This window comes from Sporosarcina sp. P1 (assembly GCF_002743155.1).
GTDB lineage: Bacteria > Bacillota > Bacilli > Bacillales_A > Planococcaceae > Sporosarcina > Sporosarcina ureae_B.
On the sequence record NZ_PDYS01000002.1, the window covers coordinates 1 to 115,343 of the forward strand.

Annotated in this window: 112 protein-coding genes (1 of these 112 running past the window's edge); 76 read left to right on the plus strand and 36 right to left on the minus strand. The window is 41.0% G+C overall.

What is annotated here, in order from left to right; genetic code table 11:
- Positions 1-400: 400 nt before the first annotated feature.
- The 7 genes from CSV73_RS02860 to dnaA form a co-directional block, all read right to left on the minus strand.
- Positions 401-1,522: an HD-GYP domain-containing protein gene (locus CSV73_RS02860; RefSeq protein WP_099626589.1), complete on the minus strand. Its 1,122-nt coding sequence runs from the start codon at positions 1,520-1,522 to the stop codon at positions 401-403.
- 132 nt (positions 1,523-1,654) lie between these two features.
- The gene (gyrA, locus tag CSV73_RS02865) at positions 1,655-4,189 is read right to left on the minus strand and encodes a DNA gyrase subunit A (protein WP_099626590.1); all 2,535 of its coding nucleotides are present in this window, start codon (positions 4,187-4,189) and stop codon (positions 1,655-1,657) included.
- 69 nt (positions 4,190-4,258) lie between these two features.
- Complete coding sequence (gene gyrB, locus CSV73_RS02870) at positions 4,259-6,181, minus strand: DNA topoisomerase (ATP-hydrolyzing) subunit B (RefSeq protein WP_233191743.1); 1,923 nt, start codon at positions 6,179-6,181, stop codon at positions 4,259-4,261.
- Between the two features lie 48 nt (positions 6,182-6,229).
- Complete coding sequence (gene recF, locus CSV73_RS02875) at positions 6,230-7,348, minus strand: DNA replication/repair protein RecF (RefSeq protein WP_085132269.1); 1,119 nt, start codon at positions 7,346-7,348, stop codon at positions 6,230-6,232.
- A complete protein-coding gene (gene yaaA / locus CSV73_RS02880) occupies positions 7,338-7,577 on the minus strand; it encodes a S4 domain-containing protein YaaA (RefSeq protein ID WP_085132268.1) in 240 nt (79 codons plus the stop codon). The genes recF and yaaA overlap by 11 nt, the downstream gene beginning before the upstream one ends.
- Positions 7,578-7,697: 120 nt before the next feature.
- Positions 7,698-8,834, minus strand: a complete 1,137-nt coding sequence (dnaN, locus tag CSV73_RS02885) for a DNA polymerase III subunit beta (RefSeq protein ID WP_085132267.1) — start codon at positions 8,832-8,834, stop codon at positions 7,698-7,700.
- A 171-nt stretch (positions 8,835-9,005) separates the two neighbouring features.
- Positions 9,006-10,355 carry a chromosomal replication initiator protein DnaA gene (dnaA, locus tag CSV73_RS02890; protein ID WP_085132266.1) on the minus strand — a complete coding sequence of 450 codons (1,350 nt, stop codon included), beginning with the start codon at positions 10,353-10,355 and terminating at the stop codon, positions 9,006-9,008.
- 505 nt (positions 10,356-10,860) lie between these two features.
- Here dnaA and rpmH point away from each other — a divergent pair.
- From rpmH to CSV73_RS02945, 11 genes are all read left to right on the plus strand, one after another.
- Positions 10,861-10,995 carry a 50S ribosomal protein L34 gene (gene rpmH / locus CSV73_RS02895; RefSeq protein WP_029054388.1) on the plus strand — a complete coding sequence of 45 codons (135 nt, stop codon included), beginning with the start codon at positions 10,861-10,863 and terminating at the stop codon, positions 10,993-10,995.
- Positions 10,996-11,115: 120 nt separating this feature from the next.
- Positions 11,116-11,454, plus strand: a complete 339-nt coding sequence (gene rnpA, locus CSV73_RS02900; protein ID WP_085132265.1) for a ribonuclease P protein component — start codon at positions 11,116-11,118, stop codon at positions 11,452-11,454.
- 93 nt (positions 11,455-11,547) lie between these two features.
- Complete coding sequence (yidC, locus tag CSV73_RS02905; protein ID WP_085132264.1) at positions 11,548-12,321, plus strand: membrane protein insertase YidC; 774 nt, start codon at positions 11,548-11,550, stop codon at positions 12,319-12,321.
- Positions 12,318-13,142, plus strand: a complete 825-nt coding sequence (gene jag, locus CSV73_RS02910; RefSeq protein WP_085132263.1) for an RNA-binding cell elongation regulator Jag/EloR — start codon at positions 12,318-12,320, stop codon at positions 13,140-13,142. Before yidC ends, jag begins: the two co-directional genes overlap by 4 nt.
- A 445-nt stretch (positions 13,143-13,587) precedes the next feature.
- Entirely contained in the window at positions 13,588-14,973 is a 1,386-nt protein-coding gene (gene mnmE / locus CSV73_RS02915; RefSeq protein ID WP_085132262.1) for a tRNA uridine-5-carboxymethylaminomethyl(34) synthesis GTPase MnmE, read from the plus strand.
- A gap of 30 nt (positions 14,974-15,003) precedes the next feature.
- A complete protein-coding gene (mnmG, locus tag CSV73_RS02920) occupies positions 15,004-16,893 on the plus strand; it encodes a tRNA uridine-5-carboxymethylaminomethyl(34) synthesis enzyme MnmG (RefSeq protein ID WP_099626592.1) in 1,890 nt (629 codons plus the stop codon).
- A 51-nt stretch (positions 16,894-16,944) separates the two neighbouring features.
- Entirely contained in the window at positions 16,945-17,667 is a 723-nt protein-coding gene (gene rsmG, locus CSV73_RS02925) for a 16S rRNA (guanine(527)-N(7))-methyltransferase RsmG (protein ID WP_099626593.1), read from the plus strand.
- A gap of 77 nt (positions 17,668-17,744) precedes the next feature.
- Positions 17,745-18,617, plus strand: a complete 873-nt coding sequence (noc, locus tag CSV73_RS02930; RefSeq protein WP_085132259.1) for a nucleoid occlusion protein — start codon at positions 17,745-17,747, stop codon at positions 18,615-18,617.
- 194 nt (positions 18,618-18,811) lie between these two features.
- A complete protein-coding gene (locus tag CSV73_RS02935) occupies positions 18,812-19,573 on the plus strand; it encodes a ParA family protein (protein ID WP_085132258.1) in 762 nt (253 codons plus the stop codon).
- Entirely contained in the window at positions 19,566-20,399 is an 834-nt protein-coding gene (locus tag CSV73_RS02940; RefSeq protein WP_085132257.1) for a ParB/RepB/Spo0J family partition protein, read from the plus strand. Before CSV73_RS02935 ends, CSV73_RS02940 begins: the two co-directional genes overlap by 8 nt.
- 71 nt (positions 20,400-20,470) lie before the next feature.
- Positions 20,471-21,175 (plus strand): DUF554 domain-containing protein, encoded by a 705-nt coding sequence (locus tag CSV73_RS02945; protein ID WP_099626594.1) that lies wholly within the window; start codon positions 20,471-20,473, stop codon positions 21,173-21,175.
- Here the strand turns inward: CSV73_RS02945 and yyaC are convergent.
- Positions 21,086-21,727 (minus strand): spore protease YyaC, encoded by a 642-nt coding sequence (yyaC, locus tag CSV73_RS02950; RefSeq protein WP_085132255.1) that lies wholly within the window; start codon positions 21,725-21,727, stop codon positions 21,086-21,088. The two genes, CSV73_RS02945 and yyaC, sit on opposite strands and share 90 nt — an antisense overlap.
- A 112-nt stretch (positions 21,728-21,839) precedes the next feature.
- Here yyaC and CSV73_RS02955 point away from each other — a divergent pair, with 112 nt between their 5' ends.
- The 3 genes from CSV73_RS02955 to ychF all read left to right on the plus strand — a co-directional run bounded on the left by CSV73_RS02955 (position 21,840) and on the right by ychF (position 24,151).
- The gene (locus CSV73_RS02955) at positions 21,840-22,778 is read left to right on the plus strand and encodes a mechanosensitive ion channel family protein (RefSeq protein WP_233191745.1); all 939 of its coding nucleotides are present in this window, start codon (positions 21,840-21,842) and stop codon (positions 22,776-22,778) included.
- Positions 22,759-22,956: a DUF951 domain-containing protein gene (locus tag CSV73_RS02960; RefSeq protein ID WP_085132253.1), complete on the plus strand. Its 198-nt coding sequence runs from the start codon at positions 22,759-22,761 to the stop codon at positions 22,954-22,956. The genes CSV73_RS02955 and CSV73_RS02960 overlap by 20 nt, the downstream gene beginning before the upstream one ends.
- A gap of 94 nt (positions 22,957-23,050) precedes the next feature.
- On the plus strand, positions 23,051-24,151 hold the full coding sequence (gene ychF, locus CSV73_RS02965; protein ID WP_085132252.1) for a redox-regulated ATPase YchF: 1,101 nt from the start codon (positions 23,051-23,053) through the stop codon (positions 24,149-24,151).
- A gap of 227 nt (positions 24,152-24,378) precedes the next feature.
- On the opposite strand, the gene CSV73_RS02970 is transcribed toward ychF, so the two are convergent.
- The gene (locus CSV73_RS02970; RefSeq protein WP_099626596.1) at positions 24,379-24,921 is read right to left on the minus strand and encodes a DUF3267 domain-containing protein; all 543 of its coding nucleotides are present in this window, start codon (positions 24,919-24,921) and stop codon (positions 24,379-24,381) included.
- A 155-nt stretch (positions 24,922-25,076) separates the two neighbouring features.
- Between CSV73_RS02970 and rpsF the strand changes: the two genes are divergently transcribed.
- The 15 genes from rpsF (at position 25,077) to CSV73_RS03045 (ending at position 40,081) form a co-directional block, all read left to right on the plus strand.
- Positions 25,077-25,364 (plus strand): 30S ribosomal protein S6, encoded by a 288-nt coding sequence (rpsF, locus tag CSV73_RS02975; RefSeq protein WP_085132250.1) that lies wholly within the window; start codon positions 25,077-25,079, stop codon positions 25,362-25,364.
- Between the two features lie 47 nt (positions 25,365-25,411).
- Positions 25,412-25,930 carry a single-stranded DNA-binding protein gene (ssb, locus tag CSV73_RS02980; RefSeq protein ID WP_099626597.1) on the plus strand — a complete coding sequence of 173 codons (519 nt, stop codon included), beginning with the start codon at positions 25,412-25,414 and terminating at the stop codon, positions 25,928-25,930.
- A 45-nt stretch (positions 25,931-25,975) separates the two neighbouring features.
- Positions 25,976-26,212, plus strand: coding sequence for a 30S ribosomal protein S18 (rpsR, locus tag CSV73_RS02985; RefSeq protein WP_029054370.1), 237 nt, complete (start codon positions 25,976-25,978; stop codon positions 26,210-26,212).
- A 232-nt stretch (positions 26,213-26,444) separates the two neighbouring features.
- Positions 26,445-27,401 carry a DUF2232 domain-containing protein gene (locus tag CSV73_RS02990; protein ID WP_099626598.1) on the plus strand — a complete coding sequence of 319 codons (957 nt, stop codon included), beginning with the start codon at positions 26,445-26,447 and terminating at the stop codon, positions 27,399-27,401.
- Positions 27,402-27,412: 11 nt separating this feature from the next.
- Positions 27,413-29,386: a DHH family phosphoesterase gene (locus CSV73_RS02995; RefSeq protein ID WP_085132247.1), complete on the plus strand. Its 1,974-nt coding sequence runs from the start codon at positions 27,413-27,415 to the stop codon at positions 29,384-29,386.
- Positions 29,386-29,832, plus strand: coding sequence for a 50S ribosomal protein L9 (gene rplI / locus CSV73_RS03000; protein ID WP_099626599.1), 447 nt, complete (start codon positions 29,386-29,388; stop codon positions 29,830-29,832). Before CSV73_RS02995 ends, rplI begins: the two co-directional genes overlap by 1 nt.
- Positions 29,833-29,856: 24 nt before the next feature.
- Positions 29,857-31,206 carry a replicative DNA helicase gene (dnaB, locus tag CSV73_RS03005; RefSeq protein ID WP_369802569.1) on the plus strand — a complete coding sequence of 450 codons (1,350 nt, stop codon included), beginning with the start codon at positions 29,857-29,859 and terminating at the stop codon, positions 31,204-31,206.
- 278 nt (positions 31,207-31,484) lie between these two features.
- A complete protein-coding gene (yycF, locus tag CSV73_RS03010; RefSeq protein ID WP_085132244.1) occupies positions 31,485-32,195 on the plus strand; it encodes a response regulator YycF in 711 nt (236 codons plus the stop codon).
- A gap of 6 nt (positions 32,196-32,201) precedes the next feature.
- Positions 32,202-34,025 (plus strand): cell wall metabolism sensor histidine kinase WalK, encoded by a 1,824-nt coding sequence (walK, locus tag CSV73_RS03015; RefSeq protein ID WP_099626601.1) that lies wholly within the window; start codon positions 32,202-32,204, stop codon positions 34,023-34,025.
- Complete coding sequence (locus CSV73_RS03020) at positions 34,016-35,344, plus strand: YycH family regulatory protein (RefSeq protein WP_099626602.1); 1,329 nt, start codon at positions 34,016-34,018, stop codon at positions 35,342-35,344. The genes walK and CSV73_RS03020 overlap by 10 nt, the downstream gene beginning before the upstream one ends.
- Positions 35,331-36,143 carry a two-component system regulatory protein YycI gene (locus CSV73_RS03025; RefSeq protein ID WP_099626603.1) on the plus strand — a complete coding sequence of 271 codons (813 nt, stop codon included), beginning with the start codon at positions 35,331-35,333 and terminating at the stop codon, positions 36,141-36,143. The genes CSV73_RS03020 and CSV73_RS03025 overlap by 14 nt, the downstream gene beginning before the upstream one ends.
- Before the next feature lie 11 nt (positions 36,144-36,154).
- A complete protein-coding gene (locus CSV73_RS03030) occupies positions 36,155-36,943 on the plus strand; it encodes an MBL fold metallo-hydrolase (RefSeq protein ID WP_085132240.1) in 789 nt (262 codons plus the stop codon).
- A 106-nt stretch (positions 36,944-37,049) separates the two neighbouring features.
- The gene (locus CSV73_RS03035) at positions 37,050-38,294 is read left to right on the plus strand and encodes a S1C family serine protease (RefSeq protein ID WP_099626604.1); all 1,245 of its coding nucleotides are present in this window, start codon (positions 37,050-37,052) and stop codon (positions 38,292-38,294) included.
- Between the two features lie 411 nt (positions 38,295-38,705).
- Complete coding sequence (rlmH, locus tag CSV73_RS03040) at positions 38,706-39,185, plus strand: 23S rRNA (pseudouridine(1915)-N(3))-methyltransferase RlmH (protein WP_099626605.1); 480 nt, start codon at positions 38,706-38,708, stop codon at positions 39,183-39,185.
- A 170-nt stretch (positions 39,186-39,355) separates the two neighbouring features.
- A complete protein-coding gene (locus tag CSV73_RS03045) occupies positions 39,356-40,081 on the plus strand; it encodes a 3-ketoacyl-ACP reductase (protein ID WP_099626606.1) in 726 nt (241 codons plus the stop codon).
- Between the two features lie 139 nt (positions 40,082-40,220).
- On the opposite strand, the gene gshAB is transcribed toward CSV73_RS03045, so the two are convergent.
- The 3 genes from gshAB to CSV73_RS03065 all read right to left on the minus strand — a co-directional run bounded on the left by gshAB (position 40,221) and on the right by CSV73_RS03065 (position 44,944).
- On the minus strand, positions 40,221-42,482 hold the full coding sequence (gene gshAB, locus CSV73_RS03050; protein WP_099626607.1) for a bifunctional glutamate--cysteine ligase GshA/glutathione synthetase GshB: 2,262 nt from the start codon (positions 42,480-42,482) through the stop codon (positions 40,221-40,223).
- Positions 42,483-42,987: 505 nt separating this feature from the next.
- Positions 42,988-43,821 (minus strand): S-formylglutathione hydrolase, encoded by an 834-nt coding sequence (fghA, locus tag CSV73_RS03060; RefSeq protein ID WP_099626609.1) that lies wholly within the window; start codon positions 43,819-43,821, stop codon positions 42,988-42,990.
- A gap of 4 nt (positions 43,822-43,825) precedes the next feature.
- The gene (locus CSV73_RS03065) at positions 43,826-44,944 is read right to left on the minus strand and encodes an S-(hydroxymethyl)glutathione dehydrogenase/class III alcohol dehydrogenase (protein WP_099626610.1); all 1,119 of its coding nucleotides are present in this window, start codon (positions 44,942-44,944) and stop codon (positions 43,826-43,828) included.
- Positions 44,945-45,069: 125 nt separating this feature from the next.
- Between CSV73_RS03065 and CSV73_RS03070 the strand changes: the two genes are divergently transcribed.
- The 3 genes from CSV73_RS03070 to CSV73_RS03080 all read left to right on the plus strand — a co-directional run bounded on the left by CSV73_RS03070 (position 45,070) and on the right by CSV73_RS03080 (position 46,761).
- The gene (locus CSV73_RS03070; RefSeq protein ID WP_099626611.1) at positions 45,070-45,432 is read left to right on the plus strand and encodes a winged helix-turn-helix transcriptional regulator; all 363 of its coding nucleotides are present in this window, start codon (positions 45,070-45,072) and stop codon (positions 45,430-45,432) included.
- A 74-nt stretch (positions 45,433-45,506) separates the two neighbouring features.
- Positions 45,507-46,019 carry a YehS family protein gene (locus CSV73_RS03075; protein WP_085132232.1) on the plus strand — a complete coding sequence of 171 codons (513 nt, stop codon included), beginning with the start codon at positions 45,507-45,509 and terminating at the stop codon, positions 46,017-46,019.
- A gap of 58 nt (positions 46,020-46,077) precedes the next feature.
- A complete protein-coding gene (locus CSV73_RS03080) occupies positions 46,078-46,761 on the plus strand; it encodes a peptidylprolyl isomerase (RefSeq protein ID WP_099626612.1) in 684 nt (227 codons plus the stop codon).
- A gap of 124 nt (positions 46,762-46,885) precedes the next feature.
- On the opposite strand, the gene CSV73_RS03085 is transcribed toward CSV73_RS03080, so the two are convergent.
- The gene (locus CSV73_RS03085) at positions 46,886-47,644 is read right to left on the minus strand and encodes a DUF817 domain-containing protein (RefSeq protein WP_099626766.1); all 759 of its coding nucleotides are present in this window, start codon (positions 47,642-47,644) and stop codon (positions 46,886-46,888) included.
- A gap of 151 nt (positions 47,645-47,795) precedes the next feature.
- Here CSV73_RS03085 and CSV73_RS03090 point away from each other — a divergent pair, with 151 nt between their 5' ends.
- Positions 47,796-48,572 (plus strand): TatD family hydrolase, encoded by a 777-nt coding sequence (locus tag CSV73_RS03090; protein WP_099626613.1) that lies wholly within the window; start codon positions 47,796-47,798, stop codon positions 48,570-48,572.
- Between the two features lie 51 nt (positions 48,573-48,623).
- On the opposite strand, the gene CSV73_RS03095 is transcribed toward CSV73_RS03090, so the two are convergent.
- Positions 48,624-49,112: a hypothetical protein gene (locus tag CSV73_RS03095; protein WP_099626614.1), complete on the minus strand. Its 489-nt coding sequence runs from the start codon at positions 49,110-49,112 to the stop codon at positions 48,624-48,626.
- Between the two features lie 338 nt (positions 49,113-49,450).
- Between CSV73_RS03095 and isdC the strand changes: the two genes are divergently transcribed.
- The 9 genes from isdC to CSV73_RS03140 all read left to right on the plus strand — a co-directional run bounded on the left by isdC (position 49,451) and on the right by CSV73_RS03140 (position 57,782).
- A complete protein-coding gene (gene isdC / locus CSV73_RS03100; protein WP_233202831.1) occupies positions 49,451-50,095 on the plus strand; it encodes a heme uptake protein IsdC in 645 nt (214 codons plus the stop codon).
- A 2-nt stretch (positions 50,096-50,097) separates the two neighbouring features.
- Positions 50,098-51,513, plus strand: coding sequence for an NEAT domain-containing protein (locus CSV73_RS03105; RefSeq protein WP_099626616.1), 1,416 nt, complete (start codon positions 50,098-50,100; stop codon positions 51,511-51,513).
- A 90-nt stretch (positions 51,514-51,603) separates the two neighbouring features.
- The gene (locus tag CSV73_RS03110) at positions 51,604-52,797 is read left to right on the plus strand and encodes an NEAT domain-containing protein (RefSeq protein WP_099626617.1); all 1,194 of its coding nucleotides are present in this window, start codon (positions 51,604-51,606) and stop codon (positions 52,795-52,797) included.
- A gap of 48 nt (positions 52,798-52,845) precedes the next feature.
- The gene (gene isdE, locus CSV73_RS03115) at positions 52,846-53,724 is read left to right on the plus strand and encodes a heme ABC transporter substrate-binding protein IsdE (RefSeq protein ID WP_143560928.1); all 879 of its coding nucleotides are present in this window, start codon (positions 52,846-52,848) and stop codon (positions 53,722-53,724) included.
- Between the two features lie 33 nt (positions 53,725-53,757).
- Entirely contained in the window at positions 53,758-54,723 is a 966-nt protein-coding gene (locus tag CSV73_RS03120; RefSeq protein ID WP_099626619.1) for a FecCD family ABC transporter permease, read from the plus strand.
- Between the two features lie 6 nt (positions 54,724-54,729).
- On the plus strand, positions 54,730-55,500 hold the full coding sequence (locus tag CSV73_RS03125; RefSeq protein ID WP_099626620.1) for an ABC transporter ATP-binding protein: 771 nt from the start codon (positions 54,730-54,732) through the stop codon (positions 55,498-55,500).
- Positions 55,501-55,511: 11 nt separating this feature from the next.
- Complete coding sequence (gene srtB, locus CSV73_RS03130) at positions 55,512-56,285, plus strand: class B sortase (RefSeq protein WP_099626621.1); 774 nt, start codon at positions 55,512-55,514, stop codon at positions 56,283-56,285.
- 107 nt (positions 56,286-56,392) lie between these two features.
- Entirely contained in the window at positions 56,393-57,013 is a 621-nt protein-coding gene (locus tag CSV73_RS03135; protein ID WP_085132223.1) for an NUDIX hydrolase, read from the plus strand.
- A gap of 19 nt (positions 57,014-57,032) precedes the next feature.
- Positions 57,033-57,782, plus strand: coding sequence for an alpha/beta hydrolase (locus CSV73_RS03140; protein WP_085132222.1), 750 nt, complete (start codon positions 57,033-57,035; stop codon positions 57,780-57,782).
- Positions 57,783-57,873: 91 nt separating this feature from the next.
- On the opposite strand, the gene CSV73_RS03145 is transcribed toward CSV73_RS03140, so the two are convergent.
- Complete coding sequence (locus CSV73_RS03145) at positions 57,874-58,296, minus strand: organic hydroperoxide resistance protein (protein ID WP_099626622.1); 423 nt, start codon at positions 58,294-58,296, stop codon at positions 57,874-57,876.
- A gap of 162 nt (positions 58,297-58,458) precedes the next feature.
- Here CSV73_RS03145 and CSV73_RS03150 point away from each other — a divergent pair, with 162 nt between their 5' ends.
- Together CSV73_RS03150 and CSV73_RS03155 are read left to right on the plus strand one after the other, a co-directional pair.
- Entirely contained in the window at positions 58,459-59,652 is a 1,194-nt protein-coding gene (locus CSV73_RS03150) for a DUF4317 domain-containing protein (protein ID WP_099626623.1), read from the plus strand.
- Positions 59,653-59,899: 247 nt separating this feature from the next.
- On the plus strand, positions 59,900-61,411 hold the full coding sequence (locus tag CSV73_RS03155) for a malate:quinone oxidoreductase (protein ID WP_099626624.1): 1,512 nt from the start codon (positions 59,900-59,902) through the stop codon (positions 61,409-61,411).
- 65 nt (positions 61,412-61,476) lie between these two features.
- Here CSV73_RS03155 and CSV73_RS03160 read toward each other — a convergent pair whose 3' ends face one another.
- From CSV73_RS03160 to CSV73_RS03175, 4 genes are all read right to left on the minus strand, one after another.
- Complete coding sequence (locus tag CSV73_RS03160; protein WP_099626625.1) at positions 61,477-62,694, minus strand: NAD(P)/FAD-dependent oxidoreductase; 1,218 nt, start codon at positions 62,692-62,694, stop codon at positions 61,477-61,479.
- Complete coding sequence (locus CSV73_RS03165) at positions 62,684-63,025, minus strand: (2Fe-2S)-binding protein (protein ID WP_099626626.1); 342 nt, start codon at positions 63,023-63,025, stop codon at positions 62,684-62,686. Before CSV73_RS03165 ends, CSV73_RS03160 begins: the two co-directional genes overlap by 11 nt.
- Complete coding sequence (locus CSV73_RS03170) at positions 63,022-63,291, minus strand: (2Fe-2S)-binding protein (protein WP_099626627.1); 270 nt, start codon at positions 63,289-63,291, stop codon at positions 63,022-63,024. The genes CSV73_RS03165 and CSV73_RS03170 overlap by 4 nt, the downstream gene beginning before the upstream one ends.
- A 66-nt stretch (positions 63,292-63,357) precedes the next feature.
- Complete coding sequence (locus tag CSV73_RS03175; RefSeq protein WP_099626628.1) at positions 63,358-65,079, minus strand: sigma-54 interaction domain-containing protein; 1,722 nt, start codon at positions 65,077-65,079, stop codon at positions 63,358-63,360.
- A 297-nt stretch (positions 65,080-65,376) separates the two neighbouring features.
- Here CSV73_RS03175 and CSV73_RS03180 point away from each other — a divergent pair, with 297 nt between their 5' ends.
- The 6 genes from CSV73_RS03180 to CSV73_RS03205 are packed head-to-tail and all read left to right on the plus strand — an operon-like array spanning position 65,377 to position 72,355.
- Positions 65,377-66,510, plus strand: a complete 1,134-nt coding sequence (locus CSV73_RS03180) for an NAD(P)/FAD-dependent oxidoreductase (RefSeq protein WP_369802570.1) — start codon at positions 65,377-65,379, stop codon at positions 66,508-66,510.
- Positions 66,510-67,529, plus strand: coding sequence for a proline racemase family protein (locus CSV73_RS03185; protein WP_099626629.1), 1,020 nt, complete (start codon positions 66,510-66,512; stop codon positions 67,527-67,529). Before CSV73_RS03180 ends, CSV73_RS03185 begins: the two co-directional genes overlap by 1 nt.
- Positions 67,530-67,544: 15 nt before the next feature.
- On the plus strand, positions 67,545-68,450 hold the full coding sequence (locus CSV73_RS03190; RefSeq protein WP_099626630.1) for a proline racemase family protein: 906 nt from the start codon (positions 67,545-67,547) through the stop codon (positions 68,448-68,450).
- Positions 68,451-68,485: 35 nt separating this feature from the next.
- Positions 68,486-69,931 (plus strand): Na+/H+ antiporter NhaC, encoded by a 1,446-nt coding sequence (gene nhaC / locus CSV73_RS03195; RefSeq protein WP_085132212.1) that lies wholly within the window; start codon positions 68,486-68,488, stop codon positions 69,929-69,931.
- A 23-nt stretch (positions 69,932-69,954) separates the two neighbouring features.
- Positions 69,955-70,884, plus strand: a complete 930-nt coding sequence (gene dapA / locus CSV73_RS03200) for a 4-hydroxy-tetrahydrodipicolinate synthase (RefSeq protein ID WP_085132211.1) — start codon at positions 69,955-69,957, stop codon at positions 70,882-70,884.
- Entirely contained in the window at positions 70,865-72,355 is a 1,491-nt protein-coding gene (locus CSV73_RS03205; protein WP_085132210.1) for an aldehyde dehydrogenase family protein, read from the plus strand. The genes dapA and CSV73_RS03205 overlap by 20 nt, the downstream gene beginning before the upstream one ends.
- A 185-nt stretch (positions 72,356-72,540) precedes the next feature.
- Here the strand turns inward: CSV73_RS03205 and CSV73_RS03210 are convergent, their stop codons facing one another.
- The gene (locus CSV73_RS03210; RefSeq protein WP_085132209.1) at positions 72,541-73,077 is read right to left on the minus strand and encodes an ECF transporter S component; all 537 of its coding nucleotides are present in this window, start codon (positions 73,075-73,077) and stop codon (positions 72,541-72,543) included.
- Between the two features lie 175 nt (positions 73,078-73,252).
- Here CSV73_RS03210 and CSV73_RS03215 point away from each other — a divergent pair, with 175 nt between their 5' ends.
- From CSV73_RS03215 to CSV73_RS03240, 6 genes are all read left to right on the plus strand, one after another.
- On the plus strand, positions 73,253-73,963 hold the full coding sequence (locus CSV73_RS03215) for a polysaccharide deacetylase family protein (protein ID WP_099626631.1): 711 nt from the start codon (positions 73,253-73,255) through the stop codon (positions 73,961-73,963).
- A gap of 391 nt (positions 73,964-74,354) precedes the next feature.
- Positions 74,355-75,875 (plus strand): phytoene desaturase family protein, encoded by a 1,521-nt coding sequence (locus CSV73_RS03220; RefSeq protein WP_085132207.1) that lies wholly within the window; start codon positions 74,355-74,357, stop codon positions 75,873-75,875.
- Positions 75,841-76,752 carry a phytoene/squalene synthase family protein gene (locus tag CSV73_RS03225; protein WP_232319129.1) on the plus strand — a complete coding sequence of 304 codons (912 nt, stop codon included), beginning with the start codon at positions 75,841-75,843 and terminating at the stop codon, positions 76,750-76,752. The genes CSV73_RS03220 and CSV73_RS03225 overlap by 35 nt, the downstream gene beginning before the upstream one ends.
- An 18-nt stretch (positions 76,753-76,770) precedes the next feature.
- Positions 76,771-78,273, plus strand: coding sequence for a phytoene desaturase family protein (locus CSV73_RS03230; protein ID WP_085132205.1), 1,503 nt, complete (start codon positions 76,771-76,773; stop codon positions 78,271-78,273).
- A 33-nt stretch (positions 78,274-78,306) separates the two neighbouring features.
- Positions 78,307-79,425, plus strand: a complete 1,119-nt coding sequence (locus CSV73_RS03235; RefSeq protein ID WP_099626632.1) for a glycosyltransferase family 2 protein — start codon at positions 78,307-78,309, stop codon at positions 79,423-79,425.
- 38 nt (positions 79,426-79,463) lie between these two features.
- Positions 79,464-79,946: a glycosyl-4,4'-diaponeurosporenoate acyltransferase CrtO family protein gene (locus CSV73_RS03240; RefSeq protein ID WP_099626633.1), complete on the plus strand. Its 483-nt coding sequence runs from the start codon at positions 79,464-79,466 to the stop codon at positions 79,944-79,946.
- A gap of 106 nt (positions 79,947-80,052) precedes the next feature.
- Here CSV73_RS03240 and CSV73_RS03245 read toward each other — a convergent pair whose 3' ends face one another.
- Positions 80,053-80,838, minus strand: a complete 786-nt coding sequence (locus tag CSV73_RS03245; protein WP_099626634.1) for a lantibiotic ABC transporter permease — start codon at positions 80,836-80,838, stop codon at positions 80,053-80,055.
- Positions 80,839-80,926: 88 nt separating this feature from the next.
- On the opposite strand from CSV73_RS03245, the gene CSV73_RS03250 reads away from it, so the two are divergent.
- On the plus strand, positions 80,927-81,079 hold the full coding sequence (locus CSV73_RS03250) for a DUF3427 domain-containing protein (RefSeq protein WP_255407849.1): 153 nt from the start codon (positions 80,927-80,929) through the stop codon (positions 81,077-81,079).
- A gap of 40 nt (positions 81,080-81,119) precedes the next feature.
- Here the strand turns inward: CSV73_RS03250 and CSV73_RS03255 are convergent, their stop codons facing one another.
- Positions 81,120-82,907, minus strand: a complete 1,788-nt coding sequence (locus tag CSV73_RS03255; RefSeq protein WP_099626636.1) for a multicopper oxidase family protein — start codon at positions 82,905-82,907, stop codon at positions 81,120-81,122.
- Positions 82,908-83,070: 163 nt separating this feature from the next.
- Between CSV73_RS03255 and CSV73_RS03260 the strand changes: the two genes are divergently transcribed.
- Positions 83,071-83,928, plus strand: coding sequence for a YitT family protein (locus CSV73_RS03260; RefSeq protein ID WP_099626637.1), 858 nt, complete (start codon positions 83,071-83,073; stop codon positions 83,926-83,928).
- Between the two features lie 220 nt (positions 83,929-84,148).
- Positions 84,149-85,603, plus strand: coding sequence for a protein adenylyltransferase SelO (locus tag CSV73_RS03265; protein ID WP_099626638.1), 1,455 nt, complete (start codon positions 84,149-84,151; stop codon positions 85,601-85,603).
- A gap of 118 nt (positions 85,604-85,721) precedes the next feature.
- Here the strand turns inward: CSV73_RS03265 and CSV73_RS03270 are convergent, their stop codons facing one another.
- The 4 genes from CSV73_RS03270 to CSV73_RS03285 form a co-directional block, all read right to left on the minus strand.
- The gene (locus CSV73_RS03270; protein WP_099626639.1) at positions 85,722-86,393 is read right to left on the minus strand and encodes an ABC-2 transporter permease; all 672 of its coding nucleotides are present in this window, start codon (positions 86,391-86,393) and stop codon (positions 85,722-85,724) included.
- Positions 86,393-87,250, minus strand: a complete 858-nt coding sequence (locus CSV73_RS03275) for an ABC transporter ATP-binding protein (protein ID WP_099626640.1) — start codon at positions 87,248-87,250, stop codon at positions 86,393-86,395. The genes CSV73_RS03270 and CSV73_RS03275 overlap by 1 nt, the downstream gene beginning before the upstream one ends.
- A gap of 5 nt (positions 87,251-87,255) precedes the next feature.
- The gene (locus tag CSV73_RS03280; RefSeq protein ID WP_099626641.1) at positions 87,256-87,627 is read right to left on the minus strand and encodes a GntR family transcriptional regulator; all 372 of its coding nucleotides are present in this window, start codon (positions 87,625-87,627) and stop codon (positions 87,256-87,258) included.
- Between the two features lie 124 nt (positions 87,628-87,751).
- Positions 87,752-89,107, minus strand: coding sequence for a TrkH family potassium uptake protein (locus CSV73_RS03285; protein WP_255397414.1), 1,356 nt, complete (start codon positions 89,105-89,107; stop codon positions 87,752-87,754).
- A 137-nt stretch (positions 89,108-89,244) separates the two neighbouring features.
- On the opposite strand from CSV73_RS03285, the gene CSV73_RS03290 reads away from it, so the two are divergent.
- Positions 89,245-89,472: a group-specific protein gene (locus CSV73_RS03290; RefSeq protein WP_099626643.1), complete on the plus strand. Its 228-nt coding sequence runs from the start codon at positions 89,245-89,247 to the stop codon at positions 89,470-89,472.
- A 27-nt stretch (positions 89,473-89,499) separates the two neighbouring features.
- Here the strand turns inward: CSV73_RS03290 and CSV73_RS16415 are convergent, their stop codons facing one another.
- Both CSV73_RS16415 and CSV73_RS03295 read right to left on the minus strand, forming a co-directional pair.
- Positions 89,500-89,655, minus strand: a complete 156-nt coding sequence (locus CSV73_RS16415; RefSeq protein ID WP_157111245.1) for a hypothetical protein — start codon at positions 89,653-89,655, stop codon at positions 89,500-89,502.
- A 75-nt stretch (positions 89,656-89,730) separates the two neighbouring features.
- Positions 89,731-90,648, minus strand: coding sequence for a patatin-like phospholipase family protein (locus tag CSV73_RS03295; protein WP_099626644.1), 918 nt, complete (start codon positions 90,646-90,648; stop codon positions 89,731-89,733).
- 170 nt (positions 90,649-90,818) lie between these two features.
- On the opposite strand from CSV73_RS03295, the gene CSV73_RS03300 reads away from it, so the two are divergent.
- From CSV73_RS03300 to CSV73_RS03330, 7 genes are all read left to right on the plus strand, one after another.
- On the plus strand, positions 90,819-91,166 hold the full coding sequence (locus CSV73_RS03300; RefSeq protein WP_085132190.1) for a DUF378 domain-containing protein: 348 nt from the start codon (positions 90,819-90,821) through the stop codon (positions 91,164-91,166).
- A gap of 138 nt (positions 91,167-91,304) precedes the next feature.
- A complete protein-coding gene (locus CSV73_RS03305; RefSeq protein ID WP_099626645.1) occupies positions 91,305-91,868 on the plus strand; it encodes an RNA polymerase sigma factor in 564 nt (187 codons plus the stop codon).
- Positions 91,861-92,574, plus strand: coding sequence for an anti-sigma factor (locus tag CSV73_RS03310; RefSeq protein ID WP_099626768.1), 714 nt, complete (start codon positions 91,861-91,863; stop codon positions 92,572-92,574). Before CSV73_RS03305 ends, CSV73_RS03310 begins: the two co-directional genes overlap by 8 nt.
- A 180-nt stretch (positions 92,575-92,754) precedes the next feature.
- Entirely contained in the window at positions 92,755-94,116 is a 1,362-nt protein-coding gene (locus tag CSV73_RS03315; RefSeq protein WP_099626646.1) for a copper amine oxidase, read from the plus strand.
- A 40-nt stretch (positions 94,117-94,156) separates the two neighbouring features.
- On the plus strand, positions 94,157-94,792 hold the full coding sequence (locus tag CSV73_RS03320) for a class F sortase (RefSeq protein WP_099626647.1): 636 nt from the start codon (positions 94,157-94,159) through the stop codon (positions 94,790-94,792).
- A gap of 121 nt (positions 94,793-94,913) precedes the next feature.
- Positions 94,914-95,336, plus strand: coding sequence for an RNA polymerase sigma factor (locus CSV73_RS03325; RefSeq protein WP_099626648.1), 423 nt, complete (start codon positions 94,914-94,916; stop codon positions 95,334-95,336).
- A complete protein-coding gene (locus tag CSV73_RS03330; RefSeq protein ID WP_099626649.1) occupies positions 95,336-96,142 on the plus strand; it encodes a DUF5643 domain-containing protein in 807 nt (268 codons plus the stop codon). Before CSV73_RS03325 ends, CSV73_RS03330 begins: the two co-directional genes overlap by 1 nt.
- Before the next feature lie 23 nt (positions 96,143-96,165).
- On the opposite strand, the gene CSV73_RS03335 is transcribed toward CSV73_RS03330, so the two are convergent.
- Together CSV73_RS03335 and CSV73_RS03340 are read right to left on the minus strand one after the other, a co-directional pair.
- The gene (locus CSV73_RS03335; RefSeq protein WP_099626650.1) at positions 96,166-96,939 is read right to left on the minus strand and encodes a purine nucleoside phosphorylase YfiH/LACC1 family protein; all 774 of its coding nucleotides are present in this window, start codon (positions 96,937-96,939) and stop codon (positions 96,166-96,168) included.
- A complete protein-coding gene (locus CSV73_RS03340; protein WP_099626651.1) occupies positions 96,936-98,069 on the minus strand; it encodes an amidohydrolase in 1,134 nt (377 codons plus the stop codon). The genes CSV73_RS03335 and CSV73_RS03340 overlap by 4 nt, the downstream gene beginning before the upstream one ends.
- 166 nt (positions 98,070-98,235) lie before the next feature.
- Here CSV73_RS03340 and CSV73_RS03345 point away from each other — a divergent pair, with 166 nt between their 5' ends.
- Both CSV73_RS03345 and CSV73_RS03350 read left to right on the plus strand, forming a co-directional pair.
- Complete coding sequence (locus tag CSV73_RS03345; RefSeq protein ID WP_085132182.1) at positions 98,236-99,852, plus strand: ABC transporter substrate-binding protein; 1,617 nt, start codon at positions 98,236-98,238, stop codon at positions 99,850-99,852.
- A 359-nt stretch (positions 99,853-100,211) separates the two neighbouring features.
- Positions 100,212-101,768, plus strand: coding sequence for an ABC-F family ATP-binding cassette domain-containing protein (locus CSV73_RS03350; protein WP_085132181.1), 1,557 nt, complete (start codon positions 100,212-100,214; stop codon positions 101,766-101,768).
- Between the two features lie 117 nt (positions 101,769-101,885).
- Here the strand turns inward: CSV73_RS03350 and CSV73_RS03355 are convergent, their stop codons facing one another.
- Positions 101,886-102,752, minus strand: coding sequence for a LysR family transcriptional regulator (locus CSV73_RS03355; protein ID WP_099626652.1), 867 nt, complete (start codon positions 102,750-102,752; stop codon positions 101,886-101,888).
- 115 nt (positions 102,753-102,867) lie between these two features.
- Here CSV73_RS03355 and CSV73_RS03360 point away from each other — a divergent pair, with 115 nt between their 5' ends.
- The 6 genes from CSV73_RS03360 to CSV73_RS03385 all read left to right on the plus strand — a co-directional run bounded on the left by CSV73_RS03360 (position 102,868) and on the right by CSV73_RS03385 (position 109,605).
- Positions 102,868-103,563, plus strand: a complete 696-nt coding sequence (locus CSV73_RS03360) for a CoA transferase subunit A (protein ID WP_099626653.1) — start codon at positions 102,868-102,870, stop codon at positions 103,561-103,563.
- Positions 103,564-103,578: 15 nt separating this feature from the next.
- Positions 103,579-104,229, plus strand: a complete 651-nt coding sequence (locus CSV73_RS03365) for a 3-oxoacid CoA-transferase subunit B (RefSeq protein ID WP_099626654.1) — start codon at positions 103,579-103,581, stop codon at positions 104,227-104,229.
- A 70-nt stretch (positions 104,230-104,299) separates the two neighbouring features.
- On the plus strand, positions 104,300-105,232 hold the full coding sequence (locus CSV73_RS03370) for a 3-hydroxyacyl-CoA dehydrogenase family protein (protein WP_085132177.1): 933 nt from the start codon (positions 104,300-104,302) through the stop codon (positions 105,230-105,232).
- A gap of 109 nt (positions 105,233-105,341) precedes the next feature.
- Positions 105,342-106,061 carry a GntR family transcriptional regulator gene (locus CSV73_RS03375; protein ID WP_085132176.1) on the plus strand — a complete coding sequence of 240 codons (720 nt, stop codon included), beginning with the start codon at positions 105,342-105,344 and terminating at the stop codon, positions 106,059-106,061.
- A 376-nt stretch (positions 106,062-106,437) separates the two neighbouring features.
- On the plus strand, positions 106,438-108,087 hold the full coding sequence (locus CSV73_RS03380) for an amidohydrolase (protein WP_099626655.1): 1,650 nt from the start codon (positions 106,438-106,440) through the stop codon (positions 108,085-108,087).
- A 48-nt stretch (positions 108,088-108,135) separates the two neighbouring features.
- Positions 108,136-109,605: a sodium:solute symporter family protein gene (locus tag CSV73_RS03385; protein ID WP_085132174.1), complete on the plus strand. Its 1,470-nt coding sequence runs from the start codon at positions 108,136-108,138 to the stop codon at positions 109,603-109,605.
- 130 nt (positions 109,606-109,735) lie between these two features.
- Here the strand turns inward: CSV73_RS03385 and CSV73_RS03390 are convergent, their stop codons facing one another.
- The 4 genes from CSV73_RS03390 to CSV73_RS03405 all read right to left on the minus strand — a co-directional run bounded on the left by CSV73_RS03390 (position 109,736) and on the right by CSV73_RS03405 (position 113,545).
- Positions 109,736-110,743, minus strand: coding sequence for a FecCD family ABC transporter permease (locus CSV73_RS03390; protein WP_085132173.1), 1,008 nt, complete (start codon positions 110,741-110,743; stop codon positions 109,736-109,738).
- Positions 110,740-111,747 (minus strand): FecCD family ABC transporter permease, encoded by a 1,008-nt coding sequence (locus CSV73_RS03395; protein ID WP_085132172.1) that lies wholly within the window; start codon positions 111,745-111,747, stop codon positions 110,740-110,742. Before CSV73_RS03395 ends, CSV73_RS03390 begins: the two co-directional genes overlap by 4 nt.
- A gap of 67 nt (positions 111,748-111,814) precedes the next feature.
- A complete protein-coding gene (locus CSV73_RS03400) occupies positions 111,815-112,747 on the minus strand; it encodes an iron-hydroxamate ABC transporter substrate-binding protein (protein ID WP_099626656.1) in 933 nt (310 codons plus the stop codon).
- A 3-nt stretch (positions 112,748-112,750) separates the two neighbouring features.
- On the minus strand, positions 112,751-113,545 hold the full coding sequence (locus tag CSV73_RS03405) for an ABC transporter ATP-binding protein (protein WP_085132170.1): 795 nt from the start codon (positions 113,543-113,545) through the stop codon (positions 112,751-112,753).
- Positions 113,546-113,667: 122 nt separating this feature from the next.
- On the opposite strand from CSV73_RS03405, the gene CSV73_RS03410 reads away from it, so the two are divergent.
- Entirely contained in the window at positions 113,668-114,714 is a 1,047-nt protein-coding gene (locus tag CSV73_RS03410; protein WP_085132169.1) for an NAD(P)/FAD-dependent oxidoreductase, read from the plus strand.
- Positions 114,715-114,768: 54 nt separating this feature from the next.
- Here the strand turns inward: CSV73_RS03410 and CSV73_RS03415 are convergent, their stop codons facing one another.
- On the minus strand, positions 114,769-115,343 hold the 3' portion of the coding sequence (locus tag CSV73_RS03415; RefSeq protein ID WP_085133599.1) for an MOSC domain-containing protein. The gene runs 106 nt beyond the window's last position; only the last 575 of its 681 coding nucleotides appear in the window; its start codon lies beyond the right edge, outside the window; its stop codon occupies positions 114,769-114,771.

The following is a 115,343-nucleotide window of genomic DNA, read 5'->3' on the forward strand; positions in this document are numbered from 1 at the left end:
CTGGCATCAATTAAGATACTCATTTTGTTTGTGTCATCGTTAGATGCACCAACTGTATTTCGTTAACGTTTTGCTGTTCAGTTTTCAAGGTTCATTCGGTTGGTCTCTCGTAAGAGGCAACTTTCTAATATTAACATCTCATCATTTTGTTGTCAACACTTTTACTTAAAAAGTTTTTCTTGTTAAGTTTGATGTTTTCGCAACTGCTTGATGCGACGCTTATAAATATACCACCGCGTTTATGGGAATGCAAGTCTTTTTATCAATTCTTTTAAATAAATATTAAAAACCCCGTACCTACAACAATACACGGATATGAAATTACTACATGATTGCAATGTAATAGTTCCATATCCGCTAAATTTTCTTTTTTTTTCATATCGTTCATGAAATTATTATATTAAAAGGTCTTAACAATAGAGATTTTTCTATTAGATGAAAGATCAGTATGTGTGCCTGTATCCAAAATCTTAACTATAGGACGCAGGGGAAAATCACGATGCAAGTAAATGACTTCTGCTATCTCGTCAGTTGTCAGTTTCACTTTCGTTCCAATAGATAGCTTGTTGATCAGTTCATGAAGTACTTCAATTACCTTCATATCAAATTTTCCAAACTCCTCTTCCCTCATTAACTCGATTACTTTAAAAGAACTTTCCTTCTGTCTGTATGGTCTTTCAGATACCATAGCGTGATACACGTCCGCAACTGTGAGTATTTGAGAGATTTCCGTTATCTCCTGTCCTTTTAGTCCTCTTGGATAACCACTACCATCAAAGCGCTCATGATGCTGCAAGATTGCTACTTTCATTTCCTGACGTACCAATGGAGAGTCATTTACCATTTGAAAACTGTGAATGACATGTTTTTTCACTTCACTTAGCTCTTCACTCGTTAAGAAGGCCACTTTATCGATAATCTTCTCATCGATTTTCGCCATACCGCTGTCCGCTAATACTCCTGCTATTCCAATTTGAAGCACTTGCCCTCTTGGATATCCCATTGCATCACTTATCAAGGCTGCTAGGATGCCTACACTGATGGAGTGATGTGCACGATAGTTTTGTAATGTAGAAAACTCATTAAGTCCTTTGACATATTCCTTATTCTCTAAAAATGCTTGAATCAAAGGTAAAACAATTGTACGCACTGCCGCAACATCCAATTTTTTTCCTGATCTATAACCAATAAATTCTTTTCTGTATAATTCTATTGCTTCATCATATAGCGCCTCCAAAGATCTTGATTTCAGGGGGGCACTTTGGTTCATTAGCTTTTCTACCTCTGGAGTTAATTTTACTTCTGTTATTTGCTCTATTGGTCCTTGTTCTGTATTACCAAGTGCCTTTGACTCGACCAGTACACGCGTAATATCAAAGGAATGGAGAATTTCGAAATGCTCTAGCATTAATTTGGTGCCCTTCACCATAATTGGATTTCTTGTATTAACGTAGAGATCCTCTTTTAGAAAACTACCTGGTCTTAAATCACTAACCTCTTTGTAAACATCCAATGCTTTCACCTATTTTCCTCTTCGCTCTATCTATTATCATATAATATTCTCAATTATATGGATAGTTATCTGAGTAAATTCTCCTACCAAAAGAAAAAAAGTTATTGAAGTGACGCATTACGCCTCTTCAATAACTTTTCTTTATACGTCTGTATCTGTATCTGTGTCTGTGTCTGTGTCTAATTGTACTTCTTCAGTCACTTCCAGATGATCTTCTAGCTTATCATCCATCTCATCTTCAAGGTCGTCATCCTTTTCTACTTTTGCAACCGTTGCTACACGTTCTTCATCACCTAATCGAATGAGGCGTACACCTTGTGTAGATCGGCCAAATATAGAAATATCGCCAATAGACATACGGATTAAGATGCCGTGAATTGTAATTAACATCAAATCTTCTTCACCGTTAACCGACTTCATCGCTACAATAGCACCATTTCGATCTGTCATATGCATTGTTTTCAATCCATAACCGCCGCGTGATTGAGATCGGTATTCACTTTCAGGTGTGCGTTTACCGTATCCTTTTTCAGTAACTACCAGAATATCGTCTCCTGCTTCTACGATATCCATGCCAATTACTTCATCTTCTTGACGCAATCTGATACCACGTACACCAGCAGCAGTTCTGCCGAGTGGGCGGATACTTTCCTCATCAAAGCGAATCATCATGCCATGTTTTGTACAGATCGCAATGTCTGACTTGCCATCAGTTGATTTAACGGAGATCAGTTCATCATCTTCACGCAATCCTAATGCAATCAAGCCGTTCGCACGAATATTGGCATAGTCCATTATCGATGTGCGTTTAATAACACCTTGTTTAGTTGAGAAGAATAAGTAATGATCCTCAGTAAACTCGTCAATCGGGATCATTGCCGTAACCTTTTCACCTTTTTCGAAGTCAAGTAAGTTAATAATCGGCAATCCTTTGGCAGTTCGACTGTATTCAGGAACTTCATAGCCTTTTTTACGGAATACACGGCCCCTGCTCGTAAACAGTAAAATCGTGTCATGTGTGGAAGTATTCAATAAGTGCTCTACAAAGTCATCTTCATTTGTGCCCATACCTTGGATCCCACGACCGCCACGTTTCTGACTGCGATACGTATTAGCTGGCAGACGTTTAATGTACCCTTGATGGGTTAATGTAACAATGGAGTTTTCCACTGGAATTAAATCTTCATCTTCAAGCATTTCAGAACCGCCGAGCATAATCTCTGTTCGACGTTCGTCAGCAAAACGTTCTTTAATTTCACTCAATTCCTCACGGATAATCTCAATTAATTTTAGTTCATCCGCTAAAATTGCACGCAATTCGGCAATAAGTGTCAGCAACTCTTGGTATTCGGACTCAATTTTGTCTCGTTCCAGTCCAGTCAAACGTTGCAAACGCATATCGAGAATTGCTTGAGACTGGCGATCAGACAACTCGAATGTCTCCATTAAGTTCGCTTTCGCTTCAGCCGTTGTTTTAGATGCACGGATTAAGGCAATGATCTGATCGATATGATCAAGTGCTATACGTAATCCTTCCAAGATATGTGCACGGTCTTCCGCTTTGTTCAAATCGAATTGTGTACGACGGCGAATGACTACTTTTTGGTGTTCTAAGTAATGGTATAGAATTTCTTTCAATGACAATACTTTTGGTTGCTTGTCTACCAGTGCCAGCATATTGATCCCAAAACTAGTCTGCAAGGCAGTCTGTTTATACAAATTGTTCAATAATACGTTCGCATTAGCATCACGTCGTACTTCAATCACAATACGCATACCTGTACGGTCCGATTCGTCTGCTAAGTGTGTAATTCCATCAATCTTCTTATCGCGTACGAGCTCTGCAATTTTTTCGATTAACTTCGCCTTATTTACTTGGAAAGGTATTTCATTGACAATAATCGTTTCTCGGCCGTTTGCAGCCGTCTCAATTTCAGCTCTTCCACGGATGATCAATGAACCTCGACCTGTTTCATAAGCACGACGAATACCACTACGGCCAAGAATCATACCGCCAGTCGGGAAATCGGGGCCTGGAATGATTTCCATCAATTCTTCAGTGGTGATTGCGCTATTCTCTGCTAAAGCAAGTACAGCGTCAATCGTCTCACCAAGGTGATGGGGTGGGATGTTTGTTGCCATACCTACAGCAATTCCTGATGTACCGTTCACCAACAAGTTCGGATAACGACCTGGCAAGACGGCAGGTTCTTTTTCCTGCTCGTCATAGTTTGCTTGGAAGTCGATTGTATTTTTATTGATATCACGCAATAATTCCATTGCGATACGGGACATACGTGACTCTGTATAACGCATTGCAGCAGCCCCGTCACCATCAACAGAACCAAAGTTACCATGTCCATCTACTAACATGTAGCGATAACTAAAATCTTGAGCCATCCGTACCATCGTGTCATATACTGCACTGTCGCCGTGCGGGTGATACTTACCGATAACGTCCCCTACGATACGGGCTGACTTTTTATGCGGTTTTTCCGCAGTGATACCCAAATCATGCATAGCATACAAAATGCGGCGATGTACGGGCTTCAAACCATCTCGAACATCTGGAAGGGCACGAGAAACGATAACGCTCATCGCATAGTTTAGAAATGAGGTCTTCATTTCTGTATTAATATTTATTTCCTGCACTCCGCCTTTTGGCAAATCTGCCATGTTGTCATGCTCCTTTCACCACTTACATCTATAAGTTCGGTCTTTGCTATATAATCCGTTTACGATTCATCAAGTATCAATATTTTGCACGTAAACTGCATTATCTTCAATGAACTTTCTGCGTGGCTCTACTTCATCACCCATTAATTCTTCAAATGTTTCATTTGCTTCTACCGCATCATCCATACGGACCTGCAGAAATGTTCGTTTATCAGGGTCCATTGTGGTTTCCCATAGTTGCTCGGGATTCATCTCACCCAAACCTTTGTATCGTGTAATATCGGGCTTTGGTGAAGCAGGCATACTGCTCATAATTTCCTGCAACGCTTCTTCGTCATAACAATACTCTTCTCTTTTTCCAGAGCGCACACGATAAAGTGGTGGCTGTGCAATATATACGTACCCTGCTTCAATTAGTGGACGCATGAAACGGAAGAAAAAGGTTAGTAATAATGTACGAATATGAGCACCATCAACATCAGCATCGGTCATGATGACTAGCTTATGATAACGAGCTTTATCTAAGTTAAATTCGGGGCCGATTCCTGTACCGAGTGCCGTAATGATCATACGAATCTCTGCATTTCCAAGAATCCGGTCCAAACGTGCTTTTTCTACATTGAGGATTTTTCCTCGTAATGGCAAGATCGCTTGGAAGTGACGATCACGACCATTCTTCGCTGATCCTCCAGCAGAGTCACCCTCAACAATATACAACTCACTAATAGCTGGATCTCTTGAAGAACAATCTGATAGTTTCCCTGGTAAACTCGAGATTTCCAACGCTGATTTGCGACGTGTCAATTCACGAGCATTTTTCGCAGCCATACGCGCTCTTGCCGCCATCGTACTCTTGCCAACTACCTGACGCGCTACTACTGGGTTTTCAATTAAGAAACGTTGCAATGCTTCGGAAAACAATGAATTTGTAATTGTGCTAACTTCCGAGTTACCTAATTTCGTTTTTGTTTGACCTTCAAATTGAGGATCAGGATGCTTAATTGAGACGATAGCCGTCAGTCCTTCACGCACGTCGTCCCCAGTCAAATTATCTTCTGATTCTTTCAATAAACCATTTTTACGTGCATAGTCGTTAATGACGCGAGTTAACGCAGTTTTGAAACCTTGCTCATGTGTTCCACCTTCATAGGTATGAATATTATTAGCAAATGACAATAGATTTTCGCCATAGCCACTGTTGTATTGCATAGCAACTTCAACAGTAATACCATCGCGTTCGCCTTCAATGTAAATTGGTTCTTCAAAGATCGGCTCTTTATTTTCATTCAAATGCTGGACGTATGATTTAATTCCACCTTCATAGTGAAACAACTCAGATACAGGTTCTTCACCACGTTCATCGCTAATGGCAATACGCAAACCACGGTTCAAGTAAGCAAGTTCACGCAAACGTGTTGCTAGTATGCTGTATTCGTACTCCGTTGTTTCGGTAAAGATTTCAGAGTCCGCTTTGAAACGGATAGTAGTACCGGTTTCGTCCGATTCACCAATGACTTCAAGTTCCTTCGAGACAGGACCTCTAGAAAACTCAATTGCATATAATTTTTTATCCAGTTTAACATAAACTTCCGTCTTCTCTGACAATGCATTAACGACTGAAGATCCTACGCCGTGCAAACCACCGGAAACTTTATATCCACCGCCACCGAACTTACCACCTGCGTGGAGTACAGTCATGATGACTTCAACTGCTGGTCTACCTGTTGATTCCTGAATGCCTACTGGAATTCCACGGCCATTATCGGATACCTTGATCCAGTTATCTTTCTCTATCGTTACTTCAATATGGTCACAATGACCTGCGAGAGCTTCGTCTATACTATTGTCGACAATTTCCCATACTAGATGATGAAGCCCTTTTGCACTCGTTGTCCCAATATACATACCAGGGCGTTTACGGACAGCTTCAAGGCCTTCCAACACTTGTATCTGACTTGCATCATAAGCTGTCTGCATATCCTTTTCTTCCATTGCCAAGGTTTTCACCTTTCCTTTCCAAAACTATCAAACCACAATCATTTATTCTCTACGTAAAACGGATCCATCATGCACTTCAAAAATAGCTGCTTCTTGGATCGTATTATGATCAATTCCTGCGATATTGGTTGTTGTTACAAATGTTTGTACTTGTCCTTGCATCGTACTGAGCAAATGTGACTGTCGGTAATCATCCAATTCCGATAACACATCATCAAGCAATAAAATTGGCGTTTCGCCCACTTCTTGTTTTACTAGTTCGATTTCCGCAAGTTTCAAAGAAAGGGCGGTCGTCCGTTGCTGTCCCTGTGAACCGTACGTCTGAATATCGTACCCATTGACAAAAAACTGCAAATCATCACGATGTGGACCTACCAGGGTAAGCCCTCGTTCTAATTCGCGTCTTCGCACATTCTTTAACTGATCAGCAAAAATTGTTTCCATCTCTTCAGCAGTCTGCCCAGAATGTAGGTCTTTTAAAGTCCCATAGGAAACTTCCAGTGTTTCAAGACCACGTGAAATTCCTTGATGAATCGGATTTGCCCACTTTTGTAGCAATTCCATAAAATAAAAGCGTTTTCGAATAATTTGAACTGCCACTTGAATATACTGTTCCGTGTAAATATCGAACATAACATCCTGGAGATCCAATTTACCTCGATTTGCTTTTAACAAGGCATTGCGTTGCTTTAATATCTTTTGGAAATTGACCAAGTCGTGCAAATAGACTCTTGAGATCTGTCCAATTTCCATATCTAAAAAACGCCTGCGCAGCTGTGGGCTGCCCTTTACGATATTCAAATCTTCAGGCGCGAACATGACTACATTCATCTGACCAACATACATACTCAAACGATTTTGTTCCAAATGATTGACTCTAGCCTTTTTTCCCTTTTTGGAAATTGTCAGCTCTATCGGCAAGTATCCAAATTTACGTTGGACATCCCCTTCTATTTTACCACACTCTTGTTCCCAACGTATAAGTTCACGATCATTTGATGTACGGTGGGATTTTGCCATTGCTAATACGTAAATAGCTTCCATGACATTGGTTTTTCCTTGTGCATTTTCACCGATCAATACGTTCATCGTAGGAGAGAATTTTAATTCCAGAGATTCGTAATTTCGATAGTTCGTTAACTTAAGCCGATCAATATGCATCCGACTGTCCAGATTCATCCACTGACAGTTTGAATTTTCCTGCACCTGGAATATTTACTACATCTCCGTCATATAATTTCTTACCGCGTCGTTGTTCTGGCTCGCCGTTTACGTAAACAATGTTTTCACCTAAATACCATTTAGCCATTCCACCTGAGCTAATAACATTCGTCATTTTCAATAATTGGCCTAGCGTAATATATTCTGTATTAAACTGTATTGTCTCCATTTTTAATTCAATCCCTCATAAAATATTCTGTCCCTCTAGTTTACCTAACTTTTCGCAATAAGTAAAAAGGTAGCCAACATGTTGACTACCCTATTACAAGATATTTTCTTAAGTTACAGATTAAAACGTTCTAACCGGTAAAATTAATTGTAGAATGGCTTCGCTATCAATGGACTTCAAGATGAAAGGGCGCATGCTGCCAGTGAAATGAATCTTTAGATCTTGGCCATCAATTGCTTTCAAGGCATCCATCATATATTTCGCACTGAAAGAGATTTTCAAAGGTTCACCTTCGATATGCACGGCTTCTACCAATTCTTCTACATTTCCGACGTCCGGTGAATTAGAAGAGATTTGCACATGTGGACTACCATCTGTTGAGAAGTGCACGATATTATTCCGATCTTCTCGAGCTAATAAAGATGCACGATCAATTGCTTGCAACAAATTGCGTCCATTAATCGTGATGGATGTTTTGTATTCAGTCGGGATCAGACGTGATGTGTCAGGGTAATTGCCCTCCAAAAGTCTTGAATAGAATAAAACATTGTGAAGCTTGAATAATACTTGTTGATTCGCAATAAAAATTTCTACTGCTGTAGCATCGTCAGGCAATATCTTGCTTAGTTCTTGAAGACTTTTGCCTGGGATAACTGCATTGAATGGTGAACTAGCTTGAATCTCAGGTGTCACAATCCGTCTAGCCAATCTATGACTATCTGTTGCGATACAGTAAAGTTCTTGCTCTTTCATAATCCATTGAACGCCTGTCAAAACTGGACGAGTTTCTTGTTGGGATACTGCAAATACAGTTTCTCTAATAAGCGATTTCATCAAGTCAGCAGGCATTTCAAAACGCTCCGCATCTTTTACATCGGGCAATATGGGATATTCATCAGCACTTTGGGCAATAATATGAAATTCAGACTGTCCAGAACGAATATGTGTTTTCATTCCATCACGTAACTCAATCATCACTTCATTTGTTGGGAGCTTGCGAATGATTTCGTTAAAAACTTTTGCTTGCAATACCAGTGTACCTGGTTGGATTGTTTGAATAATTTGAGTGCCGTCTTCTTCTACTGGTATGAAAGTGGATATCGTAATATCTGAATCACTTCCAGTCATAGTTAATCCCTTTTCAGTAATTTCTAATTTAATACCTGTCAAAATAGGTGTTGTCACTTTTGAACTGATTGCTTTGACAACATCGCTTAACCCATCCAATAATCTATCTCTCATAATTTCAAACTGCATATCGATACCTCGCTTATATAATAATAATTAAGTAATTAAATATAGTAGTAATAGTAGTAGGGCCTGTGGATATGTGGAAAAGCCTTTCGGACGTATGAGAATCATAGTTTCCCACATGTGTATAACAAGTGGACGACCCTGCACTACTTGTCCACAGTTATCCACAGTTCATTAGGCTCTTCCTAAAACCTTTTTAATATCTTGGACATCTTGGAGCAATGCTTTGTCTTCATCGAGCTGTTTGGAAATCTTCTCATGTGCGTGAATAACAGTTGAATGATCTCGACCACCAAACTCTGAACCAATCTTCGGTAAAGAGGAATCTGTCAGCTCTCTCGATAAATACATCGCAACTTGACGTGGAAACGCGATAGCCCGGGTTCTTTTCTTCGCTACAAAGTCTTCTAATCGAATGTTAAAGTGTTCCCCGACTGCCTTTTGGATGTCTAGAATGGATATAATCCGCGGACGGGAATTTGGAATAATATCTTTTAACGCTTCCGCTGCCAAATCGGTAGTGACATCGGCATTTACCAATGAGGAGTAAGCAACGACGCGGATTAGGGCGCCTTCAAGCTCTCTAATATTAGTATCAATTTGGTTAGCAATATACAACATGACATCGTTTGAAATGTCTACTAGGCCGTCTGCTTTCGCCTTTTTACGTAAAATTGCAATTCTAGTTTCCAAATCAGGCGGCGCTATGTCCGTGATCAGGCCCCATTCAAAACGGGAACGCAAACGATCTTCCAGTGTAGGTATCTCTTTTGGAGGACGATCACTGGAAATAATAATTTGCTTTGACTCTTCATGCAGTGTATTAAATGTATGGAAGAACTCTTCCTGGGTTTGTTCTTTTCCTGCTAAAAATTGAATATCGTCAACTAACAGGACGTCTACATTGCGGTAGCGGTCCCTGAAATCGCCGGCTTTATTGTCTCGTATGGAGTTAATAAACTCATTCGTGAATTTTTCGGATGATAAATACACTACCTTCAATGCAGGGTTTTGCTCCAGTACATAATGACCGATCGCATGCATTAAGTGTGTCTTACCTAATCCAACTCCTCCATATATAAAAAGCGGATTATAGGCTTTGGCAGGTGCTTCAGCAACTGCTAATGAAGCTGCATGGGCAAAGCGGTTGCCGGATCCAATAACGAACGTATCAAAGGTATACTTCGGATTCAGCATTCCAGCTGGGTTGACCGTAGGTGTTTTTTCTACTGGTTTTGGCTGTGATTTTGGCAATTTAATATCGTTCTCTGCCATGTCTTGCGGAACAATAAATTCAACGATTCGATCTTCACCTGTTAGTTCGGATAAAATCCCCGTAATTAAATGGACGTAATGCGTTTCAAGCCAATCCTTGGCAAATGAATTTGGAACAGAAATAGTTGCATGTTCTGCTTCATACGTTAGCAATTTAGTCGATTTTAACCACGTCTCAAAACTAGGCTTCGAAACTCTAGCTTCAATATTTTTTAATACTTGTTCCCATAAACCTGATAGATTTTCCAATCGTGTGCCTCCTTTACAATGAAATATTAAAAAGCCCGGAATCCGCTTATGCACAGTATCCAGGGCTGTGGATAAAAATTATCGAAACATGTTGAAAAAACTATCCACACTGTATTCACATATGTGGATAAGATTTTAGCTATAAAATATATACACAACAAAAGCTTTTTAATTGTAACAGGGAAACTGATTATTGACAAGGAGTCTGATGATTTATGCACAATCCCGTTAACTGTGCATAAAGTGGTTATCCACAGCCCTGAATATGTGAAAAACTTGTCGACAATTGCCGGTTTAGAAAATCCACAATTTTAGCCATGAACAATTCATCCAGAGCTGAATCTTCTTTTGTTGTGGATAAGTTTCCAGTGAACAAGAATATTATTATAAGTGGATCCCAAACGAAGGAATAGAAAAGCATTGACATTCTTTTACTGAATCGCTATACTATTCAAGACTGTCACAGTAGGAAAAGAGACAATCAAAGCAGGAGGTGTCTTACGAAATGAAACGTACATTCCAACCAAATAAACGTAAACGCGCTAAAGTCCACGGCTTCCGCCAAAGAATGAGTTCGAAAAACGGCCGTAGAATTTTAGCAGCTCGTCGTCGTAAAGGAAGAAAAGTTCTTTCAGCATAAGGCCACTGACATCAGTGGTCTTTTTTTTAGCTATTAGAGCGATTCGAAACGAATATTGGATCTCTTCCATAGTAGCGGATCAGTAGATTATGACGGTAGAAAATTAAAGCAGGTGTTATTATGAAAAAAAGCCAGCGAATTAAAAAAAATAAAGAATTTCAAACGGTATTTAAAAAAGGAAAGTCCTTTGCTAATCGACAGTTTATTGTCTATACCTATAAGAAGGAAGACCAGCAAGAGTTCAGAATTGGCCTATCCGTCAGCAAAAAGGTCGGGAATGCTGTCACACGTAACAGGATTAAGCGCTATATTCGACAATCATTTCTAGAAATGAATGATGAAGTCAAATCTGATCTAGATTATGTTATTATCGCAAGAAATCAAGCTGCCACGCTCGATTTCCATACGACCAAAAAAAATCTGAGACATGTTCTAAAAATCGCAAAAGTCTTTAAGTGAAATCAAAGTTCTTCCTAGATGTAGAACGATTAAAGCCATCATGTTACACTGAAAATTAAAAAATGATCTTGCGACTGTTTGGGGGAAAAAACATTGAAAAAGAAATTAGTGTTCCTTTCACTACTCGTTGTAGTTGCTGTCTTCATGGCAGGTTGTTCGGAATTCCGAGAGCCTATCACGGCAGAAAGTACAGGGATTTGGAACGAATATATTGTTTGGCCGCTTGTTACATTGATTGTGAAATTCAAAGAATGGCTAGGAACATACGGATTAGCAATCATCGTCGTTACAGCGATCATTCGTACTGCATTGCTTCCATTGATTATTCAACAAACGAAAAGTTCGAAGCGTATGCAGGAGATTCAGCCAAGACTTAAAGCGTTGAAAGAGAAATACAAATCAAAAGACGCTGTGACACAGAAAAAGTATCAAGAGGAAATGCAACAGATTATGATCAACGAAAAGATTAATCCAGTTGCAGGATGTCTACCAGTTCTCATTCAGATGCCAATATTTATTGGTTTCTACCACGCCATCAGCCGGATGAATGCCACACCAACGATTGAGTTAGGTAACTTCCTAGGTGTTGCACTTGGTTCACCAAGTATTTTATTTGCTATCATCGCTGGATTGTTCCAGTTAACGGTTTTACGTACAGGACCCGCAATGGATAATCCACAGATGAAGATGATGATGTACATCATGCCATTTATGATCATGGTATTTGGTTCATTCTTACCGGCAGCACTTGCTTTATACTGGATCGTCGGAAATATCATTTCGCTACTCCAAAACATTTTCATCTATAAGCCGTTCGATAAGCCAAAAAACGTCGAAGTAGTGAAAGCAGGAGGGAAAAAGAAATGAAACAACTTACACAAAGGGCAGCAACCGTTGAGCTAGCAATTGAATCAGCTTTACAGGACCTGGGTGTAACAAAAGATCAAGTAAAAGTACAGATAGTGGAAAACGGCAGGAAAGGCTTTCTTGGTTTTGGCGTAAAACAAGCAGAAGTGCTTGTAACCGTCCTAGAAAAATCAGAGCCAGATCCTAAACGTAATAGTGCTCAAGTACCTGAATTGGCGCGGTCGCTTACAGATAACAGTGAAGTATTATCTTCCGTTACTGAGAAAACGGAAGTAGTTCAACAACTTCAAACTAAAGCTGAGCAATCAGAACCATTTGTGGCTACAGAAGATAAGGAAAGAGTACATGCAGCCAAGATCAACAATGAAAATGACGTAATTGAAGAAACAAAACAGTATATTGAGGATATGGCTAAAGAAATGGGCATTGAAGATTTGGTCATTACGTGCGAAACAAAAGGGAAGTATATCAATTTCCAGCTTGAAAGTGAAAAAGCAGCGTTCCTAATAGGTAAAAGAGGGCAAACGCTTAATGCGATCCAGCAATTAGCGCAACTCGTAGCCAATAAGGTAACAAAGCAATTCAAAATTGTTAGAATTGATGTCGCGGATTACCGGGAGCGTCGCGAGCAATCGCTCGAGCAACTGGCAGATCGTATGGCAGACCGTGCAGTACGAACAAAACGTCAGGTCGCACTAGAACCAATGCCTTCATACGAGAGAAAAGTTATCCATAACGCGTTGTCGCTCAGACTCGATATTGAGACATTTTCAGAAGGAAAGGATCCATATCGATACATCGTCATTAAAGGAATCGAATAAGATCAAACCCGTAGAGGCTTTCTACGGGTTTTTTATTGTCATCAAAAGACAATTAATGAGTGGATGTGGAGGGATTGAAGCATCAGATGAGGACGCTTTCCGAAGGAGCAATGTAGAGTCGTTTTCCGTCCTAGTCTTTGCTTCAATAATAGCCCAATAATGATGAAATATAGATCGCCCGTTCCTGCCTTATTCTATTCATCCCACATTTTTCTTTAAGAAAGTTTCTACACTAGAAAGCTTGAAACGACAGGGTTCTTTGTCGACTGCTAGCACATGATAAATTACCATGACGCTAGGTTCAAAATTCCTGAATTTATCCACATGTTTTAAATTCGCGTGCTAGGAGATTCCGACGATTTATGATAATATAGGTTGTTAGAAAGTAGTATTCGCTATAAAAGATATGCACATGTGCACAACGAAGCCAGGAAGGTGAAAAAACTTGCATTTTGATACGATAGCCGCTATTTCTACTCCTATGGGAGAAGGAGCGATTGCCATCGTTCGTCTGAGTGGCGAAGACGCATGGAAGATTGCAGACCGTATATTCCAATCACCAACAACTAAACCACTCTGCGAACAACCATCGCATACAATTCATTATGGACATTTGCACGACCCCGCCACCGAAGAACTAGTGGAGGAAGTCATGGTGTCGATCATGAAAGCGCCAAAGACCTTCACGCGCGAAGATATAGTGGAGATTAATTGTCACGGAGGCATCACCTCCGTCAATAGAGTACTCCAATTAGTATTGACAGAGGGGGCTAGACTAGCAGAACCCGGTGAGTTTACTAAACGAGCATTTCTGAATGGCCGAATTGATTTATCCCAAGCTGAAGCAGTTATGGACTTGATTAGAGCCAAAACAGATAAAGCTATGAATGTTGCACTCAATCAAATGGAGGGAAAGCTATCCCATTTGATCGATGAATTGCGACAGGCATTACTCGAAACACTTGCACAAGTAGAAGTTAATATAGATTACCCAGAGTATGATGATGTGGAAGAAGTGACGATTCCTTTGATGATTGAAAAAGGAACGTGGGTACTGGATGAGATTGATGAGTTATTGCGCACGTCATCACAAGGAAAGATCTTACGTGAAGGATTGTCTACTGTAATTGTAGGACGTCCGAACGTTGGGAAATCATCGTTGCTTAACAGCTTAGTGCAGGAAAATAAAGCGATTGTTACGGATGTTGCGGGGACTACCCGTGATATTATAGAAGAGTATGTCAATGTTCGTGGAGTTCCTTTGCGTCTTGTTGATACTGCAGGAATTCGGGAAACGGAAGATATTGTCGAGCGGATTGGTGTGGAACGTTCAAGGAAGGTACTGAAAGAAGCAGACCTCATTCTATTGATGGTTAATAGCTCTGAAGCTTTAGCAGATGAAGATGAGCGATTATTTGAAGCTGTTGCCGGCATGGACATGCTTGTCATCGTCAATAAAACGGATTTACCAACAAAGATTGATCTGGAACGAGTCTATGAATTGGCAGGAAGAGATCGTGTGATTACTACTTCCATCCTGCAAGAGAAAGGTATTACTGAATTGGAAGAAGCCATTGCTGCACTGTTTTTCGATGGTTCATTAGAATCCAATGACCTGACGTATGTATCCAATGCCCGTCATATTTCGTTACTAAAACAGGCACGTAATACGATAGACGATGCAATACAAGCTGCTCAAGCAGGAGTTCCTATTGATATGATTCAAATAGATGTTACACGTACATGGGAAATTCTCGGTGAAATCATCGGAGATACCGTTCAAGATAGTTTAATTAAAGAGTTGTTCTCAAAGTTCTGCCTCGGAAAATAATGATTTTATAAATGGGAAGGATGAACGAACATGCCACAATTTGAAGCAGGCACGTTCGATTGTATCGTCATTGGAGCTGGACATGCAGGCGCAGAAGCAGCCTACGCATCCGCCAAGATGGGCGCATCGACATTAGTATTAACAATGAATTTAGACATGATTGCTTTCATGCCATGTAATCCTTCATTAGGAGGACCTGCAAAAGGTATCGTAGTGCGTGAAATAGATGCACTAGGCGGCGTGATGGCAAAAGTCATAGATAAAACGCATATTCAAATGCGTTTATTGAACACAGGGAAAGGTCCAGCAGTGCGTGCTTTGCGTGCACAAGCGGATAAAGTACTATATCAGCAAGAAATGAAGCGGATACTGGAAGAGGAGCCGAATTTGACACTTCGTCAAGCGGTTGTCGAGCAGTTGATCGTAGAAGATGATGAAATAAAAGGCGTAGTGACACAGATTGGTGCAATTTTCCGTGCGAAGACTGTCATTATTACAACAGGTACATTTTTACGCGGTGAGGTTATCATTGGGGATCTGAAATACTCTAGTGGACCGAATAATCAAATGCCGTCTATCAAACTGGCGGAACATCTGCAGGAGCTTGGTCTACAGACGGTTCGATTCAAAACAGGAACACCTCCGCGTATCAACAGTAATACGATTGATTATAGTAAAACAGAGATTCAGCCAGGAGACGACGTGCCGCGTTCATTTAGTTATGAAACAACGGAATACATTATGGATCAACTACCATGTTGGTTAACGTATACCACTCCGGAAACACATGAAATCATCAATGAAAACCTTCATTTATCTCCGATGTATTCGGGTATGATTAAAGGAAAAGGACCCAGCTATTGTCCATCCATTGAAGATAAAATTGTACGTTTTGCGGACAAGTCGCGACACCAGATTTTTCTTGAGCCTGAAGGCCGTAATACAAGGGAAGTATATGTGCAAGGGTTGTCAACAAGTCTTCCTGAGCATATACAGCATCGCCTAATTGCGAGCGTACCGGGACTTGAAAAGGCTGAAATGATGCGTGCGGGCTATGCGATTGAGTACGATTCCATAATTGCGACACAACTATGGCCAACGCTGGAAACTAAAAAAATCAAAAACTTGTACACAGCTGGTCAAATAAACGGAACTTCGGGATATGAAGAAGCAGCAGCACAAGGATTGATGGCGGGAATCAATGCAGCATGCAACGTACTTGGCAAAGAAGAGGTCGTCCTCGGACGCAGTGATGCGTATATTGGTGTACTTATCGATGACCTGGTCACAAAAGGTACGAGTGAACCCTATCGTCTCTTGACGTCACGAGCGGAATATCGTCTCTTGCTTCGTCATGATAATGCTGATATGCGCTTGACGGAAATCGGTTATCAAAACGGAATGATTAGTGAAGAGCGCCATACGAAGTTTTTGGCGAAGAAAGCACAAATTGACGCGGAGATTGATCATTTACGCAAGGTTACTGTGAAGCCGACCGAACAAATCCAAGCGATTATCGCTGGAGTGGATGGAACACCGCTTCGTGAACCAATGAAGGCGGCTGATTTATTGAAACGGCCGGAAATGAAGTATAGCGAATTGTGTAAAGTAGTTCCACCTCTTGAAGAAATTAATGAAGAAGTGGCGGAACAAGTAGAAATTTTCATTAAGTATGAAGGATACATCGAAAAGTCCATGCAGCAAGTAGCAAGAATGAAAAAGATGGAGAATAAGCGCATTCCAGAAAACATTGATTATGATGCGATTTCAGGTATTGCGAAAGAAGCAAAGGCAAACCTTAAAGAAGTACAGCCATTGTCAATTGCACAAGCATCACGTATTTCTGGTGTCAATCCAGCAGATATCTCTATCTTACTTGTCTATATTGAACAAGGGAAAATTGCGAAAGTATCCGGTTGAGTCTTTGACTGGCGTTCAGTGGCGTCAGTCTTTTTGAAAAGGAATGAGAACATGACAGAAGAACAGTTTTACGAAGCTCTGCAAGAGAAAGGTTTTGAGTTGTCCGATGCACAGAAGCAACAATTCAAACGCTATTTTGAAGTGCTCGTCGAATGGAATGAAAAGATGAACTTGACGGCAATTACGGATGCACCTTCCGTATATCTAAAGCATTTCTATGATTCCATAACAAGTGCATTTTACGTGGACTTCACAAAATATGAGTCTGTTTGCGACGTAGGTGCTGGCGCGGGTTTTCCGAGTATCCCGTTGAAGATTATCTACCCGCACCTACACGTGACGATTGTAGATTCATTGAATAAACGTATTACATTTTTAAATCATTTGGCTGGTGAATTACAGCTTGAAAATGTGGCATTTGTCCATGCTAGGGCAGAAGAGTTTGGTCGTGATCCGAAGTACCGTGAACAGTTTGATGTAGTGACTGCACGCGCGGTAGCACGGTTATCGGTATTATCGGAACTTTGCATTCCGCTTGCCAAACAAGGGGGACTGTTTGTTTCTATGAAAGGTGCAGCTGCATCGGAAGAAATGAAAGATGCTACTCGAGCAGTAAAACTACTTGGAGCAGTTTTACAGAATGAACATGAATTCTTATTACCGGAAGAAGATAGTGAACGTCATATCTTTGTATTTGAAAAGAAAAAGCAGACACCTAAGAAATATCCTAGAAAACCAGGAGTACCTAATAAAACACCGATTACAGCAAACTAATTGTGGGAAATGTTTCACGTGAAACAATTATATAGAAGAGTAAAAAAGGGAATAGTTTCGAAAAGGTGGTGCAGAGGTTGAAAAGTACTTTTTCGCGTTTTTTTGGTGGGGGAGAAAAGATGACTACAATAGAAGAAGTAAAAGTTCATCATCTGGAGAAGGTAGCACAAATTGCAATTGATTCAATTACACCGAATCAATACCAGCCACGGGCAATTTTTAATGAAGAAAAAATTGAAGAACTTGCTAGAACAATCCATACACATGGCGTTATTCAACCCATTGTTATTCGAACAAAAGAAGACGGATCATACGAAATCATCGCTGGGGAACGAAGATTTCGGGCAATGCGTAAGCTTGGTTGGACAGAAGTACCAGCAATTGTGCGTGACTTAGATGATAAAGAGACAGCCTCGATTGCTTTAATTGAGAACTTGCAGCGTGAAGAATTAACGGCAATTGAAGAAGCACATGCTTATGAACGTTTACTAGAGCTACATGAATTAACACAGGAAGCATTGGCGCAACGGCTCGGTAAAGGGCAGTCTACAATTGCAAATAAGATGCGCTTGTTGAAATTACCTGAACCGGTTCAAACAGCAATTTTACAGAAAAAGATATCTGAACGTCATGCACGTGCTTTATTACCGTTAAAAGAACCGACACTTCAAATGGAAGTGCTGGAAGAAATCAAAATAAATCAATATAACGTCAAGGATTTAGAAGCTAGGATTAAAGAGATATTGTATCCAGCAGAATCAGTTGAGAAAGTACAACCCGCAAGAAGACGCGGACCTCGACAAAAAGCTGTGAGTAAGGATGTTCGTATTGCAGTGAATACCTTGCGCGAATCTCTTGCGCTGATATCTAAGAGTGGAATTGAAGTAGTCTCTGAGGAAGTGGATTCTGAAGAATACTACACGATTACGGTGAAAATATGTAAAAAGTGACGAATGGAAACTCTTGCTGATTTACTAGCAAGGGTTTTCTTATATATCAATAGAGTTCATACAGTGAAGATGATAAACTGAAATAGACCACATAGAACATATTCTTTGTCAGGAACTTCAAACATAGGAAGCCACGAGTAAAACTTTGGTATACTAGTAAGACAAATGAAATAGGAAAGAAAGCAGGTGCAAGAGTGGGTAAGATTATTGCTATAGCAAATCAAAAAGGCGGAGTCGGAAAAACGACGACTTCTGTAAACTTAAGTGCATGCCTTGCCCATTTAGGCAAAAAAGTGCTCTTAATTGATTCCGATCCACAAGGAAATGCGACGAGCGGAGTCGGTGTTAACAAAGGTGATGTACAAGACTGTATTTATAATATGTTAATTGATGATGTGCCAGTACGTGACGTTATTCTGCCAACAGATATTGAAAATCTTGAAATTGTTCCTGCTACCATTTCGCTTGCGGGTGCTGAAATAGAGCTAGTTTCTACGATATCCCGTGAGGTTCGTATGAAACACGCAATTCAAGACATTAAAGATGACTATGATTATGTCATTATCGACTGTCCTCCATCTCTTGGTCTTTTAACGTTGAACGCATTAACGGCTTCGGATTCAATTATAATTCCTGTACAGTGTGAATACTATGCGCTCGAAGGACTTAGCCAATTGCTAAGTACGATCCGCTTGGTTCAAAAACATTTAAATGAGGCACTTTATATTGACGGGGTATTATTGACAATGTTTGACGCTCGGACCAATTTAGGCATTCAAGTTATTGAAGAAGTAAAGAAATACTTCCAAGATAAAGTGTATACAACAATCATTCCGCGTAACGTTCGTTTAAGTGAAGCACCGAGTCATGGTAAGCCGATTATATTATATGATCCACGATCCAAAGGTGCGGAAGTGTATTCAGAGTTGGCAAAGGAAGTGGTGGAGAATGAGTAAAGGTCTAGGTAAGGGTCTTAATGCATTATTTCCTCGTGAAACATTAGAAAAGGTAGAGCTTTTACGTCTAAAAAGTATTAAAGTCAATCCATATCAGCCGCGCAAAGAATTCAATGATGTGTCTTTGAATGAATTGAGCGAATCAATTAAGGAACACGGCGTTCTGCAACCAATCATCGTACGAAGTGTAGGTACGCAGTATGAAATCGTTGTAGGGGAAAGAAGATTCCGTGCTTCTGAATTAGCAGGCAAAAAAGAAATTCCAGCAGTTGTACGTGATTTAACAGATGAACAATCCATGGAAATGGCTATTCTCGAAAACTTGCAGCGTGAGGACTTATCCCCAATTGAAGTAGCAGAGGCATATCAAAACCTAATGGAAAGTCTAAAGCTCACACAAGAGCAACTTGCCTTTAGGTTAGGCAAGAGTAGACCACATATTGCAAACCATATTCGTTTACTCGCGTTACCGGAGAAAGTTTTGAAAGACATTTCCCACGGAATACTTTCAATGGGACATGGCCGAACACTTCTCGGTTTGCGTAAAAAAGAACAAATCTTAGCTATTGCGGAAAAGACCAAGACGGAAGGATTAAATGTCCGTCAATTGGAGAAATTAGTTCAACATTTAAATGAAGATGTTCCACGTGAAACAAAGAAGGAAAAGAAAAAAGATATATTTATTGAAGCACAGGAAAACACACTGCGTGAACAATTCGGTACAAATGTAACCATTAAGAAAACGAAGAAAAAAGGTAAAATCGAAATCGAGTTTCATTCGGATGAGGATTTTGAACGTATTCTTGAATTATTGAACGCTGAGTGATGATACACAAACCTATTTTGCTTTCATTGCAAAATAGGTTTTATTCTTGAAAAGAACTTGGACGTGACTACATGATATTGTTTGGTTCACTGTTTAATGTATTTACGATTATCATCGGTACATTAATTGGAAGGTTTTTATATGGAATACCCGAACGCATGAAAGAAACCATCATGTACGGAATAGGAATGGCCGTAGTAGCAATTGGTTTACAAATGACATTCGAAACGACACAAATAGTCATTGTCATTCTTAGTATTGTGATAGGCGCAATCATCGGCGAATGGATTGACCTTGATCAAAAGGTTAACCAATTGGGGCGATGGATTGAAAAGAAGTTACCCACTAAAAAAGAAGGACAAGGAATCGCACAAGGATTCGTTACGGCTACGCTGTTTTTTTGCGTAGGTTCTATGGCAATTATCGGGGCTATTGATAGTGGTCTCCGTAATGACCACAACGTTTTAATAATGAAAGGAATATTAGATGGATTCACTTCCATCATCTTTAGTTCTACATTAGGCATTGGTGTGGCATTTGCGGCCATCCCTCTATTGATTTATCAAGGAAGTATAACCTTTCTTGCTACCGTCCTCAGTCGGTTTGTCCCAGATGAGTTAATGCAGTTATTCATTTCTGAAATGACAGCTACAGGTGGTTTGATGATTGCGGCAATCGGATTAAATCTAATCGGCTTGACGAAAATCCGAGTAGCCAATTTTATCCCAGGTATTGGGGTAGTTGCGATCATCGTAACGATTGTATATGCTTTTTGATGGCTGACGATGATGTGCCAATTGTAAAGCACGGCCAATCATACGACTCATTTCAAACGGCAGATGAAGACGAGTGCTTTGTAAAACAGCCTGCTCCATGAAACCTCCGACATTGACGATTCCTTTGACTGATACATCTCCAACTAAGGGAAGTTCTTTACCTACAGCTTTCCCTGGTGCAATTGGACCGCTATGAAACAATAAATCACCAACTGCGTCCTTTTTACTTAGGCAGGCATCAATTGCCACTACAAAAGCATCGGGATATAATGATTTCGTGAGCTCAATGCGTTGTTGTAGATTAAGTGCGTGCAAAGGGTCTTGTAATGTACCAACTACTGTGTAAGGGAATAGACTTAGCTCTGACAAATAGGAGCCTGTCAACGGACCGAGAGAGTCACCAGTAGAACGATCGGTTCCAATACAATAAAAAATGATTGGTTGTTGTTTAAAAGGGATATGTTGCATGAAATAAGAACTTAATTTCCACACGACGCCGGTTTCTTTACTAGAAATACGGTAATGATAAGAAGAGGGTTCAGCTGTATGCATAGGAGACACCAATCCTTTATGATGTATTTACGCTGAAATGTATTCTGCGCAGGTATTGCTGTGCAGTATATCCTCAGAGGTAAAGGTTTATACGAAAGGAGGATTTCTTTCAATGACTGCAACTTCTACTACAAAAGAAGAAGTGAAAGAAAACCTAGAAGGTCTAGAAAAAGCAATTCAACAAGTAAAAGATACCCTATTTGATGCGGATTTTTGGCTTGGCACTGGATACTTTGCTATTCGCATCATGTTAATTATTGTTGTAGCGGGAATCATCGTGAAAGTTGGTCAAGTGTTGATTCGCCGGTTTTTCGCTATTAAGCTAAAAAGTCCAATGCGTAAAACAGAACGACGTGAAAATACCATAGTCAAACTTTTGGAAAATGCATTGAAATACATCGTGTATTTTTCTGCTATTCTAGCGATTTTGACAGAGTTCAGAATAGACGTAAAAGGTCTTCTAGCAGGTGCAGGTGTGCTTGGTTTGGCCGTCGGTTTTGGTGCCCAAAGCTTGGTAAAGGACGTCATTTCCGGATTTTTCATCATTTTCGAAGATCAATTTGGGGTCGGGGATTATGTACGCATTAATTCAGGTGAAGGAACCGTCATGGAAATAGGGCTTCGCACAACGAAAATTGCGTTGTATGGTGGCGAGTTATATACGATACCTAACGGACAAATAGGTGAAGTTGTCAATTACTCCGTCACAAATTCCATGGTCTTACTTGATCTGGCATTATCCTATGAGACGGATATTGACCATGCGGAAGAATTAATCAAAGAATTCCTTAAAAAGTTACCAAGAGAACGTTATTCGGAAGTTATCGGTGTACCAGAGGTATTGGGCGTACAAAGTATGGAACCGTCAAGAATCTTACTACGTATTGCCGCAGAAACAGAACCGGTTGCTAATTTTGGCGTAGGTCGTAAACTTCGACAGGACTTAAAGAAATTCATGGATTTGAATGGAATTGAAATGCCTTATCCAAGAATGGTGATACGCGAAGAACAGAGGGAAGGAGATTCACACAATGGCGGACAAAGTGTTTAACATGCATGATGTGGTAGAGATGAAAAAACAACATCCTTGTGGAACAAATGCTTGGAAAATCATCCGAATGGGCGCGGATATCCGAATTAAATGCGAAGGCTGTGGGCACAGTGTTATGATTCCGCGTAATGAGTTTGCTAAGAAGATGAAAAAGGTTCTGCTGAAGAACGAGTCTTGAGAACACGTGGACAATCTAGCGTATTGTCCTTATAATGAAGTGGTTGACTAACGAATAATGTAAGCTTTGGATAGATAAGAAAGGTGTGGGAATAATGGCGTTAACAGCTGGGATTGTAGGTCTTCCGAACGTGGGAAAATCAACTTTATTTAATGCAATAACAAAAGCAGGAGCAGAGGCGGCAAACTATCCGTTCTGTACGATTGACCCAAACGTAGGAATAGTTGAGGTGCCAGATGAACGTTTGGACAAGTTGACTGAGCTCGTCACACCGAAAAAAACAGTTCCGACTGCATTCGAATTTACTGATATTGCAGGGATTGTGGAAGGTGCAAGTAAAGGCGAAGGTCTTGGCAACAAGTTCCTTTCACATATTCGTGAAGTAGATGCAATTTGTCAGGTCGTGCGTTGTTTCGTGGATGAAAACATTACACACGTATCAGGGAAAGTAAATCCAATCGATGACATCGAAGTCATTAACTTGGAATTGATCTTAGCAGATATGGAAAGCGTAGATAAGCGCTTGGCGCGTGTTTCCAAAATGGCGAAGCAAAAAGATAAAGAGGCAATGGTAGAAGAACCAATTCTACTGAAATTACGTAATGCATTTGAAAATGCAATGGCAGCTCGTTCCGTTGAATTAACGGATGATGAGTTACAAGTCGTAAAAGGCATGCACTTATTAACGATCAAACCCATGTTATATGTAGCGAACGTTTCAGAAGATGAAATTGCAGATGCAGACAATAATCCCTATGTACAACAGGTTCGTGACTTTGCAGAGAAGGACAATGCAGAAGTAATCGTAGTTTGTGCGAAGATTGAGGAAGAGATGGCTGAACTTGAGGACGACGAGAAGGAAATGTTCCTTGAAGAGCTAGGCATCAAAGAATCCGGTCTTGATCAATTGATTAAAGCAACGTACAACTTACTTGGATTTGCTACGTACTTCACGGCGGGCGTACAAGAAGTTCGTGCGTGGACGTTCCGCAAGGGCATGAAAGCACCACAGTGTGCTGGAGTAATTCATACAGACTTTGAACGCGGATTCATCCGTGCAGAGACCGTAGCATACGACGACTTGGTCGAACACGGTTCCATGGCAGCAGCGAAAGAAGCTGGCAAGGTTCGTTTGGAAGGTAAAGAATACGTCGTTAAAGACGGCGACGTAATGCTGTTCCGTTTCAACGTATAATACAAAAAGCTGATTCTCCATGTGAGAATCAGCTTTTTTGGTTTGAAGTTGGTTAAATTCAAGAACTACTGAGATACGGGGTAGACCGCTTACTATCATGACGTGTGAATAATGGTTGTCTTTGAACACATTTGAGTTCAAGTTCAAATACCGAGCAGAATACAAGCCTAAATTCAAAGCGTAACAGTAAGGATCCCGACCCCTATCCGACTGTTGGTCTGTCTATTTCATTTAACGGGATATACATACAACTTCGGTAACTCCGGATCATCCTTCACCATTGCATCATCCGGAAACTTCTTTAATTCCTTGTACATCGCAAAATCTCCAGCTGCTCCGCCAATCAGCATCGCACTTAACAGCAACAGGACGCCATCATTGAAATACAATGCCATAATGGCAGGCAACACACCCGTCATCCAAAAAGGCAGTAACAACGCTTTGCGAATGCCTTTGTTGTCCATCAACTGATCTGCGGTAGCATACGCAATTCCCATCTTCAAATTGACGCCATACGCCATGTTCTTCCACGGTACATTACAAAAAATACGGAAACCGAGCAAATGGAAAAACTCGTGTATAACAATCAATAAAATATACCCGACCAAAGCATAGACAAAATACCACACCGAAAATGACAGAGATAGTTCACCTTGTAACAGACCACGAATTATTAAAAGTGCTATGAGCGGTAGGAAAGTGAGCCAAAGACTTTGCTTCGCTATTTTCTGTAAATTAAGCTCGATAATCACAGGCCGTTGTTCTTCCATGCGAGATCACTCCTTAATTCATTTAGTATAGTATATTGAAGGTTGATATTCCAATTGTGATGTGATAGTATGTACTGATGTGAGTAATATTAAATTTACTTACTCCTTGCCCACTTGCAAAAGTAGGGCCCAAGTCCATAAGGAGGTGACTATTGATGAGAAAGTACGAAATTATGTACATTATGCGCCCAACTCTTGAAGAGGACGCGAAAAAAGCGTTGATTGAACGCTTTGATACTGTCCTAACTTCAAACGGAGCGGAAATCATCGAGTCGAAAGAGTGGGGCAAGCGTCGTCTTGCTTACGAAATCGACGACTTACGTGAAGGTTACTACCAATTAGTAACTGCTAACGCTGGTGCTGAAGCAATCGATGAATTTACACGTCTAGCGAACATCAACGAAGGTATCATTCGTCATATGACAATTCGTGTAGATGCGTAATCTGATATAAAATTTTAAAATTTATGATGAGGGAGGTTTGATTCTGAATGATAAACCGTGTCGTTTTAGTTGGCCGATTAACAAAAGATCCTGAGCTGAAGTATACACAAACTGGAATTGCTGTAACACGTTTTACACTGGCAGTGAACCGCGCGTTCGCTAATGCCCAAGGAGAACGGGAAGCGGATTTCATCACATGTGTAGCTTGGCGTAAACAGGCTGAGAATATCGCGAATTACTTACGAAAAGGAAGTCTTGCCGGAGTGGATGGTCGTATACAGACGGGCAGCTTTGAAGGTCAAGACGGTAAGCGTGTTTACACGACAGAAGTTGTTGCGGATAGTACCCAATTCCTGGAGCCGAAAGGTGGCAATACAGAACGTCAGCAAACACCATCTTATGGTGGAGCGCCTTCTTATAACGCACCTTCCCAAGATCAAGGACAAGGATACAATAACCAGCAATCCTACCAACCGAATCAGCAAAATATGACACGTGTCGATAATGATCCATTCCAGCCAGGCGGCGGTCCGATTGAAGTAACAGATGACGACTTGCCATTCTGATAGAACGGTTCACTTGATACGTAAATAGGAAGGAGGACAACAATTATGGCACCACGTCGTGGAGGTCGCAAACGCCGTAAGGTTTGCTATTTTACTTCTAACCACATTACTCACATCGACTATAAAGATGTAGATTTGTTGAAGAAGTTTATCTCTGAGCGCGGAAAGATGTTGCCTCGTCGAGTTACTGGTACAAGCGCTAAATACCAACGTAAATTGACGGTTGCAATCAAACGTGCACGCATCATGGCACTACTTCCGTTCGTATCTGAAGAGCGGTAATATATATACCGCCACTGACTGAATTATTCAGTCAGTGGCGGTTTTTTTGTTTTGAAAACTTTATACCCAAAAATTTCATTGCCCATCCATTTTAGTGGAAACTGCGACTGCCTGTATTTTTGATTTCACGTCGAATCGTGATACAATTAGAAGGATGATTGTAGCTTTATATGAATTAAGGGATGCAACACCTTGTCCTTTAATTATTGATAGGTGGTAAAAGAAGTAGTGAATGAATTGGGGCGTAGATATGCAAGATCAAGCAAGTAGAATTACGTACGGTGCGATGATGGTAGCACTTTTCGCCATATTACTGGCAATGACTTTATACGTACCATTACTCGGCTTATTGACAATATTGCTCGTTCCATTGCCCATTACGATTTATCGTTTGCGCTATGGCCGGACCTCAACACTAATGGTGGCGATGTGTACATGGCTTATTACATTATTGATTGGCGGTTTGCTTTCCATTCCAGCAGCGATTGTATTGAGTGCAGTTGGATTCGTTATCGGAGACACCGTGCGAACGGGCAAGACGAAACTTTATGTATATATGGCAACAGGAATCACATTGCTCATTTCATTGAGTTTATTGTATCTTGGTACTGTGTGGTTCATGAAAATCAATCCGATTGAACAGTTGATGCAACAATTTTCAGCTATTCAGCAAGAAGCGCTTGTGATTATGTCGGGAATGGGAAATTCAACAAGAGATATAGAACGAATCGTGGCTGAGGCATTTACATATTACCAAACTATTGTGCCTTCACTGTTCATCTTGTCTGTTTTTGTAATAGCCTATCTGTTTGTCATGCCAATTTTAGCGGTTGCAACACGTTTGCGTTTTGAAGTACCTAAATTTGCTTCTTTCCTTACTATGCGTCTTCCATTTGCAACGGTATTAGTTTATCTAGTATTGCTGTTGATTTCTATTTTGTCACAGCCTGAACAAGGAACGACGTTTTATCTACTGGAGGCAAATGCCATTCTCATCTTTAGATTCTTATTCTTCTTACAAGGTTTGGCGTTGATTTACTATGCGTTGCGCAAGATGAAGCTTCCAATGATCGTCAACGTGCTGGCTACATTATTCGCCATGTTCCTCAGTCCCTTCACTGTAATGTTGGGTGTTTTGGATATCGCCATTAACATTCGTACATGGATAGATAAAGATAAGAGAGCGTAGGAGATGAGATAGTGAATTTATTTTATAAAAAACGTGGGATACGAATTCCGTTAGCATTCTTGTCTTTACTTGGAGCGGTAGGTTCCGTCCTACTAATGCTATTGAACTTTTGGGTTGGACTGTTTTTCGCTATCGCTTATGCGCTTGCACTGGGTATTGCTTGGAAAGTAGAGAATGATAACTACCTGGAGACAGAGAAATATATTGAAACGTTATCCTATCGCATGAAAAGGGTAGGAGAAGAAGCATTGTTGGAGTTGCCAATTGGGATTATCTTGCTAAATGATAAGCAATTAATCGAATGGGTCAATCCATTTATAACCTCCATTTATCCCGATAAGACTTGGATTGGATCGCAGCTTTACGATATGAACGAAGCGTTCCGGCAAGTGATCAGAGAAGACAGTGATCAGGATGTTATCGTATTGAATGATCGCTCGTACCGTGTGTATTACAAACCGGAAGAGAAACTGATCTATCTATTTGACGTAACAGAACGTATGAAGATGCAATCTCTTTACTATTCCGACCGAACAGCGATTGGGATTTTGTTAGTTGATAACTATGATGAACTGTCACAGACAATGGACGACCAGACACGAAGCCAGATGAACTCCCTTATTACCTCATTGGTCAATCAATGGGCAGATGAATACGGGATCTTCGTAAAACGAATTTCTTCTGAGCGCTTCCTGGCTGTTTTCAATGAAGGTACATTAGAATTGTTGGAGAAGACTAAGTTTGCATTGCTCGATACAATTCGTGAGAACACGTCTAAACACAGCGTATCACTTACATTGAGTATTGGGGTAGGGACGGGTACTACGTCGCTTACAGAGCTTGGTGAGCTGGCACAGTCGAGTTTGGATTTAGTTCTCGGGCGTGGTGGTGACCAAGTAGCGATCAAACATCATGATGGGAAGCTGAAATTCTATGGCGGTAAGACAAATCCTGTTGAAAAGCGTACACGCGTGCGTGCAAGAGTGATTTCACATGCACTACGTGATTTAATCCAAGACAGTGACCGCGTGTTCGTCATGGGCCACAAAATGCCTGACATGGATGCGATTGGAGCATCGATTGGTGTACGTAAGATGGCAAAAATGAATGGTGTCGAAGGTTATGTCATCGTTAATTTCGATCAGCTTGATACTAGTGTCGGCCGTTTAATGGATGAAGTGCAGCAAGATGAAGAATTACATGATCACATGTTGATGCCTGAAGAGGCATTGGAATTGATGACAGAGCGTTCATTGGTCGTTATTGTCGATACGCATAAGCCCAGTATGGTTATTGATGAACGCGTGCTGGACAAGGCACAGAAGGTTGTATTAATTGACCATCATCGACGTGGAGAAGAGTTTATTAATAACACTGTGCTCGTTTATATGGAGCCTTATGCATCTTCGACGGCGGAACTTGTAACGGAATTGCTGGAGTATCAGCCGAAGAACGAAAAGTTGACGATGCTGGAATCGACAGTGATGTTAGCAGGTATTGTAGTCGATACAAAAAGCTTTACACTTAGGACAGGTTCTCGAACATTTGAAGCCGCCTCCTACTTGCGGACGAATGGTGCCGATACCGTGCTAGTACAGCGTTTATTGAAAGAAGATATTGAGACATATATCGAACGATCAAAACTAATTGAGACTGTAGAATTTGTAGGCAATGGAGAAATTGCTATTGCAAAAGGGCAGGATGAAGTCGTGCACAGCTCCGTGCTGATCGCGCAGACAGCTGATATCCTACTGACGATGCAAGGTATTTCCGCTTCATTCGTTGTCGCAAAGCGTGATGATGGAAGAATTGGTATTAGCGCGCGTTCATTGGGTGAATTAAATGTTCAAGTCGTCATGGAAGAGTTGGGTGGCGGTGGTCATTTAACAAATTCTGCTTGCCAGTTAAGTGTAGACACGATGGATGAAGCAATAACTATGTTAAAAGATGTACTAGATCAATATGGAGAAAGGGGAAATGAATGATGAAAGTTATTTTTTTAAAGGACGTTAAAGGAAAAGGTAAAAAAGGTGAAGTGAAAGAGGTTTCAACAGGATATGCACAAAACTTTTTATTGAAAAATAATGTAGCAGTTGAAGCGACTCCAGGTAATTTAAGTAAGTTGCAAGGACAGAAGGAACGCCAGAAGAAAGATGCGGCTGCAGAATTGGCAGAAGCTAAAGAATTAAAAGAGCAAGTCGAAAAATTGACTGTAGAGCTACAGGCGAAAACTGGCGAAGACGGTCGTCTATTTGGTTCTATTACGTCCAAGCAAATCGGACAAGCGTTGGAAAAGCAAAATAAAATTAAAGTAGACCGCCGCAAGATGGAATTACCTGAGCCAATTCGTGCACTTGGTTTTACAAATGTTCCGATCAAATTACACCCTGATGTAATAGCTACACTTAAAGTGCATGTTACAGAAGAATGATAAGGAGATAATAGCTTGAACCAGATGATCGAGCGCACACCTCCGCATAACAACGAAGCAGAGCAGTCGGTCCTTGGCGCGATATTTTTAGAACCACAAGCACTGATTACCGCGTCTGAAATATTGTTACCGGAAGATTTCTATCGAATTGCACATAAAAAGATTTTCGAAACTATGCTTGTATTAAATGACAGAGGTCAGCCAGTCGATTTGGTGACAATCGCCGAAGAACTCAAAGTAAAAAACGAACTTGAAGACGTCGGGGGTATTTCATATATCACAGAGCTTGCTAACGCGGTTCCGACTGCTGCAAACATTGTCTATTATGCGAATATCGTAGATGAAAAAGCTTTACTGCGCAGATTGATCCGCGTTGCCACTGACATTGTAGAAGATGGGTATACACGGGAAGATGAAGTAGAGGCATTACTTGGCGAAGCTGAGAAGAAAATGATGGAAGTATCCAATCGGAAAAACGCTGGTGACTTCCGTCATATCAAAGATGTATTAGTGGAGACGTATGACAATATTGAATTACTGCATACACGTAAAGGTGATGTAACAGGTATTCCAACTGGTTTCCGTGACTTGGATAAGATTACTGCAGGCTTCCAACGTAATGACTTGATTATTGTGGCGGCTCGTCCATCTGTTGGTAAGACCGCGTTTGCGCTGAACGTAGCGCAAAACGTGGCGACGAAGGCAGGAGAAAACGTCGCGATCTTCAGTCTCGAGATGGGTGCTGAACAGCTGGTCATGCGTATGTTATGTGCAGAAGGAAATATTGACGCGCAAGTACTGCGTACAGGTACCCTTGAAGCCGACGATTGGCGCAAGCTGACAATGGCTATGGGGTCGTTATCAAATGCGGGTATTTTCATTGATGACAGTCCAGGTCTTCGAGTCAATGAAATCCGTTCAAAATGTAGACGTCTACAACAAGAACACGGTCTCGGTATGGTGATGATTGACTACATGCAGCTGATCATGGGAAGCGGCCGGGGTAGCGACAATCGTCAGCAAGAAGTATCTGAGATCTCCCGTTCATTAAAAGCTTTAGCACGTGAACTGAAAATCCCGGTCGTTGCACTATCACAGCTATCACGGGGTGTAGAGCAACGCCAAGATAAACGTCCTATGATGTCTGATCTTCGAGAGTCAGGGAGTATTGAGCAAGATGCCGATATCGTCTCTTTCCTTTACCGAGAAGATTACTACGATAAAGAAACTGAAATGCAAAACATGATTGAAATCATTATTGCCAAGCAACGTAACGGTCCAACTGGTACCGTAACGTTGGCATTTGCAAAGGAATACAACAAATTCCTCAATATCGACTGGAGTCAGCATGAATCCCCTCCATCTTACGAATAAAACAGCGCGCCCTTCTTCTACGACCATAGAAAAGGACGCGCTGTTTTTTCGCGTTCCAAGCAAGCTACCCCCGCTTGAAAAAGTGCGATTTTGCATAAATCATGATAGAGTTAAAGGATATGGAATGATATATTTCAGCTTGAGAATAAGGTTGTAACCATAGAAAAGATAGATAAGTATTCGAGATGCTACATGAATGTATATTGCTTAATTTAGTCGTAAGACCAGTATGTAGCTTAAAAATTCGATCGCCAATTATGGTGAGAAAGGAACAAGTCATGCAAAATAAAACTATATTTATTGTAGACGATGAGAAACCCATCGCAGACATCATAGAATTTAATTTGAAAAAGGAGGGCTTCAACGTCTTTTGCGCATATGACGGTGAAGATGCTATCAACCGAGTGGAAGAAATCCAGCCTGATCTTATGCTTCTAGATATCATGCTTCCTAAACGCGACGGCATGGAAGTCTGTAGAGAAGTGCGAAAAAAGCATGATTTTCCCATCATCATGCTGACGGCTAAAGACTCTGAAATCGATAAAGTCTTAGGGCTTGAACTAGGTGCAGATGATTATGTCACTAAGCCATTTGGCACAAGAGAATTAATTGCCCGGGTCAAAGCCAACTTGCGTCGTCATGCAAGAACTATAGCGGAAGATCAGGAAGAAGAAACGAACGATATTACAGTAGGTCAACTTGTCATCCAACCTGATGCATACTATGTTCAAAAGCGTGGAGTGACAATCGAATTAACACATCGTGAATTTGAATTATTGTACTATTTAGCAAAACATATCGGGCAGGTGATGACGCGTGAGCACCTATTGCAAACTGTATGGGGCTATGATTATTTCGGAGATGTACGGACAGTCGATGTAACGATTCGACGTCTTCGTGAAAAGATTGAAGATACGCCGAGCCATCCGAGCTGGATCGTCACAAGACGTGGGGTAGGCTATTACTTGCGCGATCCGGAACAGGAGTAAGCCATTATGCATAAGGTAGGTTTTTTTCGATCGATTCAAGTCAAATTTGTCTTGATATATGTTCTGCTTATCCTTGTGTCCATGCAGATTATCGGGCTATATTTTGCCCGTGAACTGGAACAAACACTAAAAGATAACTTTACAAATTCTATTGTAGACCGGATGAATTTAGTCGAGTTCAGTGTGCGGGAAGAAATTACAAAAAAACGAAAAGACAATGACCCCACATTAGAACAAAGCTTAAAAAATGTCTTGGTCGAATTCACATCAGATGACATTATTGAAGTACAAGTTATAAATCCAAAATATCGTATTCTGGCGACATCTTCATTTGACAATCAGATGAGGGTAGGCCAACATTCGACTAATGATAATGTGCGAAAGTCAATTACATCGGAGACGATGAAAGATGTCGTGATGATGGATCCGCAATCGCATAATCGCGTGCTTTCCTTGGCCAAGCCGATCTTCAATGGCAATGAAGTTGTAGGGTCGCTTTATGTAGAAGCCAATATTGAATCCGTTTTTCAACAAATTGAAGAAATCAATAGGATATTGGCGGGGGCGGCGGCGGTCTCACTAACCATTACAATACTAGTCGGGATTTTCATTGCTAGAGCATTTACCCGACCAATATCAGACATGCGGAGACAAGCACGGGCAATGGCGAAAGGGAACTTCACCCGAAAGGTTAAAGTGTATGGATCGGATGAGATGGGCCAGCTAGCCATCGCATTCAATCACTTAACCAACCAGCTGCAAGAATCTCAGTCCACCACTGAGAGCGAAAGACGAAAGTTAGCCTCGGTTCTGGAAAATATGACGGACGGTGTTATTTCGACCGACCGTAAAGGACGAGTTAGCCTAATTAACGACTCCGCTCTACAGATGCTTGGCGTAACGAATGATCTTGTCATTAATCGCCCTATCGCCAATATTCTTGGTATAGATGATGCATATACGTTTGAAGAATTGATCCAGATGAAGGAATCGATTCCACTAGATTTCAGTACGGAAGATCAAGCATATATTTTACGAGCGACAATTTCTGTTACCCAGCGTGAGACAGGGTTCGTAAATGGCTTGATTGTCGTATTGCATGATAACACCGAGCAAGAAAAGATTGATATGGAACGTCGTGAGTTCGTGTCAAATGTTTCGCATGAACTGCGTACACCACTCACTACAATGCGCAGTTATCTTGATGCCTTGGCAGAAGGAGCTTGGCGTAATGAGGAAATCGCTCCGAACTTCTTACATGTTACGCAAAATGAAACCGAGCGAATGATTCGTCTTGTGAATGACTTACTAAAACTGTCACGCATGGACAGTAAAGAATATGAATTGAATAAAGAATGGGTGGAATTTAACCGATTCTTCAATGCCGTTATTGAGCGCTTTGAATTCTCCAAGTCGCAAAATGTACGCTTCACACGGAACTTGTATTCAAGCAGTCTATTCGTGGAAATCGATACCGACAAACTAACGCAAGTATTAGACAATATCATTTCCAATGCTTTGAAGTATTCGCCAGATGGTGGAGAAGTCCGCTTCGGTGTAACGGTTTCAGGTGATTATATTAAAGTGATGATTTCAGATGATGGAATGGGTATACCTAAATCCAACGTCAGTCGAATTTTCGACCGTTTCTATCGTGCAGATAGAGCCCGATCCCGTGCACTCGGCGGAACCGGTCTTGGTCTTGCAATTGCTAAGGAAATGATTGTGGCACATAAAGGAGATATTTGGGCGCAGAGTGAAGAAGGAAAAGGAACGACAATATTCTTCAAGCTACCATTTGAACAACAAGAGGACGGTGAGTGGGATTGAAATACATTGAAATAATCAAATCCGTCGTATTGTTGTTGCTCGTTTCGTTGAGTGTCTTATTCACCTTTGAGGTCTGGAATTATTCACCCAATTATGAACCACTGGAACAGCTACAGACTGTCGATATATCCATTTCTGAGAAGAAAACAATAGATGAAATTATTAAACCGTATAAAATAATTACTAATTTAAAAGACCACGTACTAGGCTCTACAGATACCGAAAAAATAGACAAAATCCTGACAGAAATGAATACATGGAATTTATCTGATCTACAGCTAGTAAGCCAAGATATGAAAAAGTTTGATATTGCACAGATCTTGCGTCAACCAAGCCAAATGTCGTTCTACTTTACGGGAGAAGTACCTATGCTAGTCTATGACAATGTATTATTAATCGATGAGGTGAATATTCCGGAAGCTACCTTTAATCGTCTAGTCATAGACTGGAGTCAATCCACGCAAGCACCAGTTGTTCATTTACTGAGTGAAATGAGCGGCTTACATTACCAGATGCAGGTGACGTTACCGAATAAAACAAGTTTTCTACGCAATGTAGTGGATGTTGGTCAATCGTTTGAAGAATATGTGGAAATCGATCGCGACAATGCACCAGTTCTTGCCGTACCAAAAGATCCTATAACTATTATGCGTAATACGTATTATCAGGAAGAAATCAACCCAATACGTTTCCGTGATGCCTTGTTTAGCGACCCGAATGCTGTACGACGTAGTCAAATAGATGCGACGCATGAGGAATATGGAGACGATCATGCTTTTATGACTGTCGATACCGAGAACAAATTTTTAAATTATGTCATGCCTACAGAGGAAAGTTTTGAGTTCGCATTGCCTTCAGAATTGCTGTTAAATTCTATTGACTTCGTCAATGAACATGGCGGCTGGACGGATGAGTTTCGCTACGCCTATATGAATCCGTATTCCCGTTATGTCCGGTTCCAGCTATATGTCGGTGGTTTGCCAGTCTTTAGTGATCAACCGAATATGAGTGAAATTAAGGAGACATGGGGAGATACGCGTGTATTCAAATATATACGTCCATATTACACATTAGACGTGAACATCGAACCGGTACAAGAGAAGCTACCTTCAGGAGTGGAAGTGGCAGAGTCTTTACGTGAATCAGAAGAGCTAGACTTCGATTTGATAGAGGAAATCACTCCCGGTTATTATATGATCCATGATGTAGAACGCAAATTAATTATTTTGCAACCTTGCTGGTATTACCTTATCAAAGATAACTGGTTACGCTTCGCTCCGAAAGAACCGCAAGGAGGTGGCATGAGTGGATTGGAATAGAACCAAGACGATCTTCATTATCGTCTTTTCAATTCTAAATGTCTTCTTGTATGGGCTCTATTTAGACAGGCAAATGAGTGTCGGAAATATGCAGATTATCGGGAAAACATCCATCGAAGAAACGTTGGCGCTTGAAAATATTACGTATGACCCCATCCCTTTCACTAAAAAAGACGTTTCGTATTTATCAGCTCATATTGCCACCTTTACTAATGAAAAATTAGAAAAGTTAAATAACCAATCATTCGTCCTAGTCGAAAAATCACGATTACTATCCCAAATGAAAAAGCCTGTAAAAGTGACTGAGGGAGAAGATGGATATGACTTTGACGAGTTCTTAAAGAAATATGTGCTAAATGGCGAAGATTACGTGCTTTGGGATGTGGATGAAGAAGAACAGAACGCCGTATTCTTTCAACGGGTGAAGAATGAAACAATTTTCCACAGCCCGAATGCCATGCTCGTCATGCATTGGGACAAGGATGGAAAAGTTACTCATTACGAACAAAGTATGCTTGACGAATTCTTAAGCTTTAATCATAAAAAAGATTTACTGTCGCAAAACGATGCGGTCTCCTCACTCGTTACACGTGGCTATCTGAAACCGGATTCCACTGTTATGCAAGTCAAATCAGGTTATTCGACACTCGTTCAGCTGACAGAAACTCAAGTATTTGCACCGACGTGGAATGTTCAGGTAAAATTGAAAGATGGGACGATAGAACATTACTTCATCAATGCGATTGAAGGAAAAGTCATCGAGTTCCAATCGGATATAGTAGAAGAACCAATAGAATAGGAGTTTTCCACATGCGATTTAGCATTTTGGCGAGTGGTAGTACAGGCAACTCGCTATATATAGAGACAGATGAGCATGCTTTTCTCGTAGATGCCGGCATGAGCGGTAAGAAAATTGAAGGTTTGCTCGGATCGATCAATCGCTCGATGAAACAAATTGACGGCATTTTCGTCACACATGAACACAGTGATCATATAAAAGGGATCGGCGTACTTGCCCGAAAATATAAAACACCTATCTATGCCAATGCTAAAACTTGGCAAGCGATGGACGGACTGGTAGGAGAGATTCCCGTTGATCAGCGTTTCCACTTCGACATGGAAACGGTGAAAACATTTGGTTCACTGGATATCCAGTCATTTGCTGTATCCCATGACGCAGCAGACCCAATGTTCTATACGTTTAATGAAGGTGACCGTAAACTGGCGATTATTACCGATACGGGCTACGTAAGTGACCGTATGAAAGGTCATATTCAAGGAGCTGACAGCTTTGTATTCGAAAGTAATCACGACGTCAGCATGCTGCAGATGGGTCGCTATCCATGGTCCATTAAACGTCGTATATTAAGTGACGTGGGCCACGTATCAAATGAAGATGCAGCTGTCGCAATGAGTGAAGTAGTAGCTCAAAAAGAAGCGCATATTTATTTAGCCCATCTTAGCTTAGATAACAATATGAAAGACTTGGCGCGCATGAGCGTAGCACAGACACTTGAAGACTGCGGCATTCGTGCAGGGGAATTTGTTCACTTGCATGATACGGATGCATTAGAATCTACAGAGCTTGTGCTAGTCTAAAGTAAATGCGAAAAGCCTTGCTAAATTAGTGAGGCTTTTTGCATTTTCAAAGAGTTATTGGGGTACAGTACATGTAGGAATACTTACTAATAAGGAGGAAATGCGAATGGATGAGGAAAGAAGAGAGGAAAGAAAAGAAGAAATGGAATGGCAACAACCAATTCCACCGGTAGAACCGAAACGCAATCCAAAACGTAGAGGTAGTTTTTGGCCAGGCTTACTTGGCGCACTATTGGGTGGCATTATCGTATTTTTAGTCACAATGTACACGACTGACTCATCAAGTACTAACGATGTTACAACCTCTAAACAAACGGAAGATAAAACCAACTCGGAACATGCACAAGTATCAATGGACATCTCAAGCGAAATTACCGATGTGGTAGGTAACGTCGCAAATGCCGTCGTGGGTATTACAAATATCCAAACAGTCCAAGACTTCTGGTCTTCCACAACGTCTACACAAGAAGCCGGCTCGGGCTCAGGTGTCTTGTATAAAAAAGAAGGCGATAAAGCATATATCGTAACCAACCACCACGTCGTAGAGAATTCCGAACAACTCGAAGTTAGTTTTGATGATGGTACAAAGGTTGAAGGAAAGTTAATCGGCAGTGATCTTTGGACAGACCTGGCTGTAGTTGAAATTGATGCAGAACACGTCGATACAGTGGTAGAATTCGGTGATTCAGATGCGTTAAAACGTGGGGAATCCGTTATTGCCATCGGTAATCCATTAGGACTTGGCTTTGCGGGATCTGTTACAGTGGGTGTAATTTCAGGTAAAGACCGCTCTATTCCAATGGATTTAAACAAAGATGGAAGTGTCGATTGGCAGGCTGACGTCTTGCAGACAGATGCAGCGATCAACCCGGGAAACTCCGGTGGTGCTTTAATCAACATGGCAGGCCAATTGATCGGAATCAACTCCATGAAGATTTCTGAAGCGACAGTAGAGGGTATTGGATTGGCTATTCCAATCAATATTGCATTACCTATTATTGAACACTTAGAAGAAACAGGACAAGTAAATCGTCCGACAATGGGCGTATCGTTACTTGATCTTCGACAAATACCTATTCAGCAACAGCAACAGACATTAAAATTGCCTGAAGAAGTAACCGAAGGTGTTGTCGTAACGGACGTCATACCGAATTCATCTGCAATAGAAGCAGGCATGAAGAAGTATGATACAATCGTTCAGTTGGATGATGAGAAAGTGACGGATATGGTCAGTCTACGTAAGTATTTGTATAATAAAAAAGAAATTGGCGATCCATTGAAAATTACAGTCTATCGAGATGGAAAGAAACTGGACTTGGAGATGGTTTTGAAAGACGGAAATACATTCTAATAGAATGTACATTGTCCACATAGTGAATAACTTCCTGTCCACATCGGGCATCTAGCGATAATGCGCTACGATGCCTGATTTTTTTATGAAGTTATCCAATTGTGGATAAAATCTAAATAATGTGTATAATATTGTGTAAAATAAAATGTTAGGAAAATAATAAGTAACAACAAAGTGACAAGTGTTAAACCCTCACAGGTCAATAGGTTGAGGCATTTTCATTTTTTATGGTAAATAAATAATTCTATTCAAAATGAAAAACGAATGAAAAGTTATCCACATTGATGTGATACAATAATCAGTAAGATTTACATGTAGTGCAGAACAAATAATCGGACACAATATGTAGATAGGCTTGTGGATATGTGCATAAGTATTGTGTATAACTTTTGGAAGGTGAGTGGATAAACTGTGAATATATCAATTGTGACCGTGGGTAAGTTAAAAGAAAAGTATTTGAAACAAGGAATAGAAGAGTATACGAAACGTCTGAATAGCTATGCAAAAATGCAATTAATCGAAGTGGCGGATGAAAAAGCACCTGAAACACTAAGCGAAGCCGACATGGAAATCGTTAAAAAGAAAGAAGCTGATCGAATTCTGGCGAAAATTGCAGCAGACGCGCATGTTATTGCACTAGCAATCGACGGGAAAATGAAAACTTCTGAAGAATTCGCAGCCAGTATCGATTCATTGATGACCTATGGTAAAAGCAAGATTGTCTTTGTGATTGGTGGTTCACTCGGCTTACATAGTAGTGTATTACAACGATCGAATGAGAAGTTGTCCTTTTCCAAGATGACGTTTCCACATCAGTTGATGAAGTTGGTGTTGGTGGAGCAGATTTATCGTGGATTTCGGATTATTAAGGGAGAGCCTTATCATAAGTAAATAAGCTTTATAGTTAATAATCAGTGTTCATTAAAAATGACTAAAGGAACTATGGATAGGACAGTAGTTAACTTTACAAACTAGCTATACAAGCGTGCATTCATGCCAAGGATCTTTTCAACGGTTATACTAAAAGAGAAAGTATTTGACGCTTGAAAGGGGTCTTTAAAATGGCACAAACATTAACTGGAAAAGTAGCCTTTGTGACTGGCGCAGCACGAGGAATAGGCAAAGCGACGGCACTTCAATTAGCAAAAGAGGGAGTCCATATTGGATTGCTTGCAAGAACAGAGTCTGTTTTAAAAGAAGTGGCTGCAGAAATTGAAAGTCATGGTGTGAAAGTCGCTTATGCAACGGCTGATGTTTCATCTAAAGAGCAAGTTGAAGAAGCCATTGCATCGTTAACTGCTGATTTAGGAACTGCCGATATTTTAATAAATAATGCGGGCATTGCCACATTCGGTACTGTCTTGGAGATGGACCCAGAGGAATGGAAGAACATAGTAGATGTAAATCTGATGGGCACGTATTATGTTACACGTGCTGTATTACCGCAGTTAATTGAAAAAAATGCGGGCGACATCATTAATATTTCATCGACAAATGGTCTAAATGGAGCGGCTACTTCCAGTGCATACAGTGCATCCAAATTTGCGGTAATAGGCTTTACGGAATCATTGGCACAAGAAGTACGACGAAATAATATTCGTGTTTCGGCTCTGACACCAAGTACTGTAGCAACAGATTTGGCACTAGATTTAAATTTGATTAAAGAAAACGATGACTCTAAATTGATTCAATCAGAAGACATTGCTGAAGTGATTGTAAATCAATTGAAGTTAAATCGACGTGTGTATGTAAAAACAGCCAGTTTCATAGCTACGAATCCATTTTAATCTATTTATTCACTTGATAAAACATGAACGGGCCTATCCAGATAAATTGGATAGGCCCGTTTTAGTAGTTCAACTACAGCTTTTATTATTCATATATAGTTACTATACGAATATTTTCATTCGACAAGTCAAAAATATTTTATAACAGTTCCGGGAATAAGTAATGCAAAATATCGGTTGTCACTCGTCGTGTTTTGCCTTTATAAGGGTAAATATGCATATACATCGAAGGGTTAAAGTTCGCTTCGATGATGCCATACGCGCCTGGATTGGCTGCCGGAACATCGAGATCTTCAATAATCAAATCGATACCGCTAATTTTTGCTCCGAGAGCGGCTACTGCATCTACTGCAATCTTCTTATAATCCTCGGAAACTTGATCGGTTACATCAATCGAATCTCCACCAGTACTGACGTTGGAGTTCTCACGCAAGTAGACGATCTCCCCGTCTTCAGGAATAGAATTCAGTTGATAACCTTGACCTTTCAGCATAAGAACCTCTAGTTCTCCGAGTTGAATAAGTTCCAATGGTGTACGGTGGTCTGTGCCTCTTAGTGGATCACGGTTCTTTTCTTCAACAAGTTCCTTAATTGTGTGTGTACCGTCTCCTGTGACGTTTGCAGGCACGCGTAGCATGACAGCGAGAACTTTATCGTGTAACACGAAGAAACGGTACTCTGTGCCCTCAAGGAACTCTTCTACCAATACAGACGAATCTTCGTCGAATGCTAGACTGATGGCTTTCTTGTAATCCTCATAACTTGCGCCGTCTTTGAAGATGGATATGCCGATCCCGTAGTTCGTCGTTTTTGGCTTCACAACAAATGGTGTCTTAGCAAACATCTCATAGGCGCGTAAAGCTTCTTCACTATTACTGAATTCGTCTCCACCTGGAACGCGATAACCTTCTTGATGAAGGATTTTCTTGGTAACCGTTTTGTTTTCCATAATCAAAGTAGATACATACGTATCCTTACTCGTCATGTTACCGTTCTTGACGTATTCTATATGGTCATGCAGTTTCAACTTCAAGAATTGATCTTGGCGGTCCAAAACTTCTACCTTGATGCCTTTCTGAATCGCATCGTACATCATAATCTGCGTGGATAGCTCCATATCCGTAAAGCCTGTCAATTCATATGGCTTTTCCCACAGCTGAGTATAGGTTTCCCTCGCAATTTCTGTCGCTACCTGGCTTTGGCTCGTGTTTTCACTCTCTGAATAAAGTCTTCCCGCCAAGGTTTTGGAAGGATCAGCAAGCATCTCTCGCAGATTCACAAATAATGATTCGGAAACTGGGAAGTCCAGATCTTTTGATAACTGTTCCATTTCGTCCACCAGTTCATGTGCTTCGGCTTCAAACTGAGTATGTGCTAGTGGATGCTCAAGTGCGACAACATCATTGCGAGCATCACCCGCATTACCCCATTCGTCACTCTCCGGATCTTCTTCTTTCTGTAGAAGATAAAGCAGGAATACATGCAGAAATTCCGCTTGCTCATAGCTAATGCCATTCGTTTCAAACGGGTTTAAGTCGATATTCCGTAACTCTACATAACGCACACCAGTATGCTCGAAGTCTGCCACCCGATCACTGCCACGTAAACGCATAGCTGTATAGAACTCTTTTTCTTCTACCAGCAAACCTCTATTAACTACGGAAGATAAATCCGAAATGTATTTCTGAATCGTGCTAAACGACACATTTACATCATCATGGTTCGTATAGCCGAATCGGCTGCTTCGAATACTTCTAACTGGTTCGTCGGGTTGGTCGTCGCATCCATAGAAGTTTTCTTCACTTCTAGGGGACGCACCGTAGAAATACGTGACGAGCCAGCGATAGTACAAATAGTTTCTAGTCAGTTTCAAATAAATATCTGTTTTGAATTGCTGATAATCATCGAAGTCTGATTGTAAATCAAATAACATACGGAGCAGTTCGTCTCTGAATTCAAAATTGAAATGAATACCACAAATCATTTGTTTGCGACGACCGTATGAATTGGCAAGTGAACGACGATAGAGAACATTTTCAAAATTGTTCAGCTTTGCAATCATGATATCTTCTTCTTTTTTAGGAAGGGCAGGGGGCATACTTAACGGCCAGAGCATTTCATTCTTGCCCATCGAACGATAGGCAACGTCATGAATGCCTGATAGGTAATCAAATAATTCGTCCAGTGTGTTCAGGACAGGCGTGATCAATTCCATTTGAGTTTCAGAGAAGTCGCGTTGGATATACGGATGCTCGTCTCCCATTCCGATATTCGCGGGGTGGCAGGTCGTTGCCAAGTGCCCATCGAGATCTACGCGCTGTCCTTCTTTTTCTATGCCGTAACGAGCTTTCATAAGATATGGTTTCACACGTTCATCGGCTAGCATTTTCTTAAGATCCATTGTAGCTATCCCTCCTATGTAAGGTATTTATAAGTTCGTTCTTCTATCTTAATTCATATACCCTTAAAAACAAAAACATCCACACTGCGTGGCAATGTGGATGTTAAGGGGGTGACCCCGTTGATTGACGCTGCAAGGGACGCGTTTGAAGGTGCGCGGTGAGCCAACTAGTCGTGTCGCTCCTTTAGTTATCTCACCTGTCGGCCTGATCCTCCCCGTGTCGCCGCCTTCAGCTTACGATCAACTGGCATATTTCTTTGGATATAGTAAGTTGAAAAGTTATCTAGAATTGATCTTGAATTTAAAATTGAAAAAGTAAAGTTTTTAGTTTTTTGAGTAGGATTGGAGCGAAAGAGGGGCGACTCCTGGAGGATCAGCGTGTGACTTGAGACCCTGGACTGAACGAAGTGAGGGAAGCGGCTCAAGCCACGCCCTCAGGAAAGCGTCCCCTCTGTAGCGCAAATCCCAAACAATACACTATTACGACACTCTATTTATAAATAGTTTACTCCAAGTTCTTCATATGAAAGTCAAAGTGTTCTTCCAAGAATGAGGAGATGAAGAAGTAGCTGTGGTCATAGCCTTCTACTTGGTTATACTCCACTGCCTGGTTATGCTGCTTCGCATTTTCTAGGAACGGCTTCTCATTCAACTGCTCTGGATAGAAATCGTCTGCCATTCCTTGCGTGATCAAAATGGGAGGAAGACCCGCTTCTTTCACCAGTTCTGTAGTATCCCATTGCTTCCAAGTCGCTTTGTCTTCACCAAGATAAGTGGAAAATGCCTTGACTCCCCACGGAACATCGCTCGGACTTGAAATTGGAGAGAACGCTGAAATCGCTTTGAAACGATTAGCATTCTTCATTCCAATCATCAATGCACCATAACCACCCATTGAGTGACCCATGATACTTTCTTTACCTGAGAAATTAGGCACTAGAGTAGCGGCAATTTTACTTAGCTCCTCCGTTATATACGAATACATTTGATAATGCTTAGCCCATGGCTCTTCAGTTGCGTTTAAATAAAAGCTTGCACCTTGTCCAAGGTCAAATGCCTCAACGTTCGCTACATCTTCTCCGCGTGGTGATGTATCGGGTATAATTACAGCTACCTGATGTTTTTCAGCTAAGCGTTGGAAACCACTTTTTTGACTGAAGTTATCATCCGTACATGTTAATCCCGATAAAAACCAAATGAGCGGTATTTCTTTTTGTTCTTTATTAGATGGTAAGAAGACACTAAATGTCATATCACACTTGAGAACTTCTGAATAATGGTTGTACTTGTTTTGTTCCCCACCAAAAGAGCGACGTTGCTCAACGCGTTCTACATTCATGATCTCACTCTCCATATGTTAGTATTGATCGAATTGATTCACCTTTATGGAGCAAATCAAATGCTTCATTAATATCCGTGAAATTTAGTTGGTGTGTAATGAACGAATCTAAATCAATTTCACCGTCCATGTAGTCGTCAATCATCCCTGGCAATTCTGTTCTTCCTTTTACTCCGCCAAATGCAGACCCGCGCCATACGCGACCCGTAACTAATTGGAATGGACGGGTATGAATTTCTTTACCGGCCCCCGCGACACCAATGATAATACTCTCGCCCCAACCTTTATGGCAGCATTCAAGAGCAGCTTTCATTACTTCGACATTACCGATACACTCGAAGCTGTAATCGACACCGCCATCCGTCATGTCTACGATGACTTCCTGAATGGGTTTATCAAATGTAGAAGGATTGATGAAATCTGTTGCGCCCATTTTCTTCGCCAGTTCAAATTTGTCTTCATTCAAGTCGATTGCAATGATGCGGCTTGCTTTTGCTTGCTTCAATCCTTGAATAACGGCCAAACCAATAGCTCCTAGACCGAAGACTGCCGTAACAGCACCTTCTTCTACCTTCGCTGTCTTATGAACAGCTCCAATACCCGTAGTGACACCACATCCAAATAGACAAACTTTATCAAGCGGTACGTTGTGGTCTTCCACTTTAACTAGGGAGATCTCAGAGACGACAGTATACTCACTGAAAGTGCTCGTTCCCATGTAGTGATAAATTGGTTCACCGTTGTAAGAGAAGCGGGTCGTACCGTCAGGCATTAATCCTTTACCTTGTGTTTCGCGAATGGCACCACATAGATTAGTTTTACCGGATAGACAGAATTTACATTTCCCGCATTCAGGTGTATAAAGTGGAATAACGTGGTCACCAGGTTTAACGGAAGTGACTCCTTCACCTACTGAAACTACGACACCAGCGCCTTCATGGCCTAAAACAGCAGGAAATACTCCTTCTGCGTCATCGCCCGATAATGTATATGCGTCTGTGTGACAGACAGAAGTGTAAAGAATTTTGACTAATACTTCATTAGCTTTTGGTTCTTCTACATCGATTTCTACAATTTTAAGTGGTTCTCCAGGTTTGAATGCTACAGCTGCTCTACTTTTCACATGAAGCCCTTCTTTCTTTTACTGTATTGTGTTTACTTTTCTATCATTACATATTATAATTCATCATGCAATACTGACTCTTTTGTCACTATGAACATGATTAGTATAGAAAGAAGTGAAGCAATATGGTCATTCATTATAAAGATAAGCAGTACTTTACGAGCAAAGATTTAGCTTTGTCTGTCATAGGAGGTCGTTGGAAAATTGCGATCATCTGGTGCTTATTGCACGAAACACCGTTAAGACTAAGCGAAATACAGAAAAAACTTCCAGATGCTAATCAACGAATGTTGATTAGACAGTTACGTGAATTAGAAGAGGATGAAATCATTACGCGCTATGTCTATCCCGTTGTGCCACCAAAAGTGGAGTACAAATTAAGTGAAATCGGTTTATTATTGGAACCAGTCGTTACATCGATTTGTGATTTTGGCGATCAGTTTATGCAAACAATTGAACAAAAGACAAGTTCAACGTCAGTCGACTGAATGAAGACAAATTATAACGAATCAAGCTATACTAAGAATCACAACATTATACTATAGAGGGTACAGGTGATTACATGAATAATAATGATATTTTAAGCAGATTACGCTATGCGCTGGATCTAAAGGATTCCGCAGTTGTAGAAATGTTTGCGTTAGGCGGACTGCAGACAAACAGAGCGGAAGTAAAAGAGATGCTGACAAAAACGAATGAAGATAGTACAGATGAAATGCAGATGAATGAATATGCAAAGGAAATCGACAACATGACGTTGGAGTCATTTCTAAATGGCTTGATCAGCTCCAAAAGAGGAGTACCAGAAAATACCGGCAATGCACCGCAACCATTTCTAATGTCAGAAGAAGGCCATCGTAATGTCAATAATATTTTGCTGAAGAAAGTCAAAATCGCATTATCTCTTACAAGTGAAGATATGCTAGAGATTTTAGAAAATGCAGGTGTTACGATTTCTAAAAACGAGTTAAGTGCTGTTCTTCGTAAAGAAGGTCATCGAAATTATAAACCGTGTGGTGATCGATACGCTCGAAACTTCCTAAAGGGATTAGCATTACGTTACCGTGAAGAGTAAAACCATAGCTCGGAGTAGGTCATAGAAGATATAAAATAATAGGGAGTGTTAGACGGATATGTTCAAGCGTAATAAAGCATGGTATTTCATAATGAGTTTGATGGCGTTGGCCGTTCTTTTAGTAGGGTGTGGCAAAGCGACTGAAGAAAAAACAGTGGAGACACCTAAAGAAGAATCCACAGAACAACCTAAAGAAGAAGCGGTTGATTACTCGAAGGATGTAGAAGAGAAACCCGTCGTGACGATCACGATGGAAAATGATGAGCAGATTGTGTTGGAACTAGAGCCGACTGTTGCACCGAATACGGTAGCGAATTTCATTTCCTTAATTGAAGACGGCTATTACGATGGCTTGATTTTCCACCGTGTGATTCCAGGCTTTATGATTCAAGGCGGAGATTCATCTGGTGATGGCTCAGGCGGACCAGGATACGCTATTGACGGAGAATTCTCTTCGAATGGTTTTGAAAATACTATGAAACATGAGCGCGGTGTGATTTCGACTGCGCGTACGCAAGAGCCGAACTCTGCAGGGTCACAATTCTTTATTATGACAGACGACAACTCTTCACTTGATGGTGAGTATGCGGCTTTTGGTAAAGTAACGGAAGGCATGGAGACAGTGGATGCTATCGTGGCTAATGAAACAGATGCTATGGATAAGCCTATCAAAGAGCAGAAGATGAAGACAGTTGAAGTAGACACAAAAGGCTTCGACTACCCTAAACCAGTTACACATTAATTATTACAAGACGCAGTAGGCTATTGAGCCTGCTGCGTTTTTGATAGTGCGTTTTTTTATTTCCCATGGAATATACCCTTCTTAGGGGGCTTAGTAAAGTACTTACCTGTTACGATATACATATCTATTCCTTTTTAATTTGTTTTAACACCGCCACGATGAGGAAACTGACGATCACTAATAGTAACCAAGAACTTAATTTACCTATGCCAACGAGATGCCATGTCTCACTTTGATTGGGATAGGTCCAAGCACCGAAGAAAGTAGCAATATTTTCAGCTACCCAAACGAAAAAGCCAATGCATATGAATGATAGGGATAAGGGCATACGGTACTGTGTGTCGTTTATCCAAAAACTAACCGAGGCACGCCAAAAAATAACCAGTACTAATGCGGACAACCACCATCTTAAATCGAACCAATAATGATGTGTGAAGAAGTTTCCATATATCGCGATAGCAAGAGGAATAACTGCCCAGAGCGGAGGCCACTGAATGAGGTGGACGTGCAATCTCCTCCAAGCCTGGCACAAATAACTTGCTACACTTGCATACATGAAGCCGCTGTATAAAGGAACATCGAAAACTTTGAAAAATCCTTCCTCAGGATAAGACCAAGAACCCATATGTACTTTAAATATTTCTAAAGTTAGGCCGATGATGTGAAATAACGTAATCACTTTCAGTTCATCACGTGTTTCGAGTCCAGATCGTACCATCCACCACTGAGTTCCTATGAAAATGAGGAGTAGCCAGTCGTATCGTGGTAGAAAAGGTAAAGGGATGAGTTGTGTAAGTGCGAGTGAACTGAAGATAATAATAGGGAAAATGCAAGCCAAAGCTTGTTGCCAACCGAAAATTAAGAGTTGTCGTGTTGTATTCATTGTTTTCGTACGTAATGCATGCAAGTTCATATGTCACCGCCTACTTTTTTGTAATAGAAAGTAGTATGACGCTGAGATAATAGTTTGGGTTCATTCAAGGAGAAACGTTTCACGTGAAACATAGCATATTAGTGAAAGAGGGTGATAAGTTTTGAGCAGGCATGTAATCGATGCGCATATTCATTTAGATATGTATGAAGAAGAAGAACGAATTCAAGTTTTGCGCGCATTAGAAGTGAATGATGTGACTGCACTAGTGGCGGTTTCAAATGACTTCGCATCTTCCGTTAAGCAATTAGAACTTTCGAAAATAGATAGACGGATCAAACCTGCAATAGGTTATCATCCAGAACAAGCGTTACCGAGTGAAGTGGAACTTTCAGCTATACTGCAATTGATTGATGAACATGCCAATTGCCTCGCTGCGATTGGAGAAGTAGGGTTGCCTTATTATTTGCGACAAGAGCAGGCTGATTTTGACGTGTCACTTTATAAAAATGTGTTGGAATGTTTTGTTCGGAAGGCAGATAAATATAACTTGCCAATTTCTTTGCATGCCGTTTATGCAGATGCAACTATTGTTTGTGAGATGTTGGAACAGTATTCAATCTCGAAAGCACACTTTCATTGGTTTAAAGGAGACGACAGAGTATTGCAAAGAATAGTTTCGAACGGATATATGATTTCTGTGACGCCAGAAGTTACATATCGAGAAAAGATTCAACATATAGTCAAACAAGTTCCGTTCACTCAGCTAATGGTAGAAACAGATGGACCGTGGCCTTTTGAACATTGTTTTAAAGGTAAATTAACGCATCCTTCTATGTTGCATGAGAGTATTAACAGTATCGCCAAAATTAAAGGTGTAACTGTTGATGAAGCATATAGAGAAATCTATAAGACAACACAACGATTCTTTTGTATATAAAACAAAGACACGCTTCAATGAGCGTGTCTTTGTTTTATCTAAGTACACAATTCATGAACAAATTACTATAATTTTATTTGGTGTAGTTTGGGCAGGGATACTCTTTGTCGTTGTGGTATATATAACTATCAAATTTCGCTCTGCTATATTTCCTGTGAAATACTGGTCATTTGTCAAAAGTATTTCAGTTTGCGGAGACAGATTAAGCTGAAGCGTTCCGTCACTACTTTGCAAGCGACGATTGAAGTAGTCAACTTTGACGTTTTCACGAGGGGAGTCTTTAGACATAACAATTGCTCTAAATTGCGGAGGATAGATCATAGGCGTGGCAGCATCGGCATCATAAAATCCTGTAACGCGATCACCTACATGAATTTTTACATGATTGACGAAATAAGTTGTCGGCTCTACTACAAAGTTGACGACATTTCCTCTACCATTATCGACTGTCATCAACAAGTAGCAACCAGCGTCATTATTTTGCCCCGTATAAAAATCATTTATTACCATTACGACACCACTGAAGGACTGAATATTCATTGCACTACCCCTTTCATCCATAAATCATATCCATCTAGACTATGCGAAGCTTTAGATTTAGTGACTAGTTAAAAAGTTTATGGCCTAAATTGAAATAATTTTCCAAATACTAATTGACATTACTGGAAAAACAGGATATATTAAATGATAATTGTTCTCATTTATGCATTATAAATGTCACAGGTTTGTCATAAATCACTAGATGATATAGTTGCAATGATTCATGTATGGGGTAATTTATGAGATAATTTAGAAGTGGAAATGTATCCAGTGAATGGAAGTCAATCGGTGGATTTATGTAGCATGAAAATGAGCAAGTGAGAGGGGTTTATGTCCAAGTGAGAAAAGCATTTTTATACTTTTTAGTTGTAAGTTTTTTCGTGTTGACAGTAGGTCTGCCGCAAGCATCTGCTAAAATAGCAGACGGTACCCAGCAATTAAATTATCAAGTTAATCAGCCAGACAGCACGAACGCATCTATTGCAAATGATTATTTCCAAAAACCGGCACTCGTAACTGTAACGAATGGTTCTGCTATCGTACAGCTGACGCTTAAGAACAGTTCATGGATTACGAAGTTCGAGCCAGCAGGCGGAGCGGAAGTGGTCAATGAAGATCTTAAGGCTGATACGCGTGTTGTAGAGTTTAGCGTAAGTGATATATCAAAACCAGTGAAGATCCCGATGAAAGTGGACGTAGAGCATATTAATTACCACCACGAGTATACAGTGGATTTGGTGTTTGAGGACAAGAACGCCGTGACACCACCGGCAGTAAAGCCACCTACTACCACCCCAAGACCTAGTATTAACACAAATACTAACACTAGTACCAGTACAGTAACGAAAAAGCCAACTACTCAAGTACCAGTAAAGAATCCACAAACCAGTGATTCCACGCCGTACCTATTAATTATTGTATTAGCAGGTTCTGCATTTTTATTGTATAAAACTAGATATCAAAGAAAACAGGGGGAACAATAATTATGAAGAAAAAAACATCATCTCGCGCAACGAAAGTAGTACTTGCTTCATTACTAGCAGCTTCTATCGCTATTCCAACAGCGGCATCAGCTAATCCGATCAGCACAAGCGATCGAGCAACGTCCACTTTGAAACAAGCCGTAGCAGTGGATCAAGTGATTGATTTCAATATATACAAGTCTGGAACAACGACACCTGAGCCGGCAATTAGCAGTCATCTCGTGCCACAAGGAACATTGATAGAAAAAGATGGAGTATCATATGCGAAGGTAACGGTTGCAGCTAAATCAGCTCCTATGATTGCAAACTTCCAAATAAAGCAAGGGGAAGAATATGTGGAGGCACCAGCAGTGAAAAATACTGATGGCACAACAACATATACTGTACCGGTCGTAGCAGATAAAGTATACCCGGCTAAACTTCATGTGTTGGCACCTACTTTCAACATGGACAAGTGGTATGAATTTGATATGAGTGCAACAGTCGCTAAAGCAGACACAGATGCGGAAACAATAAGCGATGTGAACGTAAAAGTATATAAAGATGGGACGAATGAAGAATCCATCATGAACGATTACATGTTGCCAGTTGCATCTGTAAAGAAAATAACGGACGGTAACGAAGTGACAGTAACTTTCCCTAAGGGCGGCTATATCCAAGGCTTCAAAATTGCGGGTAAAGACGTACCTGTAGCAACAGATGATAAATCAACAGGCGTACGCACATATACATTCAAGGTAGCGGATCTAACGAAGTTAGTGAATGCTGAAATTCACATTATTGTGAATGAAGGTCCTATACAATATGACTCAAATCACAAAGTACAAATTGCTCTTGACGGCGCTAAACCAACTGTAAACCCGTTCAAAGACATCGATAAAGACGGCAACAAAGAAGCGATTCTTGCACTTCTTGACAAAGGTATTGTAAAAAGTGCGGACAAATTCAATCCACGTAATAACATCACACGTTCACAGTTCGCCTTGATGGTTGCGCGTGCGTTGAAATTAGAAGAGGCTCCTTCCGCAGGGTTCCAGGACTTGGGTAAAATAACAGATAAAGAGCGTATCAACGCAATTAATGCTCTTGCAAAAGCAGGTATTGTCCAATCAAATGCCAAGTTCAACCCGAACGATACACTGACTCGTCAGCAAGGGGCATTGATGCTATACCGTGCAATTCAATTTGCAGAAGGTAATGAAATCAAAAAAGGTGATACAACTCTGCCATTCTATGCAGATGGAAAAGCAATTACAGATCCTGAAGCGAAGCAAGCATTTGCATTGTTGTATGCAGAAAAAATCATGACAGGCGCAAAACAGCCGAATGGTAAAGTTTTGATCAACTCTGGCGATTCACTACAACGCACACAAATGGCTAAAATCCTAAACGGTTCATTAAACTTCATGGGAAAATAAGAATCACTACAGATACTTCCTTTCGTGTTTCCAAAAGCGGAGGGAAGTTCCTGTCGTTTTACATGATGTGTAAAGGAGTATACGTCTGAAATGAAAAAATTGGTTTTGTTACCGCTACTTTTGCTACTCATCTCTGCGTGGCTTCCTTTTCATATTGTAAACGCCAACGAAAGAAAAGAAATCGCACATGATGTGTATCAAGTTGAACTAAGTTTTCTATCAAATGAAGCCGAAAGTACAAATATTTTATTTACTAAGCAGGCCACGTTAACTGTTAAGGAAGATCGCTATACATTATCTATTTCAGCGAAGAATGACCACATCCTTACACAAATCACTGCCGTGCAGCAAGGAAACAAAACGAGCACGCGACTGGATCGGGCAGAAAATTTAGTTCAGTTTGATATTCAGGACATACATCAAAAGATTGAACTTACAGGCAAATATCGTTTGCCAAAAGAACATGCACAGCAATCTTTTTCATATGAAGTGTTGATCCAGGAGCAATCATTACCAGTGTTTGACCAGATTCAACCAAGTGAGGATACTGTACACTACCAGTTGCTGTCAGACGGTAAACCATCGGTAATGAATGACTATGTCAATCAAGTAATACACGTCAGTAAACGTGATCATCGATACTATGCACAGTTAGAGATTCTTCAACCGAGTAAGGTTAAAGGCTTCACAGTAGAGCAAGGTGGTAATTTAGTGAAACCGAAAGTGGTATCACAAAACAAGTCACGTATTGTGCAGTTTGAAGTAGAGGATTTCCAGAAGGGGACTCGTATCTGGATGAAAGTGGAGGATGCTGAGAACTTGCATGTACAGGAAGAGTTTTTGCAAATTGCTTTCGATCAGCAACAGATAGCGAAGTTTTTGAACACAGTACCTTCAGGCAGCCAAGCAGTTTCTTCTTTGACTAAGCGAACTGAGCAACCTAAAGAAAGCTCGACTCCAACTAAACAAACCACGATTGAAAAAGAAGAAAAGATAGAAAAACCGTCCGAAAAAATAGAACAAGCACAGGACGAAATACCGCCTCTTCTTCCGGAAGCGAAATTGGAATTTGATCGTACGGTGGATGACGTGGAGGAAGAACCAGCCGAGGTCGTTACACAAGTAGCAAGCGAACCTGAAGAGCTAGCCATTCATGTACAGGAAGAACAAACGATTCCCTTCGATACAATGAAAATTGGCATACTGTTCACATTATGTATTTTGTCGGGCATTTTATTGATACGTCGACTAGTAAAGAAAAATAACGTTACGAGTAATGAATAACGAGTGGAGGATTACATCGTGCAGAAAAAGTGGAGATATGTATGGTTGATGTTGGCAGTCATCACAGCAACTATTATCGCAGGATGCGGTAATGATAAAGAAGAGAAAGCTGTTTCGGCAGACGCGGCTGAGAAAAGTGAAAGCGCTGAAACAAGTGATCAGCGAATTATTGCGGGTACTGTAGTCATCGCAGATATTCTAGATAAGCTAGATATAGATGCCATCGCTATTCCTGAAACGGAAAAAAATATGGCGAGCCGTTTTGATGGGCTTCCAACCATTGGTAATGCCATGACACCGGACATGGAAATTGTAAAATCAATGAATCCGACAGATTTTTTATCCGTTTCTACATTGGAATATGACCTTGAAGCCGGCTTCGAACAATTGAATATTCCGGCGACATTTTTAAACTTCCAAAGTGTTGATTCAATGATTCAAGAAATCCAAGGTCTTGGAGAGCGCTATGACCGTAAAGCGCAAGCAGATAAATTAGTAGGGGACTTACAGAAAAAGATTGAAGCCGCGGAAGTAGTAGCAGCGAATCGCAACGGTCCGAGTGTATTAATATTATTAGGTATCCCAGGCAGTTACTTAGTCGCGACGGAAAACTCTTACGCAGGTGATCTCGTGAAACGTGCTGGTGGAACGAATGTAATGGAAGGTCAAGATCCTGAATACTTATCGTCTAATACTGAGTATCTTCATAATAGTAATCCAGATATTATCTTGCGTTTATCACATGGTATGCCAGATGAAGTTGTGGAAATGTTTAACGAAGAGTTCCAAACGAATGATGTATGGAAACATTTTGATGCTGTGAAAAATGGTAAAGTCTATGATTTAGAAGAAGAGTTATTTGGCACAACCGCTTCATTGCAAGTACCTGAAGCATTAAGTGAGCTAATGAAGATATTCTATCGATAACTCGATGAATATCGTTTGAAAAGGAAGTCCGTCATGAGAAAAAGAATTGCTAGTTATGTAATCGTATCCCTGCTGCTTGTCGTAACCATTGTTTATTCTGCTACGACAGGCAGTATTAAAATGGGCTTCTTCGAGTTTTTCAGTGCGCTCTCTGAACAAAGCAACAGTCAAATGGAAGCAATTCGCGACTTGCGTTTTCCACGGATGATTGTGGCGATATTTGCAGGCGCGGCATTGTCGGTTTCGGGTGTCTTGTTGCAGTCCGTTATGCGTAATCCACTTGCAGATGCGGGGATTATCGGGATATCTTCCGGTGCAGCATTCATGCAGTTATTCATTATTTCATTCTTTCCGGCACTCTTTTTCATGACGCCTTTATTTGCCTTTATGGGTGGGGCGTTCGCTTGTTTTCTCGTCTTTGCATTATCGTGGAAATCCGGTCTCAGCCCGTTGAAATTAATTCTAGTAGGAATTGCGATCAATGCGATGTTCACAGGCCTCACCGAAGCGTTCATCAGCTTTGGTGGATCGTTGAACGTCTCAGCCTCAAGCGTGATCGGTTCGAATTTAACGATGCGTACGTGGAGCGATGTTTCGACTATCGCGACATACGGAACCATCGGATTGGTTCTGGCGTTTGCATTGTATAGCTGGTGTAATTTATTAGTGCTACAGGATAAGACAGCGAAGAGTATTGGCTTCCATGTCACGCGTGCCCGTTTAATCATTGCGGCAGTAGCTGTTTTACTAGCGGCAATTTCGGTCGTAGTGGCGGGTGTAATATCATTTGTTGGCTTACTTGTACCGCATATTGCCCGCAGATTGGTTGGCCATGACCATAAGGTGCTTATACCATTTACTGCTCTTTTAGGGGCATTGATTATCTTGTTAGCTGACACGCTCGGTAGAACAATCGTAGCACCGCTTGAAATACCTGCTTCAACGCTGATGGCGATCATTGGCGGGCCGTTCTTAATATTCTTACTGCGAAAAGAGTGATACGTTATGGAAATGAAGCGCATTATGGTATCGCATGATAATATAACCAACCATTTGGATGATGTCTCGACGTCTATTTCTAAAGGGAAAGTTACGACGATCATTGGACCAAATGGTTGTGGGAAATCGACATTACTAAGTGTACTTTCACGAATTAATATGCCCACTTCCGGAACAGCTTCACTAGAAAATCGTGATTTAGTGATGTTTAAGCCGAAAGAGTTTGCGAAGAAGTTAGCGATTGTTTATCAGCAGAATGAAGTACCAAAAGATTTGACGATTGAGAAACTAGTCGGCTTCGGTCGGTTGCCACATAAAACGTTTTTACAGCGAAACCAAGAAGAGGATGACAAGGTTATAGATTGGGCATTATCCGTGACAAACCTGACCGACAAACGCCATAAAGACTTAGAAGCATTATCGGGTGGGGAGCGTCAGCGTGTATGGATTGCGATGGCATTGGCACAGCAATCAGAAATACTCTGCTTGGATGAGCCAACAACATACTTAGATATTTATTATCAAATTGAATTATTAGAGCTCGTGAAATCACTGAATGAAGATTATGGATTGACGATTGTCATGGTATTGCATGATATCAATCAGGCGATTCGTTACAGTGATGTGATCATTATGATGAAGAATGGTCGAATCATTGCAGAAGGGCCGCCACGTGAGATCATTACAAAGGATGTCATCAAAGAAGTATATGGAGTCAACGCCGTGTTTAAGGAAGATGACGAATTAGGTCTTTATATGATGTCTCTTGGTATTTAGGAGGTAAGCTGATGAAGAAACGCCTGTCGAAACTGATGCCTTTCGTTTATCTAGCAGTCTTTCTCTACTCAGGCTATTTACTCGTGCAGTATTTGTATACATACGTGGAATCAGCCAGCTCATTGAAGGAGACGCAACAGATGTATGAGAAGGCGTTGGAAAACACGGTTCAGGTTGCTGTAACAGAAGGTGTTAAAGAAGACGCATCGAATGACTATTCGATGCGTCCGCAGTTTGAAGAATTGAATAAGGTGAATCAAGATATCGTGGGTTGGATTTCAGTAGAAGGCACCAATTTGCATAACCCGATCTTGCAGGCTGAAGACAATGATTTTTATTTAAATCGTAACTTCACACGAGAAAATAGTCGCGCAGGCAGTGTCTTTATGGATTATCGGAATGACATTACGGATATGAGCCGCAACACGGTCCTCTATGGTCATGCAATGAGAAATGATACGATGTTCGGTAGTTTGAAGAAATTTGGTGATCAAGACTATGCAGACGAACATCCCGTTATTTATGTCGATACATTGTATGAAGGGTATGATATTGAAGTGTTTGCAGCATATGAAACGACGATTGACTTTTACTATATCGAAACAGATTTTCAGACGGACGAACAATTTTCTGACTTTCTCGAGGAAGTGGAATCACGTTCTCTGATTGATATGCCTGTTGAAGTAGGGGCAGATGATCGAATTGTGACACTGTCGACTTGCAATAACTCGGTGAATAGTAAAGATAAACGCTATGTAGTGCAGGGGAAATTAGTGAAGCGCTAACGTATATATAGAACGAGGAGTTGCTCTAACAGGGTAGCTCCTTTTATTTCTTTAACGATTCGTCTGATAATGATACGATAGGATAAAACGCTGAGGTGGGGGACTTCATGGACTTGGATCAACTACAAAATAAGTTGTATGAAAATAAATCTTTATTCATTGGAGAAGAAACCGCGTTCCGTTCCGCTGTAATCATTCCGTTAGTAGAAGCGGAAGGGGAATGGCATGTGCTATTTGAGGTGCGTGCCTTCACGATGAGGAAACAGCCGGGCGACATCAGTTTTCCTGGCGGCAAAATCGATATAACGGATGCATCCCCTATGGAAGCAGCTTTACGGGAGACACACGAAGAGCTCGGGATTGATCCGAAGACGGTACAGATGATAGAAGAGTTAAGCCCGTATATTGCGTCTCCTTCATTCGTCGTCTATCCGTTCGTAGCGGTAATTGATTATCATGAAATCATTCGAAGTTATAATAAAGAAGAGGTGGAAGAGGTATTTACTATTCCGCTCAAGTGGTTGATGGAACATGAACCGTATATGCATTTGGTATCGATTGAAGTAGCTCCGCCGGATAATTTCCCATTTGAGAAGATTATGAACGGAGATCAGTATAAATTTCGAAGCCATTCACTTGAGGAATGGTTTTATGAGTATGGTACTTATACAGTTTGGGGATTGACGGCTAGAGTGTTAAAACATTTCATCGATATTGTGAAGAAATAAACTGGAATGAGGATCAAGTATGAAAAAAAAGAGGACATGGAAATTCAAGTTATTTATTGGGCTAGGTATTTTCCTGTTAATGATTGCAGTTGGGTTCTTCCTGTTTACTAGTTCTTATTATAAAGCGCAGTCTTACGCGGAAGAAAATTTGCAGTCAGATTCAGATGTAACCGTGACAAATGGTAAAGACTTAGTGTTTGAGCCTACTTCAAATAAGAGAAACATAGGTTTTATTTTCTATCAAGGTGCAAAAGTAGAAGCCGAAGCATACGCACCGATGGCCAAGGAGATTGCTAAACAAGGTTATACTGTAATCATTCCTCACTTGCCGCTCAAGATGGCAATCTTCTCCCCTGATCGGGCAGATAAGGTGATACGTAATCATCCTCAAATGGATACATGGTTAATAGGGGGTCATTCTTTAGGCGGTGTGACAGCATCGGATTATGCATCCCGTCATGAAAAGATTTCTGCGCTCGTGTTGCTGGCTTCTTATCCTGGAAGCCACACGGATTTGAGTGAAACGTCGGTGGATGTGTTGTCGATTCGGGCGAGTCATGATGAGGTGGCGGATGCGAAGGCTATTAAGGCGGCCAAGTCTAGTATGCCTAGTGATTCGAAGTTCATCGAAATAGAAGGTGGTAATCACGCAGGTTTTGGTGATTACGGTGAGCAGAAGGGTGACGGGGTAGCTACTATATCGAATAAAGAGCAGATTATGCAGACTTCTGCTGCGATTGTGAAATTAATGGAGGGATTGGAAAAATAGAAAGTATCTTCCGGTGAATTAAAAGGCTGTGCTAGATGTCGTGTATTCACGATTTCCAGCACAGCCTATCCTGTTATTTTTAGATGCAGGATTAAAGTACAGTAAGTGTCACTTCAATATTACCCCTAGTTGCTTTGGAATATGGGCAGACGTGGTGTGCTTTTTCCACTAGCTCTTCAAGCTTTGTCTTTTCAATGTCTGTACCGGTTACTTGTAATTCAACTTCTAGTTTGAAACCACCGTCTGTTTCATCTTTGCACAAGCTGACGTTTGCAGTGACTTCTGATGAAAACTTAACGCGTTCTTTGCTTGCTACAAGTTGAAGTGCGCTATCGAAACAAGCTGCGTAACCTGCAGCAAATAATTGTTCAGGGTTGGTTGAGTTCTCTAATTCTTTTGCTCTTTTTGTTCCTGGCATTGCCGTATCGAATTCTACTACTTTATCGGAGGATACTACATGGCCTTCTCTTCCTCCGTTAGCGGTTGCTGTGGATGTAGATAGTTTTTCTGACATGAAATCACTACCCCTTGTCTGATTTTTTAGTCTCACTTCATTGTGTACCCGAATAGTGGATAAGTATGTGTGAAATCTTTAATTTTTTATGCGCGTGTATAGAAGCGTCATCCGACGTAGTGATTAAATTTATTTAAATCAGTTAGGAAGTGGGAACACGAAATGAATAAAAATGATATTGCTGATATTCGTAAACGATTTAAATTAGATACTGATCTTTTGACGATCACTGATATTTACCATGTCTATATTAGGCAGGAAAGCAATGAGATTTACCATGAAGAAAGTCAGGCTTTTGCTTTGCTTGACCGTGAGCAACAGGAACTGTTTATGACCAATTTCAAAAAAGTGCTTGGTGGTAAACTAGGTATGAAGTTATTTGAAGTGAAGTTCGAACGTCAAGATGAAGAGACTAACGATCATCACGCACAAAAACTATTGTATGAAGGATTGCAAGCGGAAGAAGCCGATGAATGGAAAGAGGAAATGCAACATCTAGCACTGAAGATGGTGCAAGATGTCCAATATGAAAAAGATCTCGTCGTGACATTTATTCGTGGAAACTACTTTAAGAAGACTAAGCGTAACAGTGAGGAAACTGAAATTGATATGCGCGATGAAGTGTTTACCACACCGTTTATTTTGTGCAGTATGAATCATACAGACTTGCCGAAGCGCTCCATTATATTTGATTTCCAAGAGCGTGAATTCAAATCGAATACGATGCTCGATCCCATCATTAATCTTGCGTCACCAATAGGCGGCTTTTTATTCCCTTGCTTCACGGACAATTCAGCTGATGTCAATCATGTACTATATTCGGCGGGTAAAGCGAATAAACCCGATTATGCGTTCATAGAGAATGTCCTGAATGGTGAAGAAGTGGTGACCGCTGCCGACGATAAGGCCGTTTTCGAGGAGATTGTCAAACAAGTAGTCGGCGGTGAAGTAGATACGGAAACACTAGGAAATGTATATGAAGCAATCTACCGATTAACTGTAGTGGATGAAGAAGAGGAAGAACCGGAAGAGCCACCAGCAATCGATGCGAAGCAAGTAGAGCGTGTGTTGAAAATGAGCGGTGTTGACTACGTTAATACAGAAGCAGTAGAAACAGCTTTCCAGACCGTAGTGGATGATACCTCTTATGAAATGAAAGCAACACACATCGTACCAAGTTATACGTCGAAATCGATTAAGATCGAAACCAAAGTAGCAAACATTTCAATTAGTCCACAAGACCTGAAATATGTCAAACAAGTTAACTATGATGGCAAGCAATGTATTTTGATTGAAGTAGAAGAGGACACAATCATTGAAGGGTTCAAAGTGATCTCAGAAGACTTATTGACGTGAAAACAACCATGAATTCATTGGAATCCATAAAGTGGTTCAAAATTCCGACATATTACCGGCTTTATCCTGATAAATAAACAAGTCCCTTTAAACCTAATTATATTTGATGTATAATAGAAAAGATGGTAGTAGATGTATGGTTAAACTGAGACAGAATAAAGTGCTCCTAGTACGCGCCATGTATGCTGTGACGCCTTATTTAGGAACATTTACGTTTCTGTAAATTTCACATATAAGGAAGGTCAAAATGAGTAATAGACAAACTAAATCAGATGTTATATTAATTGGCGCCGGAATTATGAGTGCGACGCTAGGAACAATGCTTAAAGAATTAGCGCCTGACTGGAATATCTCGTTATTCGAGAAATTAGATAAAGCGGGTGAAGAGAGCTCGCATGAGATGAATAATGCGGGAACAGGACACGCAGCTTTATGTGAACTGAACTATACTTCCGAAAAGCCGGATGGGACTGTAGATATCACAAAAGCGGTTAAAGTAAATGAACAGTTCCAATTATCTATGCAGTTTTGGTCGCATCTAGTAGAAAAAAAGTTGATTAAAGACCCTGAGCAATTTATTATGCCACTGCCACACATGAGTCTTGTACAAGGTGAAGACAATGTGACGTATTTGAAGAAACGCTTTGAAGCTATGACAGCAAATCCACTATTCCAAGGAATGGAGTTTTCCGATGATCCGGAAAAACTAAAAGAATGGATTCCGTTGATCATGCAAGACCGTACTGTTGATGAAGCGATTGCTGCAACAAAAATCGACACAGGTACAGACGTAAACTTCGGTGCATTGACGCGGATGTTAATTGAGCATATGCAAAAAGTGGACGTTGAAGTGAACTACGGTCATCAAGTAGAAGATATCAAACGTACAAGTGATGGCGAATGGGAATTAAAAATAAAGAATAATAAAGATGGTAAGCTTGAATTCCATAAAACTAAATTTGTTTTCATTGGTGGCGGAGGCGGAAGTCTTCCATTGCTACAGAAAACAGGTATTCCCGAAAGTAAACATATCGGTGGATTCCCAATCAGTGGTGTCTTCATGGTCTGTAAAAATCCAGATATAATTGCAAAACATCACGCAAAAGTATACGGAAAAGCAAAAGTCGGTGCACCGCCAATGTCCGTTCCGCACTTGGATACTCGCTATATTGATGGTGAGAAGTCCTTGCTATTCGGTCCTTTCGCAGGATTCACACCAAAGTTCTTGAAAGAAGGATCCATGATGGACCTTATTGGTTCTGTGAAACCCAATAACTTAACGACTATGCTAGCATGTGGTGCAAAGAATATGTCATTGACTAAGTATTTGGTAGAACAAGTGGTACAAACAAAAGAACAACGTATCAATGAACTGCGTGAATTTATTCCGGATGCGAAGAGTGAAGACTGGGATTTATGGACTGCAGGCCAACGTGTGCAAGTTATCAAGGATACTCCAGATAGCAAAGGTACACTTCAATTTGGTACAGAACTTGTAACGGATAAGGACGGTTCCATTGCAGCATTGCTTGGAGCTTCGCCTGGAGCATCCACTGCAGTAGCAGTTATGTTGGATCTGATTAACAAGTGCTTCCCGGGACAAGTAAGTGATTGGGAGCCAAAATTGAAAGAAATGATTCCTTCATATGGTAAAGCATTAGCAGAACATCCTGAGTTATTGAAGGACATGCATGCTTCTACTTCTAAGATATTGAAGCTAACAGAAAATGAGCTCGAGAAAGAAACAGTTCATAGCTAATAGTGTAGATGTTGAATAGCTCTACTGCGATGTACTTCGCAGTAGAGCTTTTTCGTTTGGAAAAATTATGTTGTCACCGCTGCATGGTATTCATCCCAATACTTCTGAAGCTTATTCTTACCATGACCGATTTCAGGATGAAATTGAATATAGGCATTCTCTCTCGTATGCTCAGTATCCTGTATCGAGGAAATTAAGTCATTTTCCAGTATGCCATTCTCCAAGTTGTTGACAATAGAGAGACCCGCAGTTTGCCCTTGACTCATGGCAACTTTAGCTCCTTCAATACCCGTGATGTTCCCCGCAACATAAAGCCCGGGAAGGGTGGATTCCATGCGTTCGTTATGCAATGGGACATATCCACCAAGTTCTTCTATGTGATAGAAAGGACATCCAGCGACAGCTGCCAATTCCGCTAGAGGATACAAACCACCCGCTATACATACGAAATCCGCTCCAATAACCTCTTCAGTGCCAGGAATCACTTCACCGGCTGCATTAATCGTAGAGATTTTCACACCTTCGACTTGTTCATCGCCAATGATTTCAGTAACTGCTTTTCGTAACATAATCGGTATATCCCACATTTTCACGCCATTTTTAGGAAAGAATGTAATACCAAGTTGTTTGAAAAAGTCATTTTTCATCAGTTTACTTCCCATTTTAATAAATGCAGAAGGAGCCATATGTGAAACATGCAGAAGTGAGTTCATAACTTCTAGTGGCTGTCCGAACTTTTCATTTACGGTATTGGAAACGGGCAATGTAATACAAGCGATATCAATATCTGCCATTTTCAGTTCCATTGCAATTGCAGATGATAAGACATTCACACCGATAATGACTCCACGATCTCCGGGTTTTACGCGATGCACGTTGGTCATAACTTGTGCAGCTCCGACTGACATGACTCCCGGAAGCGTCCAACCTTCAATGGGAAGAGGACTTTCCGCGGCCCCTGTCGCCAGCAATAAATGAGTAGTTTCATAAATGTCTACATCTGTATGGACGCTCCAAATTCCGTCCTGCAACTCGATGTTAGAGACGGGTGTGTGTAGCTTAATATCGACACCCAGTTCCTTAGCCTGTTGATGTAGTTTGTTGGATTCTACGATACCGTTCCACCAGTTACCATTAGGCTCTTCGTATAGCTGACCGAGTAAGCGTCCACCAGGTTTCATATATTCGTCGATAACTAGTACACTGTGACCGCGTGATGCAATCGTGATGGCCGCAGTTAATCCGGCTGGTCCCGCACCAATAATGATGGTTTTATTTTCCATGATTGGCCCTCCAATCACGTACGTCTGTAAGCAATTTACCACCGCTTACGACCCGCATTCCTTGTTTGATCGGTGTTAGACAAGCTCGTTCACCTTGTACACCGTCCACGGTTACTCGGCATTCAAAGCAGTGACCAATATTGCAGTAAATGCCTCTAGGAGAACCGCTTTCTTCGTGATGGCGCAACGTTCTAATACCGTTAGCCAGCAGGGCAGCGGCAATTGATTCGTCTTGAAGCGCTTGGTATTCTACATCGTCGAATGTAAATGTGATGCTTTGTGATTCGTCTAGTGTTCCGAGTACTGGGTGGTTTACAATTCGCTGACTCATTCGAAAACCACCCCTAATTTGCTGAAACTTACGGGTCTGATTGGAGGTTGATATTTTAATGTGATTTGTGATTCATCCCGTTCTGTACTTTCAAGCGCTATGCTGTCTACGGCGTTGCGGCAAGTTCTTCCTCCGCAATAGCCCATACCTGCACGCGTACGTAATTTAAGTTCTCTCGGTGTGCATTGAAATCTTTTGGCTGTTTCTTTTAAATCGGAGTAAGTAACTTCTTCGCATCTGCAAATAATTATATCTTTTTCGGACATGTATGTTCACTCCTTGCTAGTTTACTGCTTAACTAATATGCAAGAATCATGCCAATGAAAGAAGTTTTAGAAAGGTATGTCTAATTTGTGCATTTTATTGTACAAAGTGGCACGGGTGATTTCTAGGTTTTTTGCACACTGTAATTTATTTCCGTTTGCCTTTTCCAACTCCTGTACAATCAACTTGCGTTCAAAGTTCTGCATCTGTTCTGCGAGTGGCGCACTTTCTGTTTGAACAGGTTTCGTCATATTGGCCACAGCCAGTGAGTTGGTATTTTCAATGACTTCAGGGGGGAGGTCTTGAACATTGACGAGACCTTTATCAGAGAATACGACTAGGCGTTCAATAGCATTACGGAGTTCCCGAATATTCCCCGGCCAGTTATGTTGGAGAAGCGCTTGCATAACTACTTGCGAAATACTATTGATCTGCCGGTTGTACTTAATGGAGAATTCATAAAGGAAGTAATGGGTCAGCTCTATGATATCCTCCGCCCGTTCGCACAGTGCAGGGATTTTCACGTTGACAACATTCAGGCGATAATACAAGTCTTCCCTGAAAGAACCTTCGCTTACAAGCTCCCTTAAATCGCGGTTGGTGGCGGCGACAATGCGAAAGTCAGCCTCAATCTCTTTTGTACCACCCACTGAATAGTATCTACGCTCTTGGAGGACCCGGAGGAATTTCACTTGCATATCGAGTGGCATTTCTCCTACTTCATCTAATAGAAGAGTACCACCTCTGGCTAATTCAATCTTTCCCTTTTTCCCGCGCTGGTCAGCGCCTGAAAAAGCTCCCTTTTCATAACCGAATATTTCACTTTCAAATAGGCTCTCAGGTATTGCTCCACAGTTTATGGCGACGAATGGTGCGTTCTGCGACTCTCTTAAATTATGGATCGCTTTAGCGAACAGTTCCTTTCCTACACCGCTCTCTCCGTACAGCAAAATGCTGGCATCCGTAGTAGCCGCCTTTTTAGTCATGTTGATTGTCTGCTTGAGTTTATCGCTGTTTCCTTTTATATAATCGAAAGGATTATGGCTAGATGCACTTTTCCGTACCTCTTCTTCAAGCAAGAACAGTTTCTCGGAAGTCGCGTACAACTCATCATTCATTCGGATCTGGCTTGTTATATCGGTTTCTGATACGACGGCGCCAATTATACGATCCCTGTGATAAATAGGGTTGGAGTTGATTAGCACTACGAGATCCTTGCGTGCATGATGTTGCGAATGACGCACTGAGGATCCATTTTGTAACGTGTGTAGTATCTCCAAGTGCTTCGTATCAAAAAAGTCTGTAATGGGTTTACCTATTACGTCTTTTTCTTTGAGAGAGAATAAAGACTCCGCTCCTTTGGTCCAGTACAATACATTGGCATCTTGATCAATCACGGTGCAAGATTCGTCGATTGTATAAAGGACGGTCTGCAAATACGCCAATGTCTTTTCGTGTTGTTCTATCAACTTATCAATGAATTGTTCAGCTTTTATATAACCTGTAATTTCACCTTGCGCATCACGACATAATAAGAATTCAACATGGGAAAACTTCTTGGATACTTCACTGATTGGAATACCTAAAGATAGGATCGGTGAATTTTCGTAACGGAGTTGATTTTTGTGCAAGCGTACATGTAGGTAGTAGTGTGCTTGTTTAATAAACAGCTGTGTAGATGGAGAGTTTGTCATATATTGTTTAATCATTTCCTCGCTTGTGTTTCCGTTCACAATGAGAAAGTCTTTTTTCATAATATCTGTAATGAAATCGTGAATGTATTTCAACATTTTGGTCACTCCAATGTCAGTATTTTATACAGTGTATATAATACTTTACACTTATTGCCTGAAAATTCAATAGTTGCAATGAACAACCTTCCAAAAATAAATTGGTAGTAGAAGATTCCGCAAATAGAAAGCGCTACCATACATTAGGGTTTTTATGGTTAATAAACTGTCACATAAATGTTGGATTGTAAAGTTGGCATGGTTCTTGCATTATATAAAAGTGAATAGGCAATCGAGAGGAGGAGTCCTGTGAAAGGAATACAACATAGCGATATCGTTGTAATTGGTGGGGGAATTATGGGAGCCGCCATTGCGTACTACGGTTCTAAAGCGGGCTTGGAGATTACAGTGCTTGAAAAGAACGAACTAGCGAGTGGCACTTCCTCAAAATGTGATGGAAATATACTGGCGATTGATAAAGATCCCGGTTTCGACAGTCAAATGTCTTTGAAAAGTCAGGAATTGGTTCATCAATTAGATAAAGATTTGGAGCTTTCATTTGAATATCGCAATCCAGGAAGTATTTTAGTTTGTGAGAATGATGCAGAGATGGAAGCTGCAAATCAATGGGTGTCAAAGCAAGTAGAAGCGGGCTTAAGCTTCAAGATGCTAGATCGTCAAGACTTACGAAATGAATCAAAATATTTTGCAGATGATTTATACGGTGGATTGGAATGCAAGACGGATTCCACTGTTAATCCCTATATGATGACATTTTCCATGTTCCACAGTGCTGAAAAACAAGGAGCGATCATTCATAAAAACACGGAAGTAACGAATATGTCACGGAATGTTTCAGGTGAGTTCTTACTAGAGACGACAAACGGACAATTCACTGCCAAGCGTGTAGTGAATGCAGCAGGCGTTTGGGCACCGTTAATTGGACAAATGCTAGATTTGGATATCCCAATTGTACCTAGGAAAGGTCAATTAATTGTCGCATCGAGACAACAGCCTGTGGGATTACGGAAAGTTATGGAGTTCGGTTACTTAATCTCGAAGTTCGGCGGTGAACGTTCAGTGGATCCGCTGACGGAAAAGTATGGTGTAGCGCTTGTCTTTGAACCGACGGAAGCGCAGAACTTTTTGATTGGCAGCAGTCGTGAATTTGTCGGCTTCAATACAAAAGTAGACTATAAAGTGATTCGTCAAATCGCCAAACGCGCATTGCGCTTTTATCCTCAGATGGCCGATATGACTGTCATTCGTACGTATGCAGGCTTACGGCCATGGACAGAAGACCATTTGCCGATTATCTCAAGAGTCGAACATATCCCTGGCTATTATATTGCGGCGGGTCATGAAGGTGATGGAATTAGCCTAGCGGCGGTTACAGGAAAGTTAATAGAAGAAATGCTGAACGATAAGGAAACGTGCATACCGATTGAACCGTTAAGTCTCGTTCGTTTTCGACAGGGGGTTGTGCATTGATGAAGTACCAACGAGTGTTTACGACGTTAGATACGCACACCGGAGGCAATCCAACCCGTACGCTGATTAGTGGCATGCCCCCTTTGCAGGGCAATACGATGTCGGAAAAAATGCTATACATGCAGAAAGAGTATGACTGGATACGAATGTTCCTCATGAATGAACCGCGTGGACATGGTGTTATGTCAGGTGCAATTATGACGGACCCCTGTCATCCCGATGCAGATGTGGGTGTCATTTATATTGAAACGGGGGGCTACTTGCCGATGTGTGGTCATGACACGATTGGTTTTTGCACCGCGTTGATTGAAACCGGCATGATAGAAGTGAAAGAGCCCTATACCATGATCAAAGTAGATACACCGGCGGGTTTAGTGGATGTTACCGTAAAAGTAGAAAAAGGCGTGGCGAAGGAAGTTACGTTCGTCAATGTTCCTTCTTTCTTATTGAAAACAGTGGAGTTGGACGTAGAGGATGTAGGTCATGTCGTTTGCGAAATCGCTTACGGTGGTAACTTCTATGGCATTATTGACGCCCGTACGCTAGATCTTCAGCTGACTGAAGAAAATGGGGCATCACTTATCAGTAAAGGAATTAAGATTCGTAACGCAATCAATGCAACACAGGAAATTATTCATCCGGAGTTTCCTTTCATTAATGGGTTGACACATATCGAATTTTATACTGATCCTACTCATCCAGAAGCGGATTTAAAAAATACGGTCATTGTACCTCCTGGCGGCATCGACCGTTCACCATGTGGTACAGGAACTTCTGCTAAACTCGCGACATTGCATAGTAAAAATGAGTTGAAAGTAGATGAACGTTTTGTTTATGAAAGTATTGTCGGGACATTATTTACAGCGCGCATTCTAGAAGAAATAACAGTAGGCGGTGTTGCTGGAGTCATTCCTGAGGTAACCGGCTCTGCATGGATCATGGGAATGCACCGCTTTTACTACAACGAAAAAGATCCTCTGCGGGAAGGGTACCTTCTCATTCCGCCAATGGATCATTGAAGGTGGGAAAACTGAATGATTCTACAAAAGATGTTCCGTACGATGGATACACAAGTATTTGGAGAGGCGTACCGTATTATAGTGCATTCACCTTTTTACTTTGAAGGCCTGGATATACAAAGTAATCAAAAGAAGTTAGAAAGTCACTTTGAAGCCGAAAAGAATTTACTATTGAACGAACCCCGCGGACACCGTGGAATGAACGGTTGTATTGTAGGTCCTTCAGCCGCAGCGGATTATCAGTTGTTGTTTCTTCATCATCAGCAAGCGATCGACTTTAAATACGAAGCACTTCTTGCCACTACTGGGGGATTGCTTGAAATAGGGCATTTGCAACAGAAGAACGATGGGCAATATACGGTGGAAACCGTTCACGGTATATGGCATGTAAAAGTGTCGGTAGAGCAACAGGAAGTAACCGCTGTCAAGATGGAAGTAGCAGAAGGAAAAATGCTGGAGAGTGATTCAGAGGCTTCTTATGTGGAGCTACCAAGTGGTCACAGGTTCTATGTGTATCCGTTGCCTACTATTATTGAATCTCTTCAATTGGGACAGCTATCAGAGATTATGGAGTGGGGAGCAGTAAAGGTAAAAGAGCTGAAGTCACAATGGAAAGCTTTTGACGGCATTATCTTACAGGAGCAACTTGCAGATCATGAGTATCGATCGGTTACATTTGAACAGGACGGCTATATTTTACGCTCGCCAGGCATAGAAAGTACCATCGCTTTGGCGGTGAAAGAGCAGCGCACTATAAAATCATTGAGCAACCAGAGTATATTCGAAAGCAAGATTGAGGTTCAATCTGTGCCAGGCGATAGGGGAATATTCTCGGTGGAGGGCGTGCCTTACATAACAGGTTCGCATGAATTCATTCTTGACCCTGAAGATCCATTACCAAAAGGATTTATCTTAGCTTAAAAGCCACGTCTAGTAAAACCACAGGGGGTTTTAAAATGGAGAAGAGATTACCCAGCTTGGCCGAAGTATTGTTTGTGCTGATCGGATTTGGAGCAATTATGGTGACGTTTATTGTCGTATTCGGCATTTCCATTCATCTGGCTCTATTGACGACTTGGTTCCTAATTATAGGCTTAGGATTAAAGATTGGTTATAGCTATAAGCAAATGCAGGATGGTTTATTGAATGGTGTAAATGATGGTCTGGAAGCTGTCATCGTCCTGACTTCGGTCGGTGCGTTAATAGGTACCTGGATAGCGGGCGGTATTGTCCCCTCGATTATCTATTACGGATTATCAGTCATTAACCCAAGTATTTTCTTATTGGCGGCTTTCATTATTTGTACAGTAACCTCGATTGCTACAGGAACTTCATTCGGATCGGCAGGTACTGCTGGTATTGCCATGATGGCGATTGGTGCAAGTTTTGGATTCCCATTACCGCTCGTTGCAGGTGCTGTTATTTCGGGTTGTTATGTAGGGGATAAAATGTCACCGCTTTCTGACACAACGGTTATGACAGCCTCACTGTCAAAGGTTGATCTTATCGATCATATTAAGTCGATGTTTACCGTCGCACTGCCAGCGTGGATTATTTCAGCTGTCTTGTTCTTAATTGTAGGACTCTTCTACAAAGGGAACGGAGACCTATCAGCTGCATTGAACACAATGGATTCTTTGGAAGAGTATTTCAATATTAGCTGGTTTATGTTGATTCCAGCAGGAGTTGTCATTTTATTATTGGTATTCAAAATGCCCTCAATTCCCGTTATTTTGTTCGGTGCATTTTTAGGAACAATCTGGGCATTTTTGTTCCAAGGTGCGACGTTCCTCGAGGCATTCAATATTATGTATGCGGGTAACACGATTGAATCAGGCGTACCGTTTATCGATAATTTATTAAATCGAGGCGGAATTGTGTTTATGCTAGACGTAATCGCATTGATCATTTTTGCTCTAGGTGTAGGCGGATTAATGGAACGAATTGGTGTATTGCGTGCAGTAGGGAATTACCTTGGCAAATGGGCAAACAATCCCGGTAAAGCAACGGTAACCACGATGTTAGCTGGACTTCTCGGTAACGCATTTGGTGGAGCTTATGTTTCATTGATTACAGCCACTAAAATTACTGGAGAAAATTATGATAAATTGAATATCGACCGCAGGGTGCTGTCAAGAAACTCCGAAGCCGGTGGAACAGTCACTACGGCTATGGTTCCCTGGTCGGATGGCGGCGTATTCATGGCCGCAGCACTCGGAGTATCCACGATGAGTTATTTACCATTCTTATGGTTTAACTTTTTAGTCATCATTATCTCGCTTATTTACGGGTTTACAGGCAAATTTATTTGGCGGACCCAGCCTGGCGAGCACACGCAAGAGCTTGAAAGCGAAGCTAGTAGCGTAAGTAATGTAAGTGAAATAGGAAATGTAACTAACTAAAACACTAATTGGAGGAATTTAAAATGACAGAAGTAAAAGGTATCTTTCCAGTATTGGTAACACCGATGTTAAATCAGAAAGAGATTGATTGGGACGGGTTCCGTAATAATATTGAGCATTTTATTGGAGAAGGCGTTAATGGAATTGCGATTAACGGAAGTACAGGAGAATTCGTAAGTTTAACAAAAGAAGAGCGTTTCAAAGCAGTAGAAGTAGCAGTGGAACAAATCAATGGCCGCGTTCCGTTGATCGTGGGTACAGCGGCTGAAACAACAGCGGATGCAATTGAATATACACAGCAGGCGGAAAAAGCAGGTGCGCACACAGCATTATTGATTAACTCTTATTATGCTCATCCAAAAGAGGATGAAATCTACGAACACTTCAAAGCGGTAGCTGAATCCGTTAAAATACCGGTTATGATTTACAACAACCCGTTCACATCTGGCGTAGACATCAGCACAGAAACGATTTTGCGTGTGGGTCGCGATGTAGAAAATATTACACATATCAAAGAGTCTAGCGGTGGAATCGGTAAAGCTCGCGATATTGCACGTCAAGGCGAAGGGTTCCTAAAAGTATTCTGTGGTTCAGAAGACTTGGCGATTGAATCATTCTTAGTTGGTGCAACAGGATGGATTTCCGTTTCAGGAAACATCGTACCGGGTCATGTGATGAAATTGTATAATGCCTTGCAGGACGGAAATATGGATGAAGCGTGGAAGTTATACGATGAATTATTGCCTCTATGTGAGTTCCTAGAAGGTTCGGGTAAATATGTACAAATCGCAAAACGCGCAATGGAGCTTAAAGGTTGTGCAGGAGGACCTTGCCGTCTGCCACGTCTGCCATTAAATGAAGAAGAAGATCAAAAACTTAAAGATTTGATGGATGGATTAGGCGTACTGAAAAAAGAATTGGAGGTAGTAACGAATGCTGAAAGTAAATTATGATCTAAAACCTAAAGTAAAGGAATTTTTACAACATACAAAAGGACTCTATATTAATGGAGAGTATGTAGAAGCGAAAAGCGGGAAAACTTTTGATGTAGTTGATCCTGCAACGGAAGAAGTCATCGCCAAAGTAAGTGAAGCACAGCCCGAAGATGTCGATACAGCGGTAGAAGCTGCTCGTAAAGCATTCGATGAAGGGGAATGGACAAAGATGGACGCGGCAACACGTTCTCACTTGATCTACAAGTTTGCAGATTTACTTGACGAGAATCGTGAAGAACTGGCACAGCTTGAAGCATTAGACAACGGCAAACCATACGAAGTGGCATTGGCTGACGACGTAGACGGTACTGTACAACATTTCCGTTACTATGCAGGCTGGGCAACAAAGATTACTGGACAAACTGTTCAAGTATCTCCTGACTACCTTAACTATATCGTGCATGAGCCAGTTGGTGTGGTAGGGCAAGTAATTCCTTGGAATTTCCCTCTAGCAATGGCGGCGTGGAAACTTGGATCTGCGCTCGCAGTAGGCTGTACAGTAGTTATCAAACCAGCAAGTGAAACACCATTATCGTTACTTTATGCAGCTCGCCTATTTAAAGAAGCCGGCTTCCCGGACGGTGTTGTTAACGTATTACCAGGTGCCGGAAGTGTAGCAGGTAATGCTTTAATCACACATGAAAAGGTAGACAAGGTAGCATTTACAGGATCAACTGCAGTAGGGAAACAAGTAATGAAGTCTGCTGCAGATCAGATGAAAGGCATCACACTTGAACTTGGTGGGAAATCACCTTCTATCGTATTGGAAGATGCAGATGTGGAAGAAGCTATCGAAGGTGTATTTGCAGGAACTATGTACAATCATGGACAAAACTGTAGTGCATGTACTCGCGCGTATATCCATCGCAGCTTGTATGATCAATTTGTTGAAGCGTTAGCTACTAAAGCGAAAGCGTTGAAAGTGGGACCAGGAATGGATCCATCTACGGAAATGGGCCCGCTCGTATCTGCTAAGCAACAGAAAACAGTATTGGAATATATCCAAAAAGGTAAAGAGGAAGGTGCACGTCTAGTAGCCGGAGGCGAAAAAGCGCATGAAAAAGGTTTCTTCGTACAACCCACCGTGTTTGCAGATGTGAAAGATGATATGACAATCGCTCGTGAAGAAATCTTTGGTCCTGTTTTATCACTATTCGTCTTTGATACAGTAGAAGAAGCAATTCAGCGTGCTAATGATAGTGAATATGGCTTGGCGGCAAGTGTGTGGACAGAAAATGTCAAAAAAGCACATTATATCGCAAGCAAGTTGCAGTCTGGTACTGTCTGGATAAATGACTTCGGCCTTGAGTGGGAGACTATGCCATTCGGTGGTTATAAGCAATCGGGTATTGGCCGCGAAATGGGCGGAGAATATGGTTTAGCGAATTACACGGAAGTGAAAAGTGTATTCGTGAATATGAAGCAGTAATATAAAGCGGCAAAAGAAATAACCTGTCTAGGATCACTCCAGACAGGTTATTTCTTTTGTCCTAAACCGCTGTTTTCATATTTATACACGTTGGTAATATTTGACGATCATCACCTAATGAAGTGAACTTTGGGATTTAAAATGAACAGTAGCGTGTGAAATACTGCGGATCATGATTATATTATTTATTTGAATAGCGAAACCTTTTTTAACATAGCGCAGACGGGAACGGCAATGGCGATTCCTACTGCACATTGAACCAGGTCGCCTGGAATGGAAGCGAGCGGGATGATCAAACTGTTATACAGAATACTTTCTCCGATATAATAGCCTGCAATAGTGAATGGTATGGACGCTAGCATGGCGAGTAGATTGAACTTAAAGCTTGTTCCTTTACGACCGTTTGACCAAGCAATTTTACCTACGATATACCCTTGCAAGCCGCGTGTCAGGATAGTGATAGGTGCCCATAATGCCCATCCACTGACGAGGTCAAACAAGCCCATTCCGACAGCTCCTGCTATCATACCTTTCTTCGGTCCAAATAAAATGGAGACAATGAACAACATGGCGGTACCGAGATGGATTAATCCACCGTTTCCTAGAGGCAGCTTAATATTAAGTAAAAGCGTAGCGACGAACACGAGTGATGCAAGCATGGACGTCAATATTAGATCAAACGTCTTCGTTCGTTGTGCTGGATAGCTCTGTGTTTTTTGCATGATCTGAACCTTCCTCACGTATAAAAGTAGTAAATTTAGAATAAAGGCAATCTGATGCTTTAAAAAGAGTCAATTTATAATTAATTTAAGTGGTCAGATATAAATAAACACATGGAGATAGTTTTGAATTATGAACACATACACTCTATACTAAAGAAAAAGGAAGTGGACTAGTATGAAAAAACAGAATTTAGCCTGGATCGCAGGAGTAATTGCACTTCTTCCTTTCGCCTATGGCATGGGAGCAACTGCGTTGATCCGAAAAACTCGCTATCGTATCACGCAACAGTTAGATGAACGAAAAGGGATTGCATTAACGTTTGACGATGGTCCCCATCCTGTGTATACAATGCAACTGCTTGATTTACTCAAACGCTATCAAATCAAAGCAACATTTTTTGTATTAGGTCAGAACGTACGGCAGTATCCCAACGTTGTCGAACGTATGCATAAGGAAGGCCATCAAATCGGTATTCATCATGATCGCCACACATCTAGCTGGCTATTAACACCATCTCAACTATCACATGAAATTAAAGAAACTCACCGTGCCATCGTTAATGTTACGGGTGAATCGCCAATATTATACAGACCGCCATGGGGCCTTCTGAATGCTGCAACACTATTCGTCACCAAACCCTATCAAATTATACTTTGGTCACATGTCTTTCAAGACTGGAAAATAGAGAGTTGTAAATCAGGATTACTAGAAGGTTTGCGCAACACACCAGCTGAAGGCTCTATTGTACTATTGCATGACGACGGTACCAACCGAGGAGCAGATGACGAAGCACCAGCCTACATGTTGGACAGGCTATCTATATACTTGGAAGAGGCTGTGGCGGAAGGTGTGGAATTCGTACCCGTCAATGGTCTTAAACGGTAGCTGGGTAATGATTTGTGCATGTTTAACTGAATATCCATTTTGTCTTTCATAAATGCAGTAGCTTTTGAAAGCAGAAAACATTTCACTACAATATCGATAAACACTAACTTTCTCTTAACCTTATATACGTCTTACTGCGTAATCAAGCAAGTTCCTACAAGTCTATACCTATATAAATCCATTTATGATTATACAGAAATGCCTCTGATCTTTTATAAGATTAGAGGCATTTTCGCGTAATTTTTAAAACACACATTCTATCGCTTGTGTAAGTTTCAATAATAGTGTATAACCATTGTATAAGGTTATTTATATAAAAACGCTATTATTCCATTTAATATGTATTCTTGTATAAGGTTTGTTTCGATATAGAAGTGAGGAGATGTTGAAAATGAAGAAAAAAGTACATGTAATTGGGGCAGGTGTAGCAGGATTAGCCAGTGCTATTCGACTTCAACACGCAGGTTATCAAGTAGAGCTTTTTGAAAAGGAATCCATGGCTGGAGGTAAGATGCACCGTATTGAACAAGACGGCTATCAATTTGATCTAGGGCCGACAATTGTTATGATGCCTGATCTGTATAAAGAAATATTTTACCTATGCGGAAAAGACCCGGACGACTATATTCCAATGGAACGGTTGGATCCTATGTATAGCGTATATTTTGGAGATAAACCGCAAGATCACTATGAAATTTCCGCGGAATTATCAAAATTAATAGAAGTCTTTGAAGGGATAAGTGAAGATGATGCAGCAGGATTCCTTGAATACCTACAGGTCATCTATAAACGCTTCCTTGTTGCGAAAGAGCATTTCTTGCAGAAACCATTCCGTAAACCATCAGATTTCTACAATTTATCCGTACTTAAACAAGGTTTAAAGCTGAAGACATTTGACACCGCAGATGAATTTATGAGCAAGTACATTAAAGATGAACGTCTGAAGCAGATGATCAGCTTCCAGACATTATATATTGGCGTTTCTCCGTATAGTGGTCCGTCATTATATACGATGATTCCAATGATCGAATTTCTCTACGGCGTATGGTTTATTAAAGGCGGAATGTATACGATGGCATCATCGCTCGAGCGCTTATTCTTAGAACTTGGAGGAAAAGTACATTACAACACGTCAGTTGAAGAGATTGTTATCGAAAACAGAGAAGCAAAAGGAATCCAAGTAGCTGGTGAATTTATTGAATCAGACTATGTAATGTGTAATGCCGACTTCCCTTACGCGATGAAAAACTTGGTAAAAGATGTTCCGTCTAAAGGGAAATACACAGATAAAAAAATTGATAATATGAAATACTCATGTTCATGTTTCTTGATGTACCTAGGAATGGATAAGAAATATGAAGAAGTAAAGACAGCTCACAACTTTATTTTCAATGAAAAGTTAAAAGAAAACTTGGATGATATTTTCACCGGAAAGAAATTAGAAGAAGCATCATTCTATGTTTATATTGGCTCTAAATTGGATCCGACTTTGGCACCGGAAGGTAAAGACGGTTTGTATATTCTGGTACCGGTTTCGGATCGTTCTTGTTCACAATACGACTGGGATAAAGAAACAATCCAGCACTATCGCCACTATGTCCTTGAAGCATTGAAGAAAGTAAAAGGTTTTGAAAACGTGGAAAATGAAATAGTATCGGAAAGTTTCATGACACCACAAGACTTTGAAGAACGTTTCAACGCACAAAATGGTGCAACATTCGGATTGCAACCAACACTTAGCCAAAGTAATCACTTACGTCCACAAAGCAAAGCGACACACTGTGAAAACCTATACTTTACTGGTAGTAGTACGCATCCAGGCGCAGGCGTACCAATTGTTCTCCTTTCGGCGCGAATTGCGACAGAGGAACTTATGCATGACGACAGAGGTATATTATTCCAAGCAACTTGAGAGGAGAATTCATATGCTGACCAATCGGCCAACGACTATTGCTTCAGATTATGCTTATTGTGAAAAGATCATTAAGTATCATTCAAAGAGCTTTTATTATGCCTTTTCCAATCTGCCCGAAGACAAAGCGCGTGCAGTATATGCTATCTACGCTTTTTGTCGGATTGCAGATGATAGTGTGGATGAAAATAGGGAAAGTGGATTACAACTAATTGCGCTAGATCGGTTACTGGATGAGCTCACTCATTTTGCAAAAGGTCAGGATGTAGATCATCCATTATGGAGGGCTATGCGCGATGTATTCAACCGCTTCGATATGGATATACAACCGTTTTACGAGCAACTGACAGGGCAGCGGATGGATATTCATTTTATGAGGCCACCGAATCTAAGTTCATTGGAAACGTACTGTAAATATGTAGCGGGTTCTGTAGGAAAGATGCTGTTACCAATTATCGCAAGTAATACGAAAGCTAACTTGAATCGCGCGGCGGAAGATCTTGGGATTGCGATGCAGTTGACAAATATTCTTCGCGATGTTGGTGAAGATTATCGCGAAATAGGTCGTATTTATTTACCACAAGATGAAATGGAACGTTATGAGTACAACGAGTTGCTATTGTCTGAAGGTCAAGTCACAAAAGGATTTGTGACTATGTGGGAATATCTCGCGAAGCGTGCGGAGTTCCTGTATGACAATTTTACACAGCATATTGGAGAATTCGATGAAGATAGTCGTTTTCCTGTATTATCTTCAGCGTATATCTACAGAGGAATTTTAAACAGTGTACGGAAAAGTGAATATGATTGTTTTACTCAGAAAAATTACGTGTCGGCGGTCGAAATGACCAAGCTGGTAGCCCGTGCAAGCTTGTAAAAAGGAGAGTGGACCTTTATGTTGGACAATCAAAAACGCGTAGTTGTGATCGGGGGAGGTTTAGGGGGACTATCAGCTGCAATATCATTAGCCCAACGTGATTATTCCGTATCCTTGTATGAACAAAACAATCATCTGGGCGGAAAGTTAAATCGCTTAGAGCAAGATGGTTTCGGTTTCGATTTGGGTCCTTCCATATTGACGATGCCGCATATTTTCGAGAAGTTATTTACGGACAGTGGGAAGCGTATGTCAGATTACGTTAAAATCCACAGATTGGAACGTGAATGGCGTTCTTTTTTCCCTGATGGAAAAGTGCTTGATTTATATGGTGACTTGCAAAAGATGGAACAGATGAATCCTCATTTATCACGCAGAGATATGAGAGATTATCAGAAGTTCCTGCACTACTCTAAAGGTCTATATGACATGACAGAAGCGGGTTACTTCAAAGAGGGATTAGATTCGACATATGAAGTAATTAAACATCATGGCGCGCTAAAGTCCATTAAAGGCTTTGACCTGTTCTCTACTGTGCATGAGGCAATTGACGAGCGTGTACGTAACCCCCATCTACGCGATATGCTATCGTATTTTATTAAATATGTTGGTTCTTCTCCTTACGATGCACCCGCTATTTTGAATATGATGGTCTACATGCAACATGCTCAAGGTTGTTGGTATGTGCCTGGTGGAATGCATCATTTAGCCAATGCACTGGTTCAACTGGCGGAAGAAGTAGGCGTCAAGCTACATACAGGGATGGGTGTTCGGAAAATGAAGGCAGAAGGCGACCGAGTTATTGGTGCGGAACTGGCAAGCGGGGAAATAGTAGAAGCAGACTACTTTGTTTCCAATATGGAAGTAATTCCGTTTTATCAGAAGATGATCGATAGTGATCCGAAGTTCACGAAAAAACTTGAGAAGAAATTTGAACCATCCAGTTCAGGTTTAGTTCTTCATATTGGCGTCAAGAAGAGCTATCCACAACTTAATCATCACAACTTCTTTTTCTCCAAAAACTTAAAAAAGCAAATGGATAAAGTATTTATAAAGAAACAATTACCTGACGATCCTACGATTTATCTCGTCAATACGAATAAAACAGATCCTTCACAGACGTTACCCGGTCATGAAAACTTGAAAATTTTACCGCATATTCCGTATATTCAAGATAACCCGTTTACGCGAGCTGATTATTTGAAGTTGGAAAACAATGTACTGAAAAAGCTAGAGTGTATGGGACTTGAAGGTTTACGGGAAAATATTGTGACGCGCGATGTATGGACGCCCCATGATATTGAACGCACGTATGGTTCACACCGCGGCTCAATTTATGGAACCGTGTCGGATAAAAAGAAGAACAAAGGGTTCAAACATCAGAAGCAAAGTGAACGCTTTGATAATCTGTACTTTGTCGGTGGCACAGTTAATCCAGGTGGTGGTATGCCCATGGTGACGTTAAGCGGTCAACAAGTATGTGATAAAATTCTGACACGTGATTTGGAGAAACGTTCATAGTCGTAACGAAATGAGGCGGGAGAGGATTTTGCGATGGACATCTTTGTACTTTTACTGTCAATAGCACTTGTCGTAGCACTCCTTGGTCTATTGTGCGGGGTACTGGTCTTTTGGCGAGTGCCCATTATACGAGATAAGGGCAATTCAACGTCTTCCGTCTCTATTATTATTCCGGCTAGAAATGAAGAACTTCGTCTGAAACCGTTACTCGAATCAATTGTTCGTCAGCAATATGTAACATATGAAGTGATTGTGGTAGATGACGGATCTACAGATAGAACGAGAGAGTTGGCGCGTTCTTACGGAGCAACCGTGATCTCAAATGAGCTGTTGGAAGACGGCTGGATTGGAAAATCTGCGGCTTGCTGGGCGGGCGCATTGGCAGCGGAAAATAAACTATTGTTATTTATGGATGCAGATACGGTATTTACGCATCCAGACAGTTTGTCGAATTATATAGCATCATTTGAATCCATGGGGAGCCGTGGTATTTTGTCATTACAGCCAGATCATTATGCAGAAAAATGGTATGAGCAACTAGCATTTCTCTTTCCGCTCATTGTAATGGTAGGGATGAACGTCTTTACAATAGCAGGAAACCGTTTAAAAGCGGGGGGGTCATTCGGGCCATGTTTGCTATGTGAAAAGGCACAGTATCAACAGGTTGGCGGACATGCGGTCGTACGTGGAGCCGTAATGGATGACTTGGCGCTAGGGAAGGCATTTCAAGAACACGATTTGCCTGTGCGTTGCTTTGGCGGTAAAGGAATTGCGTGGTTACGTATGTATCCCGGAGGCTTGTCCGACATGGTGCAAGGCTATTCTAAAAGCATGGCAAGCGGTTCTACAGCAACGCTACCACTTGTTATGGGGCTAATTTACATTTGGATGGCAGGTGCATCCATTACTCCAATGATGCTGGTTGCTTCAGGTTTTAGTTCGACAGGTTGGCTAGGGGTGTCTATTGGTTTATATACGTTATACGCGATGGAATTAGTGATCGCTTCCAGACGTGTCGGTCGTTTTGTTTGGTGGATATTTCCACTGTATCCGTTATTATTGATCGTCTTCATTTTGATATTCATGTATTCACTTTATCTATCAAAACGAAAAGGCAGTGTACAATGGAAAGGACGGAACATTAATGTTTGAGGTCGAAAGTTATAGAAACCAATGAAGGAGGTGATGGGATGCCGCTGATCGAATTACCGTTACTGTGGGTCATCATTGTAGACACAGTAGCATGGGTGATCTTTCATCTATCCATATCGATGGCGGCGCAGCGAATTCCTATCGATTGGTTTGCGCAGCATAAACGCTTGTTTAAAGCTTTTCCTTGGGAACAGGAAGGACGAATTTGGCAACGTTTATTCCGCGTGAAGAAGTGGAAGGGGTATATCCCGGATGGCACGTTATTCATTTCGAACGGTTATAATAAAAGTCAGTTACACGGGGCCGATGCTTCATCGCTTTATGACTTTCTGTTAGAATCCAGACGAGCAGAGTGTGTGCATTGGCTGTCCATCTTCCCGGGGTTTGTCTTCTTTCTATGGAATCCTGTTTGGGCTGCTTGGCTAAATATTGCCTATGCTGTACTGTTTAACGTGCCATTAATCGTAGTGCAACGATTTAATCGTCCCCGATTGGAAAGGCTGTTAAATTCATCACGATAAGTTTTTGTAGTAGTATGTAAGTATTGGGTATTGTATGATAACACGACCTGATAGCACGAATATTTGACGCAAAGGAAGAGGCAATTGCCTATTCCTTTGCGCTTTTTTATTTGCGCAGCTTTTTTACTGCAACGAATACAGTGGTCAAAGTTATAAGACCCAAACAGATTAAGATAGATAAGATAATTGAAGGATACTCTCCATTAAAACCACTTTCTGAAGTGTGCTTTGAATATATGCCATAATACGCCCAGATCAATACAAGGGCATAGGCTATATCTTGACGTCGAATAGTAGTTAAAATCCCGATAGCTGCTCCGACGAATAAAATGATCACCGTCCAGGTGACGTCAGATAAACCCAATCCACCCCATTCAATAGAAACGAGAAAAGCAGTAATGTTTGCAATGGTAGCGATTGTAATCCATCCGAAATAGACGCTAAATGGAAGTTTAATAAAGAACACTTCTCTACGAGTTAACGAAGCGTCAAATGTGACGGTATTGATTTTTATTAATGTCAGTAACATGAGTAACATGACTATAACGGAAAGTAACAGATATTCATAATGCCACAAGAAAATCCACGTTGCATTCAATATTGAGGAGATACAGAACCATACGCCTACTTGACTAAGAAGTTTTGGATTTTTCTTCTTTTGGAAAAGGCCAAGTTGATAGAAGACATGAAGCAGTAACAATAAGTAGATCAGACTCCAAATGGAAAAAGTAAATCCTGCCGGTGCAAATAAATTCCCGTATTTATCTGATAGTTCGCCTGTCGTTTGTCCATTTAGAGGAAGGATATTGGCCAATGCGTTAGCTAGGATCATAATTGAGTAAGTAATAACAATAGCTATGCGTAAAAGTACAGATGTTTTTTCTTGTTTCATTTCCTCACCCCACTTTGTTTAATTATAGTGTAGTCCATAGTTAAGTATTCCTGATTTACTGCGGAGTGAAACATGGGGAGCTTTCTTCATTTACTTGGGTAAAGGTCTACCCGATCAACGAAGTGTTGTAGAAGACTATATGATAGACGGTAAAGGGAAGCGTTTGCCTGTTGTCCATATGAACATGGTGATGGAACACCCAGTAGAAAATACACTCTATGATTATTTGATAGAAGCTTAAATCCCCACGAGAGATATAATCTCGTGGGGTTCTTTTTCCTTCATTCACATTCGCAACGATACGTCTCGGAGCAAGGAGGGCACGTAGGGCACTTTTTATGCTGACGTTCTTCTTTCGGTCGGTGATTGGATTTCTTTTTCTTGCACGTACAGGATTTTTTACATGTACACTTGCCGCGACATGTACACTTCTTCTTGCATTCACATTTACGTTTTACTTTATGCTTCTTGCATGTACAGGATTTTTTGCATTCACATTTGCGCTCAACTACTTCGAATTGCCGCATCATATCGTGATCTTCGTGCTCTAAAATATGACAATGAAGCATGTAGCGACCGATGAATGGAGCAAAACGCATTATGACTCGTGTAACAAATCCAGGTGGAGATTGAACGACGTCTTTCCAGCCTCGTTCATTGACGTCAGGTTGTACAGGTGGACCGGTAAAACTGAGTAATCCATTCGCTGTGAAACCTTGAGCGTCAAATGGGATACGGTCGAGAATCTGGAATTGGACTAAGTGGATGTGTATAGGATGCGTTGCGCCAGCCGTGTTGATGATACGCCAGATCTCTGTATCATTCAGTTTAGGTTTGAAATCGATTCGTTCCATGAAACCTTTATTATTAAAAAAGAACTTTAAACGACCATATTCATCGATGTCTGCATCCAATGTAATATCACGTATTTGAGCAGCGTCGCACTCCCGTAGTTTAGGTATAATACTGAGTATAGCCGGGACATTGCTCGTATCTGGTGCCGTTAATTCAACCACTCTAAATTGCATAATCTGTCCATCGGTTTCAGGGTCAGGAAGAGTGCCTATTGGCGGTGGGAAATCAAACGGTGTGGCTGCAGTATTTTCTAATACGATCGTATCATCGGGTGTCAGTTTGGAGAAATCAATAATTACGTCCATACGTTCAGCGGGTGCAATTGTTAACTCATCCATATATACAGGCGTTTCCAATAATCCACCATCTGAACCGATTTGTATGATTTTCTGATCATTTGATAAGTTCATTTTGTAAAAGCGTTCATTTGATGCGTTCAATATGCGGAATCGATATTTTCTCGGCTCTACTTCTAAGTAAGGCCATACTTTACCGTTAACTGTGATGTTTTCAAACGCTTCACCAGGTGTGACGGATGGATGCGGGAATGTCAACCCAGGCTGTACAGGTCCTGGCCTCACATTGGTTGTATCTGAATAAAATAAGGTACCGTCTTCGTTAAAGCCGCGATCAGCGATAATGAGTGGAATTTCATATGCCCCAGAAGGGAGATTCAACTTGCGTTCTTCTTCATCACGAATAATATACATTCCGACGAGACCAGCATAGACATTTAAACGGGTAATACCGACCGCATGATCATGGTACCAAAGTGTGGCGGCACGCTGATTATTATTATATTTATAAACAGGTGAGTCAAATAATGCGCCCACTGTATGATAGTTATTCGTAAACCATGCTTCAGGATGACCATCACTTTCGGGCTCAACTTCCGCTCCGTGTAAATGAACGACTGTACGAACATCTGGCATATGTTCGCTTGAACCGTGGAGCGTTCTATCAATGGGTAGGAAATGTTTGTCGGGCAGTTCATTCTTCCACTTGATATGCGCACACTCGCCACTGTTCACATTGACGAGTGGACCAGGGAATTGCCCCTCATATCCCCAAATCTTTGTAGGTGTCAACTCTGAATGGAATTCGTGGAAGAACTCTTTCATTCCAATTTCATAGTACGATAAGCACTTATGTCTCTCAAGTGGAGTAAGATATTGAGGAATAGGTAATTGATCAATGAACGGTGTTAATTTCAATACATCTCTTCCTTCCAGGTGGATTTACTATCAGAATTAGTAGATGCACGGGAGGTACCACTTATGCTTATAAACTACTGATAGGCTAGGCTATTCATCTTGTGAAATTTGATGTAAAATAGCAAACGTGCTTTTCGCTCAACAAGAAAGGGAGGTTTTATGAATGAAAACCCGTTCACCAAGGAAAAAGCTACTGATAGAATACGTTTGGATTATGATCGGATCCATATTAGTCGGATTAGCTTTTAATATATTTTTCTTACCAGCAAGACTTGCAGCTGGCGGCGTATCTGGAATTAGTACCATTCTGTATGAAATGTATGGAATTGAACCAGCTTTTATTCAATGGCTCATTAATATCCCATTATTTTTTATAGGCTTACTGCTTCTTGGCAAGGATTTTAGTCTGAAAACATTAGTAGGTACATTTTTTGTACCGCTAACCATTTGGCTGACTGCTGGAATACCTTCAACAATTGACAATCCTTTATTGTCAGCAATCTATGGAGGGATTATGTTGGGAGTAGGACTTGGTATAGTCTATCGAGGAAATGGATCGACTGGGGGCCTTGCGACCGTTGCGCAGATTGTTAAGAAGTTTACGGGTCTATCTAGCGGTTATGCTCAATTGCTCGTAGATGGACTCGTTGTGATTGCATCTGCTATCGTATTTAATCTGGAATTGGCATTATTTGCGATGATGGCCATTTTTGTGACGAGTAAAGTGATTGACTTTGTGCAGTTACAAACATCTCAATCGAAACTAGTATTAATTATTACGGATAATGAAGAACGTATTCAGACGATCATTAAAGAAGAAATTGATCGTGGTTTGACTAAAGTTCGTTCGGTAGGTGGCTTTGCCAATCAAGAGAAGACGATGATTTTATGTGTGGTAGAGCAACCGGAAGCAATTTATTTGAAGAAGATTTTAAGAGAAGAAGATCCTCAGGCATTTGTGGTCTTTCTAAATGCTTCGGAAATCCTTGGTAGAGGATTTTCACTCGCAAAATCAAATTGAAAAAGCTGTCCTGGACATCAAATGATGTCTTGGATAGCTTTTTTATGATTATACTGGTTCAAAGTGGTCGGCTGTTTGAGGGACTTCAGTAATTCGAATGCTTTGGCTGGCCGATCACCGAAATGATACAATACATGCATCTGGATAGAGGAAGAGAATTAATTAATATAGAGCACAATACGATCATACTAGGGCATCATACGGGAAGGATGGGGAACATATGAGACATAATCAAAGCATGGGTTGGAATGTTGAGTGTAGTTATCGTGAATTACCGGAAACATTTTACACAGTAGTGGAACCAAATACTGTCAGCTCACCGCAACTGGTTCTGACTAATGAGGAACTAGCGGTATCGCTGGGACTCGATGAAAACCAATTACATTCGGAAGAAGCGATCGCTATTTTTGCTGGAAATGAACGACTTGAAGCAATGGACCCTATTGCTCAAGCCTATGCAGGTCATCAATTCGGTAATTTCACTATGCTAGGTGATGGACGCGCTATGCTGTTGGGAGAGCAATTGACGCCAGGAGGGCAACGGGTAGATATTCAGTTAAAAGGATCTGGAAGGACGCCCTATTCACGCGGTGGAGACGGACGTGCTGCACTCGGGCCAATGTTACGTGAATATTTAATTAGCGAAGCAATGCATGGACTAAATATCCCCACCACACGCAGTTTAGCTGTCACGGTGACAGGAGAACCTGTTTTACGCGAAACGGCTTTGACAGGAGCGGTGCTGACAAGAGTGGCTTCGAGTCATTTACGCGTTGGGACATTCCAATACGCGGCAGCCAGACAAGTAGTGGCGGATTTGCGTGAACTTGCGGACTACACGATTGCACGTCATTTCCCGGAAGCGGCTTCGGATAGCCAGCCATATCTTGCGTTGCTTGAACAGGTAATACGCCGACAAGCATCTTTGATCGCGAAATGGCAACTTGTCGGTTTTATTCATGGTGTGATAAATACGGACAATATGGCAATTAGCGGTGAGACGATTGACTACGGTCCGTGCGCGTTCATGGATACATATAATCCTCAAACGGTCTTTAGCTCCATTGATGTGCAAGGACGTTACGCGTACCGCAATCAGCCAGGTATCGCAGAGTGGAATCTGACTCGTTTTGCAGAAACACTTGTGCCATTGCTTCATGAAGAACAGACAGAAGCCGTAGCGCTGGCAGAGAGCAAGCTTGCTGAATTTGCAAGACTGTACATGACGGAGTGGCTGGGTGGTATGCGCTGTAAACTAGGTCTGTCCAATGAAGAAGAAGCCGATGAAACATTGATAAAAGACTTGCTTGCCATGATGGAAACTCATCAGGTTGATTATACAAACACGTTCCGTTCATTGACACTCGGAAAACAAGAGGACATGTTCAATAGACGGGAGTTTAAAGCGTGGAAAGAACGATGGATAGAGAGACTACAACGTCAGACGCTAGACGTTCAAGAAGTAGAAGCATTGATGAAGCAGCATAACCCATCCGTCATTCCAAGAAATCATAGCGTAGAAGAAGCATTGAAGGCGGCAGAGGCTGGAGATATGCATCCTTTTGTAAAATTGCTTGCCGTTCTCGAAAATCCATATGCCTATACAGTAGAACAAGAAGAATACGTGAATCCTCCTGAAGACGGAACTGCATTTCAAACGTATTGCGGAACATAACATGAGATGCCCTGTTGAAAGTGACAACACTTCAATGGGGCATCTCATGTTTGTGGAGGTAAGGTCAAAACTTACTTAGTCGAGATTTTTATTTTCAAAAATTATTTGGTTTAAAAAATTACGCATGATCAAAATCTGTTTTGTGAACAATTCGGATCGATAACAGAATGGATAACCATGTCAGTAAGGCGCTGATTAGTAGAACGGAGAGTGCGATTGTCCATTGATTCATAGTAATGAGGTCTGCGGTTTGCAGGAAGAATGTTTGTTCTGCAACCATTCTTGGGTTTTCCATAATATTCAATATGATTCTAAACGACATCATGCTTAGTAGGGGCAATATAATCGTCAAAGAAGTTGCCAGCACGTAGCCTGCTTTGAAGTGCAGTGGATAAAATAAGGAAATGATTATGAAAAAGAATCCGAGTGCGATGAGTAATTCAGCTACTGTCATCATTCGTGTAGGAAATGGAGCAAATGTATCGAACATGAAGATATAGACAAGCACGACTACCGCTGATAAACCAAACCACATGAAACCAGCTGCATACTTAGCCAGGACAAATTGTTTTCTTGTGACGGGCAGGCTGTTGATTAATACAGATTCTTTCTCAAAAGCTTTGTTGCTGGTTGAAATGGCTATGAAATAAGCAACGAAAATCAGAAGTAAGACATGGCGCACAGGTTGGCCGTCTGTAAAAAAGTTTGTAAATGCTATGAAAAACAGCGCTGCCAAAAAGTAGACACTTACCTTTTGCGTATATAACTCTTTCCGAATCAAAGCATTCATTAGAGCTCTCTCCTTCCTGTGTAATACATAATGTCTTCAAGTGTTGGTTGTTCAAAGAGTAATGACGGCAGACGGTCTAAGGCAATCTCACTAGTATCCGCCAGACATTCAAAGCCGACATCTGTAGTGCGCAGTCCAATCACAGGTAATCCATCAAGTAGAATGTGCTGGTCAGTTGTACCTTTTATTAATACATAACGTTCAGTGAATTCATCTTTCTCGCCTTGAAAGATAATCCGACCATCGTGAATGAAAACAATGAAATCTGCTATTTTCTCTAAATCAGTTGTAATATGTGTGGAGAAGAAGATAGCTTTTTTCTCGTCTTGTATGAGATCCTGCATCATATCAAGCAGTTCGCGACGGATAATTGGATCCAACCCAGCTGTCGGTTCGTCCATGATGATAAAGTCAGGATGGTGGGAGAGTGCCATCGCAAGTGAAAACTTCATACGCATTCCTTTAGACAAGTGTTTGATACGTTTAGCAGTATTCAGCTGGAACTTCCTGAGATAGTGATAGAATAGTTCGTCATCCCACTGCGAGTAGAAGGGAGCGAGAATCCGTTTGTTTTTCTCGATAGTCAGGTCTTCATAATAGTAATCCGCGTCATAAACAAAACCGATGCGTTCCTTAATCTCTGCCGTATGATTATCATGTGATTGGCCAAATACTCGTATTTCTCCTTGTTCACTTCGAATTAAATCCATCAAGCAACGGATTGTCGTTGTTTTTCCAGCACCATTTGCCCCGATGAATCCGGTGATGAACCCTTTTTTAATATCGAAGTTGAGATTGTTCAGTGCAAAGCCCTTAAACTGTTTCGTCAGATCCCGTACTTCCACTATATTTTCCATTCTTTTCACTCCTCATATAGCAATGTCAGCATATGAATGATCTCTTCAAGCCTTATGTCAAATGCTCGACCGTCCTCAATAACATTCATTAGCTGTTCTTCAATTTTCTTTAACTGTTCTTCTTTCAATAGCTCGTGATTCTGCGCAGCAACAAATGATCCTTTGCCTGGAAAAGTCTCAATAAGTCCATCCCGTTCCAGTTCTTCATAAGCTTTTTTCGTTGTGATGACACTGATCTGCAAGTCTTTCGCTAGTTTACGTATGGATGGTAGTGCTTCTTTCTCCTTCAGTGCACCCAATAAAATCTGCTCTTTCAACTGATTCTTGATTTGCAGATAAATCGGTTGGTTCACCGAATTGGAGATGACAATATTCAATACATCACCCCTTTTCCTTTATACTGTATATGCACAGTATATACAGTTGTAACAATTGAGTCAACTATAAAAAACCCTCCAGAGTAAAATCTGGAGGGTTTTCGATATGAGCAGTTACTATCAATCAACCTGTCTGCACTTGGTCATATGAAAAATGATACGATTCTTTTTTAGTTCGAATCAGTAAGAAAAACAATGTCAATGGGCCAATTCGTCCTAAGAACATGACAATACAGAGTATGACTTTACCTACAGAACTAAAATCGTCTGTAACTCCCATGGATAATCCAACTGTGCCAAAAGCTGAAATGGTTTCAAATAATACAGGCAAGAAAGGGATCTTTTCTGTGATGGATAATAAAAACAATGCGGTGAAAATCACACAGGAGCTCACTGCGGCGATCGCCATGGAGCGTACAATGATTTCCGCTTTAATTGTGCGTTTAAAAATATGTGGCTCTTTTATGCCTCTAAAATAAGAAAGTGTGGCCAATATAATAACCATAAATGTTGTTAGTTTAATTCCCGAAGCTGTAGAAGCACTTCCACCCCCAATAAACATAAGAAGAAGAGTGAGGAGCAACGAGGATTCTTCCATATCACCGACATTCATTATATTAAATCCCGCTGTTCTTGGTGTAACGGCCTGAAAGTAGGAAGTCCATACTTTATCCAAAAAGCTCAAATCAGCAATGGTTTTGTCATTGTGAAATTCTAGAATAAGCAAAAACAATGTTGCAATCGCATTCAAGGTCAATGTGCCAAAAATCATCATCTTAGTGTGCAAAGCCCATTGCCGTACAGAACGTTTGTGCCATACGTCCATCACAACTATAAAACCAATGCCACCAATAACAAAAAGACTAGATAAGATGAGGATGACAGGTGGATTTCCTGCAAAAGACACTAAGTTATCGGAGAATATGGAAAAACCGGCATTATTAAATGCGGATACTACATGAAACACACTGTAATATAAACCGTCTTTCCATCCAAATTCAGGTACCCAGAAGAATGATAGAGCTATAAATGCTATACCTTCCGCAAAGAAAACGAACAATAAAATTTCACGCAAGAATTTGATCGTACCCCCAATGGACTGATAGCTGAACGATTCCTGAATAAATATCCGGTTTTTCATGCCGATTTTTCTCCCAAGAATCATCAGCAAGGCAACAGCAAATGCCATAAACCCCACGCCTCCGATTTGAATCAGCAAAAGTAAAACGATTTCACCAAATAAAGTCAGTGAAGTATTAATATCGAATACACTCAGACCCGTAACGGTGGTGGCGGAAGTAGCGGTGAAAAAGGCATCCGTCCAGCTAATCGAAACATGTGTAGCGATAGGCAGTTTCAGAAGTAATGTGCCAATCATAATAGTAATTGCGAAAGACAAAGCAATAAGTGCAGGTGGAGAAATAGTTCTTCGTTTTTTATAATTAGTTGTCATATGCTGCTCATCTCCCGTACATTGAATGCAAAACCACTTCCATTGAAGGGTACTATATGAACAAATCACAAAAAGACCTGCAGCTCTTTCAATATAGGCAACAAGTCTTTATTTCACGTTTACCGAATATTGTGATATGTTATCAGTTAAGGAAGTGAATGTAAATGAGCAAATGTACGATTGATCACATGCATCAAGAAATTGTCAAAATGTTCAATGAGCAACAATCAGTAATACCGGAAAAGCTCATAGAAAGTGGTAAGGTATTTTTGAATGGGCCATTGAGTCAGGAAACATTGAATGAAGTATTTCATCTATTAAAAAAATATGACTTGGCAACGGGAGAAGAACGCGCAGAACGCAATAGTAAGATGCGACAGTTCTTTGTTTGAGAGAAATACACTTTATATGATGAGTAATTACTGTACGTCACTTTGTAAAAGGGAGATCGCAGATTCAAGTAACTCAATATCTTGTAGGATATAAGTTTTGATATCGTCGGGTGCAGTATAGTACTCGTCACTGAGTAGTTCAAGCTCTCGGATAAAAATAGAACTTTCTTGGTAGTTGGTCATGATTGCAACCCTCCTTGTAAGTCAATTTACCCGCCACGACAGCGTTTTAAACTGGCCTTATGTCAAATGTTTCATTTACATAACATTTTGGTTGCTGACTAACTTAGAATTTGCTGGCGACCAAGTTAGCAGAAATTCCTTGGTACGACTACGTCCGATTGATAGCAAGTCTTCCATTTGCTCTTCGTTTAGATCAAATTGTGTGGCACTATAATTTTCTACGGGAATAAAGACGATGTTTTGCACATGTTGCTTCGAGATATATTTTTCATCATGCGCGTTCTTCATTGTAGAGAATAAGGCCTCAAATAATTGCAGGGCATTTCGAATGGTGCGTCCGGGTGTTTCATCTTGGTTGCGACTTAGCTTGATCCCGATTACAGGTCGTTTATGGGACGATGTATCTTCATCAAAAATCCACATCGGAAAATTACTTAATACACCGCCGTCTACTACAATAGGTCCTTTTGGTGCATCGAGACGTATGGGTTCAAAAAAGTAGGGAATACCACAACTCATACGCAGTGCTTTCGCAATTGAAAATCGGTCAGCATCATATCCATATTTCTCTAAATCGTCAGGTAATACCATCATCTTGCCATTTGTTAAGTCAGATGCCACTAATTTTAACGCGCCTTTCGGAAGATCTCCGAATGCATAACAACCTTTTCGTGCGAGTTTATCAAAAAACCATTCTTCCAACGCCTTTCCTTGATACAAACCCATTCTCCAATAAAGTGAAACCCATTTCATAAAGGGAAATGGTAATAGGGTCTTTCTCGGATCCAGCAAAGCTTGGAAATCTTCTTCAGCCAACATGACTTCGATTTCTTCAGCTGTATAGCCGGCTGCTAAGAAGCTTGCAACAATTGCACCTGCACTTGTGCCAGCTACGTTTTCAAAACGATAACCTTGTTTCTCCAACTCCTGAACTGCTCCGACTAGCGCAAAACCTTTCAATCCGCCGCCTGAAAACACACCATTTATCCGCACAGTATCCCTGCTTTCATTTTTATTGGTCTATCACTGTAAGGTTTCCGTAACAGAAATAGAACAATACTTATGTGGAAATGTATGAAAATTCTCTTTCGGTGAACTATAATAAGGAATCTATACAAACATGTACAGGATTCGATTATAGATTGTTGGAGGAGGTGTGCAACATGAGCGTATTTATGCGAATTGCACTGACATTAGTCATTATTGGTGCTCTAAACTGGGGACTGATCGGATTTTTCAACTTTGATTTGGTTGCCAGTATATTTGGAGGACAAAACACGATTCTTGCGAAGATTGTCTATGCCATTGTGGGACTGAGCGGATTGGCAACGATTGGACTCTTAGTTAAATCGAATGAAGAGATTATTGACGATGTGGATGAGAAAGTAGAGCCCCATAAGCAGTTTGATCGAATTCGGAATGTGAATTATAACACCGAATTTGGGGAAGAACTGGATTTGAAGGGGAAGCGTAAAAAAGTGGATCGGTCGCTTGAAGATCCTAAAGAATAATAAAAGGGGCGTTCTCGTAGCATAATAACGGGAACGCCTCTTTTTTATACTTTTAGAAATGTTAGGAGTCTAGTAAATGATGTCCTTCGATTGTCTGTGGTAAGGTAAAAAGAAAAAGCCTGTAAAAAGGAGAATTTTATGACCGAACCGGATGACATACAACTCTATTATCAAACAGTTGCTCACAATCGGCATTCATTTGAACAATTATATGACCGCTATGAAAAATTGGTTTTTTCATTTGCCTATCGAATGACTAATAACCGCACCATGGCGGAGGAAGTGACACAAGACGTCTTTTTAAAGTTGTGGAATGGAACAAATCAATATGCTGAAGAAAAAGGAAAGTTTTCATCTTGGCTTTTGACAGTAACACGAAATAAATCGATAGACGAGCTTCGTAAGTCTAAACGTCATGCGTATGAACCCATATTGGATAAAGACTCACTGACGGAAGAGACCGTATCCACAGAAGTTACAGCTGAATGGAATGAACGGCGTGAAGTGATCCGTACAGCAATTGCGGAGCTACGCGCAGAGCAACGGGAAATCATTGATTTATTTTACTTTAAAGGTTTCAGCCAAAGTAAAATTGCCGAACACTGTAAGTTGCCACTCGGAACAGTTAAAGGTAGGATTCGGCTAGCACTTAAACATTTAAAAGGAATTATTGATCAGGAAGGAGGGGTTTCGAATGAATAAATCATGTCATATGTTGATTGACTATTTCAATCGTACCCTGACTGAAGACGAGATGAGACAATTTGAAGATCATTTGATTGAGTGCCCATCCTGTCAAGAAGAATTAATGGAGTGGGAGATGTTAACGGAAAACCTACCGTATGAGTCAGAAGCTGTGGAAGTCCCAATAGATTTAAAAGCGCGTATATTTGCTTCACTTCCTGACATCCCAGCAGAGGCCGAATTTGTAACAATGCCGACTAAAGAAAAAAGTCGTCGACGTATGGGTCCTGTGACAACCGTACTGGCTGCAGGGTTATTTGCTTCACTTGTTGCAAATGCTTTCCTGTTTTCAGAAACACAAAAGGAACCTGAAATAGCACAGAGTGAGATCCAGTTGATTGGCCAAAGTATACTGGCACCACAAGAAGGTACGAGTGCATCCGCAGTCGCAATGTTAATAGCGGATGGCGATCAAAATGTATTGCTACTCGATGCCACAGATTTACCAACACTCTCTAAAGATGAACTATATCAAGTCTGGGTGATAGAAGGCGATCAGCCGTATCCAGCGGGAATCGTCCAACCTAATGAAACGGGTACGGGAACTGTGAGCCACCCACTCACGAATCTTTCCGGAACATGGGATACTGTTGCGATCACGATAGAAAAAGAACCGAACCTCTCAGCGCCAGAAGGTCAGATTATATTGGCCGGTGGAATATAGTAGATAAAAGTAAAGCCTGAAACCTCATGTAAAGTGATGGATTCAGGCTTTTTCATATAGTATTAAACGCTGTATGTATAGTCTTTTAAAAGTTTTTAAAAAACTTTTAAGGAAAAGTGATCCGTTTTTATATTCGTTGCGTTAGCTGTATAACAAAAACGAATAAGGGAGCGATTGATTATGCAATTTAAAAAATCATGGGCAGCTATTCCATTGAGCGTGTCACTACTATTTCCAACAGGAGCGATTCTGACAAGCGCAGCAGAACACGAACACGGAGGAAAAGTATCTGAAGCTGTATCGAACAAAGCAGTAGATTTACGAGCAACACTTGAAAGTATCCTTTCAGAGCATGCCTACTTGGCCGTCGTGACGATGCAAAAAGGATTGGATGGTGCAGCAGACTTTGAAGCAGCTGCCGGACAACTTGGAGAAAATACAGATGAATTGTCGAAAGCGGTAGGTTCTGTTTACGGCGACAAAGCAGGAGAACAATTCAAAGAAATCTGGAGCAGCCATATTGGCTATTTCGTCAACTATGTTACAGCTACAGCTGAGAAAGATGAAGAAGGCAGAAAGAAAGCGCTTAAAGATCTAGACACATATCGCGTCACGCAAGCAGATTTCTTGGCTGTCGCTACGGAGAATCGTCTAAAGGCATCGGATTTAGAAGAAGGCTTGAAAATGCACGTTGATCAGTTGATCTGGGCATTCGATAACTATGGAGCAGAAGATTACGATAAGGCATATGAAAGTCTTAAGGAATCTATGCATCACATGTTCGGAACAGGAAAAGGTCTATCATGGGCGATCACAGACCAGTTCCCTGAGAAATTCGACAATCTATCTGTAGACACGAAAGCTGCAGATTTACGCGAATCACTAAACAATGAATTTTCTACGCACGCAGCTTTGGCAATACTCGCTATGCAAAAGGGAATTGACGGCGCGAAAGACTTTGACGCAGCTGCAGCTATTTTAAACACGAATACAGAAGATCTAACGAAATCCGTTGAATCTGTATACGGAGCTGAAGGGGCAAAACAGTTCAATGAAATCTGGAGCAGTCATATTGGCTACTTTGTCGATTATGTACAAGCAACAGCGAAAGAGGATAAAGCCGGACAAGATAAGGCCATGGCAGATTTGGATGCCTATCGTGTAACACAAGCTGCATTTTTGGATACGGCAACGGAAGGTCGATTGAAAGCAGCAGATCTTGAAGAAGGCTTAAAGATGCACGTCGATCAATTATTAATGGCATTCGATAGCTATGTAGACGAGGACTACGGGGCAACATATGACAATATCCACGAAGCATACAGTCATATGTTTGGTGTAGGAACAGCTTTATCCGGTGCAATTGTCGATCAGTTCCCAGATCAGTTTGCTTCTGCAATGCCAGCAGATATGCCAAAAACGGGAATGGGCGGTATGAGTCAAGAAACGGATTATACGGTGTTATGGGTAACGTTGAGCATGATCTTCATCGTAAGTACATCCATTGTCATGATTCGTAGAAAAACAGCGAAACAGCAATAAAAGAATACACTACTTTGTCCAGGAGGGAGCCGTTTAGACGATGAAACTATATATACAAATATTCATTGGGGCAATGATGTTGGCTGGTTGTGCTCAGCCCAATGCAAAGCCGCAAGAAAAAGTTGTAGAGGCTTCTTCCTCTGCCGAAGTAGCTGAGGTGGAAGATATGCCGATTGTTCCCTTACGTACGGCGGAGGAATTTTCATTAGAAGATAAACGGGTTGGAATCGAACCGAAAGTAATTGAAATTCCTTCGCTCGACGTCAAGGCTACAATTGAAGAAGTAGGACGTCTTGATAATGGCCAGATGGGCGTCCCGCAAGACCCCGATCAGGCAGGCTGGTTTTCACCGGGGACGAAGCCCGGTGGTAGGGGGAGTGCGGTTATTGCAGGTCACGTAGATTCAAAGACGGGCCCTGCCGTATTTTATGAGTTGGATAAGATGGAAATTGGCGATGAAGTATTCATACATGGTAAAGACGGGAAGATAATACGCTTTGCGGTGGTGAAAAAGATCGCGTATCCGCGTACCGATGCGCCGGTTGATGCGATCTTTGGCTTCACGTATGGTAGTGGATTGAATTTAATTTCATGTACGGGATCGTGGGATCGCAAAGCTAAAACGCATGATGATCGTCTGGTCGTCTATACTGAATTAGTGGAAGGAACAGAATAAGTATAGCAAGGTGCCTAGTAAGAGGAGGCACCTTTTTTGTATAAAATAAATAAAAAATCATGTGAACTTTTTAGCTGTTGTAGAGTCTAATGTATAAGAAGGTACAAGAGGTGATAGTCCAATGGAGATGAATGTAAAGGAGTTGCATAGAAAAGCAATCGTCGGCGATGACGACGCGTTTCTGGCAATGATGCAACTGCATAAGGAATCGCTTCTGCGGACAGCCTTGGCTTTTCTGCGAAATGAAAACGATGCGATCGAAGCGCTGCAGGAAGTAACCTATCGCGCGTATAAAAAGATTCGCATCATGATGAATTACTGCCAAGATCAGTTAAACCTTCGTAAACGATTCACTGTAGATGCTAGCGCATTGGAGACTGGATCTACAGAGGACATTTCATATCTTGAGATGAGGGAAGCACTGGCAACATTGTCTGATGAAGAGCAACGGTTAATATACTTAAAATACTTTCAGGAATCGAATATTAAAGACATTGCACAATCGGAGAATACTCCGAAAACAGCTTTTCTTATGGGAATGTGATGGATGAGGGAGAGAATTATACGTATAAAGATCGTATAACTTATCAGTTTAGTGAGCTATATACTTCGCGAAACCAGTCATTTGATTTGAAGATAGCTATCAAGTTAAAAGGCGAAGAGACAGTGTTTTCTGTACCGTTTACTGTGCCTGAACAAATCAAGCCGAGTGAAGTCTATGCGATATACAAGGAAGTTGATATCAAAGGGCAGAAGTTTAGGGTTGAAAAGGTGATGATATCCCCATTACGGTTGGGTGTAAAAATCTCTATTGACCCCGACAATACGATGAAGATTCTACAATTCGAGGATATGCGGTTAGAAGATGAAAAAGGCGAGGTGTGGGGATCTATTCGAAACGGTACGACGGCGTTCGGCGGGGAAGACGGTAAATATACGTTCTTCCTGCAGAGTAATTACTTCTCGCAACCTGAAAAATTGTATTTGCGTATCAATAAAGTGCAGACGTTAAAAGTGGAAGAGGCCTTTGCGGAAGTGAATACGGAAACGGGGGGATGGCTCAATCAGCCAAAAGATCAAAAAATCCAGTTACTGCAATCCAATAAACACCACGCCGAATTCATCATGAAGAATTCGGGTGATGAGGAATTTCCATTTTTCTTTATTGGTTCCGCTATTGATGCAAATGGGGAAGAAGTGGAAACCCCTATGACAGGAAAGTTTAGGGAAGAAGAAGCGACACATTGGAACTTGAACTTCGATCGGACCGATTATGTGAATCCATTAAGGCTAGAATTATTCGCTTATCCAAATTACTTAGAAGGCGACATGAAAATAGAGCTAAAATAAAGATGCAGTGAGGGATCTTTTCCTCACTGCATCTTTTGCGTGGTTCGCTTGATGAAACTGACATGACGTCCTGCCTGCTTGTCTTGACGGTATGAAAAGCCGTTTGGACTCAGGAATGTACAAGTACGGTCGATTGTAATATTTGCTTCGGGTATTCTTGCCAACTCGCATTGTTTTTTCACGGTCAGTTGATTATTAATATGATATTTTTTTGTTTTGACTTGATAGTCGATCCATTGGTCTGCATAGCCGAGCTCGTGAAATTTCTTATAGACGTCTTCATCCACTTCAAATTTTTCTTGACTGAGTGCGGCGCCGATTTGAACATGAATTTGGCTCAGATCACATTGCTCATTATGTTGTAAGTGGCGGAACAGCTTTAGTGTAATTTCCTTTACAGTCCCTTGCCATCCTGAATGAATAGCACCTATTAATGTGCTGTCGTCACTGTAAAACAGTACAGGCACACAGTCCGCTGTTAAACTGCATAGTACCATGTCGGTTTCAAATGTATACAGTGCATCCGTATCTGCAATTGCCGTTTCTTGTCGCAATGCTCCTTTACCACGGTCTTGTGCAGTCACTTTATGAAAGTTCGCGCTATGTGTTTGGTTGGCAAATACGAAATCTTCCAACTCACATTGTAAGAAGCTCGCCAATCGTCGGCGATTGTTCGTCACGTCAACTGCTGAAACACATGCATGCAAAGCCATATTATTGCATTCCGGTTCACTGCAATCTTTCATGGTCATCCCCGTTAGGATATTGTCGTGGTCTTGATAGATCATGGTTTTCATAACTCTTGATCCGCATTCAGCAATAGTTGCGTAAGAATTTGTGCACCATAAATTAAAGCATCGGTATTGAAGGACATTTGTGGATGATGTAACCCTGGTTTCAAATCACAACCCAATCCAATCATCGTCGCTGGAATATCAGGTGTTTTCCAAGTGTAAAAATGAAAGTCTTCTGCTCCTTGAGAAATACATGGCACATCTACGTTTTCTTCTCCTAATACAGAACCAATCGCTCGTTGTGCTAGTCGAATTGCCGTGGCATTTTCCGTAGCGGCGGGTGAATAGCCTTCTTCAGTATATACAATCTCGGTCTCTGTCAGCGCTGCAGTATGTTGGATAATGTGGCGGGCTTTTGCTAACAGAGCATCCATTGTTTCATTCGTTTCCGCACGAACATCCAATGTGAACTGTGCACTGGCTGGGATAGAGTTGCTCGTTTCGCCACTATGCAATTCGGTGATTTTGATGGAAAACTTTTTATTGCCTTGCAAACGAATTTGACGCAGGGACTGGATTAGGAAACTTGCTGTTTCGATTGGGTTATTGCCTTCTTCAGGTCTCGCTGCGTGTGCAGGCGTCCCTGTTATTGTACCTGTAATAGTCGCAGACGAGCCGTGTAAAATTGCGGGGGCAGATTTACCGAATGGAACTTCCGTATGCGGGCGCACGTGCAGGCCACCTAGGAATAGAACATCTTCGAGCACGCCTTCTTTCATCATTTGTAACGCGCCTTCTGCTACCTCTTCTGCAGGTTGGAAAATGAATCGGATCGTATGATGCAAATCCATTTCGCAGTTTTTCAAAGCTAGTGCGGTATAGAGTGCCATCGTACTGTGCGCATCATGTCCGCAAGAATGGTTAGCCATTACTTTACCATCGACTTCCTGTACCAGTGCATCCATATCCGCGCGTAACGCAATGACGCCCTTCGTATGGCCCTTGATTTCTGCAATGAATCCGTGATGACCAGTAAAGCCGGTGATGCGTAAGCCGGCAGCCGAAAGCTGATCCTGTAAATACCGTGAAGTCTGCTGTTCTTGCCAGCTAGGCTCAGCGATGGCATGCAGTTCTTGATAGGTCTGTAGAATTTCCTTTTTATGATGTTCTATATAGTTTATTGGGTTAGTCATAAAGAATTGCCTCCATTTCAAGAAGTAGATGATGTTAAAAGTAAAACATATTGACTAGTAAACAGCAAAAATCATGATTACTCTTCATAGACTAATTGACTTTTCAAAACATTTACACGAGAATAGTAGGGTGGTAACTAGAACTATCAATTATAGGAGGATCTTTATGAAACGATTAATAATCGCAATGTGTCTGTTAGTAGGATTATTCCTCCTTAGCGCTTGTTCAAATACAGGTGACAAAGAGAATGCGTCTAAAGAAGAGGGACCGAAAAAAGGTGGCGCAATGATCTATGCAAGGGGAGCCGATTCGGTTGGACTCGATCCGATCAATATTACAGACGGCGAGTCGATTCGAGTAACACATGCAATTTTTGAAACATTATTTGAATATGATAAGGACTTACAGCTGCAACCCAAATTGGCTGAGTCGTATGAAACTAGTGAAGATGGTTTAACGTGGACGCTTGCGTTGAAAACAGGAGTACAGTTTCACGATGGAACAGACTTCAATGCAGATGCGGTAGTATTTAACTTTGAACGTTGGATGGATCCTGATAATGAATACCATATTGGTGATTTCCCTTATTATCCATTTCTTTACGGAGGGTTTAAAGGAGAAGATAATCATAAAATTGAATCTGTTACTGCGATAGATGAACAGACAGTAGAGATTAGATTGAAAGAGAAAATTGCCCCGTTCGTTAGCTATTTGGCTATTCCAATGTTCGGAATTGCAAGTCCGACAGCTATCGAAAAGTATAATGAACGATTCTTTGAAAACCCTGTTGGTACAGGCCCATTTAAATTTGAAAGCTGGTCTCGCAACGATAAAATCGTCGTGAAGGCAAATGAAAACTACTATGTAGAGAACCAGCCGATGCTGGATCAGATTATCTTTACAGTCATACCAGATAACTCTACGCGATTGAATGTACTTTTGAGTGGAGAAGCAGATTTCATTGATGGGATGAATCCAGAAGACGCAAAGACAGTGGAAAAAAATGAAAATCTCAAACTCGTTAAACGACCAAGTTTTAATGAGGGTTTTTTGGTTATGAACACGCAGAAGAAACCATTTGACGATGTAAAGGTCAGACAAGCCATGAATATGGCTATTGATAAACAGTCTATAGTTGATGGATTTTACAGCGGATTTGGGGAAGTGGCAAAGAATCCTATACCCCCTTCTTTATGGGGCTATAACGAAGACATCGAAGATTATGCTTTTGATTCTGAAGCAGCTAAAGCATTGCTAGCAGATGCAGGCTATTCGGGTGGTTTTGAGACGGAGATTTGGACAATGAATAATCCGCGACCCTATTTACCGCAACCAATGAAAACGGCAGAAGCGATTCAAGCGAATTTAAAGGAAATTGGAGTCAAAGCAACAATCGTGACATATGAGTGGGCAACATATTTAGAGAAGACAGGAAATGGTGAGCATCCAATGGCGTTATACGGTTGGACAGGCGTCATGGCAGACCCCGACAACTTCCTATATCCGAATCTAAGTAATACGAATATGGAGCCTCCTGCTAATAATAAAGCGTTTTACGATAATGAAGAATTCCAGAAACTGATTGAACAGGCGCGTGTTACGTTTGATCAAGATGAGCGGGCAAATCTGTATAAACAAGCACAAGTAATTTTTCATAACGATGCCCCGTGGGTTCCACTAGCACATACGACACCGCCTCTAGGATTTGCTAATTACGTTAAAGGTTTTGAACCACATCCAATGGAAAACGATAACTACGCAACAATATATTTAGATAAGTAACTGCAAAAAGTACAATAGATCATTTAAAGAAGACCCATGCAAGCATTCGCATGGGTCTTCTAATAGTATTCAGATTTTAACTCATGTACGTTGTATTGCGTATTGGAGTGCAAGATGTCTTGTCAATTCGTTAACTACTTATATGGCAGCATTGTATATAGCTAGATTTTCTTAACTTAAGTGAACATAGTGCCACACAGTGAAGTATGCAAATTAGTGGTATTTTGTTCATCTGCAACGTAAAAGGTGCTACATCTCATACTATTGTTTTTTCTTTTCTGAAGTAATTGTAAGTGGAGGGTGTTAAAATAACTTAGATAAGTTTAATCGCTATAACGGAAAAGGAATAGGTGTACAACATGAGTTTATTGACAGTAAAAAATATTAGCCACGGTTTCGGCGACCGTGTGATTTTCGAAGATGTATCATTTCGTCTATTAGCAGGTGAACATATAGGATTAGTAGGTGCAAACGGAGAAGGTAAATCTACATTTATGAATATCATTACGCATAAGCTGGAGCCGGATGCAGGAACAGTGACATGGTCAAAGCGTGTACGTATCGGATATTTAGATCAACATGCAGCTTTAAAGCAGGGGATGTCCATCCGTGATGTATTGCGTACAGCGTTTCAATATTTGTATGATATGGAAACGGAAATGAACAGTCTTTTTGCGAAGATGGGCGAAGTAGAACCAGACGAACTGGAAAGTTTGCTTGAAGAAACCGGACAAATTCAAGAATCTCTAGAGCAGAGTGACTTTTACATGATTGACGCAAAAGTGGAAGAAGTCGCAAACGGTCTCGGACTCGATGAATTCGGATTGGATACTGATGTGAATGATTTGAGTGGAGGCCAGCGTACTAAAGTATTACTGGCTAAATTATTGCTTGAAAAGCCTGATATTTTATTGCTTGATGAGCCAACGAACTATTTGGACGTCGAGCATATTGAATGGTTGCGTACATATTTGCAAGAGTATCCAGGGGCATTCATTTTGATCTCGCATGATATTCCATTCTTGAACAGTGTCATTAACTTGATCTATCATATGGAAAATCAACAGGTCAATCGTTACCCTGGTGACTATGACGAGTTTTTACGTGTGCGTGAAATGAGACAGCAACAGGTCGAAGCTGCTTATAAAAAGCAACAGAAAGAAATCTCTCATTTGAAAGACTTCGTAGCGCGTAATAAAGCGAATGCGGCAACGAGTCGAATGGCAACGTCTCGACAGAAAAAACTAGATAAGATGGACATCATTGAGTTGGATTCTGAAAAACCGAAACCTCATTTTGATTTTAAAACGGCAAGAACACCTGGGAAATATTTATTTGAAACGACAGATCTAGTCATTGGATACGATGAGCCGCTGTCGAAGCCTTTGAATCTTTCAATGGAACGTGGACAGAAGATTGCTCTTGCAGGAGCAAATGGGATTGGGAAAACGACGTTGTTAAAAAGTATTCTCGGGGAAATAACCGCTCTTTCAGGTAAAGTGGAGCAAGGTGAGCATCTAGCAATCGGTTACTTCGAACAGGAAATGAAAACAGATACGGACAATACGTGCTTGGAAGAGATTTGGAGTGAATTTCCTCACTTTGCACAATATGAAGTACGTGCGGCTTTAGCGCGAGTCGGATTAACGACGAAACATATTGAAAGTAAGGTAAAGGTATTAAGTGGAGGAGAACGTGCGAAGGTGCGTCTTTGTAAACTGGTAAATAGTGAAACCAATTTATTAGTTTTAGATGAACCAACAAACCACTTGGATTATGATGCAAAAGAAGAACTGAAACGTGCTCTAAAAGAGTATAAAGGAAGTATCTTACTTATTTCACATGAACCTGACTTTTATGAAGATGTAGTATCTACTATTTGGAATGGGGAGACATGGACTACGAAGATGTTCTAAAAAACTAACCTGTTCCACGTGAAACAAAAACCAACCGGTAACGGTTGGTTTTTTGTTTCAATAACTTATGATACTTGGTTTAATTGAAATGTTTTGTACAGCTTTATTACACGTGCCTCAAAACATCTGCATAAATTTTTTCAATGCAAATGAATGATAACTGTTTTTCTTAGTGACGATGCCGAGCTTCCATAGTAAAGTTGGTCCTTCGATGGGAATCATCTTAATATTTTCATTAGAAAATTTCGTCGATATGGATTGGGGAAGAAGCGTGATCCCCAGTTTTGCTGCAACCAGTTCAATGATCAAATCCCACTGGGAGCTTTCATACGATATAGTGGGATTAAACCCGGCCTCTTTGCAAGCACCTATGATATAGCGGTGTAAGGTAAAACTTTTAGAAAATAGGATAAGCTGCTCGTCTATTAACTCAGATAAAGCGACAGCATCTCGTTTTGCAAAAGGATGATCAGTATGGACAAACAGAAAGAATGTATCTGAGATAAAAGGCTGAACTTGGAAAGCGTCTTGATCTGTTGGTAGCACGATAATACCGACATCAATCTGGCCTTTATCTACAAGCTCTTCAACGACTTTGGCACCTAGTTCATGCAATTCAATTTTAATATGAGGGTAATTCTTTGAAAGACGTTTAGCGATCTGCGGAAAGAACAATGTGCCAATCAAAGGTGGCATGCCGATTTTAATTTCTCCTGATACGCCCTCGGCAAGATCTTCGAGTAAGACAGGGAGCTCGCCGAACAATTGGAGAATTTGTTGTCCTTGCTCATATACAATTACTCCTGCATCTGTCAAACGGAGGCTACGAGTAGAACGGTTGAAAAGGATAACATTCAGTTTTTCTTCAAGTTTTTTTACTGATTTACTTAGAGTGGGCTGTGATATATAAGAATGTTCAGCCGCCTTTGTAAAACTTAGATGATCTGCTACTTCTATAAAAGCATGAAGGTCTTTAAGTTCCATAACGATCCAACCTTTCAATTATTCCAATTAAGAATAAGTTTCATTCACTATATTCATTTTACATATAAGTCAGAAATCTGTACACTATTACTAAAGAGTTGGAGGAGGTTACGGTATGAGTAAAGTGATAAATTCATTTATGGAAGCGGTTTCAGATATTCAAGATGGTGCTACGTTAATTGTGGGAGGCTTCGGTTTATGTGGTATTCCGGAAAAATCCATACAGGCGTTACAAGATAGTGGCGTAAAGGATTTAACGGTTGCAAGCAATAACTGTGGAATAGATGATGCGGGTCTTGGAAAGTTACTAGTTAATAAACAGATAAAGAAGATGATTGCTTCTTATGTGGGAGAAAATAAAACTTTCGAAAAGCAGTTCCTTAATGGAGAGCTAGAAGTAGAATTGAGTCCTCAGGGTACGCTTGCAGAGAGAATTAGAGCGGGAGGTGCAGGGATTCCTGGATTCTACACAGCAACAGGGGTAGGTACACCAATCGCTGAAGGTAAAGAGACAAAAGAATTTAACGGCAAGACGTATCTACTTGAAGAAGGTATCGTCGGAGACTTTGCGCTTGTGAAAGCTTGGAAGGCGGATACACTTGGAAATCTGGTTTACCGCAAGACAGCGATGAACTTTAATCCGTTAGCTGCAACAGCAGGTAAAATAACGATTGCGGAAGTAGAAGAAATCGTGGAAGCCGGTGAGCTTACTCCAGAAGAAATTGATACGCCAGGCATCTACGTACAGCGAGTACTACTCGGAACAGATTACGAAAAACGCATTGAACGCTTAACAGTGAATAAAGCGTAAAAAGGAGAGATGAACATGACGGAAACACGAAATATAATCGTAAAACGTGCGGTAGAAGAAATTCAGGACGGTATGAACGTCAACCTCGGTATCGGTATGCCCACCCTTGTTGCTAACGAAATTCCAGCTGGTATGACGGTTTTATTGCAATCGGAAAATGGCCTGCTTGGCATCGGGCCTTATCCAGTAGAAGGGCAAGAGGATGCAGATCTGATCAACGCTGGAAAGGAAACGATTACGACAGTCCCAGGCTCGTCCTTCTTTGATAGTGCGGAATCGTTCGCAATGATTCGTGGTGGACACATTGACTTGGCAATTCTCGGTGGTATGGAAGTATCTGAAAATGGAGACCTGGCCAACTGGATGATACCAGGAAAAGTGGTGAAAGGAATGGGCGGCGCAATGGACTTGGTTGTCGGTGCAAAACGTGTCGTAATCATCATGGATCATGTCAATAAACACGGTGAATCGAAAGTTAAGAAAACGTGTTCGTTGCCGTTAACGGGTATTGGTGTGGTAGATCGACTCATTACGGATTTGGCTGTGTTTGATTTCACACGGGATGGCATGGTGCTTGTCGAAGCTTCCGCTGGTATTTCCATAGATGAAGTACAAGACAAGACGGAAGCAAGTTTTACAATTTCTCCAAACTTTACGGCTAGATAATTCGATTGACGATACCAGCTTGCAAAGGTGTCGTCTTTTTCATTTGGATAACAGAATTGGGGGCAAGGTGATGGAAAGAATAGCAATTATCGGATGCGGTACAATGGGTCATTCAATTGCATTGAGTGCTGCGTGGGCGGGATACGATGTAACGATGTATGGAATAGCCATTGAAGAACTAGAGCGTGCGCTGACAAGTATTGAAAGTAAGTTGCAAGTGCTAAGGGATAATGATTTGTTGGCGGTTGAAGAAGTACAATCAGTGAAAGACAGAATTACTACAGTAACAACAATGGATGAAGCGGTGAAAGGTGCTACGTTCATTATCGAAGCAGTGCCTGAACGTCTCGAGTTGAAGCAACAAATCTTCAAACAACTCGATGAGCTTTGCGATCCATCCGTTATTCTGGCAAGTAATACTTCGGCAATCAGTCCAACTGACATTGCGGCTCAAACGAAACATCCTGAACGTACGGTCATCACACACTTTTGGCATCCGGCGCATTTGATTCCATTAGTCGAAGTAGTTAGAGGAGAGAGAACAAACGACCAGACAGTTGAACGTTCGATAGCATTAATGAATGGGCTAAATAAAAAGCCGATCGAAGTGAAAAAGGAAGCGCCCGGATTTGTAGGGAATCGTCTACAATTCGCTTTGTTGCGTGAAGCACAGCATATTCTACAAGAAGGAATTGCGACCAAAGAAGATATAGATGCCGCAGTTCTTTACAGTATCGGTAGAAGATTACCTGTCACGGGTCCTTTCTTATCGGCAGATATGGGTGGTCTGGATGTTTACACAGACATATCGAATTATCTATATAAGGATTTATCGAATGCACACCAATCCGCAGCTAGTATGCAGGAATTGGTGGAAGCGGGAGAGCTCGGTAGTAAAACAGGTAAGGGGTATTATGAGTGGAATACTTCGTTTACTGAGGAGATACATTCTGCGCGGGAAAAAGAACTGATACGTTATGTGAAGCAAGATAGGGGAATGTAAAGATTGCGAGCCTATAAAATGTCCATACAATATACTAAATAACGGAATTTACCAGACAACTATTAGAAATATAGTTGTCTGATAAACCGATGAGAAAGGAAAGTGTGGTATGAAATTAGATCCTCATAGTCCATTACCACTACACGTTCAACTTAAAGAAATAATCAAGAACTCTATCGAAGAAGGTCTTTATCAAGACAAGATCCCTAGTGAAAGAGAGCTAACAGAACAACATGATGTAAGTAGAGCTACAGTAAGAGAGGCTGTGTCCCAACTAGTTAGGGAAGGTATGCTGGAAAAGAAACATGGTAAAGGAACGTTCATATCGATAAAACCAATACATGACTGGCTAGGATCTTTAAGCAGTATGACTGAAACAATTAATCAAATGGGCATGAAGCCGGGGGCGAAGTTAATAGAGCATATGGTTGTGAAAACTCCAGAACCGGTTCGAAACTTTACAGATGAGGCTGAAATGTATGTAATCAAGCGCCTACGGTATGCTGATGAAACTCCATTAGCCATTGAAACTCATTATTATCCTGTGGATATAGGAAGAGAGTTGGCAGGGCTCGACATTGCTAATGGTGCAATTTATGATTTGCTAGAAAATGAACTCCATATTCAATTATCAGAAGCGGAACAGATTATAACGAGCAACACTTTGAATAGTGAAGATACAGAGTTATTAGGAATTAACCAATCAGATAATACTCTGCAAACGGAAAGGTTTTTGACGGATACGAAAGGTTCGTTGATTGAATACTATATCGCTAATTGTAAAGCTGATATGTATTCTTTTCACATTAAGCTATCAAGAGAAAGGTGAATTCATTTCACACCTCCGTATATTAGTAAATTAGTTGAATAACGGAAATCGCAAAAAAGACTTCTTTGAAATCATCTTTTGTAGATGAGCACAAATGAAGTTTCCTATATGGATATAAATGGGGGTCTGAACAAGGAAAGAGAACGAATCTATAGAATATTTCAATATATTATATTATTCGGAATATGTAGTGTACACAAATCTTTACTTATGCTAGTATATAAACAATTCTTAACTGGTACGGACAACATGATGAGTTGAGAATTATACTATTTGACGTTGAAAATAGATAAGCCATTCGTATTTTTTCACTACTAATTCGTTGGTTGATTTATTCGACACTCATTAAATTCACTTAAATGGGAAGGATGACAACATGATAAAAGCCGATTTAATTATTCACAATGGCACGGTTTTAACCCTTGATAAAGATAGCACTAAGGGGCGTTCGCTTACGAGTTATCAGGGACGTATAACGGGTATATGGGATGCAGAAAAACCACCTGAAGAGAAAATAATGCGGGCGGAAAAAGTAGAGGAAATAGACTTGAATGGTAAAACTATAATGCCGGGTTTTATAGACACTCATAATCATTTGCTGATGTATTCTCAGAATAAGGCCCAAGTAAACTGTTCATCGCCTTTACATAAAAGTATAAAAGATATACAAGCCAGCGTGACTAAAGAGTGCTCGGTTAAAGAAAAAGGAGAATGGATCTTAGGATATGGATATGACGATACCATGCTCGATGAAAAACGACATCCATCTAAAGAGGATTTAGACGCAATAAGTACAGTTCATCCGATTTTCATTCGACATATTTCAGGCCACTTAGCTGCGGCTAATACGGTTGCTTTAGAGCTTGCCGGGGTGAATAAGGATACACCAAAACCTGATGGCGGTTATTTTGGAAAGGATCAGAACGGTGAACTTACAGGAGTGCTATATGAACCTGGAGCTATGGATCTAGTATTTGACTTCGTGCCAATACCAAGTACTGAAGAAATAGTTGAACTGATAAGACAAGGAGCTCTTGATTATCTTGCGCAGGGTATTACAACCAATACAGATGCAGGAGTAGGTTTACATTTGCTTGAGAGAGAATTTGATGCTCATATACTGGCTGTTCAATCAAAGGCGAATCCTATGAAAATGCGTCTCATGATATTAAGTTATCTGTTGGAAAAAGGCGGAGTGTTTAGTGAATATACTGCTGTAGAACTTGATAAGGAAATCCGGAAAAAGACAAATGACCGTGCAAAGTTAGATAGTGCAAAGCTATTTCAAGATGGCTCAATCCAAGGGCTGACAGGTGCATTGCGGAAACCGTACTACTGCGATGATAAGCTGTATGGAGATTTAATATACACGCAGGAACAATTAAATGATTATGTGTTAGACTTCCATCAAAGAGGTTTTAGAATTGCTACACACGGTAATGGAGACCGTGCAATAAATTCCATTATAGAATCCTATGAAAGCGCTATCAATAATGGGGAACAGCGTGATCATCATCATCGTATAGAACATGTCCAAACAGCAACAGGAGAAGATTTGAAAAAGATGAAGTCGTTAAATATCGCAGCTTCATTCTTCATAAATCATATTTACTACTGGGGTGATCGCCACCGTGATATCTTCTTGGGACCAGAGCGGGCTAAGCGAATGAATGCATTACGCGATGCTAAGGATCTTGATATGCTTTATACACTTCATTCTGACTGTCCCATCACACCCATCTCCCCGTTATTCTCTATCTGGGTAGCTGTCAATCGCGTTACTCGAGACGGAAAAGTCTTAGGTGAAAATCAAAAGATAGATGTGGAATCTGCATTGAAATCAATGACGATTTATGGTGCTCAGCTGAATTTTGAAGAGGATGAGGTAGGTAGTATTGAAGTAGGGAAAGCAGCAGACTTTGTAGTATTGAACGAAAATCCTGTGGAAATTGATCCTATGAGAATAAAAGATATTATAGTAGAAATGACAATTATTGATGGTGAATTAGCTTATAAGAAGCCATGAAATAACAGATACCTATAGTGGACTTACTTGATAAATGGAGGAATGTAAATGGCTTGGTATGTAACTTATTCATCAGTATACTTCATAGCAATGTTTGCTATCGGTATTTATTACTTTACAAAGGTAAAAGATGCGGACTCCTACTTAATAGCAGGTTGGAATATGAAGTTTTGGAGTATAGTAGGCACAACAATCAGTACGAATGTGGGAGCAGCAGTTTTTATTGGTTGGGTAGGAATGGGTTTTACTGTAGGCATGTCCGGCTATTTTAAGTTTGCTTTACCAGCTTATCTGACGAGTATATTACTAATTTACGTTTTTAGTAAACCGCTTAGAAGACAGAGATTATATACGATGGCAGATTTGTTTGGCGAAAGGTTTGGTTCTAAAACAGGGATTATACCATCAGTATTATCTGCTTTTATTTATTCGGTTCCTGCTACAGCACTTCAAATTGTTGGAATGAGTACAGTATTTAGTATAGTTTTTCATATTGACGTGAAGGTAGGAATCTTCTTATCGTTTGCACTGATTCTTGGCTTTACAATACTCGGTGGTCTAGTAGCTGCTATCGTCACAGACGCATTACAAAGCTTTATCCTAGTAATTGGTTTGTTCATACTGGCATTTGCAGCACTAAAGTTTGGTGGCGGCATTTCAAGTGTGCTAGCCCAAACGCCGATAGAGTATTTATCTCCTGCTGGTCCCCATGGAATTGGAGAGGTGTTAATGTTTGCATTGACAGTAGCTCCATTCTACCTAATCTGGCAATCAACATGGCAACGGATTTTTGCATCGAAAAACGAAGAGGTTGCTATTCGAGCAGGAATAACGGGTTATGTTATAACATCTATTATTAGTATATTTCCTTTTGTAATCGGTGTAACAGCTCGTCAATTTGTGCCAGCGGATATTCATGCTGATTTAATATTTTCGTATGTAACTGTTGATTTATTACATCCGGCAATTGGAGGCATCGTAATTGTAGGTTTACTAGCTGCATTAATGACAGGTGCAGATTCATTTATACTTCAAGGCAGTTCCAATATTGCACAAGATTTGTATTTTCGTATGATTAATCCTAATGCCTCAGGTAAGCAAATGATGTTTGTTGCTCGTTTTAGTGTAGTAATAATTTCTGTTTTGGCATTAATTGTTTCTTACTTCATGACAGATATCATCAGTGTTTATCAGTGGGCATTAAGAATTTCCGCAACTACAATTGTCTTTCCATTTTTGGCAGTGATGTTCTGGAGAAGGACGACAGCACGGGGTATCGTTGCCAGTATGTTAGTAGCTGGTTTTGTCACTGTCATATGGCCATTTTTTAATACAGGACTCGATGAAGTAGTGCCTGGACTCTTGGCTTCTATAATGGGATTAGTTATTGTAAGTTTAATGACTAAACATTCATCGGAAGAGATCGTGAAAGCAGTATATTGGGAGGATCTTCCTTCCGCGTCTAGAAAAATAACCGGTGATGAAACTTTGGGAGCAGACAACGTAACAAACAGTTAACTATTCAACATACTTTCTTGTGCTTGTAAATTAAATTTAAATGGAACAATATATGATTATTATAATGCATAGACAATAAGGATGGAATTAGTGATCGCCAGAACACCCAAAGCGGGTAGTTCTGGCATTTTTATTTCTTCAATAGTAAATAGCAAAAGTATGGTGCGCCTATCAATGAAACGATAATACCCGCTGGAATACCACTCGGTTCCAAGATATTTCGTCCGATTGTGTCTGCTAACAACAGAAGAAAACTGCCGAGCAAGATCGCAATAGGTAAATTCATTCGATGGCGTGGACCGATTAGGGATTTGGCGATATGAGGCGCCATCAGACCGATGAACGCGATACCACCTGTAACCGACACAGCGGATGCAGCTAAAGCTACAGCGGTCAGCAATAGCACTAGACGCTCCCGTCCAAGCGACACACCAATTCCCGTCGCTACAGCTTCATTCAAACCAAGCATATCGAGCCGGTGTGCTTTAAATAGTGCGAACGGGATCAATATGAGCAACCAAGGTGCCAGTGCCCAAATATAAGGCCAATCAGTTCCCCAAATATTCCCGGCTATCCATCTTGAAATAAAATCGACTTTCTCTTGCTTGGCGGAAGAAGTCAATACGACCATCACACCTGATAGAGCCATTGAAAACCCAATACCCACTAGTACAAGGCGCATAGGCTGTAGTCCGTTTTTTCTACTGTAAGCAAAAAGGTAAATTAAAACCGAAGTGATGAGGGCTCCCCCAAATCCTACTAACGGTAATAAGTAAGTGAACGCGCCAGCCTCGATCGGTACAAATAAGAAAAATAGTGCAATTGCGACTCCAGCACCAGAATTTATCCCGATGATACCGGGATCAGCAAGGTCATTACGTGTGATTCCTTGTAAAATAGCACCTGACAAGGCAAGCGCGGCACCGGCCAACAACGTAATGATGATTCGTGGGAGGCGAATAGAAAACAGTACAAACTCTTCTTTGAAAGTGCCTTGACCAAGAAGAGTAGGGACTAGCCGGCTCCATTCAATAGAAGCAGATCCTAAGCCAAGTGCAAGAGTTGTCAGGAAGAGAATCAATACAATGAAGCATGCCAAAAGAATTCTTTGTTTTCTCCGTATATGTGGAAGTATCATGAGAATGCCTGACCACCTTTGCGTACGATTAAGAGAAAGAACGGTAATCCGATGATTGCAATTAATGCAGCAACAGGAGTTTCAAACGGTGCTTGTAATATTCGTCCAACCGTATCCGCTAGCAACATAAAAGTTGCGCCTAAAATAGCGGAAATGGGGATGATGAATCGATAATCTGTTCCGACGATTGCACGGACAATATGTGGAATCATTAAACCAACAAATGCTAGATTGCCCGCTAATGCCACAGCGGCTCCTGCTAATAAGATAATAACCATAAACAACAAGACTTTTATTTTCACTGTATTTTGTCCAAGTCCAATCGCTACTTCTTCATTCAGACTCAATAATGTCAACTGACGTGAAAGTACGAATGCGACGAAAATACCTATGATGATGACTGGCGCAATGGTCTGTAATTGTCCCCATGAAGTGCCGATCAATCCGCCAGCCGTCCACATTGCCACATCCTTTGAAATCTTAAAATACAAACCAACGCCCTGAGCGATAGCGAATAAAAATGTAGAGACGGCTGCGCCTGCCAAGACCAGCCGAATAGGTGCAAAGCCGCCTCGCCTCGCGGAAGCAATACCAAAGACGATCAGCGCACCAACAGCAGAGCCGATGAAGCAAGCTGTCATGATGCCGAAATAGTTAATAGTTGGAATCAATGCAAGCGCAATGGCTAATGCGGCATTTGCCCCGGCAGTCAGTCCAAGCAACCCCGGATCAGCCAATGGGTTTCGCGTCATGCCTTGCATGATCGCCCCTGATACGGCCAAAGCCGCACCTACAAATACAGCACCTATTTCACGCGGAAAGCGTATTTCTTTCAGGATTAGAATAGAATCCTCTTGGTTTGACGTGAATGAAAGGTAGACATCTTGCCATGAAGTGTGAGCGGCACCAAGCTTCATGGCGAATAGGAAACTGATTAGTAAAAGTATCATGCTAGCAAATAATTTAAAACTAAATGGTATAGCTTTTTTAACGGGTTTATCCATTTTATTCATCCGCTCCTTTCTTGTCATAACAAAATGGGTTCTTCAATGAAGAACCCATTTTGTTTGATTACTTAGTTCCTAAAAAGCTTTTGATGAAGAAATCAAGCTGATTATCAAGTGTATAGGCATCATTGAAAGAGAATTCTGCTGTGTTTACCTGGTAGACTTGATCATTTTTGACGGCAGGAATATTCTTGTATGTTTCCGTTTCCAAGAATGAATTATCTCCTGTATCACTTTTACTCAAGATGACATAGTCCCCGGCAAATTCAGGCAAAACTTCTGCAGAAAGAGCATAATATCCGTCTTTCTCAGTCATTTCCTTTACTTTTTCAGGCATAGCCAGTTTCATTTCCTGGTAGAGGATTTCCGTTCCTCTTCCCCAGTTATCGCCGAAGACGTAAATTTGTTTGTCAAACTCTTCGATGACGGAAACTGTCGTATCTTCTCCAATTTTGGCTTTAATGTCTTTTCCTGCCTGCTGCGCACGTGCCTTAAATGCATCTACCCATTCTGTCGCTTCTTTTTCCTTATTCAATAACTTACCGATTTCGATTTGCTGTGTTAAATAATCTACTTTTCCGTATGTATACGTAACAGTAGGGGCAATTTCTTTTAGTTTATCAATGTTCTTAATAGTGTTAAGTCCAATAATTAAATCCGGCTCCAGTTCAATAATCTTTTCAATGTTTTCGTCCGACACTTCTTCTACATCTTTCAAAAATGAATCAAAGCTTGGATTATCTTTTGACCAAGACTCAGCTCCCACCAAATTCACGCCAAATTCATGTACAGTACCGGCAAAACTAGATAACACTACAACCCGTTGTGGATCTGCGGGAACCTCCACTGGACCTTCTTCTGATTCATAAGTAATCGTGTCGCTTGCTCCTTGTTCTTTTGCAGGTGTATCTTCTTTCGCAGGTTCTTCCTGTTTATTGCCGCAAGCTGCTAACGCAAGTACGAAAAGCAGAAGAGCAGGTAATAGAATTTTCTTCAACAGTTATTCGTCTCCTTTTAATAGATCATATGTGATACATAACGGTTTGCCCGTTCTTGGATCCGTTCCAATTTCGGCATCAATTCGAAATACTTCTCGCAGTATATCTGGCCGTATTACGTCCTCGCACACGCCTGCGCATACAATGTCTCCATCTTTCATGGCAATGATAAAATCGGCAAAACGTGCTGCTTGATTCAAATCATGAAGGACCATGACAATGGTGCGTTGCTGCTCTTCATTAAGCCTTTGCAATAGCTCTAGCACTTCTAGTTGATGTGCCATATCTAAATAGGTAGTCGGCTCATCTAGGAAGATGATATCTGTTTCCTGGGCAAGTGCCATCGCGATCCAAACACGCTGGCGTTGACCACCGGATAATGCATCGACTTGACGGTATTTGAAATCAGTCGTATTGGTGACTTCAAGCGCCCAATTGATAACATCCATATCACGCGCTGTCAAACGTCCCAGTGCATTCTGGTAAGGAAATCTACCGTAGGATACCAATTCACCAACTGTTAAACCGCTGGCAGCTTCTTGTGTCTGAGGAAGAATAGCCATCTTTTGCGCGAGCTGCTTCGTCTTTTGTTTAACAATATTTTCGCCATCTATTATCACTTCTCCTGACTGATGCGGAATTAAGCGCGTGACGGCTTTTAGAAAAGTTGATTTGCCACATCCGTTTGCTCCGATAATGGCAGTTACTTTCTTGTCAGGTATTTGAACCGATAACCCTTTAACAATCAGGTGATCATCGTATGAAACGTGTAGATTTTCTGCATACAAGCGAGCCATTTCGTGAAATCAAACCTTTCCTACTAAGTAATCATTGATAATGATTATCAATATCGTTACAATGAAAACTATAAATTGAAATGCAAGTGATGTCAATAATTATTTACAAGGGAGAAGATGGAATGAAACAAGATCAGCTACTGGACGTAACGATTATCGGCGGCGGACCTGCGGGGTTATATGCTGCTTTTTATAGTGGATTGCGTGAAATGAAGACGAAAATCATTGAATACCAGCAGCAACTTGGTGGAAAGATCCATGTCTACCCAGAAAAAATGATTTGGGATATTGGCGGTATGACACCGGCACCAGGAGCGCAGGTAATTGAACGGCTTGTGGCCCAAGGGTTAACTTTTGATCCGGAAGTCGTGCTCAATGAGAAAATAGTGAAGATCGAAAAGATAGCAGACAAGCATTTTGCATTACATGGCTCATCCGGTACTGTTCATTACAGCAAAACCGTAATAGTAGCAACTGGTACAGGTATTTTGAATCCACAGAAGATTGAAGTGGAAGGCGCAGAACGCTTTGAAGTGTCGAATTTGAACTATACGGTAAAATCTTTAAGACGTTTCAAAGGAAAGACCGTCCTGATTTCAGGCGGTGGGAACGCGGCAATTGACTGGGCCAATGAACTGCAACCGATCGCTAAGAAAGTGTACCTAACTTATCGTAAAGAGAATTTAAACGGCCATGAAGCGCAAGTGCGACAACTCTTTGAGAGTGGTGTGGTCTGTCACTTTAATACGAATATATCTCGATTCATTGCGTCTGCGGATCATAGTTCAATTGAGAAAGTGGAGCTACGAGACAATGAAGAAGAAACAGTTACCACGATAGCCGTAGATGAAGTCATCATTAATCACGGTTACGAGCGTGATACTTCGTTAATTGGCGACCAGCAACTAGGTGTTGAACTAACGGAACATAAACAGATTGCCGGAACGTGCACGAGTGCTACGTCTATAGAGGGGATGTATGCGGCAGGGGATGTACTGAGCCACACAGGCAAACTACATTTAATAGCAGGGGCATTTCAGGATGCAGCGAATGCTGTGAACTGCGCCAAACTCTATATTGATCCCGAAGCAAATGAAAATGGTATGGTATCTTCTCACAATGAACTCTTCAAGGAACGAAATCGTGAATTGGTCAAACAGCTCATATAAACAAAAAAAGAACTGACGGACGATATGTAACTATCGTAGTGTCAGTTCTTTTATTTAGATATTCTTGAGCTTCTCTAGCCGTTTCATCAGCATGTCTTGCCACTCTTTAGCCAGTGCATCGACTTCTAAAATTCGCTTCAATCCTTCCACATCTTTAGGGCGCTGAAAATACACTTCATTTGCATAGAGGATGGAAACTTCGTTTGGATCTTGTTGAAGCAAAGTAATTGCAGAATCTGAACGAACAATTCCTTCTTTCACGACACGGCATAAATAGCCTGTGAATCCAGTGTTGACCATCTCTTTCATCAGATTAGGCAAGCCAGTACGCTTACTAATTGTGCTGCAAGGAACCCGACCTTGCGTTACTTGAATAATGGCTTCACCTACCTGGAAAATGTCTCCGATGCATATGTCTTCCTCTAGCATCCCGTCCACTGTGAGGTTTTCTCCGAAAGTAGAAGAGGGCAATATGCAGGAGAACTCTTTTTCCCAGAAAGTGTAATGCTCCCCCGGATAGATACAGACTGCGCGATCAGGTCCACCATGATGTTTCGTATCAGCAATCCCATCACCTTGAAAACCTTCTTTAGAAAGATAGACTTCCGCAGATGTTTGTTTACATATAG

What these genes read in the sequence shown, in the direction of transcription:
- gyrA (WP_099626590.1), bottom strand. Translation starts at nt 4,189, where the DNA reads ATGGCAGATTTGCCAAAAGGCGGAGTGCAGGAAATAAATATTAATACA.
- gyrB (WP_233191743.1), bottom strand. Translation starts at nt 6,181, where the DNA reads ATGGAAGAAAAGGATATGCAGACAGCTTATGATGCAAGTCAGATACAA.
- recF (WP_085132269.1), bottom strand. Translation starts at nt 7,348, where the DNA reads ATGCATATTGATCGGCTTAAGTTAACGAACTATCGAAATTACGAATCT.
- yaaA (WP_085132268.1), bottom strand. Translation starts at nt 7,577, where the DNA reads ATGGAGACAATACAGTTTAATACAGAATATATTACGCTAGGCCAATTA.
- dnaN (WP_085132267.1), bottom strand. Translation starts at nt 8,834, where the DNA reads ATGCAGTTTGAAATTATGAGAGATAGATTATTGGATGGGTTAAGCGAT.
- rpmH (WP_029054388.1), top strand. Translation starts at nt 10,861, where the DNA reads ATGAAACGTACATTCCAACCAAATAAACGTAAACGCGCTAAAGTCCAC.
- rnpA (WP_085132265.1), top strand. Translation starts at nt 11,116, where the DNA reads ATGAAAAAAAGCCAGCGAATTAAAAAAAATAAAGAATTTCAAACGGTA.
- jag (WP_085132263.1), top strand. Translation starts at nt 12,318, where the DNA reads ATGAAACAACTTACACAAAGGGCAGCAACCGTTGAGCTAGCAATTGAA.
- mnmG (WP_099626592.1), top strand. Translation starts at nt 15,004, where the DNA reads ATGCCACAATTTGAAGCAGGCACGTTCGATTGTATCGTCATTGGAGCT.
- rsmG (WP_099626593.1), top strand. Translation starts at nt 16,945, where the DNA reads ATGACAGAAGAACAGTTTTACGAAGCTCTGCAAGAGAAAGGTTTTGAG.
- CSV73_RS02940 (WP_085132257.1), top strand. Translation starts at nt 19,566, where the DNA reads ATGAGTAAAGGTCTAGGTAAGGGTCTTAATGCATTATTTCCTCGTGAA.
- CSV73_RS02945 (WP_099626594.1), top strand. Translation starts at nt 20,471, where the DNA reads ATGATATTGTTTGGTTCACTGTTTAATGTATTTACGATTATCATCGGT.
- yyaC (WP_085132255.1), bottom strand. Translation starts at nt 21,727, where the DNA reads ATGCATACAGCTGAACCCTCTTCTTATCATTACCGTATTTCTAGTAAA.
- CSV73_RS02955 (WP_233191745.1), top strand. Translation starts at nt 21,840, where the DNA reads ATGACTGCAACTTCTACTACAAAAGAAGAAGTGAAAGAAAACCTAGAA.
- CSV73_RS02960 (WP_085132253.1), top strand. Translation starts at nt 22,759, where the DNA reads ATGGCGGACAAAGTGTTTAACATGCATGATGTGGTAGAGATGAAAAAA.
- ychF (WP_085132252.1), top strand. Translation starts at nt 23,051, where the DNA reads ATGGCGTTAACAGCTGGGATTGTAGGTCTTCCGAACGTGGGAAAATCA.
- CSV73_RS02970 (WP_099626596.1), bottom strand. Translation starts at nt 24,921, where the DNA reads ATGGAAGAACAACGGCCTGTGATTATCGAGCTTAATTTACAGAAAATA.
- rpsF (WP_085132250.1), top strand. Translation starts at nt 25,077, where the DNA reads ATGAGAAAGTACGAAATTATGTACATTATGCGCCCAACTCTTGAAGAG.
- ssb (WP_099626597.1), top strand. Translation starts at nt 25,412, where the DNA reads ATGATAAACCGTGTCGTTTTAGTTGGCCGATTAACAAAAGATCCTGAG.
- rpsR (WP_029054370.1), top strand. Translation starts at nt 25,976, where the DNA reads ATGGCACCACGTCGTGGAGGTCGCAAACGCCGTAAGGTTTGCTATTTT.
- CSV73_RS02990 (WP_099626598.1), top strand. Translation starts at nt 26,445, where the DNA reads ATGAATTGGGGCGTAGATATGCAAGATCAAGCAAGTAGAATTACGTAC.
- rplI (WP_099626599.1), top strand. Translation starts at nt 29,386, where the DNA reads ATGAAAGTTATTTTTTTAAAGGACGTTAAAGGAAAAGGTAAAAAAGGT.
- dnaB (WP_369802569.1), top strand. Translation starts at nt 29,857, where the DNA reads ATGATCGAGCGCACACCTCCGCATAACAACGAAGCAGAGCAGTCGGTC.
- yycF (WP_085132244.1), top strand. Translation starts at nt 31,485, where the DNA reads ATGCAAAATAAAACTATATTTATTGTAGACGATGAGAAACCCATCGCA.
- walK (WP_099626601.1), top strand. Translation starts at nt 32,202, where the DNA reads ATGCATAAGGTAGGTTTTTTTCGATCGATTCAAGTCAAATTTGTCTTG.
- CSV73_RS03030 (WP_085132240.1), top strand. Translation starts at nt 36,155, where the DNA reads ATGCGATTTAGCATTTTGGCGAGTGGTAGTACAGGCAACTCGCTATAT.
- CSV73_RS03035 (WP_099626604.1), top strand. Translation starts at nt 37,050, where the DNA reads ATGGATGAGGAAAGAAGAGAGGAAAGAAAAGAAGAAATGGAATGGCAA.
- CSV73_RS03045 (WP_099626606.1), top strand. Translation starts at nt 39,356, where the DNA reads ATGGCACAAACATTAACTGGAAAAGTAGCCTTTGTGACTGGCGCAGCA.
- gshAB (WP_099626607.1), bottom strand. Translation starts at nt 42,482, where the DNA reads ATGGATCTTAAGAAAATGCTAGCCGATGAACGTGTGAAACCATATCTT.
- fghA (WP_099626609.1), bottom strand. Translation starts at nt 43,821, where the DNA reads ATGAATGTAGAACGCGTTGAGCAACGTCGCTCTTTTGGTGGGGAACAA.
- CSV73_RS03070 (WP_099626611.1), top strand. Translation starts at nt 45,070, where the DNA reads ATGGTCATTCATTATAAAGATAAGCAGTACTTTACGAGCAAAGATTTA.
- CSV73_RS03075 (WP_085132232.1), top strand. Translation starts at nt 45,507, where the DNA reads ATGAATAATAATGATATTTTAAGCAGATTACGCTATGCGCTGGATCTA.
- CSV73_RS03080 (WP_099626612.1), top strand. Translation starts at nt 46,078, where the DNA reads ATGTTCAAGCGTAATAAAGCATGGTATTTCATAATGAGTTTGATGGCG.
- CSV73_RS03085 (WP_099626766.1), bottom strand. Translation starts at nt 47,644, where the DNA reads ATGAATACAACACGACAACTCTTAATTTTCGGTTGGCAACAAGCTTTG.
- CSV73_RS03095 (WP_099626614.1), bottom strand. Translation starts at nt 49,112, where the DNA reads ATGAATATTCAGTCCTTCAGTGGTGTCGTAATGGTAATAAATGATTTT.
- CSV73_RS03105 (WP_099626616.1), top strand. Translation starts at nt 50,098, where the DNA reads ATGAAGAAAAAAACATCATCTCGCGCAACGAAAGTAGTACTTGCTTCA.
- CSV73_RS03110 (WP_099626617.1), top strand. Translation starts at nt 51,604, where the DNA reads ATGAAAAAATTGGTTTTGTTACCGCTACTTTTGCTACTCATCTCTGCG.
- isdE (WP_143560928.1), top strand. Translation starts at nt 52,846, where the DNA reads ATGTTGGCAGTCATCACAGCAACTATTATCGCAGGATGCGGTAATGAT.
- CSV73_RS03120 (WP_099626619.1), top strand. Translation starts at nt 53,758, where the DNA reads ATGAGAAAAAGAATTGCTAGTTATGTAATCGTATCCCTGCTGCTTGTC.
- CSV73_RS03125 (WP_099626620.1), top strand. Translation starts at nt 54,730, where the DNA reads ATGGAAATGAAGCGCATTATGGTATCGCATGATAATATAACCAACCAT.
- srtB (WP_099626621.1), top strand. Translation starts at nt 55,512, where the DNA reads ATGAAGAAACGCCTGTCGAAACTGATGCCTTTCGTTTATCTAGCAGTC.
- CSV73_RS03135 (WP_085132223.1), top strand. Translation starts at nt 56,393, where the DNA reads ATGGACTTGGATCAACTACAAAATAAGTTGTATGAAAATAAATCTTTA.
- CSV73_RS03140 (WP_085132222.1), top strand. Translation starts at nt 57,033, where the DNA reads ATGAAAAAAAAGAGGACATGGAAATTCAAGTTATTTATTGGGCTAGGT.
- CSV73_RS03145 (WP_099626622.1), bottom strand. Translation starts at nt 58,296, where the DNA reads ATGTCAGAAAAACTATCTACATCCACAGCAACCGCTAACGGAGGAAGA.
- CSV73_RS03150 (WP_099626623.1), top strand. Translation starts at nt 58,459, where the DNA reads ATGAATAAAAATGATATTGCTGATATTCGTAAACGATTTAAATTAGAT.
- CSV73_RS03155 (WP_099626624.1), top strand. Translation starts at nt 59,900, where the DNA reads ATGAGTAATAGACAAACTAAATCAGATGTTATATTAATTGGCGCCGGA.
- CSV73_RS03160 (WP_099626625.1), bottom strand. Translation starts at nt 62,694, where the DNA reads ATGGAAAATAAAACCATCATTATTGGTGCGGGACCAGCCGGATTAACT.
- CSV73_RS03165 (WP_099626626.1), bottom strand. Translation starts at nt 63,025, where the DNA reads ATGAGTCAGCGAATTGTAAACCACCCAGTACTCGGAACACTAGACGAA.
- CSV73_RS03170 (WP_099626627.1), bottom strand. Translation starts at nt 63,291, where the DNA reads ATGTCCGAAAAAGATATAATTATTTGCAGATGCGAAGAAGTTACTTAC.
- CSV73_RS03175 (WP_099626628.1), bottom strand. Translation starts at nt 65,079, where the DNA reads ATGTTGAAATACATTCACGATTTCATTACAGATATTATGAAAAAAGAC.
- CSV73_RS03180 (WP_369802570.1), top strand. Translation starts at nt 65,377, where the DNA reads ATGGGAGCCGCCATTGCGTACTACGGTTCTAAAGCGGGCTTGGAGATT.
- CSV73_RS03185 (WP_099626629.1), top strand. Translation starts at nt 66,510, where the DNA reads ATGAAGTACCAACGAGTGTTTACGACGTTAGATACGCACACCGGAGGC.
- CSV73_RS03190 (WP_099626630.1), top strand. Translation starts at nt 67,545, where the DNA reads ATGATTCTACAAAAGATGTTCCGTACGATGGATACACAAGTATTTGGA.
- nhaC (WP_085132212.1), top strand. Translation starts at nt 68,486, where the DNA reads ATGGAGAAGAGATTACCCAGCTTGGCCGAAGTATTGTTTGTGCTGATC.
- dapA (WP_085132211.1), top strand. Translation starts at nt 69,955, where the DNA reads ATGACAGAAGTAAAAGGTATCTTTCCAGTATTGGTAACACCGATGTTA.
- CSV73_RS03205 (WP_085132210.1), top strand. Translation starts at nt 70,865, where the DNA reads ATGCTGAAAGTAAATTATGATCTAAAACCTAAAGTAAAGGAATTTTTA.
- CSV73_RS03210 (WP_085132209.1), bottom strand. Translation starts at nt 73,077, where the DNA reads ATGCAAAAAACACAGAGCTATCCAGCACAACGAACGAAGACGTTTGAT.
- CSV73_RS03215 (WP_099626631.1), top strand. Translation starts at nt 73,253, where the DNA reads ATGAAAAAACAGAATTTAGCCTGGATCGCAGGAGTAATTGCACTTCTT.
- CSV73_RS03220 (WP_085132207.1), top strand. Translation starts at nt 74,355, where the DNA reads ATGAAGAAAAAAGTACATGTAATTGGGGCAGGTGTAGCAGGATTAGCC.
- CSV73_RS03225 (WP_232319129.1), top strand. Translation starts at nt 75,841, where the DNA reads ATGACGACAGAGGTATATTATTCCAAGCAACTTGAGAGGAGAATTCAT.
- CSV73_RS03230 (WP_085132205.1), top strand. Translation starts at nt 76,771, where the DNA reads ATGTTGGACAATCAAAAACGCGTAGTTGTGATCGGGGGAGGTTTAGGG.
- CSV73_RS03235 (WP_099626632.1), top strand. Translation starts at nt 78,307, where the DNA reads ATGGACATCTTTGTACTTTTACTGTCAATAGCACTTGTCGTAGCACTC.
- CSV73_RS03240 (WP_099626633.1), top strand. Translation starts at nt 79,464, where the DNA reads ATGCCGCTGATCGAATTACCGTTACTGTGGGTCATCATTGTAGACACA.
- CSV73_RS03245 (WP_099626634.1), bottom strand. Translation starts at nt 80,838, where the DNA reads ATGAAACAAGAAAAAACATCTGTACTTTTACGCATAGCTATTGTTATT.
- CSV73_RS03260 (WP_099626637.1), top strand. Translation starts at nt 83,071, where the DNA reads ATGAAAACCCGTTCACCAAGGAAAAAGCTACTGATAGAATACGTTTGG.
- CSV73_RS03265 (WP_099626638.1), top strand. Translation starts at nt 84,149, where the DNA reads ATGAGACATAATCAAAGCATGGGTTGGAATGTTGAGTGTAGTTATCGT.
- CSV73_RS03270 (WP_099626639.1), bottom strand. Translation starts at nt 86,393, where the DNA reads ATGAATGCTTTGATTCGGAAAGAGTTATATACGCAAAAGGTAAGTGTC.
- CSV73_RS03275 (WP_099626640.1), bottom strand. Translation starts at nt 87,250, where the DNA reads ATGGAAAATATAGTGGAAGTACGGGATCTGACGAAACAGTTTAAGGGC.
- CSV73_RS03290 (WP_099626643.1), top strand. Translation starts at nt 89,245, where the DNA reads ATGAGCAAATGTACGATTGATCACATGCATCAAGAAATTGTCAAAATG.
- CSV73_RS16415 (WP_157111245.1), bottom strand. Translation starts at nt 89,655, where the DNA reads ATGACCAACTACCAAGAAAGTTCTATTTTTATCCGAGAGCTTGAACTA.
- CSV73_RS03300 (WP_085132190.1), top strand. Translation starts at nt 90,819, where the DNA reads ATGAGCGTATTTATGCGAATTGCACTGACATTAGTCATTATTGGTGCT.
- CSV73_RS03305 (WP_099626645.1), top strand. Translation starts at nt 91,305, where the DNA reads ATGACCGAACCGGATGACATACAACTCTATTATCAAACAGTTGCTCAC.
- CSV73_RS03310 (WP_099626768.1), top strand. Translation starts at nt 91,861, where the DNA reads ATGAATAAATCATGTCATATGTTGATTGACTATTTCAATCGTACCCTG.
- CSV73_RS03315 (WP_099626646.1), top strand. Translation starts at nt 92,755, where the DNA reads ATGCAATTTAAAAAATCATGGGCAGCTATTCCATTGAGCGTGTCACTA.
- CSV73_RS03320 (WP_099626647.1), top strand. Translation starts at nt 94,157, where the DNA reads ATGAAACTATATATACAAATATTCATTGGGGCAATGATGTTGGCTGGT.
- CSV73_RS03325 (WP_099626648.1), top strand. Translation starts at nt 94,914, where the DNA reads ATGGAGATGAATGTAAAGGAGTTGCATAGAAAAGCAATCGTCGGCGAT.
- CSV73_RS03330 (WP_099626649.1), top strand. Translation starts at nt 95,336, where the DNA reads ATGGATGAGGGAGAGAATTATACGTATAAAGATCGTATAACTTATCAG.
- CSV73_RS03335 (WP_099626650.1), bottom strand. Translation starts at nt 96,939, where the DNA reads ATGAAAACCATGATCTATCAAGACCACGACAATATCCTAACGGGGATG.
- CSV73_RS03340 (WP_099626651.1), bottom strand. Translation starts at nt 98,069, where the DNA reads ATGACTAACCCAATAAACTATATAGAACATCATAAAAAGGAAATTCTA.
- CSV73_RS03345 (WP_085132182.1), top strand. Translation starts at nt 98,236, where the DNA reads ATGAAACGATTAATAATCGCAATGTGTCTGTTAGTAGGATTATTCCTC.
- CSV73_RS03350 (WP_085132181.1), top strand. Translation starts at nt 100,212, where the DNA reads ATGAGTTTATTGACAGTAAAAAATATTAGCCACGGTTTCGGCGACCGT.
- CSV73_RS03355 (WP_099626652.1), bottom strand. Translation starts at nt 102,752, where the DNA reads ATGGAACTTAAAGACCTTCATGCTTTTATAGAAGTAGCAGATCATCTA.
- CSV73_RS03360 (WP_099626653.1), top strand. Translation starts at nt 102,868, where the DNA reads ATGAGTAAAGTGATAAATTCATTTATGGAAGCGGTTTCAGATATTCAA.
- CSV73_RS03365 (WP_099626654.1), top strand. Translation starts at nt 103,579, where the DNA reads ATGACGGAAACACGAAATATAATCGTAAAACGTGCGGTAGAAGAAATT.
- CSV73_RS03370 (WP_085132177.1), top strand. Translation starts at nt 104,300, where the DNA reads ATGGAAAGAATAGCAATTATCGGATGCGGTACAATGGGTCATTCAATT.
- CSV73_RS03375 (WP_085132176.1), top strand. Translation starts at nt 105,342, where the DNA reads ATGAAATTAGATCCTCATAGTCCATTACCACTACACGTTCAACTTAAA.
- CSV73_RS03380 (WP_099626655.1), top strand. Translation starts at nt 106,438, where the DNA reads ATGATAAAAGCCGATTTAATTATTCACAATGGCACGGTTTTAACCCTT.
- CSV73_RS03385 (WP_085132174.1), top strand. Translation starts at nt 108,136, where the DNA reads ATGGCTTGGTATGTAACTTATTCATCAGTATACTTCATAGCAATGTTT.
- CSV73_RS03390 (WP_085132173.1), bottom strand. Translation starts at nt 110,743, where the DNA reads ATGATACTTCCACATATACGGAGAAAACAAAGAATTCTTTTGGCATGC.
- CSV73_RS03395 (WP_085132172.1), bottom strand. Translation starts at nt 111,747, where the DNA reads ATGGATAAACCCGTTAAAAAAGCTATACCATTTAGTTTTAAATTATTT.
- CSV73_RS03405 (WP_085132170.1), bottom strand. Translation starts at nt 113,545, where the DNA reads ATGGCTCGCTTGTATGCAGAAAATCTACACGTTTCATACGATGATCAC.
- CSV73_RS03410 (WP_085132169.1), top strand. Translation starts at nt 113,668, where the DNA reads ATGAAACAAGATCAGCTACTGGACGTAACGATTATCGGCGGCGGACCT.